At 70.7% G+C, this 110732-nt stretch carries 106 protein-coding genes, 2 tRNA genes, 1 other RNA gene and 1 pseudogene (2 of these 110 running past the window's edge); 74 read left to right on the top strand and 36 right to left on the bottom strand.

The genetic code is table 11. From position 1 onward, the window contains the following. Positions 1-77, bottom strand: partial view of a transcription-repair coupling factor gene (gene mfd, locus JHW38_RS24430; RefSeq protein WP_207523862.1) — the start only. The gene continues 3382 nt to the left of window position 1, outside the view; the window shows 77 of its 3459 coding nt (coding positions 1-77); its start codon is at positions 75-77; the stop codon falls past the left edge of the window. A 326-nt stretch (positions 78-403) separates the two neighbouring features. Here mfd and JHW38_RS24435 point away from each other — a divergent pair, with 326 nt between their 5' ends. The 3 genes from JHW38_RS24435 (at position 404) to JHW38_RS24445 (ending at position 1690) form a co-directional block, all read left to right on the top strand. Beyond that, positions 404-676 carry a hypothetical protein gene (locus JHW38_RS24435; RefSeq protein ID WP_207523863.1) on the top strand — a complete coding sequence of 91 codons (273 nt, stop codon included), beginning with the start codon at positions 404-406 and terminating at the stop codon, positions 674-676. A gap of 420 nt (positions 677-1096) precedes the next feature. Next, complete coding sequence (locus JHW38_RS24440; RefSeq protein ID WP_207523864.1) at positions 1097-1351, top strand: hypothetical protein; 255 nt, start codon at positions 1097-1099, stop codon at positions 1349-1351. 60 nt (positions 1352-1411) lie between these two features. Then, positions 1412-1690, top strand: coding sequence for a hypothetical protein (locus tag JHW38_RS24445; protein ID WP_207523865.1), 279 nt, complete (start codon positions 1412-1414; stop codon positions 1688-1690). A 137-nt stretch (positions 1691-1827) separates the two neighbouring features. Here JHW38_RS24445 and JHW38_RS24450 read toward each other — a convergent pair whose 3' ends face one another. Next, on the bottom strand, positions 1828-2403 hold the full coding sequence (locus tag JHW38_RS24450) for a GNAT family N-acetyltransferase (RefSeq protein WP_207523866.1): 576 nt from the start codon (positions 2401-2403) through the stop codon (positions 1828-1830). Positions 2404-3046: 643 nt separating this feature from the next. Here JHW38_RS24450 and JHW38_RS24455 point away from each other — a divergent pair. Both JHW38_RS24455 and JHW38_RS24460 read left to right on the top strand, forming a co-directional pair. Continuing rightward, the gene (locus JHW38_RS24455; RefSeq protein ID WP_207523867.1) at positions 3047-3961 is read left to right on the top strand and encodes a cation diffusion facilitator family transporter; all 915 of its coding nucleotides are present in this window, start codon (positions 3047-3049) and stop codon (positions 3959-3961) included. Positions 3962-4074: 113 nt separating this feature from the next. Then, on the top strand, positions 4075-5118 hold the full coding sequence (locus JHW38_RS24460) for a YwqG family protein (protein ID WP_207523868.1): 1044 nt from the start codon (positions 4075-4077) through the stop codon (positions 5116-5118). A 342-nt stretch (positions 5119-5460) separates the two neighbouring features. Here the strand turns inward: JHW38_RS24460 and JHW38_RS24465 are convergent, their stop codons facing one another. Both JHW38_RS24465 and JHW38_RS24470 read right to left on the bottom strand, forming a co-directional pair. Beyond that, complete coding sequence (locus tag JHW38_RS24465) at positions 5461-5661, bottom strand: hypothetical protein (RefSeq protein WP_207523869.1); 201 nt, start codon at positions 5659-5661, stop codon at positions 5461-5463. Positions 5662-5856: 195 nt separating this feature from the next. Further along, positions 5857-6717 (bottom strand): 23S rRNA (adenine(2030)-N(6))-methyltransferase RlmJ, encoded by an 861-nt coding sequence (locus JHW38_RS24470; RefSeq protein ID WP_207523870.1) that lies wholly within the window; start codon positions 6715-6717, stop codon positions 5857-5859. Between the two features lie 176 nt (positions 6718-6893). Here JHW38_RS24470 and creB point away from each other — a divergent pair, with 176 nt between their 5' ends. Both creB and creC read left to right on the top strand, forming a co-directional pair. Then, the gene (creB, locus tag JHW38_RS24475; protein WP_207523871.1) at positions 6894-7577 is read left to right on the top strand and encodes a two-component system response regulator CreB; all 684 of its coding nucleotides are present in this window, start codon (positions 6894-6896) and stop codon (positions 7575-7577) included. Positions 7578-7593: 16 nt separating this feature from the next. Next, positions 7594-9036 carry a two-component system sensor histidine kinase CreC gene (creC, locus tag JHW38_RS24480; RefSeq protein ID WP_207523872.1) on the top strand — a complete coding sequence of 481 codons (1443 nt, stop codon included), beginning with the start codon at positions 7594-7596 and terminating at the stop codon, positions 9034-9036. A gap of 48 nt (positions 9037-9084) precedes the next feature. Here the strand turns inward: creC and JHW38_RS24485 are convergent, their stop codons facing one another. Together JHW38_RS24485 and JHW38_RS24490 are read right to left on the bottom strand one after the other, a co-directional pair. Next, entirely contained in the window at positions 9085-11118 is a 2034-nt protein-coding gene (locus JHW38_RS24485) for a DUF4034 domain-containing protein (RefSeq protein ID WP_207523873.1), read from the bottom strand. A 36-nt stretch (positions 11119-11154) separates the two neighbouring features. After that, positions 11155-13056 (bottom strand): DUF1266 domain-containing protein, encoded by a 1902-nt coding sequence (locus tag JHW38_RS24490; RefSeq protein ID WP_207523874.1) that lies wholly within the window; start codon positions 13054-13056, stop codon positions 11155-11157. A 229-nt stretch (positions 13057-13285) separates the two neighbouring features. Here JHW38_RS24490 and creD point away from each other — a divergent pair, with 229 nt between their 5' ends. From creD to JHW38_RS24505, 3 genes are all read left to right on the top strand, one after another. Further along, positions 13286-14716 carry a cell envelope integrity protein CreD gene (gene creD / locus JHW38_RS24495; RefSeq protein ID WP_207523875.1) on the top strand — a complete coding sequence of 477 codons (1431 nt, stop codon included), beginning with the start codon at positions 13286-13288 and terminating at the stop codon, positions 14714-14716. A gap of 114 nt (positions 14717-14830) precedes the next feature. Beyond that, positions 14831-15439: a GNAT family N-acetyltransferase gene (locus tag JHW38_RS24500; RefSeq protein WP_207523876.1), complete on the top strand. Its 609-nt coding sequence runs from the start codon at positions 14831-14833 to the stop codon at positions 15437-15439. Next, entirely contained in the window at positions 15436-16329 is an 894-nt protein-coding gene (locus JHW38_RS24505; RefSeq protein WP_207523877.1) for a carbon-nitrogen hydrolase family protein, read from the top strand. Before JHW38_RS24500 ends, JHW38_RS24505 begins: the two co-directional genes overlap by 4 nt. A gap of 110 nt (positions 16330-16439) precedes the next feature. Here JHW38_RS24505 and JHW38_RS24510 read toward each other — a convergent pair whose 3' ends face one another. Together JHW38_RS24510 and JHW38_RS24515 are read right to left on the bottom strand one after the other, a co-directional pair. After that, entirely contained in the window at positions 16440-16991 is a 552-nt protein-coding gene (locus tag JHW38_RS24510) for a phosphatase PAP2 family protein (protein ID WP_207523878.1), read from the bottom strand. Next, positions 16988-18178 (bottom strand): glycosyltransferase family 4 protein, encoded by a 1191-nt coding sequence (locus tag JHW38_RS24515; RefSeq protein ID WP_207523879.1) that lies wholly within the window; start codon positions 18176-18178, stop codon positions 16988-16990. Before JHW38_RS24515 ends, JHW38_RS24510 begins: the two co-directional genes overlap by 4 nt. Positions 18179-18460: 282 nt before the next feature. On the opposite strand from JHW38_RS24515, the gene JHW38_RS24520 reads away from it, so the two are divergent. From JHW38_RS24520 to JHW38_RS24530, 3 genes are all read left to right on the top strand, one after another. Beyond that, positions 18461-19987 (top strand): glucan biosynthesis protein, encoded by a 1527-nt coding sequence (locus JHW38_RS24520; RefSeq protein WP_207523880.1) that lies wholly within the window; start codon positions 18461-18463, stop codon positions 19985-19987. Continuing rightward, positions 19984-21906 carry a glucans biosynthesis glucosyltransferase MdoH gene (gene mdoH, locus JHW38_RS24525; protein ID WP_207523881.1) on the top strand — a complete coding sequence of 641 codons (1923 nt, stop codon included), beginning with the start codon at positions 19984-19986 and terminating at the stop codon, positions 21904-21906. The genes JHW38_RS24520 and mdoH overlap by 4 nt, the downstream gene beginning before the upstream one ends. 148 nt (positions 21907-22054) lie before the next feature. Next, the gene (locus JHW38_RS24530) at positions 22055-23764 is read left to right on the top strand and encodes an AMP-binding protein (RefSeq protein WP_207523882.1); all 1710 of its coding nucleotides are present in this window, start codon (positions 22055-22057) and stop codon (positions 23762-23764) included. 25 nt (positions 23765-23789) lie between these two features. Here the strand turns inward: JHW38_RS24530 and ppx are convergent, their stop codons facing one another. The 6 genes from ppx to JHW38_RS24560 form a co-directional block, all read right to left on the bottom strand. Further along, on the bottom strand, positions 23790-25319 hold the full coding sequence (gene ppx / locus JHW38_RS24535; RefSeq protein ID WP_207523883.1) for an exopolyphosphatase: 1530 nt from the start codon (positions 25317-25319) through the stop codon (positions 23790-23792). Positions 25320-25334: 15 nt separating this feature from the next. After that, positions 25335-27419 carry a polyphosphate kinase 1 gene (ppk1, locus tag JHW38_RS24540; RefSeq protein ID WP_207523884.1) on the bottom strand — a complete coding sequence of 695 codons (2085 nt, stop codon included), beginning with the start codon at positions 27417-27419 and terminating at the stop codon, positions 25335-25337. A 36-nt stretch (positions 27420-27455) separates the two neighbouring features. After that, positions 27456-28814 carry a phosphate regulon sensor histidine kinase PhoR gene (gene phoR, locus JHW38_RS24545; protein ID WP_207523885.1) on the bottom strand — a complete coding sequence of 453 codons (1359 nt, stop codon included), beginning with the start codon at positions 28812-28814 and terminating at the stop codon, positions 27456-27458. Positions 28815-28823: 9 nt separating this feature from the next. Further along, positions 28824-29531 carry a phosphate regulon transcriptional regulator PhoB gene (gene phoB, locus JHW38_RS24550; protein ID WP_057946945.1) on the bottom strand — a complete coding sequence of 236 codons (708 nt, stop codon included), beginning with the start codon at positions 29529-29531 and terminating at the stop codon, positions 28824-28826. A gap of 535 nt (positions 29532-30066) precedes the next feature. Beyond that, positions 30067-30579, bottom strand: coding sequence for a tetratricopeptide repeat protein (locus JHW38_RS24555; RefSeq protein WP_242691088.1), 513 nt, complete (start codon positions 30577-30579; stop codon positions 30067-30069). A 100-nt stretch (positions 30580-30679) separates the two neighbouring features. Beyond that, positions 30680-32317 (bottom strand): M48 family metalloprotease, encoded by a 1638-nt coding sequence (locus JHW38_RS24560; RefSeq protein ID WP_428995275.1) that lies wholly within the window; start codon positions 32315-32317, stop codon positions 30680-30682. A gap of 328 nt (positions 32318-32645) precedes the next feature. Between JHW38_RS24560 and grxC the strand changes: the two genes are divergently transcribed. The 5 genes from grxC to JHW38_RS24585 all read left to right on the top strand — a co-directional run bounded on the left by grxC (position 32646) and on the right by JHW38_RS24585 (position 36951). Beyond that, entirely contained in the window at positions 32646-32930 is a 285-nt protein-coding gene (gene grxC / locus JHW38_RS24565) for a glutaredoxin 3 (RefSeq protein ID WP_207523886.1), read from the top strand. Beyond that, entirely contained in the window at positions 32927-33328 is a 402-nt protein-coding gene (locus JHW38_RS24570) for a carboxymuconolactone decarboxylase family protein (protein ID WP_074863356.1), read from the top strand. Before grxC ends, JHW38_RS24570 begins: the two co-directional genes overlap by 4 nt. A gap of 344 nt (positions 33329-33672) precedes the next feature. Next, positions 33673-34686, top strand: coding sequence for an isocitrate dehydrogenase (locus JHW38_RS24575; RefSeq protein WP_207523887.1), 1014 nt, complete (start codon positions 33673-33675; stop codon positions 34684-34686). Positions 34687-34912: 226 nt separating this feature from the next. Beyond that, entirely contained in the window at positions 34913-35149 is a 237-nt protein-coding gene (locus JHW38_RS24580; RefSeq protein WP_207523888.1) for a hypothetical protein, read from the top strand. A gap of 452 nt (positions 35150-35601) precedes the next feature. After that, entirely contained in the window at positions 35602-36951 is a 1350-nt protein-coding gene (locus tag JHW38_RS24585; RefSeq protein ID WP_207523889.1) for a Na+/H+ antiporter NhaC family protein, read from the top strand. A gap of 219 nt (positions 36952-37170) precedes the next feature. On the opposite strand, the gene JHW38_RS26125 is transcribed toward JHW38_RS24585, so the two are convergent. Both JHW38_RS26125 and gloB read right to left on the bottom strand, forming a co-directional pair. Then, positions 37171-38745, bottom strand: a complete 1575-nt coding sequence (locus JHW38_RS26125) for a transglycosylase SLT domain-containing protein (protein WP_428995276.1) — start codon at positions 38743-38745, stop codon at positions 37171-37173. Next, positions 38742-39521, bottom strand: coding sequence for a hydroxyacylglutathione hydrolase (gene gloB, locus JHW38_RS24595; RefSeq protein WP_207523890.1), 780 nt, complete (start codon positions 39519-39521; stop codon positions 38742-38744). Before gloB ends, JHW38_RS26125 begins: the two co-directional genes overlap by 4 nt. 190 nt (positions 39522-39711) lie before the next feature. Between gloB and JHW38_RS24600 the strand changes: the two genes are divergently transcribed. The 3 genes from JHW38_RS24600 (at position 39712) to dnaQ (ending at position 41930) form a co-directional block, all read left to right on the top strand. Beyond that, complete coding sequence (locus JHW38_RS24600; RefSeq protein WP_207523891.1) at positions 39712-40461, top strand: methyltransferase domain-containing protein; 750 nt, start codon at positions 39712-39714, stop codon at positions 40459-40461. Positions 40462-40617: 156 nt separating this feature from the next. Further along, a complete protein-coding gene (gene rnhA / locus JHW38_RS24605) occupies positions 40618-41088 on the top strand; it encodes a ribonuclease HI (RefSeq protein WP_207523892.1) in 471 nt (156 codons plus the stop codon). 107 nt (positions 41089-41195) lie between these two features. Next, positions 41196-41930: a DNA polymerase III subunit epsilon gene (gene dnaQ / locus JHW38_RS24610; protein WP_207523893.1), complete on the top strand. Its 735-nt coding sequence runs from the start codon at positions 41196-41198 to the stop codon at positions 41928-41930. 117 nt (positions 41931-42047) lie between these two features. Here dnaQ and JHW38_RS24615 read toward each other — a convergent pair whose 3' ends face one another. After that, a complete protein-coding gene (locus JHW38_RS24615) occupies positions 42048-42752 on the bottom strand; it encodes a PP2C family protein-serine/threonine phosphatase (protein ID WP_207523894.1) in 705 nt (234 codons plus the stop codon). Between the two features lie 363 nt (positions 42753-43115). Further along, positions 43116-43206 (bottom strand) — tRNA-Ser (locus JHW38_RS24620). Positions 43207-43385: 179 nt separating this feature from the next. Here JHW38_RS24620 and JHW38_RS24625 point away from each other — a divergent pair. Next, the gene (locus JHW38_RS24625) at positions 43386-43790 is read left to right on the top strand and encodes a DUF6165 family protein (RefSeq protein ID WP_207523895.1); all 405 of its coding nucleotides are present in this window, start codon (positions 43386-43388) and stop codon (positions 43788-43790) included. A gap of 181 nt (positions 43791-43971) precedes the next feature. Here JHW38_RS24625 and JHW38_RS24630 read toward each other — a convergent pair whose 3' ends face one another. Next, positions 43972-44526, bottom strand: a complete 555-nt coding sequence (locus JHW38_RS24630; RefSeq protein ID WP_207523896.1) for an NADAR family protein — start codon at positions 44524-44526, stop codon at positions 43972-43974. 35 nt (positions 44527-44561) lie between these two features. After that, on the bottom strand, positions 44562-45650 hold the full coding sequence (locus JHW38_RS24635; RefSeq protein WP_207523897.1) for a glycosyltransferase family 9 protein: 1089 nt from the start codon (positions 45648-45650) through the stop codon (positions 44562-44564). A gap of 30 nt (positions 45651-45680) precedes the next feature. Here JHW38_RS24635 and JHW38_RS24640 point away from each other — a divergent pair, with 30 nt between their 5' ends. The 8 genes from JHW38_RS24640 (at position 45681) to JHW38_RS24675 (ending at position 51326) form a co-directional block, all read left to right on the top strand. Then, a complete protein-coding gene (locus JHW38_RS24640) occupies positions 45681-46433 on the top strand; it encodes a 3-deoxy-D-manno-octulosonic acid kinase (RefSeq protein ID WP_207523898.1) in 753 nt (250 codons plus the stop codon). A gap of 51 nt (positions 46434-46484) precedes the next feature. After that, positions 46485-47243: an MBL fold metallo-hydrolase gene (locus tag JHW38_RS24645; RefSeq protein WP_207523899.1), complete on the top strand. Its 759-nt coding sequence runs from the start codon at positions 46485-46487 to the stop codon at positions 47241-47243. After that, positions 47240-48280 (top strand): GTP 3',8-cyclase MoaA, encoded by a 1041-nt coding sequence (gene moaA / locus JHW38_RS24650; RefSeq protein ID WP_207523900.1) that lies wholly within the window; start codon positions 47240-47242, stop codon positions 48278-48280. The genes JHW38_RS24645 and moaA overlap by 4 nt, the downstream gene beginning before the upstream one ends. 15 nt (positions 48281-48295) lie before the next feature. Beyond that, positions 48296-49000: a phytanoyl-CoA dioxygenase family protein gene (locus JHW38_RS24655; protein WP_207523901.1), complete on the top strand. Its 705-nt coding sequence runs from the start codon at positions 48296-48298 to the stop codon at positions 48998-49000. Next, positions 48997-49512 (top strand): cyclic pyranopterin monophosphate synthase MoaC, encoded by a 516-nt coding sequence (moaC, locus tag JHW38_RS24660; RefSeq protein WP_278249802.1) that lies wholly within the window; start codon positions 48997-48999, stop codon positions 49510-49512. Before JHW38_RS24655 ends, moaC begins: the two co-directional genes overlap by 4 nt. Further along, positions 49509-49751 (top strand): MoaD/ThiS family protein, encoded by a 243-nt coding sequence (locus JHW38_RS24665; protein ID WP_207523902.1) that lies wholly within the window; start codon positions 49509-49511, stop codon positions 49749-49751. Before moaC ends, JHW38_RS24665 begins: the two co-directional genes overlap by 4 nt. Positions 49752-49754: 3 nt before the next feature. Then, positions 49755-50204: a molybdenum cofactor biosynthesis protein MoaE gene (locus JHW38_RS24670; RefSeq protein WP_207523903.1), complete on the top strand. Its 450-nt coding sequence runs from the start codon at positions 49755-49757 to the stop codon at positions 50202-50204. A 108-nt stretch (positions 50205-50312) separates the two neighbouring features. After that, a complete protein-coding gene (locus JHW38_RS24675) occupies positions 50313-51326 on the top strand; it encodes a YncE family protein (RefSeq protein WP_207523904.1) in 1014 nt (337 codons plus the stop codon). A 332-nt stretch (positions 51327-51658) separates the two neighbouring features. Here the strand turns inward: JHW38_RS24675 and ffs are convergent. Continuing rightward, positions 51659-51755, bottom strand: an RNA gene (ffs, locus tag JHW38_RS24680) — signal recognition particle sRNA small type. 202 nt (positions 51756-51957) lie between these two features. Between ffs and JHW38_RS24685 the strand changes: the two genes are divergently transcribed. Further along, positions 51958-52692: a metallophosphoesterase family protein gene (locus JHW38_RS24685; protein ID WP_207523905.1), complete on the top strand. Its 735-nt coding sequence runs from the start codon at positions 51958-51960 to the stop codon at positions 52690-52692. A 145-nt stretch (positions 52693-52837) separates the two neighbouring features. Next, positions 52838-54550 carry a GGDEF domain-containing protein gene (locus tag JHW38_RS24690; protein WP_207523906.1) on the top strand — a complete coding sequence of 571 codons (1713 nt, stop codon included), beginning with the start codon at positions 52838-52840 and terminating at the stop codon, positions 54548-54550. A 90-nt stretch (positions 54551-54640) separates the two neighbouring features. On the opposite strand, the gene JHW38_RS24695 is transcribed toward JHW38_RS24690, so the two are convergent. Together JHW38_RS24695 and JHW38_RS24700 are read right to left on the bottom strand one after the other, a co-directional pair. Beyond that, the gene (locus tag JHW38_RS24695; RefSeq protein WP_207523907.1) at positions 54641-55966 is read right to left on the bottom strand and encodes a glycosyl hydrolase family 28-related protein; all 1326 of its coding nucleotides are present in this window, start codon (positions 55964-55966) and stop codon (positions 54641-54643) included. Positions 55967-56428: 462 nt separating this feature from the next. Next, positions 56429-56521: transfer RNA gene (locus JHW38_RS24700), tRNA-Ser, on the bottom strand. A gap of 300 nt (positions 56522-56821) precedes the next feature. Here JHW38_RS24700 and dnaX point away from each other — a divergent pair. The 5 genes and pseudogenes from dnaX to JHW38_RS24725 form a co-directional block, all read left to right on the top strand. Next, positions 56822-58522, top strand: a pseudogene (dnaX, locus tag JHW38_RS24705) (DNA polymerase III subunit gamma/tau); the annotation flags it as partial. A gap of 956 nt (positions 58523-59478) precedes the next feature. Further along, positions 59479-59799 (top strand): YbaB/EbfC family nucleoid-associated protein, encoded by a 321-nt coding sequence (locus JHW38_RS24710; protein WP_207523908.1) that lies wholly within the window; start codon positions 59479-59481, stop codon positions 59797-59799. 11 nt (positions 59800-59810) lie between these two features. Further along, a complete protein-coding gene (locus tag JHW38_RS24715; RefSeq protein WP_207523909.1) occupies positions 59811-60044 on the top strand; it encodes a hypothetical protein in 234 nt (77 codons plus the stop codon). Positions 60045-60075: 31 nt separating this feature from the next. Further along, entirely contained in the window at positions 60076-60669 is a 594-nt protein-coding gene (gene recR / locus JHW38_RS24720) for a recombination mediator RecR (RefSeq protein ID WP_207523910.1), read from the top strand. 140 nt (positions 60670-60809) lie between these two features. Continuing rightward, positions 60810-61163, top strand: coding sequence for a histidine triad nucleotide-binding protein (locus tag JHW38_RS24725; protein WP_207523911.1), 354 nt, complete (start codon positions 60810-60812; stop codon positions 61161-61163). Between the two features lie 119 nt (positions 61164-61282). Here the strand turns inward: JHW38_RS24725 and JHW38_RS24730 are convergent, their stop codons facing one another. From JHW38_RS24730 to JHW38_RS24745, 4 genes are read right to left on the bottom strand one after another with little or no spacing between them, the layout of a single operon-like run. Further along, positions 61283-61768: a Slp family lipoprotein gene (locus tag JHW38_RS24730; RefSeq protein ID WP_207523912.1), complete on the bottom strand. Its 486-nt coding sequence runs from the start codon at positions 61766-61768 to the stop codon at positions 61283-61285. Continuing rightward, positions 61765-63795, bottom strand: coding sequence for a transglutaminase TgpA family protein (locus JHW38_RS24735; RefSeq protein WP_207523913.1), 2031 nt, complete (start codon positions 63793-63795; stop codon positions 61765-61767). Before JHW38_RS24735 ends, JHW38_RS24730 begins: the two co-directional genes overlap by 4 nt. Continuing rightward, complete coding sequence (locus tag JHW38_RS24740) at positions 63788-64744, bottom strand: DUF58 domain-containing protein (protein WP_242691438.1); 957 nt, start codon at positions 64742-64744, stop codon at positions 63788-63790. Before JHW38_RS24740 ends, JHW38_RS24735 begins: the two co-directional genes overlap by 8 nt. 59 nt (positions 64745-64803) lie before the next feature. Next, a complete protein-coding gene (locus tag JHW38_RS24745) occupies positions 64804-65772 on the bottom strand; it encodes an AAA family ATPase (protein WP_207523915.1) in 969 nt (322 codons plus the stop codon). A gap of 314 nt (positions 65773-66086) precedes the next feature. Between JHW38_RS24745 and JHW38_RS24750 the strand changes: the two genes are divergently transcribed. Further along, entirely contained in the window at positions 66087-67931 is a 1845-nt protein-coding gene (locus tag JHW38_RS24750) for a glycosyltransferase family 39 protein (protein ID WP_207523916.1), read from the top strand. Positions 67932-67976: 45 nt separating this feature from the next. On the opposite strand, the gene JHW38_RS24755 is transcribed toward JHW38_RS24750, so the two are convergent. From JHW38_RS24755 to JHW38_RS24765, 3 genes are read right to left on the bottom strand one after another with little or no spacing between them, the layout of a single operon-like run. After that, positions 67977-68552: a Maf family protein gene (locus tag JHW38_RS24755; protein ID WP_207523917.1), complete on the bottom strand. Its 576-nt coding sequence runs from the start codon at positions 68550-68552 to the stop codon at positions 67977-67979. Between the two features lie 21 nt (positions 68553-68573). Further along, positions 68574-68834, bottom strand: coding sequence for a hypothetical protein (locus JHW38_RS24760; protein WP_207523918.1), 261 nt, complete (start codon positions 68832-68834; stop codon positions 68574-68576). A 20-nt stretch (positions 68835-68854) separates the two neighbouring features. Further along, the gene (locus tag JHW38_RS24765) at positions 68855-69193 is read right to left on the bottom strand and encodes a hypothetical protein (RefSeq protein WP_207523919.1); all 339 of its coding nucleotides are present in this window, start codon (positions 69191-69193) and stop codon (positions 68855-68857) included. 159 nt (positions 69194-69352) lie between these two features. On the opposite strand from JHW38_RS24765, the gene JHW38_RS24770 reads away from it, so the two are divergent. From JHW38_RS24770 to JHW38_RS24830, 13 genes are all read left to right on the top strand, one after another. Next, on the top strand, positions 69353-69877 hold the full coding sequence (locus JHW38_RS24770; RefSeq protein ID WP_207523920.1) for a YceD family protein: 525 nt from the start codon (positions 69353-69355) through the stop codon (positions 69875-69877). Positions 69878-70003: 126 nt separating this feature from the next. Then, positions 70004-70198, top strand: a complete 195-nt coding sequence (rpmF, locus tag JHW38_RS24775) for a 50S ribosomal protein L32 (RefSeq protein ID WP_074867689.1) — start codon at positions 70004-70006, stop codon at positions 70196-70198. Between the two features lie 256 nt (positions 70199-70454). Then, positions 70455-71435 (top strand): beta-ketoacyl-ACP synthase III, encoded by a 981-nt coding sequence (locus JHW38_RS24780; protein ID WP_207523921.1) that lies wholly within the window; start codon positions 70455-70457, stop codon positions 71433-71435. A 91-nt stretch (positions 71436-71526) separates the two neighbouring features. Further along, positions 71527-72330 carry a phosphotransferase gene (locus JHW38_RS24785; protein ID WP_207523922.1) on the top strand — a complete coding sequence of 268 codons (804 nt, stop codon included), beginning with the start codon at positions 71527-71529 and terminating at the stop codon, positions 72328-72330. Between the two features lie 351 nt (positions 72331-72681). Then, positions 72682-73623 (top strand): ACP S-malonyltransferase, encoded by a 942-nt coding sequence (gene fabD / locus JHW38_RS24790; RefSeq protein ID WP_207523923.1) that lies wholly within the window; start codon positions 72682-72684, stop codon positions 73621-73623. Between the two features lie 191 nt (positions 73624-73814). Then, positions 73815-74561, top strand: coding sequence for a 3-oxoacyl-ACP reductase FabG (gene fabG / locus JHW38_RS24795; protein ID WP_207523924.1), 747 nt, complete (start codon positions 73815-73817; stop codon positions 74559-74561). A 130-nt stretch (positions 74562-74691) separates the two neighbouring features. Next, positions 74692-74931 (top strand): acyl carrier protein, encoded by a 240-nt coding sequence (gene acpP / locus JHW38_RS24800; protein WP_031373652.1) that lies wholly within the window; start codon positions 74692-74694, stop codon positions 74929-74931. Positions 74932-75154: 223 nt separating this feature from the next. After that, complete coding sequence (gene fabF / locus JHW38_RS24805) at positions 75155-76408, top strand: beta-ketoacyl-ACP synthase II (RefSeq protein ID WP_207523925.1); 1254 nt, start codon at positions 75155-75157, stop codon at positions 76406-76408. A 115-nt stretch (positions 76409-76523) separates the two neighbouring features. Then, positions 76524-77372, top strand: coding sequence for an aminodeoxychorismate lyase (gene pabC / locus JHW38_RS24810; protein ID WP_207523926.1), 849 nt, complete (start codon positions 76524-76526; stop codon positions 77370-77372). A 66-nt stretch (positions 77373-77438) separates the two neighbouring features. Further along, complete coding sequence (gene mltG / locus JHW38_RS24815) at positions 77439-78590, top strand: endolytic transglycosylase MltG (RefSeq protein ID WP_242691091.1); 1152 nt, start codon at positions 77439-77441, stop codon at positions 78588-78590. After that, positions 78587-79237 (top strand): dTMP kinase, encoded by a 651-nt coding sequence (gene tmk, locus JHW38_RS24820; RefSeq protein ID WP_207523927.1) that lies wholly within the window; start codon positions 78587-78589, stop codon positions 79235-79237. The genes mltG and tmk overlap by 4 nt, the downstream gene beginning before the upstream one ends. Continuing rightward, positions 79234-80205: a DNA polymerase III subunit delta' gene (locus JHW38_RS24825; protein ID WP_207523928.1), complete on the top strand. Its 972-nt coding sequence runs from the start codon at positions 79234-79236 to the stop codon at positions 80203-80205. The genes tmk and JHW38_RS24825 overlap by 4 nt, the downstream gene beginning before the upstream one ends. Further along, positions 80202-80561: a PilZ domain-containing protein gene (locus JHW38_RS24830; RefSeq protein WP_074867662.1), complete on the top strand. Its 360-nt coding sequence runs from the start codon at positions 80202-80204 to the stop codon at positions 80559-80561. The genes JHW38_RS24825 and JHW38_RS24830 overlap by 4 nt, the downstream gene beginning before the upstream one ends. 987 nt (positions 80562-81548) lie before the next feature. Here the strand turns inward: JHW38_RS24830 and JHW38_RS24835 are convergent. Next, on the bottom strand, positions 81549-83618 hold the full coding sequence (locus tag JHW38_RS24835) for a 3-hydroxyacyl-CoA dehydrogenase NAD-binding domain-containing protein (RefSeq protein ID WP_207523929.1): 2070 nt from the start codon (positions 83616-83618) through the stop codon (positions 81549-81551). Between the two features lie 267 nt (positions 83619-83885). Between JHW38_RS24835 and rpoE the strand changes: the two genes are divergently transcribed. From rpoE to recO, 9 genes are all read left to right on the top strand, one after another. After that, positions 83886-84506, top strand: a complete 621-nt coding sequence (rpoE, locus tag JHW38_RS24840; protein ID WP_207523930.1) for an RNA polymerase sigma factor RpoE — start codon at positions 83886-83888, stop codon at positions 84504-84506. Next, positions 84506-85483: a sigma-E factor negative regulatory protein gene (locus JHW38_RS24845; protein WP_207523931.1), complete on the top strand. Its 978-nt coding sequence runs from the start codon at positions 84506-84508 to the stop codon at positions 85481-85483. Before rpoE ends, JHW38_RS24845 begins: the two co-directional genes overlap by 1 nt. A 196-nt stretch (positions 85484-85679) precedes the next feature. Then, complete coding sequence (locus tag JHW38_RS24850) at positions 85680-87248, top strand: DegQ family serine endoprotease (protein ID WP_207523932.1); 1569 nt, start codon at positions 85680-85682, stop codon at positions 87246-87248. A 352-nt stretch (positions 87249-87600) separates the two neighbouring features. After that, entirely contained in the window at positions 87601-89394 is a 1794-nt protein-coding gene (gene lepA, locus JHW38_RS24855; RefSeq protein WP_207523933.1) for a translation elongation factor 4, read from the top strand. A gap of 181 nt (positions 89395-89575) precedes the next feature. Then, positions 89576-90361, top strand: coding sequence for a signal peptidase I (gene lepB, locus JHW38_RS24860; protein ID WP_207523934.1), 786 nt, complete (start codon positions 89576-89578; stop codon positions 90359-90361). A 165-nt stretch (positions 90362-90526) separates the two neighbouring features. Continuing rightward, entirely contained in the window at positions 90527-90904 is a 378-nt protein-coding gene (locus JHW38_RS24865) for a DUF4845 domain-containing protein (protein WP_207523935.1), read from the top strand. After that, the gene (rnc, locus tag JHW38_RS24870) at positions 90897-91559 is read left to right on the top strand and encodes a ribonuclease III (RefSeq protein ID WP_207523936.1); all 663 of its coding nucleotides are present in this window, start codon (positions 90897-90899) and stop codon (positions 91557-91559) included. Before JHW38_RS24865 ends, rnc begins: the two co-directional genes overlap by 8 nt. Before the next feature lie 417 nt (positions 91560-91976). Continuing rightward, on the top strand, positions 91977-92870 hold the full coding sequence (era, locus tag JHW38_RS24875; RefSeq protein ID WP_207523937.1) for a GTPase Era: 894 nt from the start codon (positions 91977-91979) through the stop codon (positions 92868-92870). Between the two features lie 167 nt (positions 92871-93037). Next, the gene (gene recO, locus JHW38_RS24880) at positions 93038-93787 is read left to right on the top strand and encodes a DNA repair protein RecO (protein WP_207523938.1); all 750 of its coding nucleotides are present in this window, start codon (positions 93038-93040) and stop codon (positions 93785-93787) included. Positions 93788-93863: 76 nt separating this feature from the next. On the opposite strand, the gene JHW38_RS24885 is transcribed toward recO, so the two are convergent. Beyond that, positions 93864-94589, bottom strand: a complete 726-nt coding sequence (locus JHW38_RS24885) for a hybrid sensor histidine kinase/response regulator (protein ID WP_207523939.1) — start codon at positions 94587-94589, stop codon at positions 93864-93866. A 45-nt stretch (positions 94590-94634) separates the two neighbouring features. On the opposite strand from JHW38_RS24885, the gene JHW38_RS24890 reads away from it, so the two are divergent. The 11 genes from JHW38_RS24890 (at position 94635) to JHW38_RS24940 (ending at position 105597) form a co-directional block, all read left to right on the top strand. Then, positions 94635-96665 (top strand): hypothetical protein, encoded by a 2031-nt coding sequence (locus JHW38_RS24890; protein ID WP_207523940.1) that lies wholly within the window; start codon positions 94635-94637, stop codon positions 96663-96665. A 151-nt stretch (positions 96666-96816) separates the two neighbouring features. Next, positions 96817-97452, top strand: a complete 636-nt coding sequence (locus tag JHW38_RS24895) for a DUF1318 domain-containing protein (protein ID WP_207523941.1) — start codon at positions 96817-96819, stop codon at positions 97450-97452. Positions 97453-97642: 190 nt separating this feature from the next. Beyond that, on the top strand, positions 97643-98992 hold the full coding sequence (rlmD, locus tag JHW38_RS24900) for a 23S rRNA (uracil(1939)-C(5))-methyltransferase RlmD (protein ID WP_207523942.1): 1350 nt from the start codon (positions 97643-97645) through the stop codon (positions 98990-98992). A gap of 112 nt (positions 98993-99104) precedes the next feature. Beyond that, positions 99105-99617, top strand: a complete 513-nt coding sequence (locus JHW38_RS24905; protein ID WP_207523943.1) for a CYTH domain-containing protein — start codon at positions 99105-99107, stop codon at positions 99615-99617. A 127-nt stretch (positions 99618-99744) separates the two neighbouring features. Continuing rightward, a complete protein-coding gene (gene nagZ, locus JHW38_RS24910; protein WP_207523944.1) occupies positions 99745-100740 on the top strand; it encodes a beta-N-acetylhexosaminidase in 996 nt (331 codons plus the stop codon). Further along, positions 100740-101291, top strand: coding sequence for a hypoxanthine-guanine phosphoribosyltransferase (locus tag JHW38_RS24915; protein ID WP_207523945.1), 552 nt, complete (start codon positions 100740-100742; stop codon positions 101289-101291). The genes nagZ and JHW38_RS24915 overlap by 1 nt, the downstream gene beginning before the upstream one ends. Before the next feature lie 80 nt (positions 101292-101371). Beyond that, positions 101372-102130 (top strand): S-methyl-5'-thioinosine phosphorylase, encoded by a 759-nt coding sequence (locus JHW38_RS24920; protein ID WP_207523946.1) that lies wholly within the window; start codon positions 101372-101374, stop codon positions 102128-102130. Positions 102131-102317: 187 nt separating this feature from the next. Then, positions 102318-102524: a cold-shock protein gene (locus tag JHW38_RS24925; RefSeq protein WP_057947005.1), complete on the top strand. Its 207-nt coding sequence runs from the start codon at positions 102318-102320 to the stop codon at positions 102522-102524. 306 nt (positions 102525-102830) lie between these two features. Then, positions 102831-104492, top strand: a complete 1662-nt coding sequence (locus tag JHW38_RS24930; RefSeq protein ID WP_207523947.1) for an acyl-CoA dehydrogenase family protein — start codon at positions 102831-102833, stop codon at positions 104490-104492. Further along, positions 104489-104989, top strand: coding sequence for a L,D-transpeptidase family protein (locus tag JHW38_RS24935; RefSeq protein WP_207523948.1), 501 nt, complete (start codon positions 104489-104491; stop codon positions 104987-104989). Before JHW38_RS24930 ends, JHW38_RS24935 begins: the two co-directional genes overlap by 4 nt. 113 nt (positions 104990-105102) lie before the next feature. Beyond that, a complete protein-coding gene (locus JHW38_RS24940) occupies positions 105103-105597 on the top strand; it encodes a YfbM family protein (protein ID WP_207523949.1) in 495 nt (164 codons plus the stop codon). A 160-nt stretch (positions 105598-105757) separates the two neighbouring features. On the opposite strand, the gene JHW38_RS24945 is transcribed toward JHW38_RS24940, so the two are convergent. Next, positions 105758-105985 carry a hypothetical protein gene (locus tag JHW38_RS24945; RefSeq protein WP_207523950.1) on the bottom strand — a complete coding sequence of 76 codons (228 nt, stop codon included), beginning with the start codon at positions 105983-105985 and terminating at the stop codon, positions 105758-105760. 164 nt (positions 105986-106149) lie between these two features. Between JHW38_RS24945 and JHW38_RS24950 the strand changes: the two genes are divergently transcribed. The 3 genes from JHW38_RS24950 (at position 106150) to JHW38_RS24960 (ending at position 108277) form a co-directional block, all read left to right on the top strand. Beyond that, positions 106150-106332, top strand: a complete 183-nt coding sequence (locus JHW38_RS24950) for a hypothetical protein (RefSeq protein WP_207523951.1) — start codon at positions 106150-106152, stop codon at positions 106330-106332. A 47-nt stretch (positions 106333-106379) separates the two neighbouring features. Continuing rightward, on the top strand, positions 106380-106517 hold the full coding sequence (locus JHW38_RS24955) for a hypothetical protein (protein WP_207523952.1): 138 nt from the start codon (positions 106380-106382) through the stop codon (positions 106515-106517). 566 nt (positions 106518-107083) lie between these two features. Then, positions 107084-108277, top strand: a complete 1194-nt coding sequence (locus JHW38_RS24960; protein ID WP_207523953.1) for a S1 family peptidase — start codon at positions 107084-107086, stop codon at positions 108275-108277. A gap of 104 nt (positions 108278-108381) precedes the next feature. Here the strand turns inward: JHW38_RS24960 and JHW38_RS24965 are convergent, their stop codons facing one another. The 3 genes in view from JHW38_RS24965 to JHW38_RS24975 are tightly spaced (at most 40 nt apart) and all read right to left on the bottom strand, a layout consistent with a single transcriptional unit that may run on beyond the window. Beyond that, the gene (locus JHW38_RS24965) at positions 108382-108942 is read right to left on the bottom strand and encodes a hypothetical protein (protein ID WP_207523954.1); all 561 of its coding nucleotides are present in this window, start codon (positions 108940-108942) and stop codon (positions 108382-108384) included. Continuing rightward, on the bottom strand, positions 108939-109166 hold the full coding sequence (locus JHW38_RS24970; protein WP_207523955.1) for a hypothetical protein: 228 nt from the start codon (positions 109164-109166) through the stop codon (positions 108939-108941). Before JHW38_RS24970 ends, JHW38_RS24965 begins: the two co-directional genes overlap by 4 nt. Before the next feature lie 40 nt (positions 109167-109206). Then, positions 109207-110732 carry the 3' portion of an ABC transporter transmembrane domain-containing protein gene (locus tag JHW38_RS24975; RefSeq protein WP_207523956.1) on the bottom strand. The gene runs 271 nt beyond the window's last position, so only the last 1526 of its 1797 coding nucleotides appear in the window; its start codon lies beyond the right edge, outside the window; its stop codon occupies positions 109207-109209.

Here is a 110732-nt window from a genome sequence, read left to right on the forward strand (position 1 = left end):
CAGGCCAGCGCGGAGGGCGAGGCCGGCGCGCGCCACCAGGCGCGCTGCTGGCCGGGTTTGGGCAGAAGAGCGGACACGTGAGGAAGGCTTCGCTGGGGGCGGCTAGGTTAGCCGCTGGTGGACAGGGCGTCACCCTGGCTGCGCGGCGTGCGGCGCGGCGGCGGGTTGGGCGGAGAGTGTGGTTCAGATGGGGGCGAATGCTGCGAAAACAATCGGTCCGGGGCATCGATGATGCGGCACTGCGTGCCCCGGCGCATAAGGATTAATGTCACCTGTGCGCAATGCGTGCATGAAGGTTGCATATGCGCGAAAAACCCCTGGAAAACAGCTGCGGAAACGGTGTTAGGCTCGCCGCGGCCGCATCGGTTTGCGGCCGTTCTGACTCAAGGTCGAGGAGGGGAGCATGCAGAACCAGAAGCGTTGGCGCGCGCTGCGGCGCGTGGCGGCCGTCGGGCTGATCGCGGCGGGCGGTTTGTTTTCGCTGAGCAGTTTCGCTTTTCCGGAAGGCAACGATTTCCTGTTGATCCGCACCTATTACGCCGAGGGCGATTCCGTCCGGACCGAGAGGGTCGGCGCGTCCTATGGCGGTTACTGCCGCATAGTGGTTCGCCCGAAAGATTGGGGGCGGCAGACCTCGAACTACCTCGATCAACGCATTCCTTGCAACCAACTGTAGGCAGGCGCGTTATCCGATGTTGCGGGCGCCGCCGCCCGCCGCCGGGCAATGCGGCGGCGGGCGGCTCGATTCGAGGCGCGACGCCCTGCGCCGCTGCACATCGGGCAGGGGCGCAGCGTCATCCGGCCCGCCGGCGGCTGCGGCGTGCGCGCTTTGCGTCCGGTGTCGCGGAAGCGCGCGACGCAACGCGCTATACCGGACAGCGCCAGTCCGCATGAAGCCTGGGCACGAGACCGGCGAATGCGGTGTGGGCTGCGGGCGCGTACCGATGCGCGGACGCCCGTCCGAACGCAGTCCGTCTTGGATGGAGGCAGGGGACGCCGAATCAATCACGGCATCGCGGCCGCAGCGGCCGCATCCATCGTTCCCGGCCGCGCGTTCGCGCGGGCCGATGGCGTGCCGACGCTAAGGAGAAGCCCGATGAAGCGCAAGACAGTCAAATGGTCGCTCGCCGCCGCGGTGCTCGCGCTGGCCGGCTCGTTTTCGCTGGGGTTGTCGGCATTGCCGTATCCGCCCGACAACGGCTGGATGATCGTGACCTGGAGCAGCGACGGCGTCGCCCATGGCCAGCGGCATTACGGCAACTGCCCGCCGAACACGCCGTATCCGCTGGACTGGGGTTATACCGGCGGCACGCCGACGATCACCTACATGGACTGCGCCAGCGTCGAGTAAACGCGACGTCGGCAGCATCGACCGCCGCGCACGCGGCGACGATTCGGGAGGAACGATGCGATGAACAGGATCATGCGCGATTCGCGCGTACGCCGCGGCGGGCTGGGATTGGCGCTGGTGGCGCTGGCGGCGTTCGCGCCGCTGGGGCTGGCCGGGCCGGTGGTGCCCAACGGCAAACTGCTGATCACCACCTACTGGTTCGAAGGCGAGGCGGTCGGCGGCGATGTCGACGGGGTCTGTCCCGAAGGCGCGCCGATGCCGTTGCCGTGGGGGCGGCGCACCAGCCAGAAGACGTATTCGTACATGGCTTGCGCGGCGCCGCCGGGCACCGAGCCCTGAGCGAAAGCTTGCAGCGGTTCGCCCCCGTCGCCGAATGCGGCGGCGGGGGCCGCGGCTGGCGCCGGAGGCGCCATGCCGGGATCAGGAGACGGGGGCGCGACACGCCCAATCAGGCGCCTGTGGCGCGACATTCCCAATCAGGCGCCGCTGGCGCCTTCGGCAGCCGTCGGCTTGTTGCGCAGGTCCAGCGACACCCGGATCAGGCCCGGCGAATCCTGGTGGAACTCGCGTTCGAAGCCGAGCGAGTGGGCCAGCGACAGCATCGGCGTGTTGTGTTCGAACACGTCGCCGTACAGCCGGTGCACCTTCTTGCCGCGCGCCCACTTCACCAGCCGGGTCATCAGATAGCGGCCCAAGCCCATGTTGGCGATGTAGCGGCTGACCAGGATCGCGAACTCCGCGTCCTGGGTGCGCTCGTCGATCACGACCCGCGCGACCGCGCCGACCAGGGCCTCGCCCGGCGGCAGCGGCTCGGCTGCGACCAGGGCGAACTCGGTGCGCGGATCGACCCGGGTGAAGCGCTCGGCCATCTCGGGGGTGAGCTCCTTGAGCGCGTAGAGGAAGCGCTGGCGCACCTCGTCGGGCTGGAGCAGGGCGAAGCCGGCGCGCAGAGGATCGGCGTCCTCGGGCCTGACCGGTCGGATCAGGACTTCGCGTCCGTTGGGGAGCCGCTGGCGTTCGTGCCAGGGCGGGAGACGTTCACGCGTGGCCATGAGCGGATAGTGGCACATTGTGACGAATTTGGCCCTTCATCCGATTCTCGGCGGCGGCACCGGCGGCCCGGCGACACTGAACAGCCTGAATACGCTTCCGGCGGGGTGAAGGGTGGGCCCTGCCGGGCTGGTACGGCACTTTCGATGGGTACGGCCGTCGCGGGGGGATGCGGACGAGAGGCATGATGGCCGTGTGAATGCGGCCTGACAATGCCCAGCCGACGGACGCGACGCCAGTGCCGGAGGGGGTGGGCCTGGCACGGGCGGTGTGTGCTGGGCAGGTCGAGGGTTCGCCGGGACAGAGGGAAGACCATACGGCCCGTCGTGCATCTAGCGGACGTCATGCCCGCGAAGACGGGCATCCAGGGCTCCACCCAGGCAGGACACCGAAGTCTCTGGATCCCCGCCTTCGCGGGGATGACGATCTCTAAGAGGCGCCGCGAACTTCAAGAGGCGCCGCGAAACCCACCCGCCGTCATGCCCGCGAATGCGGGCATCCAGGGCTTCATCGCGACGGAATTACCGCGCGCCCCAACATCGACGCATCCCGCGCGAACACCCGCGCCTGCCAAGCGCAAGCCACTCAACCGCCAGCATCGGCAATGCTAGACTCCGGCGCCTCGACCCAAGGAGCAGTTCAGTCATGGCAGGTGGTGGTGATTCGACCCGCGCGATCTTGTTCGCGCTCGGCGCCAATTTCGCGATCGCGGTGGCCAAGGGCGTGGCCGCGTTCTTCACCGGCTCCAGCGCCATGCTGGCCGAGACCGTCCACTCGCTGGCCGACTGCGGCAACCAGGGTCTGCTGATCCTCGGCCTCAAGCAGGCCAAGCGCCCGCCGTCGCCGGACTATCCGCTGGGTTACGGCAAGGCGATCTACTTCTGGTCGTTCCTGGTCGCGGTGATGCTGTTCACCGTCGGCGGCATGTTTTCGCTGTACGAAGGCATCCACAAGCTGCAGCATCCCGAGCCGCTGAAGCAGTGGTGGTGGGCGGCCGGCGTGCTGGTGTTCGGCATCGTCGCCGAAGGCATTTCGATGCGCGCCTGTCTGCAGGAAGTGGCCAAGGCGCGCGGCCAGCGTTCGCTGTGGCAGTGGTTCCGCGAGAGCCGCCAGGCCGAGCTGGTGGTGATCTTCGGCGAAGACCTGGCCGCGCTGCTGGGCCTGGTGCTGGCGCTGATCGCGGTGATGCTGACGGTGGTCACCGGCAACCCGATCTGGGACGCGATCGGTACGGTGTGCATCGGCGCGCTGCTGATCATCGTCGCGGTGTTCGTCGCCATCGAGGTCAAGGCGATGCTGATCGGCCAGAGTGTCGACCCGCTGCGCCAGCAGCAGATCCGCGAATTCCTCGACGCGCGCCCGGAAGTGGCGCGCGTGATCAGCCTGATCACCCTGCAACTGGGCAACGAGGTGATGGTGTCGGTGCAGGCGCAGATGCGCGAGGAGCACAGCGTCGCCGGCCTGACCGAGCAGATCAACGCGGTCGAGCGGGCGATGAAGCAGGCCTTCCCGGAAGTGCGCTGGAGCTTCTTCGAGCCGGACTTCAAGCCGGCGGCGTAAGCCGCGGCGTTGCGCGAAACAGCCCGGCCCCGCGCCGGGCTTTTCGTTTGCGCGCTTTGTTCGCGCGTCGGTCGCGGCGATAATCCGACCGTAACGGACAGGGAAGGGATGCGATGAACACGGGCAAGGCGGTGTTGTTGTCGAGCGCGATCGTGCTGGCCTTGCTCGGCGCGGCCGGCGGCGGGCTGTATTTGCTGGACCGCAAGATGAAACATACCTACTACCGCTTTCAGCTCAATACGCCGGGCGACAAGTCGCGGAACCTGACCGGCGACAAGACCCCGAAGCAGACCCGAGGCGAGCCCGCGGACGCCGAGGGCTGCGGCTTGAAAGACGAGCACGCCCTGGCCAAAGCCGCGCTGGCCCCGGCCGCGCTGGCGCTGGAGCGCAGCCAGCGGCCGTTGCTGCGCATCGCGCTCGCGCCGATGGCGCGCGACGAAACCCGCGCCAGCAAGGTCGGCGGCCGCGCCTACTGGGCGGCCGGGCGCGAGTATCCGCGCGATCCGCAGGGCCGGCCGTTGAGCCTGCTGGCGCAGATCGATCTGGCCGCGGTGCCGAAGATGCCCGGCTATCCCGAGCGCGGCCTGTTGCAGTTCTTCATCAGTGGCGACGACTACTACGGCGCCGCGCTCGACGCCGCCGACCGCGGCGACCGCATGCAGGCGCTGGCGCAGCAAAAGGGTTTCCGCGTGGTGTATTGGGCCGACGCCTCGGCGCCGGACGTCGCGCCGCCCGCGGGCGCGGCGGCCGAGCAGCTGCCGTTCGATCCGGCCAAGCCGCGGCGGATGACGTTCTCCACCGATTACGAGAGCATCGGCATCGCCGATGTCGGCTTGAACGACGCCTTGGGCGGCGATCCGGCCGAGCTGGCGGCGCAGTATCTGCGCGAGCATCCGCAGACCACGGACAGCTACGAGGAACTCACCGACAAGGTGTCCGAGTACCTCGACCGCAGCGGCCACAAGCTCGGCGGCCACCCGCAGTTCACCCAGAGCGACCCGCGCGAGCCCGGCGACCGCCGGGTGCTGCTGTTCCAGCTCGACAGCGACGATCAGATGATGTGGGGCGATTCGGGCATCGCCAATTTCTTCATCGATCCCGACGATCTGGCGCGCGCGGATTTCAGCCGTGTGTCGTATCACTGGGATTGCTACTGACGTCCCGGCGAAATTCGCTGCGGCGAGCGTGCGCCGCCACCGGCGCCAGAACCGCGCGCCCTGCATCGTCCTGTTCGACAGCGACGTGCCCGGCTGTTTCGCGGCGGGCGCGCGCTTGCCGCGCAGGCGTCTGCACGCATCGACGCCGACCCTGCATCGGCCGCGACGGTCGTCGAGACCACGCGGCGCTCCCGCGATTTCTACCCGCGCCACGGCTTCGTCGCCAGCCGCAGGCCGTACTACGGATTCGCGCCGGCCACGGCCTGACCGAGATGCGGCGGCTGTCGCCGCGCGCTGCGGCCGGACAAGCCGGGCCGCGACTGCGCGGCCCGGCCGGGACCGTCAGGGAAGCACGCAGCCGCAGCGGCGATAGCAATTGGCGTAGTTCAACTCGCAGTTCGTGGTGGCCGGGTTGCAGCTGGCGTAGGCGCGCTCGCAACCCAGGCGGCAGGTGTTGTTGCAGGCGGCGACCGCAGTGGCGGTCATGCCGATGCCGAAGGCGAACGCGCAGCAGGCGAGCAGGACGGCTTTCTTCCTAAGCATGGCGAAATCCTTGTCTGGGCCCGTCATTGGGCGCCGTCGGTCTTACGGCATGCGCCGTCGCGGCGGCAAGGCGGCAGCGGCGGAACTGTGATGCCGGCGCGCGCGCGGCGCTGTGCGCGTGCCGGCGGCGCAGCGCCGGCGGCGGTTTTCGTTGCGTTGCAGCGCGCGATTGCGACGGCGCGCCCGTCGGCCCGCTCAGTCGGCCTGCTTCAACCACTGCACCGCGCCGGCCGCATCCGCCGTCTCGCCGAGCGTGCGCGCCAGCGCCGGCAGCACCGCCTGCATCTGCTGGTCGAAATGCCACGGCGCGTTGAGCACCAGCAGGCCGCTGCCGTTCATGCGCAGCGGCGAATCGTCGGCGCGCACCAGCAGTTCGACGGTCAGCGCGGACTTGGCCGGCAAGGTCGCGGCGCGGCGGTAGAACGGTTGCAGCGCGCGCCGGCGCTTGATCGGGTACCACAGCGCGTAAGTGCCCTGCGGCCAGCGCGTGAGCGCGTCGCGCAGCGCGGCCAGGGCGGTGTCGAACTCGGCCAGTTGCGCTTCGAACGGCGGGTCGATCAGGACCAGGCCGCGGTTGTAGCGGGTTTCGCCGATGCGCGGCGGCAGCAGCGCCTTCATCGCCGCGTAGCCGTCGCGCTGGTGCGCGGCGACGCGCTCGTCGCGCGCGAACACGTGCTTGAGCTGGGCCGCTTCTTCCGCTTGCAGCTCGCACGCGGCGATGCGGTCGTCGCTGCGCAGCGCGTGCGCCAGCAGCCACGGCGAGCCCGGATAGGCGGCGCCGCCGTGCTCCTGGCGGCAGGCGCGCACGGCGGCCAGATAGCGTCCGATCAGCGGCTGCTTGGGCGCCTCGGCGATCAGCCGGCCGATGCCGCCCTCGGCTTCGCCGGTGCGCTGGGCCGAATTGCCGTCCAGCGCGTACAGCCCGCGCCCGGCATGGGTGTCCAGGGCGAACAGCGGCGCCGGCTTGGCGGTCAGCGCATCGCACAGGGCGAGCAGGGCGATGTGCTTGAGCACGTCGGCGTGGTTGCCGGCGTGGAAGGCGTGGCGGTAGTTCATTCGGCGGGGATCGGGATTCGGGATTCGGGATTGGTACAAGCGGTCCGGCGGGGACATTATGGGTCAGCCGGCCGGTTCGCGCCGGCGTCCGGCATTCCAGAGTCCCGCACTACCCCATAATGACCGCGAAAGCCGCTTTTGCTGATCCCGAATCCCCAATCCCGAATCCCTGCTCCATGCGCATCCTCCTGGTAGAAGACGAATCCGCCATCGCCGACACCGTGCTCTACGCGTTGCGCGCCGAGGGCTTCCAGGCGGTGCACTGCCTGACCGGCGGCGACGCGCTGCGCGAAGCGGCGCGCGAGCCGTTCGATCTGGCCGTGCTCGACGTGGGCCTGCCCGACATCGGCGGCTTCGCGCTGTGCCGCGAGCTGCGCCGCGAGCGCGATCTGCCGGTGATCTTCCTGACCGCGCAGAACGCCGAGGCCGACCGCATCCTCGGGCTGGAGATCGGCGCCGACGACTACGTCACCAAGCCGTTCTCGCCGCGCGAGCTGGCGACGCGGGTGCGGGTGGTGCTGCGCCGCGTCGGCGGCGTCGGCGCGGCCGGCGCCGCGGCCGCCGAGCCGGAGCGCGGCTTCGTCCACGACAACGAGGGCAAGCGCATCCGCTACCGCGGCCAGGCGCTGGACCTGACCCGCTACGAATACGGCCTGCTGGCCGCGCTGCTGCAACGCCCCGGCGCGGTGCTGTCGCGCGCGCAGCTGATGGACCGGGTCTGGGGCGACGCGCTCGACAGCGGCGACCGCACCGTCGACACCCACATCAAGACCCTGCGCGCCAAGCTGCGCGACGTCGATTCCGACGCCGATCCGATCCGCACCCATCGCGGCCTGGGCTATTCGCTGGACAACGGCTGAGCGAAGGCGCGCGCGCATGAAAATCGGACTGCGGATCTTCCTGGGCTACTTCCTGATCGTGGCGCTGGCCGCGACCCTGCTGGCGCGGGTGTTCGTGGCCGAGGTCAAGCCGGGCGTGCGCCAGGCGATGGAAGACACCCTGGTCGACACCGCCAACGTGCTGGCCGAACTGGCCGCCGACGATTTCCTCGCCGGCCGCATCGATCAGGGCGATTTCGCCAAGCGCGTGCGCGCGCTGGCGGCGCGCGACGTCGGCGCGGCGATCTGGGGCTTCCGCAAGCGCTCGTCGAACTACCGCGTCTACGTCACCGACGCCGCCGGCAAGGTGGTGTTCGACAGTTCCGGGCGCGACGTGGGCAAGGACTATTCGCGCTGGAACGACATCTACCTGACCTTGCGCGGGCGCTACGGCGCGCGCTCCAGCCCCGGCGAGAGCGGCGATCCGGACGACACGGTGATGCACGTGGCCGCGCCGATCCGCGACGACGCCGGCCGGATAGTGGGAGCGCTCAGCGTGGCCAAGCCGAACAGCGCGATCGCGCCGTTCATCGCCCGCAGCCAGCACGTGGTAGTGCGCTGGGGTTTCGTGCTGATGGGTGCGGCCTTGCTGGTCGGGGTCGGCGTGTCGTGGTGGCTGTCGCGCCAGATCGGCCTGCTGCGCCGCTACGCCAACGCGGTCACCGCCGGCGCGCGCGCGACTGCGCCGGACGCGGCCGGCGAGTTCGGCGAACTCGGCCGCGCGCTGGAGACGATGCGCACGCGCCTGGAAGGCAAGCAGTACGTCGAGCAGTACGTGCACACCCTGACCCATGAGATGAAAAGCCCGCTCGCGGCGATCCGCGGCAGCGCCGAGCTGCTGGAATCGCCGCCCGGCGAAGGCGGCATGAGCGGCGCCGACCGCGCCCGCTTCGCCGGCAGCATCCGCCGCCAGGCCGAGCGGCTGGCGCAGATGATCGACAAGCTGCTGGCGCTGGCCGCGGTCGAGCATCGCCAGAGCCTGGACAAGCCCGAGCCGGCGGCGCTGGCGGCGATCGCCCAGGAAGCGGCCGAGCATTGCGCGCAGCGCCTGCGCGACAGCGGCGCCAAGCTGCTGCTCGACCTGGAGCCGAACCTGCCGCCGGTGCAGGGCGACGCGTTCCTGCTGCGTCAGGCGCTGGTCAACCTGATCGACAACGCCGCCGATTTCTCGCCCGACGGCGGCGAGATCCTGCTGCGCCTGCGCCGCGACGGCGACCGCCAGCGCATCGAGATCGGCGACCGCGGCCCCGGCGTGCCCGATTACGCGCTGGGCCGGGTGTTCGAACGCTTCTATTCGCTGCCGCGCCCGGCCGGCGGCAGCCGCAGCAGCGGCCTGGGGCTGTGCTTCGTGGCCGAGGTGGCCGCGCTGCACGGCGGCGAGGCCGCGTTGAGCAATCGCGAAGGCGGCGGCGCGCAGGCGAGTTTGAGCGTGCCGGGCTGAGCATGCCGCGCTGAACGCGCCGCCTGCGAGGGCGGCGCGCTTCGCCGCTTACAGCGCCGCGTCTTCGCCTTCGCCGGGCAGCCCGCGGCGCCGGGCGCGGTTCTGCGCCATCGCGAACTTCATCCGGCTGAAGAACGAATCGCCCTCGACGAAGTCGAGCGCGTTCTGCACGTATTCGCTGTCCGGCTGCAGATGGCGCGCGGCCTCGATCCAGTACACCGCTTCGTCGTACTGGTAGCCCGGCAGCTTCTTGTCGCCGTACCACCACGCCAGCGAGACCATCGAATCCAGGTAGCCGTCGTTGGCGAATTCGAGCACATGCGGCTCGGCGCGCCGGCGCGCCGACAGCGGCGGCCAGTCGAAGCGCAGGATCACGCCGAAGTAATTGCGGACGCGGTCGAGCAACTGCACGTCGAATTCCTGATGATCGCCTTCCAGGACTTGTTCGATCCGGGTCCGCGCGCGTTCGAGATAGTCCAGCGCCTCGCCGGCGATGGCGTCGGCCTGCGCGCCGGACACTTCGCCTTCGCGCACCGGCGCCATCGCCAGCCAGGCGACGTTGAACATCGCCACTTCGTGACGGTTGTCGGCGGCCTGGCGGTAGTACTGCAGCGCGCGTTCGGTGTCGGCGCGTTCGTCGTGGAAGTAGGCGCCGCAGCTGAACTGCGCGGACGCGTCGCCGAGCGCCGCGGCCTTGAGCCACATCGGCAGCAGCGCGTCCGCGCCCAGCGTTTCGCCGAGCGGCGCCAGCGCATTGAACGGCGAGTCGGGCACGATGCTGCGGTCGGCGGTCTTCGCCGCGGCGAGTTCGAACCAGCCGTCGGCGACCTGCGCGTCGCGCTCGATCCCGGCCCAGCCGTTGAGGCTCAACAGGCCGTACAGCGCCGCGCCGTGCGCGCTGACCAAGCGGTTCACCTCGGCGATCTTGCCGAGCCACGGCCCGCGCTCGTCGCTGGCGCACCACGTCGACACCGCGCGCACCAGGGCCCATTGTTCGTAGTGATTGTGCGGGGCGCTGTGGGCGTAATGGGCGCAGGCGGCTTCGATCCGGTCGTTGCGCACTTCCAGGTAAGCCAGATACTTGTGCACGCGGCCGCGCAGGTTCTCCGCCAGCGGCCGCTCCAGCAACTGCTGGCCCAGGCGCAGGTGATGGCGCAGCACGCGCGGGTCTTCGAGCATGTCGCTGTCGTCGACTTCCAGCTCGTCGAACCAGGCGAAGAAGCGCAGCGTGTTGCGTTCGTGTTCGTCGAAACGTTCGCACAGCGGCGAGTCGGCGAAGGCGAGCATTTCCTCCCAGCTGCCGCCCCAGCGCGGCATGCGCAACGACACGTAGGCGGCGGCCGCGTCCAGCGCGTGCGGGTCCAGCGCGAAAGCGACGCGCAGCCAGTATTGCAGCGCCGCGTCGTCCTGGTCGGACTGTTCGCGCCGCCACGCCAGCGGCTCGGCGGTCAGCGGCGGCGGCAGGTGTTGCGGCAGCGCGCGCAGATACTCGGCCAGCTCGGCGGCCGCGCCGGACGGCGCCAGCATCGCTTCGATCTCGGCCGATTCGCCGTGGCCCGGCAGCGCGGTGGGCCGTTCGCCCTTGAGCAGCCAGCGCCGCCACCATTTGGGTTCGCCGAACGCGGCCTCGCTGTAGAGCACGCTGGTGATCGCCGGCCACTCGCCGTGGCCGCCGTCGAGCATGCGGATCACCGCGCACAGCATCGCGTCCTGGGCGGTGCGCGCGCAGGCGCGCATCGCCGGCGTGACCCGGTCGGCGGTGGTGGTGCTGCGGTACTCGCCGAACCACGCGGCCCAGTAGGCGACTTCGAGCATCGCCGGAAAGCGGCTGTCGGGCCGTTGCGCGCGCCATTGCCGCAGTTGCGCGAGCGCGTCGCGGCCGTGCGCGAGGGCGTGGCCGAAGAAATCGCCGTAGACCTCGATGTAGTCCAGCGCGGGCTGCGGTTCGCTCTGCGCATCGCGCACCGCTTGCAGCGCGCGCTCGAGCTCGTCCCAGCGTTGCTGCGGCAGCCACGCGGCGTAGTCGACGCGGCCTTCCGCGGCGATGGCCTCGGCGACGCTGACGGCTTTGAGTGGGGACATGGACGATCCTTGTGCGTGGGGATTGGGGGAAGGGACTTAGACAGCGACGGTCGAACCCGGTGGGTCCGACCCGGTCGCGATCGCCTCGCTCAGGTCGAACCCGGACCAGCTCAGCCGCGTCCACGGGCAATCGTACTGGTCCAGATAATCGGCGATCGCCACTTCGGTGGCGCGGGCGTTGCGCGCCTCGTGGCTGCTCCAGCGCAGCCAGGTGGCATGGCCGCGGCCGGCGGCGGCGCCGAACGCGCGCCAATCGGCGAAGCCGTCCTGCACGCGCTGGGCGTTGAGCAGCAGCAGCGGCCAGCCGCGCGCATCGTCGATCAGGCCCCAGGCCGCGAGCAGGCGCAGCAGGTAGCCCTGGCGCATGGCGTGCCAGGCCAGCAGATCGCGCACGGGATCCGCGCCGGGTGCGGCCGGGTCCGGCGCGGCGGCCGTTTCCAGCAAATTCGGGTGAGAGAAGCAGGGCACGCGGAAGAACTCGGCGCAAAAGTTCCGCACCGCCGCCTCGGCGCCGTCGCGCGCGAAGCCCAGTTCGGATTCGACCTGGGTGCGGATGCGTTGCGGGATTCCCGCCGGCGCGGCCAGCCGGGTGTCGTGGCCGACCAGGCCGATGCGGAACAGCAGCGGATCGGACACCGCCAGCGCCCAGCGCCGGTGCGTCGGCGCCGCCTGCGCCGGCCCGCCCTTGCCGAGCAGCCGCGCCAGCCAACCGCCGCCGCGCGGCGCGTCCGCGGGTGCGAACGAGGCGGCGAGCCATTGCGGGAACACCTGTTTCAGCGCGGTTTCGCACAGCTCGCTCTGCGCCGCGGCGTAGGCCGCCTGCTCGCCGTCGTCGCCGGCCGCCTCGGCGCGCCGCATCGCCAGCGCAGCGGCGACGACGGGCCCGTGCGGTACGGCGACCTGCTCGACGACGGCCGCGCGAGCGCCCAGTCCCAGCCATTGTTCGAGCGGGCCCGGAGCCGGATGGTGGCCGAGCAGATGCGGATAGGCGGCCAGCAGCGCGCGCTGGCGCGCGACGTCGTCGAGTTCGCCGAACGCGACATAGCCGGCTGCGCCGTCGCCGCCGGCGGCGACGAGGCCCAGCAGCAGCAAGTCGCCGCAGCCGCCGTCGTGCGGGCGCAATTGTTCGAGCAGGGCCCGCACGTCGGGCAGGTACTTGGCCGCGGGCACGGTGTTCTGCTTGCCCTTGATCTGCTCCAGGCTCCACTCGCCGAGTTCCAGCGCCAGACTGACGGTGACGTGCGGGCGGTTGTGTTCGTCGCGCAGGCTGAACAAGCGGATCCGGCCCTGTTCGCAATTGCGCGCGTAATGCTCGCCGTAGCCGCCTTCGAGCCGCTCGCGCTGGGCGAACTGGCCCAGGCAGTGCTGCATGTGGAACGACTCGTAGGCCAGTTCCGCGCGCAGGGTATGGCCGCTGGCGCGCAACTCGACGAAGCGGCCGTTCGGCGTCGCCGCGATGTCGGCCAGCGCATGCGGCTGGCTCGGCCACCAGCCGCGCCGGCTGCGCCGCTGCATGCGTTCGTGGTCGCGCCGCCACGCGGCGTCGGCGGCGGCGAAGGCGATGCGGTGGAATTTGCCGGCCAGGCGCGTGTCCAGGCGCGCGGCAAAGAATTCGACCATGCGCAGTTCGTGTTCGCGCAGCAGATGGTGCTCGGGGTCGATGTAGAGCATGTCCGCGTCGCCCTGCGCCAGCTTGCGCAGGAACCATGGCGCCGGCGCCTGCGCGCTCATGCACACGCGCCAGTTGTCCTCGCTGCGCACCGGCAGCACTTGGGCGAAGCGGTTGACGACCCAGCGGAAGAAATGGCTGCGCAGCCAACGCGCGATGTCGGCGTGATCGCGGCGCTGCTGGCTGCGGCGCACGATCGCGGCGCGGATCGCGTCGGCGTTGATGACGTCGCGCGCGGTCGGCGGCGATGAGAGGGCGGGAGAGTCCATTCCTGCGGCGTTTCCGGGGGCGGGGTCCTGACGATGGCGGGGCGGCCGCGCCCAGTATCCTCGCTGCGCGCCCGCAGCCCAAGCGCCCGGCCCGGCGCCGCGGATCGGCCGCGGCGCGCGCTTCACCGACGCTTCACCGTCGCCGCACCGCCTCGCCATCGCGCCTCCGCACAAGCCGCCCAAGCTTGCCGCCAAGGTCGCGGACAACGTCGCGCACAGGGAGAACGACATGCGGGTCTGGTTGAAGATGTTGATGGTGCTGGGGCTGACCCTGGCGATTCTGGTGCCGCTGCTGATGATCGGCGGGGTCATCGACGAGCGTCAGACCTACCGCGCCCAGGCGGTGGCGACGGTCGCGCGCAGCTACGCCGGCGCGCAGGCGTTCTCCGGCCCGGCGCTGATCGTGCCGTACGAGGACACCTGGATCAGCGAAGAAAAGGACGACAAGGGCGTGGTCAAGCGCATCGCCCATCGCGAGCAGGGCCGCTGGACCTACTTCCCGGCCAAGCTCGAAGTCTCCGGCGAGATCGTGCCGCGCGAACGCACGCTCGGCTTGTACAAGGTGCTGGTGTACGAATGGCAGGGCAAGGCCCAGGCCAGCTTCAACGCCAACATCCCGGCCAACCCGGTCGCCGCGCCCGGCACCACGGTCAACGGCATCGCCCGCAGCATCGGCAAGCCGTGGCTGAGCTACGCCTTCGCCGACGTGCGCGGCCTGCGCGATCCCAAGCTGCGTCTGGACGGCGTCGAGGCGGCGATCGAAGACGGCCAGGGCGCGCGCGACGGCGGCGGCATCCACGCCCGTCTGGCCGCGCCGGCGCCGGCGACTCAGCTGAAGGCGCAGACCGAACTGGAGTTCACCCTCGGCGGCACCGAATCGCTGGCGCTGGTGCCGCTGGGCAAGGACAACCGCTTCTCGCTGCGTTCCAAGTGGCCGCACCCGAACTACGGCGGCAGCTTTCCGCCGAGCTCGGACAGCATCGGCGCCGACGGCTTCCGCGCCGACTGGCGGGTGTCGTCGGTCGCCACCAACGCCCAGCGTCAGTACACCGCCGGCGCGGTGCTGCCGTCGGTCGGCCTGACCGAAAGCTATGAGGCCGCCGCGGGGCCGGAAGGCGCGATCGGCAGCGAGATCAACGCGGTCCAGATCACCCTCAAGGACCCGGTCAACGTCTACTCGCAGGCCGAACGCGCGACCAAGTACGGCCTGCTGTTCGTGTTGCTGACCTTCGTCGGCTTCTTCATGTTCGAACTGATCAAGCAACTGCGCATCCACCCGATCCAGTACGGCCTGGTCGGCCTGGCCCTGGCGATCTTCTTCCTGCTGCTGGTGAGCCTGAGCGAGCACATCGACTTCGGCGTGTCGTACCTGATCGCCAGCGTCGCCTGCATCGGTTTGCTGGTGTTCTATCTGAGCGCGGTGTTGCGCAGCCTGGTCCGCGCGCTCGGCTTCGGCGCGATGCTGGTGACGCTGTACGGCGCGCTGTACGGCCTGCTGATCTCCGAGGACAACGCCCTGGTGCTCGGCGCCGGCCTGCTGTTCCTGATCCTGGCCGCGATCATGGTCGTCACCCGCAAGGTCGACTGGTACCAGCTCGGCGCCAGCGCGCCCGGCAAGCGCGCCGAGCCGTCGCCGCCGCCGCTGCCGGACGCGCAGTGACCGCCGCGGGGTTCGCCGGCGGCTGAACCCGAACGGCGGCGGGCCGCGCGCCCGCCGCCGTTTTTTTGCCCGCGCGCCGCCGCGCCGGGCCGCGCTTTTGCCTAAGATGGCCGGATGAAGAAACCGATGCCCACGCTGCGCAGCTACACCGGCGCCGAGATCGCGCCCTACCTGAACGCGATCGCCGCACTGCGCATCGCGGTGTTCCGCGAATGGCCTTACCTGTACGACGGCGACGCCGCCTACGAGGCCAAGTATCTGCAGGTGTACCGCGACTCGTGGCGCGGCGTGGCGGTGCTGGCCTTCGACGGCGAGCGCATCGTCGGCGCCTCCACCGGCCTGCCGCTGATCGACGAGATGCCCGAGATCCGCGCCGCCTTCGACGGCCATCTGGTCCAGCCCGAGCACGTGTTCTATTGCGGCGAGTCGGTGCTGCTGCCCGAGTACCGCGGCCGCGGCGTCGGCCACCGATTCTTCGACCTGCGCGAAGCGCATGCGCGCGCGTTCGGCGAATACCGCTGGACCACGTTCTGCGCGGTCGAACGCGACCCCGGCGATCCGCGCCGGCCGGCGTTCCACCGCGGCAACGAGGGGTTCTGGAAGAAGCGTGGCTACACCCACCGTCCGGAACTGGTGGCGAAGCTGGCCTGGAACGAGGTCGCCCGCGGCGAGCGCGAGCATTCCCTGAGTTTCTGGCTGCGGCCGCTGGAGCGCGCGCGATGAAAGTGGCCGTAGCGAAATACCGCATCGGCGCGCCGCGCGACTTCGCCGAGTTCGCCGACAAGCAGGCGCAGTGGCTCAGCGCCGCGCGCAACGGCGGCGCGCAACTGGCGGTGCTGCCCGAATACCTGTCGCTGGAACTCGGCGCGACCTTCGGCGCGGCGACCCAGGGCGACCTGCACGCCTCGCTGGTGGCGACCCAGCAGTACCACGGCGCGTGGCTGGACCTGTTCGGCCTGCTCGCGCGCGAGCTGCGCCTGCACATCGTCGCCGGCAGTTTTCTCTACGACCCCGGCCACGGCCGCTACCGCAACCGCAGCTACGCGTTCGCGCCCGACGGCGGCCGCGTGTGGCAGGACAAGCTGCAACTGACCGGTTTCGAGAAGCAGGCCGGGGTGATCGAGCCCGGCGACGCGCTGCGCACCTTCGAACTGGCCGGCCAGCGTGCCGGCATCGCGGTCTGCTACGACATCGAGTTCCCGCTGCCGGTGCGCGCGCAATGCGAGGCCGGGGCCAAGCTGCTGATCGCGCCGAGCTGCACCGACACCGACGCCGGCGCGACCCGCGTGCGCGTGGGCTGCCTGGCGCGCGCGCTGGAGAACCGCGCCTTCGTCGCCCAGGCGGTGACCGCGGGCGAAGCGCTGTGGAGCCCGGCGCTGGACACCAACACCGGCGAGGCGGCGGTGTACGCGCCGATGGACCACGGCCTGCCGGCCGACGGCGTGCTTGCGCACACTCGGGGATCGCAGCCGTGGGCGTTCGCCGATCTGGATTTCGCCGCGTTGGAAGCCAGCCGCGAACGCGCGCAGGTGGCCAACGATCGCGATTGGGTCGGGCAGTGCAAGCCGGCGTTGGTGCGGGCGCAGATGGCGCAGTGGGGCGAGCAGAAATAGGCCACGCGGCGAGCGTGAGCGATCACGGTCGCGGCTCGCGCCGCTCCTACAGGTAGCCCATGTAGGAGCGGCGCGAGCCGCGACCGCGACACTTCAACTGCCGCGCAACCTCAACCGAACAACGACACCCCAGGCACCAACCACAGCGAAATCCCCGCCAAGGTCGAGCCGATCACCGTCGCCGCCAGCACATCGCTGGGATAGTGCAACCCCAGCACCACCCGCGACGCCGCCACCGACGCGGTGAACGGCACCAGGATCCAGCCCAGCGCGGGGTAATGCGCCATCGCCACCAGGCTGAAGGCGACCGCGTGCAGGGTATGCCCCGAGGGGAAGCTGAATTCGTCCAGCGGCGCGACCCAGGCATGGATGCGCTGGTCCGACGCGAACGGACGCGGACGCCGGGTCCAGCGCTTGAGCAGCTTGTACAGCGCCAGCGCGATCACGCCGGTGGCGGCCAGATGCGCGGAGGCGCGCAGGCCGTCGTAACCGTCGGCGAGTACCAGCACCGCCATCAGCGCGTACCAGAACACGCCGTCGCCGAGCCGGCTGACCGCGGCGAAGTACGCGCGCGAACCGCTGCGTTCGCCGAGCCGGTTGGCGCGCAGGCACCAACCCGATTCGCCGGCGATCAGACGCTTGCGCAAGGGCAACCGGTTCATACGACCTCCTGCTCGGGTTTGTTGTCGGGACGGGACTCTTGGCTCAGCCGCAGCGGCATGCCGCTGCGGTCGGCCAGGCCGTGCAGCACCGCGTCGAAATCGGCGGCGACCTGCTGCGGGCGCAGGCCGCCGATCGCCTCGCGGCCGGCGCGGGCCATGCGCGCGCGCAGCGCGTCGTCTTCGGCGATGCGCGCGGCCGCGGCGATGAAGCCGGCCTCGTCGCCGCTGGGCAGCGCCGCGCCGTGTTCGCCGTCGCGCAGGTGTTCGTGCGCGGCGCCGTAGTCGAACGCCACCGTCGGCACGCCGCTGGCCATCGCTTCCAGGGTCACGTTGCCGAAGGTTTCGCTGAGGCTGGGGAACAGGAACAGGTCGCCGCTGGCGAAGTGCGCGGCCAAGGTCTCGCCGCGCTTCACGCCGCAGAACACGAAGTCGGGATGGTCGCGCTGCAGTTTCTCGCGCGCCGGGCCGTCGCCGACCCAGACGAAGCGCGCGTCGGGACGGCGCTGTTGCAGCGCGCGGAACGCGCGCACGGCCAGGTCCAGATTCTTCTCCGGCGCGATCCGGCCGACGTAGATCGCGACCAGGGTGCTGTCGTTCGCGCCCCATTCGCCGCGCAGCGCCGGGTCGCGGCGCGAGGGTTCGAACAGCGCGGTGTCGACCGCGCGCGGCAGCCGCACCACGTCGTGGAAACCGCTGGAGCGCAGGAACTGCGCCAGCTCGCGCGTCGGCACCAGGGTCGCGTCGGCGCCGTTGTGGAAGCGGCGCATCCACGCCAGCGCGGTGCCGACCAGGAACGGCGCGCCGTAGTCGCGCATGTATTCGTCGAAGCGGGTGTGGAAGCCGGTCGCGGCCGGAATCGCCAGCGCGCGCGCCGCCTTCAGCGCCGACCAGCCCAGCGGGCCTTCGGTGGCGACGTAGATCGCATCGGGCTTGCGCGCCGACCAAGCCTGGCGCAGCCGCGCGGCGCAGGGCAGGCCGAAGCGCAGGCCGGGGTAGCGCGGCAGCGGCAGGCCGCGCACCAGCAGTTCGTGATCGGCGCCGTCGCCCTGGCCGTCGGCGTCCTGGCGCGGGCGCACCACGCCGACCTCGTGGCCGCGCGCGCGCAGACCCTGCTCCAGACCGTGGACGGTCAGGGCGACGCCGTTGATTTCCGGCGGATAGGTCTCGGTGACGATCGCGTAGCGCATGCCGCGGCTCCCGGTTTGCGCAATCTTGTGCGCGCGCCGTGTCCCTGCGGTTGCCGGCGCATGACGCAGGCATGACCGCAGCCGGTAATCGTTTTCCGGAACCGTTTTCATCCGGCCGCCGTCACGAAACGCCGCGCGTTCGCCGGTTTTGTCGCGATCCGTCAATAGTCTTCGCGCAATACCGCGGCATCGCCGGCGATCGCGCAGCTTCCGCTTCGTTAACAAGCCTGTCCCTACAATCGCCGCGTTCATCTGCTCCACGCCATCCGCCAGGGGGACTGCTTGCATCGACGCGAACTGATCAAGGCCGGACTGGGCCTGCCGCTGGCCGCCTGGGCCGCGACGGGCGCATGGCCGTCCTGGGCGGTCGCGGCCGGGCCGGCGCAGGCCTTCGACGCCGACACCGTGCCGGCGCTTGCGCGCGCGCTGGCGGCGCGTCCTTACCGCGCGCCGGCGAGCGAACTGCCGGCCGGATTGGCCGAGGTCGATTACGACCGCTGGCGCGACATCCGCTTCGATCCGAAGCAGGCGCTGTGGAAGAACGACGGCCTGCCGTTCCAGTTGCAGCTGTTCCACCGCGCGTTCCTGTTCAAGCAGCGGGTCGAACTGAACCTGGTCGACGCCGGCCGCGCCGCGCCGGTGGCTTACCGCAGCGAGTTGTTCGACTTCGGCAAGGCGCCGCGCCCGCCCGCGGACGCCGACCTGGGCTTCGCCGGCTTCCGCGTGCACGCGCCGATCAACCGCAAGGATTACTTCGACGAAGTCTGCGCCTTCCTCGGCGCCAGCTATTTCCGCGCCGTCGCGCGCGACCTGCTGTACGGCCTGTCGGCGCGCGGCCTGGCGCTCAACACCGGCGTCGGCGACCGCGAGGAGTTCCCCGCGTTCGTGTCGTTCTGGATCGAACGGCCGGCGAAGAACGCCAAATCGATCGTCGTGCACGCGCTGCTCGACAGCCCGAGCACCGCCGGCGCGATGCGTTTCGTCGTCACCCCGGGCGTCGACACCACCTTCGACACCACCCTGCGTTTGTACCCGCGGGTGACGCTGGACCGCGCCGGCATCGCGCCGCTGACCAGCATGTACCACTTCGACGACACCGACCGCCGCGGCGTCGACGACTTCCGCCCGGCCGTGCACGACTCCGACGGACTGGCCTTGTTCAACGGCGCCGGCGAACAGATCTGGCGGCCGCTGCACAACCCGGCCAATGTGCAGGAAAGCGCGTTCCAGGACCGTCGCCCACGCGCGTTCGGGCTGATGCAGCGCAAGCGCGCGTTCGCCGACTACGCCGACAGCGAAGCCCATTACGAGCGCCGCCCGAGCCTGTGGGTGGAGCCGACCGGCGACTGGGGCGAGGGCGCGGTGCACCTGATCGAGATCCCGACCGGCGACGAATACCACGACAACATCGTCGCGTTCTGGCGCCCGCGCGCGCCGCTGGCGGCCGGGCGCGAACACCGCTTCGACTACCGCCTGCACTGGTGCGCCAAGCATGCGTGGAAGCCGGAGCTGGCTACTGTCTCGCGCACGCGCATCGGCGCCGGCGCCAACGGCGCGCGCCTGATCGTGCTCGACTTCGACGGCGGCCGCCTGCCCAAACTGCCCGCCGGCGCCCAGGCGCGCGCGGTGGTCTGGGCTTCGGCCGGACAAGTAACCGACGCCACCGCGCACGCCATCGCCGGCACCGGCGGCTGGCGGCTTTCGTTCCAACTCACCCCCGGGGACACGCGCGCGATCGAGCTGCGCGCGGTCATGGAAGACGCTTCCGGTGCCCTTTCCGAAACCTGGCTTTATCGTTGGACTGCATGAACGCAACTGTCGCACCGCCGCAACGTCCCGCCGCCACCGCGCCTTACGAAGCGCTGCCGTCCGAATCGCCGATGGCGATGCCGGTGCAGTCGCTCAAGGCCGGCAGCCTGTCGTCCAACCCGCTGCCGACCGCGCCGCGCGGGATGGCCCTGCGCCGCCTGTACGTGATCGGCGGCGCCGCGCTGCTGACCCTGGTCGCGGCGTACCACATCCTGCGCGTGCTCTACGTCGGCGGGCTCAGCGTGCTCGAAGGCGCGCTGCTGGGGCTGTTCCTGTTCCTGTTCGCCTGGATCGCGCTGGCCTTCACCAGCTCGCTGGCCGGCTTCATCCTGATCCTGTCGCGCCGGCGCTGGCGCATGGGGCTGAAGCAGGGCGGCGAACTGCCGGAACTGGGCCAGCGCACCGCGCTGCTGGCGCCGACCTACAACGAAGATCCCGAGCGGCTGATGGCCGGCTTGCAGGCGATCTACGAATCGGTCGAAGCCACCGGCAAGCTCGACCAGTTCGACTTCTTCATCCTCAGCGACACCACCAAGGAACCGATCCGCCAGGCCGAGATCCGCGCGTTCCAGGCGCTGCGCGAACGCACCGGCGGCCATGCGCGGATCTTCTACCGCCGGCGCAAGAACAACGCCGAGCGCAAGGCCGGCAACATCGCCGAGTGGGTGCGCCGGTTCGGCGGCGCCTATCCGCAGATGCTGATCCTCGACGCCGACAGCCTGATGACCGGCGAGGTCATCGTGAAGCTGTCCGGGGCGATGGAACGGCATCCGGACGTGGCGCTGATCCAGACCCTGCCGATGATCGTCAACGGCCAGACCCTGTTCGCGCGCATGCAGCAGTTCGCCGGCCGCGTGTACGGGCCGGTGATCGCCTACGGCATCGCCTGGTGGCACGGCGCGGAGAGCAACTACTGGGGCCACAACGCGATCATCCGCACCCGCGCGTTCGCCGATCACGCCGGCCTGCCGGAACTGCGCGGACGCAAGCCGTTCGGCGGCACCGTGCTCAGCCACGACTTCGTCGAGGCCGCGCTGATGCGCCGCGGCGGCTGGGCTTTGCACATGATTCCGGGGCTGGTCGGCAGCTACGAGGAAGGCCCGCCGTCGCTGACCGACATGCTGGTGCGCGACCGCCGCTGGTGCCAGGGCAACCTGCAGCACACCGCGGTGCTGCCGGCCAAGGGCCTGCACTGGATCAGCCGCATGCATCTGATGATCGGCATCGGCCATTACTTCACCGCGCCGATGTGGGCGATGCTGATGCTGATCGGCCTGATCATCCCGCTCGACAAGCTCGATTACTTCAGCTGGCAGAGCATCCGCCTGCCGGGCTTCTCGCCGAGCGCTTACTGGCGCGACCAGGATCCCGACCGGGTGCTGTGGGTGTTCATCGCCACGATGGCGGTGCTGCTGGCGCCGAAGTTCATGGCCTATCTGGCGCTGCTGACCGACCGCGAGACCCGGCGCGGCTGCGGCGGCGCGATCCGCGCGTTCTTCAGCATGATCTTCGAAACCCTGCTGGCCGCGCTGATGGCGCCGGTGACCATGTACCTGCAATCGCGCGGCGTCGCCGAAGTGCTGTCGGGCAAGGACTCGGGCTGGGAATCGCAGCGCCGCGACGACGGCAGCCTGCCGCTGTCGGGGCTGATCCGCAGCTACGGCGGGCTGACCCTTTTCGGCGTGCTGATCGGCGGCATGGCCTACGCGATTTCGCCGCCGCTGGCGGCGTGGATGTCGCCGGTGATCCTCGGCCTGATCGTCTCGATCCCGGTGGTGGCCTTCACCTCCGCGCGCGGGCCGGGGCAGTTCCTGCGCAAGATCGGCATCTTCCGCATTCCCGAGGAGATCAGCCCGCCGCCGGTGCTGGTGCGGGCGACGCAGTTGCGCGCGGAGGCGGCGAAGCGGTCTTCGCTTTGATTCGCTGACCTGAATCGCTGATCTAGATCGCTGATCCAAATCGCCGGCCCGGATCGGCGATCCGAATGGCTGATCCGAATCACGGATCGGCCGTGGACGCGAACGCCCACGGCGTTTGCTCGGCGCGGCGAGCGGCTATGCTCGCGGCATGAGCCAGACCCGCAGCGCGCCCGATCCCGCCCTCAGCCATGTCGTCGGCGCGTCCGCGCCGGCGTTGCTCGACGAAACCATCGGCGCGATGCTCGCGCGCATCGCCGCCGCCTGGCCCGAACGCGAAGCGCTGGTGGTGCCGCCGCAGAACGTGCGCTTGAGCTGGCGCGCGTTCGACGCGGCGGTCACGCGCCTGGCCGCCGGCTTGCTCAAGCTCGGCCTCGCCCCCGGCGACCGCATCGGCGTGTGGTCGCTGAACCGCGCCGAATGGGTGCTGCTGCAATTCGCCAGCGCGCGCGCCGGGTTGATCCTGGTCAACATCAATCCGGCCTACCGCACCCACGAGCTGGAGTACGCGCTGAATCTGGTCGGCTGCCGCGCGCTGGCGATCGTGCCGTCGTTCAAGACCTCGAACTACCTGGAGATGCTGCGCGAGCTGGCGCCCGAACTCGGCTGCCATCCGCCCGGCCTGCTGCGCGCGCAACGCTTGCCGGACCTGCGCCACGTGCTGGTCATGGGCGCCGATGCGGCGCCGCCGGGAACGCACGCGTTCGACGCGGTCGCGGCCTGCGACGACCCGGCCGCGCACGCGCTGCTCGACGAGGTCGGCGCGCAGTTGTCGCCGCACGACGCGATCAACATCCAATTCACCTCCGGCACCACCGGCGCGCCGAAGGGCGCGACCCTGACCCACCGCAACATCGTCAACAACGGCTTCTTCGTCGGCGAGGCGATGCGCCTGAGCGAACGCGACCGGCTGTGCATCCCGGTGCCGTTCTACCATTGCTTCGGCATGGTCCTGGGCAATCTGGCCTGCGTCACCCACGGCGCCTGCATGGTGATTCCCGGTGAAGGCTTCGACCCGCTTGCGACCTTGCAGACCGTCGCCGCCGAACGCTGCACCGGCCTGCACGGCGTGCCGACGATGTTCATCGCCGAACTGCAGCATCCGCAGTTCGCCGAGTTCGACCTGTCGAGCCTGCGCACCGGCATCATGGCCGGCGCCAACTGCCCGATCGAAGTGATGAAGCAGGTGGTCGCGCGCATGCACATGGAGCAGGTCACCATCGCCTACGGCATGACCGAGACCAGCCCGGTCAGCTTCCAGACCGTGCCCGAGGACCCGCTGCAACGGCGCGTGGATTCGGTCGGCCGCGTGCACCCGCACGTGGAAGTGCGCATCGTCGACGAGCATGGCGCCACCGTGCCGCGCGGCGAGGTCGGCGAACTGCTGACCCGCGGCTATTCGGTGATGCAAGGCTATTGGGGCGACCCGAAACGCAGCGCCGAAGCGGTCGACGCCGACGGCTGGATGCATACCGGCGACCAGGCCACGATCGACGCCGACGGCTACGGCCGCATCGTCGGGCGCCTCAAGGACATGCTGATCCGTGGCGGCGAGAACGTGTACCCGCGCGAGATCGAGGAATTCCTCTACCTGCATCCGGCGATCGCCGACGTGCAGGTGTTCGGCGTGCCCGACGAGAAGTTCGGCGAGGAGGTCTGCGCCTGGATCCGCCTCGCCGAAGGCGCCGCGCTCGACGCCGACGCGGTGCGCGGGTTCTGCCAGGGGCGCATCGCCCACTACAAGATCCCGCGTTATGTCGAGTTCGTCGGCGAGCTGCCGATGACGATCAGCGGCAAGCCGCAGAAGTATCTGATGCGCGAGAAGATGGTCGAACTACTGGCCGCGCGCGGCGACGGCTGAGCGACGGCGCGGCTTGCGGCGAGCCTCAGCTCGCCAACAGCTTCAACGAAATCCCCAGCCCCGCCATGTCCTGCGGCTCGCCCTCCAGGTCCGCGCGCACCAGCGGCCGCGAGTCGAGCCAGCGCCGCGATACGGTCAAGGTCAGGGTGCCGTTGTCGGCGTGCGCGTCGAGCTGCGGGATCGGGTCGGATTCGTGCGCGCGGTGCAGCAGCACCGCCAGGCGCAGCAGCGCCGAGCTGCGCCGCACCGCGGCCAGCAGGCGGTCGGGCAGGGCGTCGAACGCGCTCTTGGGGATGCTGCGGCGATGCGTGCGCACCAGCGCGGCGAGGAACTGCTGCTGCTGGCGCGAAAAGCCGGAGATGTCCGAGTTCTCGATCACGTACGAGCTGTGCACGTGGTACTGGCTGTGCGCGATCACCAGGCCCAGCTCGTGCAGGCGCGCGGCGCGTTGCAGCATCAGGCGGTCGTCGGCGTCGAGGTTCCAGGCCTTGGCGACCTGGTCGAACAGCCGCAGCAAGGTCGCCTCGACCCGCGCGGACTGCTGTTCGTCGATGCCGTAGCGCTTGACCAGCGAGGCCACCGCGGCGTCGCGCGGGTCGTCGGCGCCGCCGCGGCCGAGCATGTCGTAGAGCACGCCTTCGCGCATCGCCGCCTTGCTGATGGCCATGCGCTGCAGGCCGAGCACGTTGAAGGCGGCTTCCAGGATCAGGATGCCGCCGGCGATCACCGGGCGGCGGTCGGCGGACAGGCCGGGCAGGTCGATCGCGTCGATGCGGTCGGCCTGCAGCAGCTTGTCGCGCAGATGCGGCAGGGCTTCGGCGGTGACCGCGCCCTTGGTCAGCTTCATCGCCGCGCAGATCTCGCCGATGGCCTTGTTGGTGCCCGACGAACCCAGCGCCTCGTGCCAGCCCAGCGCGCGGTAGGTGCCGGCGAACTGCTGGAACTCGGCCGAGACTTCGGTCAGCGCGTCGCGCCACTTCTTCTTCGACAGCTTGCCGTTTTCGAAGAAGCGGCGGGTGCTGGCGATGCAGCCGACCTGCAGGCTTTCGCGCTCGATCGCCTCGAAGCCGGCGCCGACGATGCATTCGGTGGAGCCGCCGCCGATGTCGATGACCAGCCGGCGCTCGCCGGGCTTGGACGGCTGCGCGTGGGCGACGCCGAGGTAGATCAGGCGCGCCTCTTCGCGGCCGGACACCACTTCGATGGCGTGGCCCAGCGCCGATTCGGCCGGCATCAGGAACGCCTGCGGCGCGGCCAGCCGGCGCACGGTGTTGGTGGCGATCGCGCGCACGCGTTGCGGCGGCACGTCGCGGATGCGCTGGCCGAAGCGCGACAGGCATTCCAGCGCGCGCTGGCGCACCTCGGGGGCGAGCCCGCCCTTGCGGTCCAGACCCTCGGCCATGCGCACGGTCTCGCGCAGCCGGTCGACGGTGCGCAACTGCCCGAGCACGTAACGCGCCACCACCATGTGGAAGCTGTTCGAGCCCATGTCGACCGCGGCGAGCAGGTCGCCGTCTTCGAGCGGCAGGCGGCTGGTCGGGAAAAGATTATTCATGCGCGGGATTTTCGGTCATCCGCACAACTTAGCCAACAAGGTCGCCTGCGCCGAGTGCGGCATCGCGCCTTCGGCGGGCGCGATCCGGGCGTAGAGACCGTCGCTTTGCAGCTCCCAGGAATTGAGGTTGTCGGCCAGGTAGTTGGCCAGCGCTTCCTCGTAGACGCGGCTGCGCAGCTCCGAATCCAGAATCGGGAAGCCGGTCTCGACCCGGCGCAGCAGGTTGCGTTCGAGCCAGTCGGCGCTGGAGCAGAACAGGTCCGGCGCGCCGTCGTTGGCGAACCAATAGACGCGGTGGTGTTCGAGGAAGCGGCCGACGATCGAACGCACGCGGATGTTGTCCGACACGCCTTCCACGCCCGGGCGCAGGGTGCAGGCGCCGCGCACGATCAGGTCGATCTGCACGCCGGCCTGCGAGGCTTGATACAGCGCGCGGATCACCTGCGGCTCGTTCAAGGCGTTCATCTTGGCGACGATGCGCGCGGGCTTGCCGGCGCGGGCGTGCTTGGTCTCGCGGTCGATGCGCTTGAGCACGCCGGCATGCAGGGTGAACGGCGATTGCAGCAGGCACTTGAGCTTCAGCGACGGCGCCAGGCCCGAGAGCTGCTGGAAGATCAGGTGCACGTCGTTGCCGATGTCCGGGTCGGCGGTGATCAGGCCGAAGTCGGTGTAGGCGCGCGCGGTGCCGCTGTGGTAGTTGCCGGTGCCCAGGTGGACGTAGCGCTTGAGCTTGCGGCCCTCGCGGCGGACGATCAGCAGCATCTTGGCGTGGGTCTTGTAGCCGACCACGCCGTACACCACCTGCACGCCGGCTTCCTGCAAGCGGTCGGCGAGGCCGAGGTTGGCTTCTTCGTCGAAGCGCGCGCGCAGCTCGACCACCACGGTCACGTCCTTGCCGTTGCGCGCGGCCTGGACCAGTTGTTCGACGATCGGCGAATCCTTGCCGGCGCGGTACAGGGTCTGCTTGATCGCCAGCACGTTCGGGTCTTCGGCGGCCTGGCGGATCAGCTCCAGCACCGGCGCGAACGAATCGAAGGGATGGTGCAGCAGCATGTCGCCGTCGGCGACGGTGTCGAAGATGGTGTCCACGCCCGGCGCGACGCGCTGCTGGTACGGCGGGAACTTCAGCTCCGGGCGCTGGACCAGATCGTAGACCTGGATCACGCGGTTGAGGTTGACCGGGCCGTTGATGCGGTAGACCGCGTTCTCCGGCAGGTCGAAATTCTCCAGCAGGGTGCGCACGATCGGCTTGGGGCACTGCTCGGCGATCTCCAGCCGCACCGCGCGCAGGTAGCCGCGGCCGACCAGTTCGTCGCGCAGGGCCAGGGCGATGTTGTCGACTTCTTCCTCGTCGACCAGCAGCTCGGAGTTGCGGGTCACGCGGAACTGGTACGCGCCCTTGACCTCCATGCCCGGGAACAGCTCGTCGACGAAGGCCGACAGCACCGAGGACAGGAACACGAAGTCGTGCTGGCCGCCGGAGACGTTCTCCGGCATCTGGATGATGCGCGGCAGCGAACGCGGCGCGCGCACGATGGCGAGGTTGCCGGCGCGGCCGAACGCGTCCTTGCCCTTGAGCACGACCACGATGTTGAGCGACTTGTTGAGGATCTTCGGGAACGGGTGCGCCGGATCCAGGCCCAGCGGCGACAGCACCGGCATGATCTCGTCGCGGAAGTACGCGCGCAGCCAGCGGGTCTGGCGCGCGTTCCAGGAGTTGCGGCCGAGCACGCGCACGCCGTTGTCCTGCAGCGCCGGGCGCAGCACGTCGTTCCAGCATTCGTACTGGGCCTGGACCAGCTCGGCGGCGCGGTCGTGGATGCGCGACAGCACCGTCTGCGGCGCCAGCCCGTCCGGGCCCGGGGCCAGGCCGAGGTCCTGGGCGTGGCGCAGGGTGCCGGCGCGGATCTCGAAGAACTCGTCGAGGTTGGTGCAGGAGATGCACAGGTACTTCAAGCGCTCCAGCAGAGGCACCTGCGGGTCCTGGGCCTGGGCCAGGACGCGGAAGTTGAAGTCCAGTTGCGACAGTTCGCGGTTGAAGTACAGCGAGGGGTCGCGCAGCGGGTCGGTTTCGAGCGAGGTTTCGGTCATCGCGTTCATGGCGCTGCGTTGCGTCCTAAATTCGAAGCTGCCCGCTCAGGGCAGCGCGTCGGGAAGGGTATCGTGTTGAGCGTCGCCGTACAGGTCGCGGCGGCGGATGCGCTCGGGGATGAAGTGGCAGGCGAAGGTGCTGCCGCGGCCGACTTCGCTGGCGATTTCCAGGCGCGCCTGATGCAGGTGCAGCACGTGTTTGACGATCGACAGGCCCAGGCCGGTGCCGCCGCTCTCGCGCGAACGGCTGGTCGAGACGCGGTAGAAGCGCTCGGTGATGCGCGGCAGGTGCGCGGCCGGAATGCCGTAGCCGCTGTCGATCACCTCCAGCACCGCGCCGCGGACGATGCCGGCGCTTTCGGGGCGGAAGCGGATGCGAATGGTGCCGCCGGCGGGCGTGTAGCGGATCGCGTTGCCGACCAGGTTCGAGAACGCGCTGTGCAGTTCCTTGTTCGAACCGAACAGGTCGACGCCGGCCAGATCGTCCATCGCGATCTCGTGCCGCCCCTGGCTCAGCGCATTGGCCTCGCGCTTGAGCGTGGCCAGCATCGAGGACATCGACACGTTTTCCTCGGCCGGCAGGCTGTCCTGCGACTCCAGCCGCGACAGCGTCAGCAGGTCTTCGACCAACTGGGTCATGCGCTGCGACTGGCGCTGCATCTCGGCCAGCATCGGCGCCCAGTCCGGGTGTTCCTCCGGGTCGAGCATGTCGAGATAGCCGTGGACCACGGTCAGCGGCGTGCGCAGCTCGTGCGAGACGTTGGCGACGAAGTCGCGGCGCATCTGTTCGAGCTGGAGCATGCGGCTGACGTCGCGCGCGACCAGCAGCCACAGGTTTTCCGAGTACGGGATCAGGCGCAGGCTCAGGGTCACCGCCGGATTCCACGGCGAGGCCGCTTCCAGCGGCTCGGCGTTGCGGCCGGACGCGAGCCAGTGCGAGATCTGCAACGGCTGCAAACGGTCGACCACCGGCCCGCCGATATCGCGCGGATAGCGCAGGCCGAACAGGCCGGTGGCGGCTTCGTTGAACCACTGGATGCGCTGGCTGTTGCGTTCCACCACCACGATCGCGTCGGGCATCGCCGCCGCGGCGGCGCGGTAGGCGCGCAGCATTTCGATCAGGCGGCGTTTGCGCCCGCGCATCTCGGCCTGGCTGCGGTGCAGCAGCCGGTCGAGTTCGTTCCAGATGCCTTCGCCGAGCGGCGGGGTCAGGCGCTGGCGCGCGGTCAGCCGGATCAAGACCCGGCGCAGCCGCCAGTAATGCCAGGCGACCACGCCGATCGCGGCGGCGGTGACGATGGGCCAGGGATAGCCGACCAGGATGCCGAGTACGGCGGCGCCGACCAGGATCAGGGCGAGCTGTCCGAGCGTACGGAACCAGGCGGAGCGTGCGCGCGGTGGCATGCCCTCAGCTTACGCGGCGAGTGAGGCAGAAAAACGATAGCCCGCCCCGCGCACGGTCTGGACCATGCCGTCGAGCCGGTGCGGCTCCAGCGTCTTGCGCAGGCGGCGGATGTGCACGTCGACGGTGCGCTCCTCCACGTACACGCTGCCGCCCCAGACATGGTCGAGCAGTTGGGTGCGCGAATAGACGCGTTCGGGGTGGGTCATGAAGAAATGCAGCAGGCGGTACTCGGTCGGGCCGATCTGGACCGGCTGGTCGCCGCCGTCGACCTGGGCGAACACCCGGTGGGCGGCGCCGTCGATGCGCAGCGGGCCGACGCCGACGCTGCCGTCCTCGTCGTCCTCGCGCGAACGGCGCAGCACGGCGCGGATGCGGGCGAGCAGCTCGCGCGCCGAGAACGGCTTGACGACGTAGTCGTCGACGCCGGCTTCCAGGCCGCCGACGCGGTCGTTCTCCTCGCCGCGCGCGGTCAGCATGATGATCGGAATCTCACGCGTCAGCGATTCCTTGCGCCAGCGCCGGGCCAGCTCCAGGCCGCTGGTGCCCGGGAGCATCCAGTCCAGCAGGATCAGGTCCGGCACGCGGTCGGCGATCGCGGCCTGGGCTTCGCGGGCGTCGCCGGCGTGCACGGGATCGTATTCGCCCTTGCGCAGGGCAAAGGACACCATGTCGCGGATGGCGGGTTCGTCTTCGACTATCAGGATGCGCTTCTGCACACGGTCACCGAGGGGAGGCGGGGAGGGGTTCGTCCCTGAAACCGCGCCAGTACACTACCGTTTTATGACGTACCCATGACACGGGACGGGCGGCATTGTCCCCCAGGCCTTGTCGCCCGTGTGTGCACGGGCGGGCGCGATCGCCCAAGCGGGGCGGGGACTTGCGTCGGCGGGCGGGGATTTCGGCAGCGTTCGGCGCGAGATCGGCGACGTGGCGACTTTGGCGGCCAGGTTACATCGCCGTGGCAGCCACGCGGCGGCGCGGCGACCGTTTCGGGACGCCGGGCGGGCCTGTATTCGGGCTAGGCGCAGCGCTGCGGCCGGACGGTTCGATATCGCGCCGTATGGTCGCGCCGGCCGAGGCCGGGCTGCCTTGGTTCAGACGCAACGAAGGGGCAAACCCACCCGGCGATCCGCGAAATCGGCCGATCCGGTCAAGCCGGCGGAATGCCACGCCCGCGGACAGCGGTCTGCAAGGTGTCGCGGATCGGGTCGCGTGCGCGGAGCGAGAGCGTCCTCAGACACCCTCGGGCGCTCACCACTGCCCCGATGCCGGTGGGCGCAGCCGGGTTTTCAGGAAATCGAAGTACTTGGGCGAATCTTCGGCGAAGATCTCCGCACCGCCGCCCATGTACGCCCGGGCCAGCTCATCCGCGGCCCGGTCCAGATGGCCGAGTTCGAACTGGCACTGGCCAAGCCGCAAGTGCAGGAATGGATTGCCGATCGCCTCGGGGAAATGCATCGCGGTGGTCAGATTGTCGCGCCCGGCCTGGAAGTCGCCGGCGAGGAAGTTGGCGTCGCCGACGGCGGCGAGTATCCAGGTGCCTGCGTCCCAGTCGGTCTTCGGCTCAGGCAACAGGTCGAAGGCCTGCCAATACCGGTCCAGCGCTTCGGCAAAGTGCCCGTCCTTCGCTAGTTCGTCGCCTTGAGCGCACAGTCGCTTGATCTGCGCGTGGATCGCGTCGTCCAGCGCCGGGGCGGCCTGCGCCGGTTCGGCGGCGCGTGCGGCCGGCCTGTCTTGCTTCTTCTTGAACCAGCCGAAGACCATCGTGCGTTCCCTGTGTGTTGCGCCAGTGCATCGCCCCGGCCGCATTTTGGTCCCCATCGCTGCCGTAGCGGCGCCCGTGGCGCCCGCGCCCGGCGCGGCCTTACTGCTTGCGCAAATCCTCGTCCCGCACGCCCTGCCGCTTGAGTTCGAGCACCGTCGGGGTGATCGCGGCGATGCGCGCCTCGATCCGGGCGCGGGCGTAGTAGTCCAGGTCCGGCTGGCGCTTGAGGTTGTTGAGCTGGACCAGGGCCTGCTCGGGCCGGCCGCGCAGGTAGGCGGCTTCGGCGTAGGCCTCGCCGGCGCGGACCTTGTCGCCGGCGATCTCGCAGGCGCGAGCGAAGCTCTGCTGCAGCAGCGGGTCGTCGGAATACGCGCCCAGCAGCGGCCGCAGCACCGCCTGCGCGCGCTGGCCGGCGGCGGCGGTGGCGCGGTCGTTGAGGACCTTGGCGTAGCTCAGCGCGACCGCGCGGTTGTTCGGGCTCTGCCGCAGCAGGCTGTCGAAGCGGGCGTCGGCGGCGGCGTGCTTGCCGGCCTGGGCCTCGGCTTCGCCCATCGCCAGGCTCAGCCACAGCTGGCCGGGATGCTTGCGCAGCAGTTCGGTCAGGGTGTCGCTGGCGGCGGCGGTCTGGTTGCCGCGCAGTTGCGCCAGGGCCAGGCCGTAGCGCTTGGCGTCGGTGTCCAGGCCGAGCTTTTCGTACTCGCGCAGCGCATCGCGCGGCGAATTGGCGCTGAGTACCCGGGTGCGCTCGCGCGCGTACTCGAACACGCCGGTGCCGCCGGCGCTGAGGCCGGCGTCGCTGAGCTTGATTCCGTTCGGCAGCAGCGGATTGTCGGTGCCGGCCGCGTTCGGCGGCAGGGTGAACGGGGTCTTCGGGATGCGCTCGACCAGGGTCGCGTTCGGCGTGGCGGTGATCGCGGTGATGCTGTTCTTGGCCGCGATCTGCTCGGCGCGCTCCTTGGCTTCGCTGATGCGGGTGGTGGTGACCGGGTGGGTCATCAGGTAATCGGGCGTCTCGCCGTACCAGTTGGCCTTGTTGCTGCGGGTCGCCAGCTGCATGCGCTGGAAGAAGCCGGCCATCGCCCCGGTGTCGTAGTTGCTGCGGTACAGGGTCTGGATGCCGATGCGGTCGGCTTCGGATTCGTTCGAGCGGGTGTAGTTGATCTGGCGCTGCTGCATCAGGCCCAGGCCCGAGGTGATCGCGGCCATGGTCGCGTCGTCGCTGGAATTGCCGCCGGCGCTCTGCGCGGCGACGATCGCGCCGAGCATCGCCAGCAGGATCGGCAACTGGTCGCGCTGGGCGCGCTCGACCCCGCGCAGCACGTGCTGCTGGGTGACGTGGGCGATTTCGTGCGAGAGCACCGCCGCGACTTCGTCTTCCTTCTCGGCGGTCAGCACCAGGCCCGAGTTGACCCCGATGTAGCCGCCGAGGGTCGCGAACGCGTTGATCTGGCGCTCGCGCAGCATGAAGAAGGTGAAAGGCTGGCGCGGCTTGTCGCTGTTGGCGGCCAGGCGGGTGCCGAGGGTGTCGAGCCAGCTGTCGATCAGCGGGTCTTCGAGCAGGTAGTCGTAGTGACGCAGCTGCGCCAGCATCATCGAGCCGTATTCGCGCTGCTTGGCCGGGGTCAGCAGTTCCCCGGCCGAGGAGCCGATGTCGGGCAGCTTGCTCTCCTGCGCGCCGGCGCAGACGCTGCCCAGGGCGAGAGTGACGGCGGCGGTGAGCAGGGCGATGCGGCGCAAGCGGGATTCCTCGGTGGCGTCCGCGCGGGCGGATGCGGAAAGACGGGCGGAACAGGATCAACGTTACGGCGGCCGGTACGGGGTCGAGCGTCTCGCCGCAGCGGCCCCGGCAGGATGCCGCCGGGCGGCGACGAGGGCGTGAACCCGCGGTTAATTCCGGCCGCGACCTCGCCCACCGCGTCCGCCCGCGCCACCCTGCCGTGCGCCCGCGACCCGACGCAAGCGTATTGCGCCGCGACGGACTGCGTTCCACCGGCACGCTTTAAACTGCCCCGGCGAGTGTCCATATCCGACACCAGCCCCTTCCCGAAGTTTCCGGAGAACCGTTTTGAGCGACACCGCCTCCACCCCGACGCCGGCGATCGTGATCTATACCACCGCGATCTGCCCGTACTGCGTCGCCGCCAAGAATTTCCTCAAGAGCAAGGGCCAGACCTGGAGCGAGGTGCGCATCGACCTGGATCCGGCCGAGCGCGAGAAGATGGTCGCGCGCACCAAGCGCACCAGCGTGCCGCAGATCTTCGTCGGCGACACCCATGTCGGCGGCTACGACGACATGATGGCGCTGCACCGCGCCGGCGGCCTCGAGCCCCTGCTCGCGGGTGGCGCATGAGCGGCGCCGACGAGCAGGCGCAGAAGGACCGCGTCGCCGAATTCACCGCGTTCCGCAAGCGCATGAACGAACGCATCCTGGCCGAGCCCAACCAGGTCGTGCGGCGTTTCTTCGCCCTCGACACTCAGACCTATCAGGCCGGCGCGCTCGACGTGAAGACCAAGGAGCTGCTGGGCCTGGTCGCGTCCCTGGTGCTGCGCTGCGACGACTGCATCAGCTACCACGTCGCCCAGTGCAAGGAAGCCGGGGTGAACCGCGACGAGATGTTCGAGACCTTCTCGGTCGGCCTGGTGGTCGGCGGCTCGATCGTGATCCCGCATTTGCGCCGCGCGGTCGATTTCCTCGACCAGCTCGAAGCCGGCGAATCGGCGGCGCCCGCCGCCCACGACCACGGCTGAGCCCTTGTAGGAGCGGCGCGAGCCGCGACCGCGCCAGCGCAACTACTACGAAACTCCCGCAGACCGGCGCCACGCCGGTCTCGCGGTTTTGGAAGACCCGGGCGCTTCGGGCTTGCGTCGCAGCCGCAATGGCGCGGTCGCGGCTTGCGCCGCTCCTACAGGGGCGGCGGCCGGGCTTCACTCAATCGGGCGGGTTGGCCCCGTTCACCGCGATCCGGCCCGGCCCAGTACGGCCGCGAATGCAGGCCGGGGCCGCTTCCGGCATAATTGTGCGGTTAACACCGTTCGATTCGTGCGCCGGGCCACAGCGCCGGCGCCCGCCCTACTGCTGGAAGAATTCCCTCATGACGCAAACGATTACGGTCATCCGTGGCGACGGCATCGGCCCGGAGATCATGGACGCCACCCTGCACGTGCTCGACGCGATGAACGTCGGTCTGAGCTACGAGTTCGCCGACGCCGGCCTCGTCGCCCTGGAAAAGCACGGCGAGCTGCTGCCCGCGGCGACCATGGATTCGATCCGCAAGAACCGCATCGCCCTCAAGAGCCCGCTGACCACCCCGGTCGGCGAAGGCTTCAGCTCGATCAACGTCGAACTGCGCAAGCGCTTCGACCTGTACGCCAACGTGCGTCCGGCCAAGTCGTTCCCGAACACCAAGTCGCGCTTCCCCTCGGGCGTGGACCTGATCACGGTGCGCGAGAACACCGAAGGCGCGTACATCGGCGAAGGTCAGACCCTGTCGGAAGACGGCGAGACCGCGATGCTGACCCAGAAGATCACCCGCCGCGGCTCCGAGCGCATCGTCCGCTACGCCTTCGACCTGGCCCGCAAGACCGGCCGCAAGAAGGTCACCGTGGTGCACAAGGCCAACATCCTGAAGTCGACCTCGGGCCTGTTCCTGAAGACCGCGCGCGAAGTGGCGCAGCAGTATCCCGACATCCAGTGCAACGAGATGATCGTGGACAACACCTGCATGCAGCTGGTGATGCGTCCGGAGCAGTTCGACATCATCGTCACCACCAACCTGTTCGGCGACATCATCTCCGACCTGTGCGCCGGCCTCGTCGGCGGCCTCGGCCTCGCGCCGGGCGCCAACATCGGCACCGATGCGGCGATCTTCGAAGCCGTGCACGGCTCGGCGCCGGACATCGCCGGCAAGGGCATCGCCAATCCGTGCGCTTTGCTGCTCGGCGCGGCGCAGATGCTCGACCACCTCGGCCAGCCGGACAAGGCGACCAAGCTGCGCGAGGCGATCATCGCCACGCTCGAAGCCAAGGATTCGCTGACCCCGGACCTCGGCGGCGACGGCAATACGATGTCGTTCGCCAAGGCCATCGCCGGCCGCGCGGCCGCCTGAGCCGACGCGACGCCAGCGATGCACCGCGACGGGGCGCCTCAGGGCGCCCCGTTCGTTTTTGCGGCGCGCCGCACGCCCGTGCGCGGCGCGCGGCGCTAGGCTCCTGCGGCGAGATCGGACAGGTCGCCGTCGACTGTCCGAAGGGGCCGCGCCTGTTCCTGTGCATCGCCGCGCAAGCGGCGGCGACCCCGCATTCCGGCGGTCAGGTTCGCATCGAGGAAGGTCAATGAAGATCAGGAAGATGAAAGGCCGGGTGTTGGCGCTGCTGGCGATCGCGCTGATGGGCGCGGCCGGCACGGTCGCGGCGATTCCGGCGCCGGGCACTTGCACCGCGGCCAATCAGGGCCAGCGCGTGCGCGAGTACAACTCGGACAACAGCTCGCGCATCTACATGTGCGACGACGGGTTTTGGCAGACGTATGCGATCTGCGACAAGTACGGCCGCTGCATCGTGGTGATCTGAAGCCGCGCGGGCCCAAGCGGCCGCGGTGGTTTCGACGGGGCGCCTTCGGGCGCCCTGTTTGTTTTTGGGGATGGGGCGGCCCTCACCCCAACCCCTCTCCCGCAAGCGGGAGAGGGGCTTCAAGCAGGTGCGTCGCTTGCTGTCCCTTCTTCCGCTTGCGGGAGAAGCTGCCCCGAAGGGGCGGATGAGGGCAGCCACCCTGCGCAGCATCTGGCTGGCCCGTTCCCCGGCCCGAACGCACAGCGTTCGGGCGTTCGGTGGCGCGCGAGCCAGTGGCTCGCAAACGCGCCCCTCACCCCGCTAGCGGGAGAAGGTGGCCCGAAGGGCCGGATGAGGGCCTCCGGCGCCCCAGTCAGCATTTATCCCGCCACAGCATTCCACCCCCGGCACTCGACAGAACTGTGTGCTGCACTGCAAAATCGCACGGTTTTCAAATCCATCTGGATGAAGCGATGAATGACTCCCCGCGCCCGGGCGCGCCGATCGCCCCGAGCGCCCTGGCCCTGACCCCGCTGCTGCTGTTCCTGGCGCTGTTCTTCGGCGCCGGGCTGTACTTCACCGCGCACGGCGACGCGATGGGCTTCTACCAGCTGCATGCGCCGGTGGCGATCCTGCCGGCGCTGGCGCTGGCGGCGTTCATCGCCTGGCGGCGCGGGATCAAGCCGCTGCAAACGCTGCTGGACGGCATGGGCGACCACAACGTCGTGCTGATGTGCCTGATCTTCCTGCTCGCCGGCGGCTTCGTCGAAGTGTCCAAGGCGATCGGCGCGGTCGACGCGATCGTCGCGCTCGGCGTCGGCAACGTGCATCCGGCGCTGCTGCTGCCGGCGCTGTTCGTGGTCGCGGGCTTCATCTCGCTGTCGCTGGGCACCTCGATGGGCACCATCGCCGCGGTCGCGCCGATCGCGCTGGGCGTGTCCGACGCGTCGGGCCTGGACCGCGCGCTGGTGCTCGGCGCGGTCATCGGCGGCGCCACCTTCGGCGACAACCTGTCGGTGATCTCCGACACCGCCATCGTCGCCAGCCGCACCCAGGGCTGCACGATGCGCGAGAAGTTCCGCGAGAACCTCAAGCTGGCCCTGCCGGCGGCGTTGGGCACCCTGATCTTGCTCGGGTTCCTCGGCGAAACCGCGCCGGTGCAGACGCCCGACCCGGTGTCGCCGTGGCTGATCCTGCCGTACCTGATCGTGCTCGGCCTGGCCATCGCCGGCGTCGACGTCATCATCGTGCTGAGCCTGGGGCTGGTCATCGCCGGCCTGTTCGGGGTGTTCTTCGCCGAGGATTTCGGCTTCGCCGCCTACACCACCCACATCTGGGACGGCTTCGAGAGCATGGTCGAGATCACCTTGCTGTCGCTGCTGGTCGGCGGCCTCGGCGCGCTGATGAAGGCGGCCGGCGGGCTGGCGTGGCTGGCCCAGGTGATCGGCAAGTTCGCGCGCGGGCACCGCAGCCGCCGCGCCGGCGAGGTCAGCATCGCCGCGCTGTCGGCGACCACCGACGTGTTCACCGCCAACAACACGGTGGCGATCCTGATCAGCGGCGGGCTGGCGCGCGACGTCGCGCAACAGCACGGCGTGCCGCCGGCGCGCGCGGCCAGCGTGCTCGACATCTTCGCCTGCGTGACCCAGGGCGTGCTGCCGTACGGCGCGCAGATCCTGCTGGCGGCGTCGCTGAGCAAGGTGTCGCCGCTGCAACTGGTCGGCAACGTGCATTACAGCTGGCTGCTCGGCGCGGTGACGATCGTGGCGATGCTGTGGCCGTCGCGCAAGGCGAAGGCGACCGAAGCGGCGGCGGTTTCGTAATCCCTGCGACGCCGCGACGATCGCCGCCGCCGGGATCGTTGTGGGCGGTGTTTCGGCCACGGGGCTTTTGCGCCGGCCCGCGACGTCCGAGCGCGAAGCGTCGCGACTGAAGTCGCTCCCACACGCGCGGACGTTGTAGCGCCAGAGGATCGACGCGTTCGCCGCAATAACGAAAAAGCCCGGCGATGCCGGGCTTTTCGTCGCCGGGCTGGACGGCGCTTACTTGCGCTTGCCCGCCGGCGAATCGATCAACAGCGACTGCCCCGGCTTGAGCACCGCATTGGCGGCCAGCCCGTTGCGCTTGAGCAGATCGGCCGCGCGCACGCCGTAGCGCTTGGCGATGGTCCACGCGTTCTCGCCGCGGCCGACGGTGTGCTTGCGCGGCGCGGCGGCGGCCTGCGCGCGCTGCGGTTTGGCCGGGCGCGCCGCGGCTTCGGCCGGGCGGTCGTCGTCGACGGAGCCGAAGGTCGACGCGGCGTTGTCGCGCGACGCCGCCGAGGCGATCGGCTTCGCGTAGTCTTTCGCCGCATCGCCGGGCTTGTTCGCAGCGACGGGCTTGGAATCGTTCCTGGCCGCGTCGCCCGACGGGTTCGCCGCGAGGGATTTGGCATCGATCTTCGCCGCATCGCCCGGCTTGGCACTGGCGAAGGTCTTGGCGTCGCCTTTGCCCGCATCGCCCGGTTTCGCGCTCGCCAAGGATTTCGCCGCGTCGGCGGATCTGGCGTTGGCGGCGGTCTTCGCGTTGGCATCGGCGGGCGGCAAATCGCCGGATGCGGTCGCCAGTTCCGGCGTCGTCGCCGCCGGCGCGCCGACCGCGGTCGCGGCGACCGCCAGCAACGGCGCGCGGCGGCCGCCGGGGCGGCCGATGCGGCCGTCGCCGAACACCGGGTTCAGGCGTTGCAGCCAGGCCGCATCCTGGTCGGTGCGCGCGGCCCATTCGCCGACGCTGTCGACGCCGTCGGGCACGGTCACCGCGGCCAGCCGCGGCACCGGGCGATCGAGCGCGCTCAGCCATTCCTCGCGGTCGTCGGCCTGTTCCATCAGGCACGACAGCGCGTGCAGCTTGCGCACGTAGGCGGTGGTGATGTCGGACAGGCCGGTCAGCTGGTCGTGGCGGGCGTCGGCGATGTTGACGCCGGCGCGCTTGATCGCGTTGAACACGCGGTACTCGCCGGCGTTGTAGGCCATCACCGTCAGCCGCCAGTCGCCGCCGAACATGCCGTGCAAGGTCTTGAGGTAACGCACCGCGGCCTGGGTCGATTCCACCGGCGACAGGCGGCCGTCGTAGCCTTCGCGCATCGGTACGCGGTGGTTGCGCGCGGTCATCGCGATCATCTGCCACAGCCCGGCCGGGCCGGCGGCGCTGCGCGCGCCGGGGCGGTAGCCGCTTTCGACGAACGGGATCAGCGCGTATTCGGTCGGCAGGTGGTTCTCGCGCAGGGCGTCGACGACGTAGCCGAACAGCGGCAGCAGGTCGTCGTCCTTGCTCGCCAGGCGCTTGGGCGCGTTGGCGAAGTGCTGGCGCCAGCGGGCGCTGACGCCGGGTTCGCAGCTCGGGTCGGCGAGGCCGTCGCGGAAGCGTTGGTAGATGTCGCGGCCGTTGCGGGTCGCGGCATCGGCGCCGGCCGGCGCGTCGGCGGCGGACGCGACGCCGGGCGCGGCGGCGAGCCAGCACAGGCCGGCGGCCAGGGCGGCGAACAGCGCCCGGCGCGGCGGCCGTGCAGCCGATGCCGCCGTGCGCCGGGGCGCGGCGGCGTCGCCCGCGCCCGGCGCGCTGTGGCCGGGCCCGCTCACGCGCGGAACCCGTCCTTCCATAGCCGCAATTCGGCGAAGGTCTCGACCTCGTCCGCCGGCGCCCGGCCCAGGCGCGCGGCGACCGCGGCGATCACCGCCGGCTCGCGGCTGCGCAGGAACGGATTGGCCGCGCGCTCGTCGGCGAGGCGGCTGGGCAGGGTCGGTTGTCCGGCGTCGCGCATGGCCTGGGCCTGTTGGTAGCGGCGTTGCAGCGCCGGGTTGTCGGGTTCGACCACGCGCGCGAACGCGGCGTTGGACAGGGTGTATTCGTGGCCGCAGCAGATCCGGGTCGGATCGGGCAGGGCCGCCAGCCGGCTCAGCGAGGCCAGCATTTGGGCGGGCGTACCTTCGAACAGGCGGCCACAGCCCAGGCTGAACAAGGTGTCGCCGGTGAACGCCACCGGGTCGCCGTCGGGGCCGGCGTCGAGCACATAGGCGATGTGGCTGCGGGTGTGGCCGGGCACTTCCATAACCCGCAGGGCGTGCCCGGCGGCGTCGAAGCGGGCGCCTTCGATTAGCCGCTCGGTGGCTTCGGCGATGCGCTCGTCGTGCGGCGAATACACCGGCATCTGCGGCCAACGTTCCAGCAACGCCGCGGTTCCGCCGATATGGTCGGGGTGGTGGTGGGTCAGCAGGATCGCGGCCGGGCGTAGTCCCTCGGCGGCCGCGGCCAGCACCGGCCCGGGCTCGCCCGGGTCGACGATCAGGGCGCCGCCGTCGCCGGACAGGGCCCAGATGTAGTTGTCGCTGAGGGCGGGCAAGGCGAGCAGCCGCATCGAACCGGTTCTCCTGGCAGCGCCGGTTCCGCTGGCGCACGCGCGGCGGGGACGCCGCCGCAGTAGGCTGGGCGGCGCCGGAGGCGATTCGCGCCGGCACCGTGGTGGTCTTACCGTAGTGTTCCCGCTGTATCCATCGCTCGGCTCCGGACCCGCCCTTGCGGTCCCGGCCCCCTACCGAGAGGCGACCATGCCCGCGCTGTCCCACGGACGTCAACCCGACCCCGGTCCGCGACCCGGCGCCGCGACCGGTCCCGGCCAGGCCCTGCGCTGGTTCGGCGAGGTCTCCGGCCACGGCCTGCTGGAGGTCGAATCCGGCGCGATGGCGCGGGTGCTGGCCGCCAGCCCGACCTTGCCGTGGGCCTGGTTCGGGGTCGCCGCGGCCTCGCCGCCGCACGGCCGCGGGGTGGCGCTGCGGCGCAGCGTCGACGGCTTCGACGGCGCCGTGCGCTGCCGCCTGCCGCTGCCGCTGGCCAGCGAGGCGTTCGGCGCGGTGCTGTTGCAGCACGTGTTCGACGACGGCGCCGACCCGCTGCCGCTGCTCGGCGAATGCGCGCGCATCCTCGCCCCGGGCGGGCGGCTGTGGTTGGCCACGCTCAATCCCTGGAGCCCGTACCGGCTGCGCTGGGCGCGCAGCGGCCTGCGCGCGCGCGATGCCGGGCACTGGCAGGCGGCGCTGCGCAGCTCGGGCTTCGCCGCCGACCCGGTCAGCCTGCAATGGCTGGGCCCGCGCTGGCGCGAGGCGCACGGCGAGGTCGGCGTCGGCGCCGCCGACGTGCTGCGCGCCGGGGTCGCGCTGACCCTGACCAAGCGCGTGCACGCGGCGATCCCGCCGCCGCGCCTGCAGCAACTGCGCTGGCAGACCGGGCTGGTGCCGCGCGACGCCGCCGCCCAGCGCGGCACGGCCGCGGCGCGCGAGCGCGAGGACGGCGCGGACTGAGCGTCGGCGGCGCGTGCGGCAGTGCGGCCCGGGGTCGGCAGCGGCCGGGTCGGCGCCGCTCGCGCCGCGAACCGTCGCGCCGCAGTCGCCGCTTCGAACAACAGCCGCCCGAGAAACTGGCGATAATGCGCGGCCGTTCCCCATGAGTAGCGTTGCGTGAGCCAAACCGATTCGGGCGCCGACAAGACCGTGTCCATCCATACCGACGGCGCTTGCCTCGGCAATCCCGGTCCCGGCGGCTGGGCCGCGCTGCTGCGCTACAAGGGCCACGAGCGCGAGCTGTCCGGCGGCGAAGCGGACACCACCAACAACCGCATGGAGCTGATGGGCGCGATCATGGGCCTGGAAGCGCTGACCGAGCCCTGCCAGGTGGTGCTGACCACCGACTCGCAGTACGTGCGCAAGGGCATCACCGAGTGGATCGGCAACTGGGCGCGGCGCGGCTGGAAGACCGCCGGCGGCGACCCGGTCAAGAACCGCGACCTGTGGGAACGCCTGCACTCGGCCAGCCAGCGCCATTCGATCGACTGGAAGTGGGTCAAGGGCCACTCCGGCCAGCCGGAGAACGAGCGCGTCGACACCCTGGCGCGGCTGCAGGCCGAGCGTCTGCGTCCGTACCGCCCCTGAGTTTTCCGCCGCGCCCGGCCTGCGCGTCTCATCGCGCGGCTGTGCGCGACCGGCGCGTTCGCCGCCGCGGCGGCGCCCGCCGCATCGCCTCCGGCTAGAATCGCCCCATGCGTCAGATCATCCTGGATACCGAAACCACCGGCCTGAGCTGGGAGCGCGGCAATCGCGTGGTCGAAATCGGCTGCGTCGAGTTCGTCGAGCGCCGTCCCACCGGCCGCACCTACCACCAGTACATCAAGCCCGATTGCGACTTCGAGGCCGGCGCGCAGGAAGTCACCGGCCTGTCGCTGGAGCGGCTGGCGGGCGAGCCGCGCATGGAGGAAGTGGTCGAGGCGTTCCTGGCCTTCATCGAAGGCGCGGAACTCATCATCCACAACGCGGCCTTCGACGTCGGCTTCCTCAACAACGAGCTGTCGATCTGCGGCGCGCAGTACGGCAAGCTCGGCGATCACGTCACCGGCATCGAAGACTCGCTGCTGATGGCGCGCCAGCGCTTCCCCGGCCAGCGCAATTCGCTGGACGCGCTGTGCAAGCGCCTGGGCGTGGACAACTCGCACCGCCAGCTGCACGGCGCGTTGCTCGACGCCCAGATCCTCGGCGAGGTCTACATCGCGCTGACCTCGGGCCAGGAGGAGATCGGCTTCGCCGATCCGGCCGCGTTGGCGGCGCAGGTCGAGCGGGTCGCGGTGCAGGTCGACCTCAGCGCGCCGCGTCCGCGCGTGGTGGTGCCGGCGCAGGAACTCGCCGCGCATCAGGCGCGGCTGGAGAAGCTGCGCAAGAAGGCCGGCAAGTGCGTGTGGGATCTGGTCGATCCGCCGGTCGCGGTGGCTGCGCAGGTCTGAGCGCGGGCGAGGGCGGTTGCGTCCTCGCCGGCGCCGTCGGCACGCAGCGAGGCTTGCGCCGGCGGTCGCGGTGGCGCGGTCGCGGCTTGCGCCGCTCCTGCAGGGAGCCCTGCGGCTTTAGTGGCTGCGCACCAGGACTACGGTGATGTTGTCCGAGCCGCCGCCGTCGAGCGCCGCGGCGACCAGCGAATCCACGCATTCCTGCGCGCTGCAGTCGTTGTGCGCCAGCACCCGCGCGATCGCGCGGTCGTCGACTTCCTCGGTCAGCCCGTCGCTGCACAGCAGCAGTTGCATGCCCGGGCGCAGTTCGCCGGTCATGGTCTCGACGTTGAGGTTGCGCGGGTCGGTCACGCCGAGCGCCTGGGTCACCACGCTGCGGTGCGGGTGGCTGCGCGCCTGCTCGTGGGTGATCACGCCGTTGGCGATGAGCTCCTGCACGTAGCTGTGGTCCTGCGACAGCTGGGCCAGATGGCCGTCGCGCCACAGGTAGACCCGGCTGTCGCCGACCCAGGCGACCTCGAAGCGGTTGCCGTTGATGCGCGCGGCGACCACGGTGGTGCCCATCGGCAGGGTGTCGTTGCGCCGGCGCGAGGTGCGGATGATCTCCTCGTCGGCGATCCGGATCGCCTGCGCCAGCGCGGCGCCGCCGCGCACTTCGCGCACGATCACCTCGCGCGCCAGCGCGCTGGCGACCTCGCCGTACTCGTGGCCGCCCATGCCGTCGGCGACCAGCCACAAGCCCAGCTCGCTGTCGCCGTAATAGGTGTCTTCGTTGAGTTCGCGGCGCAGGCCGACGTGCGTGAGGTGTCCGAATTCGATCATCTGCCGGTCATGCCATTCGCGTCGTCGGGATCGCCACTGAAGAGGTATACGGAATCATCGCGAGCGAGCGGCCGGGCGGCAAGAAAGCGTGATCCCTGCAGCGTTTCATGCATGAGCGGCGATGAAGGCCGCGTGTGCGTGCGTCGCGCTTCGAGCATGACGCGTCGCCGCCGCGATTGCGAGATTCGCCCGCTGCGGCAAAACGCTCGGTGAAGGCGCGCGGCGAACGCTGTCCGCCTGGGGCTCGCTGCAGCGATGGCGCGGTGCGTGGCGCATGGGCGAAGCCGGTGGCGGGGAAGGGGCGATGCGCGCGCCGAGCCAGAAAACGCAACGGGCCCGCGAGGGGCCCGTTGCGCTTGAATCTGGCGGAGAGGGGGGGATTCGAACCCCCGGTACGCTATAAACGTACGCCTGATTTCGAGTCAGGTACAATCAACCGCTCTGCCACCTCTCCGGGTGCAGTCGAGCCGCGTATGTTACGGGCTGTCGCGCGTCTGGGCAAGCGCCGCGCGCATCGATTTTCGTGCTGGCGCGTTTGCCGTCGGCGCGCCTGCCCCGGCGCCGCGCGCAAAGCCGGCGCGCCCGGCGCGGGGCTACACTAGCGGCCCCCCACGCACTCACACGGTTGCGCCCATGTCCGAAATCCTGGTCCCGGTGTCCTTTGGCGAACTGCTCGACAAGATCGCGATCCTGCAGATCAAGTCCGAGCGTATGAGCGACGAAGCCAAGCTGGCCAACGTGCGCGCCGAACTGACCGCGCTGGAGCGCACCTGGATGGCGCACCCGGCCGCCGGCAACGACATCGTGCGCCTGCGCGCCGAGCTCAAGGCGGTCAACGAGCGCCTGTGGGTCATCGAGGACGACATCCGGATCAAGGAAAAGCGCCAGGAGTTCGACGCCGGGTTCATCGCCCTGGCGCGTTCGGTCTATGTCGAGAACGACGTGCGCGCGCGGGTCAAGAAGGAGATCAACCTGGCCCTGGGTTCGACCTATGTGGAGGAGAAGTCCTACCAGGACTACGGCACCGGTCCGGTCTGAGCGGCCGTTGCCGGCGTTCGGATCGCCGGCGGGCCGGTTCGCCGCCGGTGGCGGTCTCGAATTCAGCCGGTTCGGGCGGGCCCGCTTCGGATAAACCGTTCGGGCCAGTCCGCTCCGGGCGACGGGCTTTGAGTCCGCTGGCGCCGAGCCGACCCGCTACGAGCCGTGCCGCCGCTGGTCCTCAGCCCTGCGCCGCCAACTGCGCGCGCACGTCCATCAGCGCGAAGCCCAGCAGATTGAGCCCGCGCCAGCGCTCCGGCCGGGTCGCGTCGGCATGGTCGGCGGCCAGTCCGATGCCCCAGACCGCGTCGACCGGGCTGGCTTCGACCAGCACCTGCTCGCCGGTGCCGAGCAGGAACGCGCCCAGCGCCGGGTTCTGCGCGAACTTGGCCCGGTTGCCGGCGACCACCAGCGGGTAGCGCCGTTCGGCCCATAGAGTCTCGTCGAAGCCTGCGATCTTGCGGCCCAAGGCCTTGACCTCGGCCGGGTCGTCGCTGGCGAGGATGCGCGCGGCGATCGCCGCGTCGCCGAACAGCCGCGCCTTGCCGGCCATCATCCAGTGCTCGGCGGTCGCGTAGCGCTCGCCGTCGAGTTCGAACCCGGCCGGGTACCACTGGCTGAAGCAGCTCTTGCCGACCTCGCCGGGCTTGACCCGGTGGCCCCAGAAGCACAGGTAATCGAAATGCGCGCCGCCGCGCACGGCGGCGAGCAGCGGGTCCAGCGAAAGCGGGGTCATGCGGGCGGTCCTTGCTTGAACGGTGGGGGACGCGCTCAGCGTCCCGGATGGTCGGCGCGATAGCGCTCGAATGCGGCGACGCCGTCTTCGACGGTAATCAGGTCCATGACCCCGTCGTGCTCGATCTTGGTGCCCCAGGCGATTTGCGCCGCCGATTTGCCCAGGTACTTGCGCGCGGCGTCGTCGTAGCGGTCGGCGCAGTAGCGCAGGTCGCTGTAGGGACCGCTGCGCGCCGGGTTGCTGGCCGCGTGCAGGCCGAGCACCTTGGTGCCCATCGCGTTGGCGATGTGCATCGGGCCGGAATCCGGGGTCATCAGCAACTGGCCGCGTTCGAGCAGGGCCGGCAGTTGCTTGAGGGTGTCCTTGCCGACCAGGTCCAGGGCGGGGTGGGCCATCGCCGCGACGATCGCGTCGGTGGTGTCGCGCTCGAGCTGGCTGCGGCCGCCGCACATCACCACCCGCCAGCCGCGCGCGGCGGCGTGGTCGGCGACCGCGGCGTAGCGCTCGGGGCGCCAGTTGCGCAGGGTGTGGCTGGAGCACGGCGAGATCAGCAGCGTCGGGGTGCCGTCCTCGGGCCACTGCGCACGCGCCCATTCGCGCGCGTCGTCGGGCACCGGCAGGTCCCAGACCACCTCGGTCTGGCGCAGGCCCAGCGGTTCGCAGAAGCTGCCGATGGCGTCGAGCACGTGGATGCCGGGGCGGTCGGGGATGCGTTCGTTGACGAACAGGCCGTGCAGGTCCTTGGAGCGCGAGCGGTCGTAGCCGATCCGCCGCGTCGCCGGCACGAACGCCGACAGCAGGTTGGCGCGCGCGGCGACCTGCATCTGCAGCAGCGCGTCGAACCTGCCGTCGCCGCCGATCAGGCCGCGTTCGCGCAGGCTCCGGCGCAGCGCGCGCATGCCGGCCCAGCCGCTTTTCTTGTCGTATTCGACCAACTCCACGCCGTCCAGGCCTTCGAGCAGGCGGCGCTCGCCCTTGCCGATGATCCAGGCGATGCGCGCCTGCGGCCGGGCCTGGCGCAAAGTGCGCACCAGCGGCACCACGTGGGTGACGTCGCCGAGCGCCGACAGGCGCAGCAGGCAAAGATTCGGGGCGGGCCCCAAAGTCGGTTGGTTCGGGGTCATTGGTTCACGCGACTTGTTAGACTCGGACGGATGACGGGTTATGACGCCGCCGAGGGACTGACGCCGTACCGCGACGAGAGCGGCTACGGAGCGATTCTGTTCGACCGCGCACGGGTGCAGCAAGCCGCGCCGGACTGGTTCGCGCCCGCGCACTGGGGCGAGCGCGCGCGGCCGGTCGACAGCGGCGGCCGCGGCGGGGCCTGGTTCGTCGACGCGCCGTTCGGCCCTGCGGTGCTGCGCCGCTACCTGCGCGGCGGCCTGGTCGCGCGCTTCAACCGCGACCGCTACTGGTGGCGCGGCGGCGACCGCACCCGCAGTTTCGCCGAGTTCCGCCTGACCCGCGAGGCCGCGCGCCGCGGCCTGCCGGTGCCGGCGCCGATCGCCGCGCTGTACCGGCGCGAGGGCGGCCTGCAGTACCGCGCCGCGATCCTGGTCGCGCGGCTCGACGACGTGCGCTCGCTGGCCGACCGCGCCGCGGTCGCCGGCGACGGCGCGCCGTGGGAGGAAACCGGCCGGCTGATCGCCCGCTGCCACCGCGCCGGGCTCGACCACGCCGACCTCAACGCCACCAACCTGCTGTTCGACCCGACCGGCCGCGGCTGGGTGATCGACCTGGACCGCGGCCAGTTCCGCATTCCCGCCACCGGCTGGCGCGAACGCAACCTCGCCCGGCTCAAGCGCTCGCTGCTGAAACTGCGCGGTTCGCGCACGCCCGAGGAGGTCGAACGCGACTTCGCCCGATTGCGCACGGCCTATGACCGCGCCTGGGAACGTGGTTACTAGAAGAAGACAGCGAAGAACGGGTGGCGACGGGATGTTTGCAAGGGGGGCGGAATGACTTGGCGGCTGCGTCTGCACGGTGTCGGCAATGCGTCGGCGGTGGAACTGGGATCGGCGATGGCCACGCTGGAGCGCGACGGCGAGCCCTGGCTCACCGTGGATTGCGGCGGCGAGGGCCTGACCGCGTTCCTCGCCCACTACGGGCGCATGCCCGAGGCGGTGTTCCTGACCCACGCGCACATGGATCACATCGCCGGTTTCGAGCGCTTGTTCGTGGCCCACTATTTCGATGAGGCCCGGCGCGGCAAGCCGCGGCTGTACATCCCGGCGCCGCTGGTGCCGCTGTTGCAGCAGCGCGTGGCCGATTACCCCAACGTGCTGGCCGAGGGCGGGGTGAACTTCTGGGACGCGTTCCAGCTGGTGCCGGTCAGCGGCCACTTCTGGCACCGCGGCCTGCGCATGGAAGTGTTCCCGGTGCGCCACCACTGGCCCGACAGCGCGTTCGGCCTGCGCCTGCGCGGCAGCGCGGTGTGGACCGGCGATACCCGCCCGATCCCGGAAATGCTGGCCAAGTTCGCCGACGAAGGCGAACTGATCGCGCACGACTGCGCCCTGCACGGCAACCCTTCGCACAGCGGCATCGAGGACCTGGAGCGCGAATACTCGCGGGCGTTGCTGCAACGCTGTGTCCTGTATCACTACGCCAGCCGCGAGGAGGGCGACGCGCTGGCCGCGCGGGGGTATCGTGTCGGCAGGCCCGGCGAGGCCATCGACCTGGCCGACCCCACTGCCGCACAGGTGCCGCCTTCGTGAATGCCGCTGCCGACCGCCTCGTCCCGCTCGCCGCCGCCGGTCCGCTCGACCGCCGAGGCCGGCCGCTGCGGGACCTGAGGCTGTCGCTGATCGAGGCCTGCAACTTCCGCTGTCCCTATTGCATGCCGGCCGAGCGCGTGCCGGACGACTACGGCCTGGACGCCGCGTCGCGGCTGAGCTTCGACGAGATCGAGACCCTGGTGCGCGGCTTCGTCCGCGTCGGCGTGCGCAAACTGCGCCTGACCGGCGGCGAGCCCTTGCTGCGCAAGAACCTGCCGGAACTGATCGCGCGGCTGGCGCGGATCGACGGCCTCGACGACTTGGCCCTGACCACCAACGGCGCGCTGCTGGCGCGGCAGGCGCGCGCGCTGCGCGAGGCCGGGCTGCGCCGGCTGACGGTGAGCCTGGACGCGCTCGACCCGGACCTGTTCCGGCGCCTGTCCGGCGGCCGCGGCGACATCGCCCAGGTCTGGGCCGGCATCGAGGCCGCGCGCGCGGCGGGGTTCGGGCCGCTGAAGATCAATACGGTGGTCCAGCGCGGCGTCAACGAAGACCAGGTGCTGGCGCTGGCCGAACGCTTCCGCGGCAGCGGCGACGTGCTGCGCTTCATCGAGTACATGGACGTCGGCAACTGCAACGGCTGGGACGCGCGCGGCGTGGTCGGTTCGCAGGAACTGCGCGACGCGCTGCACGCGCGCTGGCCGCTGCGCGCGCTGGATGCGCAGTACCGCGGCGAAGTCGCCTCGCGCTACGCCTACCGCGACGGCGCCGGCGAAGTCGGCTTCGTGTCCTCGATCAGCGCCCCGTTCTGCGGCGACTGCCACCGCGCCCGGGTGTCCGCCGACGGCCGCCTGTACACCTGCCTGTTCGCCTCCGAAGGCAGCGACCTGCGGCCGGCGCTGGCGCAGGGCGAAGCCGCGCTGGTCGAGCGGGTCAGCGCGATGTGGAGCGGGCGCAACGACCGCTACAGCGAACTGCGCGCGGCCGATGCGCCGCGGCCGAAGCGGCATGTGGAGATGTTCCTGATCGGCGGTTAGGCGGGCAGGGCGGCGATGGACAGACTCGACTCCCTGCAACGCGACGGCTACGCGTACTGGCCGCAGGCGTTCGACGCGCACGACGCGACGGCGCTGGCCGCGTTGCGCCATGCCTGCGAGGGCGCGGCCGCGGATTCGGGGCCGGATCCGGACGCCGGCGATCGCGACCTGTTGCGCGAGCCGTGGTGCGGCGAGCTGGCCGCCCGATTGCGCGAGCGCCTGGCCGGCGCCGGTTTGCTGGCGCAGGACGCGGTCGCGGTGCAGTGCACGCTGTTCCGCAAGAGCGCGAACCGCAACTGGAAGGTGACGCTGCATCAGGACCTGTCGATTCCGGTCGCCGCACGGGTGCAGGATGCGCGCCTCTCGGCCTGGTCGCGCAAGCAAGGCGGACACTTCGTCCAGCCGCCGGCGGAGTTGCTGGAGCGCCTGCTGGCGGTGCGTCTGCACCTGGACCCCTGCGGCCCCGGCGACGGACCGCTGCGGGTGGTGCCGGGCTCGCACCGCCACGGCCGGCTCGATGCCGCCGCGGCGGCGGCCCTGCGCGCGAGCCAAGGCGAGACCGCGTGCACCGCGCAGCGCGGCGATCTGCTTATCATGCGGCCGTTGCTGCTGCACGCCTCGTCCAAGGCCACCCGGCCGCAGGGGCGGCGGCGCGTTCTGCATTTCCTGTACGGCCCGCGCGAACCCGGGTACGCACTGCACTGGAGTGTTTCGATTTGAAATCCAAGCGAGCGAGCCAACCGGCGGCCCTGACCCACCTCGACCGCGACGGTCGGCCGGCGATGGTCGATGTCGGCGCCAAGCCGGCGACCGCGCGCGCGGCGCTGGCGCGCTGCCGGGTGCGCTTTCCCGCCGCGGTGGCCGCGCAACTGCGCGCCGGCGGGATGACCAGCAAGAAGGGCGCGGTGATCGACACCGCGATCGTCGCCGGCACGATGGCGGTCAAGCGCACGTCCGAGCTGATTCCGTTCTGCCATCCGCTGCCGATCGACGGCTGCCGCTTCGCGGTGGCATGGGACGGCGACACGTCCTTGTCGATCGAATGCGAAGTGCGCACCACCCACCGCACCGGGGTGGAGATGGAGGCGCTGACCGGCGCCACCGTCGCCGCGCTGACCGTCTACGACATGTGCAAGGCCTTGTCGCATGCGATCGTGATCGGCCCGGCCAAGCTGGTCGCAAAGCGCGGCGGCAAGCGCGATTTCGGCGCGCTCGCGGGCGCGGACGCATGAGCCGCTTGACCGTGCTGTATTTCGCCAGCCTGCGCGACGCCGCCGGCGCCGCCAGCGAATCGGTCGAGGCCGACGCGCGCGATCTGCGCGCGCTGTACGAGGCCTTGCGCGCGCGCCACGGCTTCGCCTTGCCGGTCGAGCGCCTGCGCGTGGCCGTCGACGGCGCGTTCGCGCGCTGGGACGAGGCGCCGCGCGCGGGCAGCGAAGTGGCGTTCATTCCGCCGGTGTCGGGGGGCTGAGCGATGATCTCGATTCCCGCCGACGCGCGTTTCGCCTTGTCCGATGCGCCGTTCGAGATCGCGCCGCTGCGCGAGCGGCTGCTCAGCGCCCACGCCGGCGCCTACGCCAGTTTCGAAGGCTGGGTGCGCGACCATCACGGCGGCCGCGCAGTGTCGGGCTTGCGTTACGAAAGCTATGCCGAGCTCGCGCTCAGCGAGGGCGCGAAGGTGCTGGCCGAGGCGCGCGAGCGCTTCGCGATCGTGGATGCGTGTTGCGTGCACCGGGTCGGCGACCTCGCCATCGGCGAACTGGCGGTGTGGGTCGGCGTCAGCGCGGCGCATCGCGATGCGGCGTTCGCGGCCTGCCGCTACATCATCGACGAGACCAAGGCGCGGGTGCCGATCTGGAAGCGCGAGCGGTATGCGGACGGCGATGCGGACTGGTTGCATCCGGAGCCGCCGGCGGCGGGTTGAGCCGGGGCGGGGAGGAAAGCGTCGGGACGCACACCGCACTCAGGCACATGCCCCCATCGCCGCGATCGGGTAGCGTCGGACGCCGGACCGGATCGAGGAAACGCCGCCATGCGCCTGCGTTCGCTGTGCTTGCCCTGGTTGTTGTGCGTCGCGCTTCCGGCGGCGGCCGGCGAGCTGTTGGTCGGCAACAAATCCGCCGACACCGTCTGGCGGCTGTCGCTCGAGGACGGACGCAAGCTCGGCGAATTCCCCACGAATCGAGCGCCGCACGAAATCGTGGTCGCGCCCGACGGCCGCACCGCCCTGGTCGCCAACTACGGCGGCAGCGACGCGCCCGGCAACACCCTCAGCGTGCTCGACCTGAGCGGCAAGGCGCCGCCGCGGATCGTCGAACTCGGCCGCCACGGCCGCCCGCACGGCTTGCGCTTCCTGCCCGGCGGACGCGAGGCGCTGGCGACCACCGAGGCCTCGCAGCAGTTGCTGCGGATCGACATCGCCAGCGGCCGGATCGTCGCCGAGATCGCGCTCGGCGAAGGCAAGGGCCATATGGTCGCGGTCGCCGCCGACGGCAAGAGCGCGTACGTGACCAAGGTCGACCGCGGCACGCTCAGCCGCATCGATCTGGGCGCCAACCGCAAGCTCGAGGAAGTCGAGGCCGGCAAGGGCGCCGAGGGCGTCGCGGTGCGGCCCGGCAGCGGCGAGGTGTGGGTGACCAATCGCGAGGCCGGAACGGTGACCGTGCACCAGCCCGAAACGCTGGCGGTATTGCGCACGCTGCCGAGCCCGGGTTTTCCGATCCGGGTCGCATTCACCGCCGACGGCCGCCACGCGTTGGTCAGCAACGCGCGCGCGGCGACCCTGTCGGTGTTCGATGCGCAGCGCAAGCGGCCGCTGGCGACGGTGGCGTTGAGCCGCGACGGCGCGGAGTACCGCGACACGATGCTCGGGCGCGCGGCGCTGCCGATCGGGGTGGTCGCCGACCCGGTGCGGCCGCGGGTGTATGTGGCGATCAGCGGCGGCGACGAGATCGCGGTGATCGACCGCAAGAGCTGGAAGCCGGTGGCGTACTGGAAGACCGGGCGCGAGCCGGATGCGGTGGCGGTGGCGGTGGCGGGGAAGTGAGGCGGGCTTGCGCGTGAGGGGGTAGCTCCGGCCCGAACGCAGGGCGTTCGGGCGTTCGGCGCGGTGCGGGTCGGTGGCTCGCAGGCGATGTGCCTTGTCCCGGCCCGAACGCATGGCGTTCGGGCGTTCGGCGCGGTGCGGGTCGGTGGCTCGCAGGCGTTGCGCCTTGCCCCGGCCCGAACGCATGGCGTTCGGGCGTTCGGCGCGGTGCGAGGCGAGGGTTTGCAGGCGCAGCGCCTTGCCCCGGCCCGAACGCATAGCGTTCGGGCGTTCGGCGCAGCGCGAGCCTTTGGCTCGCAAGCGCTGTGCCTCACCCCGCAAAAAGGCGGCGGCCCCGCAAGCGTGACTCCGGCGCCCGAATCGACCGATACCGTTGCTGCCTTCCGGCCCTGGCGGGATTTTCGATCTATCGTCGCGGAGGCGCCAACGGGGCCACCATAGGTTCTCGCTGACGGCGGCGTCCGATTCGCACGGGGCGGACCGATCGCTGCCGGAGGGGCGGCATTCTGCCTGAAAGCGGGGCCGCGGCGCAAACCGGTCGCGCGGCGGCGCGCGCAGGCGGCCGTGCGCGGGTGCGCGGTCCCGCGTCGCGTCGCGGAACGCCGGCACCTGAACGCTTTATCATCCGCGCATGCGCATCGCAGTCGTATCCGATATCCATGGCAACCTCGCCGCGCTCGAAGCGGTGCTGGCCGACCTGCGCGACCGCGGCGTCGAGCGCGTGCTCGATCTGGGCGACCTGCTGTCCGGCCCGCTGCAGCCGCGCGAGACCTGCGACCGACTGATCGGGCTGGGCTGGCCGACCATCGCCGGCAACCACGAGCGCCAGGTGCTGCACGATCCGCCCGAACGCATGGGCGAATCCGACCGTCACGCCGCCGCGCGCCTGCGCCCCGACCAGCGCGACTGGCTGGGTTCGCTGCCGCCGACCCTGCGCCTGGACGAGGTGCTGATGGTCCACGGCACTCCGGACAGCGATCTGCACACGTTCCTGGAAACCGTCGACGCCGACGGCATCCGCGCCGCCACCGCGGCCGAAGCCGCCGCGCGCGCGGGCGACGCCGACGCGCGGCTGATCGTGTGCGGCCACACCCACACCCCGCGCGTCGTGCGCCTCGCCGACGGGCGCCTGATCGTCAATCCCGGCAGCGTCGGCCTGCAGGCGTATGCGAGCGAGCTGCCGCATCCGCACCGGGTCGAGATCGGCAGCCCGCATGCGCGCTACGCCATCGTCGAGCGCGGCGCCGGCGGCGAATGGAGCGCGCAGCTGCTGCAAGTCGAGTACGACTGGAACGCAGCGGCGGCGCTGGCCGAGCGCAACGGGCGGCCGGACTGGGCCAGGGCGCTGGCGACAGGTCGGATGTGAGCCGCCGTCCGAACGCGGCCGCAGCGCGGACCGCCCGCAGCAACGACGTCGGGCCCACGCCGCGCGCACCGGCGCGGCGCGCGCCGCCGCGTGCGCGGCCTGCGCCGCCGGCGGTATTCTCTGCGGACATGGCTATGGAGAGCCTATGGACCGTCTGATGCGCCGGATGCTGCGGATCGCCGCGCTGCTGCTGGCCTGCGCGCTGGCCGCGGGGCCGGCCGCCGCGGCCGAGCCCGCGGACGTGCTGCAACTGGCCCTGCTGCCCGCGGACGTGCCCGACCAGTCGTACCAGTTCGCGCGCTCGCAGCAGGCGCAGCCGCTGTTCCGCGCGGTGCCGGGCCAGTCGGTCGAGGTGCGCGGGCGCCAGGCGCGCTGGTGGCGCCTGACCGCGACCCGCGACATCGACGCCAAGGACGCGCCGCAGCTGGTCATGTCGCATCCCTTCCTCAAGCGCCTGGAAGCCTGGCGCCCCGGCGACAGCATCGGCGTGCGCCGCGCGCTGTACGGCGAGGACAGCGACCTGAGCCATTCCGCGCTCGCCCATGTGGTGCCGCTGCCGCAAGGCCTGCGCGCCGGCGAATCGGTGTACGTGCGGATCCACTCGCGTTCCAACGTGGTCTCGACGTTCTCGATCGTGCCGCTGGCCGAGGTCTACGCCCGCGACGGCGCCTACAACCGCCTGCGCACCTTTTTCCTGACCGCGCTCGGCGTGGTGGCGCTGCTCTCGATCGGCTTTTCGATCTCGCTGCGCCAGCCCGGCTACGCCTACCTGGCCGCGACCCTGCTGACCCAGGTCGTGACCCTGGCGATTGAAGGCGGCGACTTCCGCGTCGATCCGTGGCTGTCGGCGATCGCCACCGACCGCCGCACCCAGTTCCTGCTGAACACCACCGCGGTGCTGGCGAGCGTGCGCTTTCTGATGTTCTTCCTCGACCTGCCGTCGACCCAGCCGCGCGTCGCGCGCGTGCTCAACGTCTGCAGCGCGGTGCTGGGAACGATCCTGGCGGTCTCGGTATTCCAGATCTGGCCGGCGACGGCGTACTTCGGCAACATCGTGCTGCTGGTGGTCATCGCGGCGATCGTGGTCGCCTGCGTGCGCGCGATCGCCGCGCGCCGGATCGAGGCCTTCATCCTGTTCGCGGCGTGGGCGCCGCTGATGCTGGTGCTGGTGGTGCGGATCGGCGGCCAGGCGAAATGGTGGCCGAACTTCGAATGGCTCGGCGTCGCCTATCCCTGGGTGGTGACCTTCGGCGGGCTGGTGCTGCTGATGGGCTTCACTCACCAGCACGGCACGATCCTGCGCGGCGCGCTGCGCCAGCTCAGCCGCGACCGCGACTCCGCGCACCGGCGCGCGGCCTACGACGGCCTGACCGGCGCGCTGACCCGGCCGGCGTTCGAGGACGCGCTCGCCAGCGCGGTCGCCGGCGCGCACGCCAGCGCCGCGCCGCTGTGCGCGGCGTTCCTCGACGTGGACCGGTTCAAGCTCATCAACGACGTGCACGGCCACGCGGTCGGCGACGAGGTGCTGCGCATCGTCGCCAAGCGCATCGGCAACCGCCTGCGCGGCGACGACCGCCTGTGCCGCTACGGCGGCGACGAAATGGTGCTGCTGCTGCCCAACACCGCGCTGGCCGAAGCGATGCGCATCGCCGAGTACCTGCGCGACGCCGTCGTCGCCAGCCCGTTCGCGATCGACGGCGTCCTGGTCGAGGTCGACGTGAGCCTGGGCGTGGCGCAGTTGCGCGGCGGCGAGCCCGCGGTCGACCTGCTCAAGCGCGCCGACGGCGCCTTGTATGCGAGCAAGCGCGGCGGGCGCGGGCGGGTCACCGGCGAAGACGGCCCGGAGCTCGCCGCCTGACCTGCGCGCGTGTCGGCGGATCTGCAGGTCCGACGCTCCGCGCTGTGCCGCCGCGAAACCGCGGCGCGCGAACGCGCCGCGGGCCTTCGCTCAGCGCTGCACCACGAACTGCTCCATGCTCGCGTTCAAGGTGTTGCATTGCTCGAACACCAGGCGTTCGCGATTGGCCGTCGCATACGACTCGTGATTTCCCATCAACTGGCACGACTGCCATTTCACGAACGGCATGTCGCCGTTGCGCGGCCGGTAGGTCACCGGATAGCAGCCGGCGCTGACCTCGGCGCTGTGCGCCAGCGCCGCGTCGGTGCAGGCGATGAAGCTGAGGTTGGCGTTCCTGGCGTCCCAGCCGCAGTCCATCAGCTTGCTCGCGCGCGAGCGCAGCTCGAAGCGCACGCCGCACACCAGCAGGGTCTTGACCGTGTTGTTGTGCGGGCCCGGCGGCAGGTCGAAGAACACCGAGCGCAGGTTCGGGTCGGTGTTGCACTGGATCCACGAGCCGCCGTAGACGTTGACGTAGCCGCCGCGGGCGAAGCGCAGCAAGGTGCCGCTGCGGTATTCGAACTTGCAGTCGCGGAACCAGAAATTCAGGAACTGGTCCTGCTGGCTGTAGGCCGGCGACATGCCCGAATGCAGGAACGCGTCGCCGAACACCACGTCGTTGGCCAGATGGCAGCGGTTGAACGACCACTCCGAGTTGAGGTTGGACTTGTCGTCGCCGTCCAGGCCGATCACCCGGTTCCACGGGCCGCGCCATTCCACATCGTCGAAAGCGAAGTCCTGGTTGCTCTGGCCGCCGCTGACCGACGACCAGCAGTACATCCAGTTGAGCCCGGCGCGCGCGCTGCGGAAAGTGATTTCGCGCACCCGCAACTGGCGCACCCGGCCGTGCGCGGTCAGCAGGTTGCCGCTGTAGGGATCGCCGCCGCCGGCCGGCGCGTCGAACAGGATCTCCGAGCAGCGCTTGCCCTGGCCTTCGATGGTGTAGCCGTTGATCTTGTCGCCCGGCGAACCCTTGGGCAGCAGCGCGTCGGCGCGGGTGACGCGGTAGATGCCGGCGGGGAAGTACAGGTGATGGGTCAGAAAGCCGTTGCCGTTGCGCGAGGCGAACACGGCGTCGCGGGCTTTTTCGATCGCGGCAGTGTCGTCGGCGCTGCCGTTGCCGACGGCGCCGTAGTCCTTGACGCTGATGCGGCCGGGAGGAACCGGGTCGGCCGCGGCAGCCGACTGCCGGCGCGGCGGCGGCGCGCCGCCGACCGGCGCTTGCGCGGAGGCGGAGGCGCCGATCTGGGCGACGCTGCCCGCGGCCGCTGCGACGCCCGCGCCGGCGACCATGCCGGCCGCGCCGATCAGCTTGCGGCGCGCGCGCGAGGCCGGCGCGGCGTCGCCGGCCGGGCCGTTGGAAGACTGTTTGCTCATGCGGATTCCTTGCGTGGATCACTCGGTAGCGATCGCGTCGCCGCATCGCGCGGCGCGCGCACGTTCCGCGCGGCGTGTCGTGCATTCCCCTGCAGGCCGCGAGGCGCGCGCAATCTAGAAGGCGGTCGTCATGCGCGAATGCGAACAGCGGCGCAATTCGCGGCGGGTGTGACAAATGTCGTCTGTAATCGTTCGTGCGAATGCGCCGGCAGTCGCGCTTGCGCGTCGGCGCTGGTTTCGAAGACTGCGGGCGATGCTTGCGCGTGCCTTTGGCGTTTGTCGCGTTCGGGCTGCGACGCGACGTCGATCGCTCCCTGTAGGAGCGGCGCCGCGAAACCGCACTTGCGTCGTAAGCGCGATGTCGCGGTCGCGGCTCGCGCCGCGCCTACAGGGAACCGCCGCGAAAACATCGTCGCGGCAAAAACAAAAAGCCCCCGATCGCTCGGGGGCTTTTCATGGATCTGGCGGAGAGAGGGGGATTCGAACCCCCGAAGCGCGGTTTAGACGCTTACACACTTTCCAGGCGTGCTCCTTCAACCACTCGGACACCTCTCCGGAACTGTCCGGCCGCCAGCGGCGGGCCGTGCAGGGCCAGGGATTCTAGCCGGCGCGGCGCCGATGGACAAGTTGGGTCGAATGCGACGCGCCCGCGGCCCGCGCGGGGCCGCCGCGCCGCAGCCGCGCGCGCGTCCGGCCGCGGCCTGGGGCGCGGGGGTGGGGCATGGCACAATGCGGGGCCGGTCCGCGCGCGTCGCGCCGCCGGCCGGCGCGCGCCGTCCGCGGCGCCGTCGCCGGCTCCCGCGGCGGCCTCAGGCCGCGCGGGCCGCTCCCCGCCCAACCGTGTCCAAGGATCCGATGTCCTACCTCGTCCTCGCCCGCAAATGGCGCCCCAAGCGTTTCGCCGAACTGGTCGGGCAGGAGCACGTGGTGCGCGCGCTGACCAATGCGCTGAGCACCGGACGCGTGCATCACGCGTTCCTGTTCACCGGCACCCGCGGCGTCGGCAAAACCACGATCGCGCGCATCTTCGCCAAGTCGCTCAACTGCGAGCAGGGCACCTCGGCCGATCCGTGCGGCGAATGCAACGCCTGCCGCGACATCGACGCCGGCCGCTTCATCGACCTGCTGGAAATCGACGCCGCCAGCAACACCGGCGTCGACGACGTGCGCGAGGTGATCGACAACGCCCAGTACATGCCCAGCCGCGGACGGGTCAAGGTCTATTTGATCGACGAAGTCCACATGCTGTCGAAGTCGGCGTTCAACGCGCTGCTGAAGACGCTGGAGGAGCCGCCTGGGCACGTCAAATTCCTGCTCGCGACCACCGACCCGCAGAAGCTGCCGGTGACGGTGCTGTCGCGCTGCCTGCAGTTCAACCTCAAGCGCCTGGACGAGCAGCAGATCGCCGGGCAGATGACCCGGATCCTCGCGGCGGAAGCCATCGCCGCCGAGGATTCGGCGATCCGCCAGCTGGCCAAGGCCGCCGACGGCAGCCTGCGCGACGGCCTGTCGCTGCTCGATCAAGCCATCGCCTACAGCGGCGCCGGCAGCGCCGACGCGGCCGGCGACGGGCAGGCGCTGCAAGGCGCGGCGGTCGCGGCGATGCTCGGCTCGGTCGACCGCACCCGGGTCGGCGCGGTGCTGGCGGCGCTGGCCGACGGCGACGGCCGCCGCCTGCTCGACGAGGTGGCGACGCTGGCCGAGTTCTCGCCCGATTGGGGCAACGTGCTCGAATCGCTCGGCGATGCGCTGCACCGCATCCAGGTGCGGCAGCTGGTGCCCGAGGCGGCGGTGGAGGCCGACGGCGTCGATGTCGACGGCCTGGCCGCGCAGCTGCGGCCGGAACTGGTCCAGCTCTGGTATCAGATGTGCCTCAGCGGCCGCCGCGACCTGCCGCTGGCGCCGAGCCCGCGCGCGGGTTTCGAGATGAGCGCGCTGCGCATGCTCGCGTTCCGCCCCAGCGCGGGCGGCGATGCCGCGCCGCCGTCGGGTTCGGGGTCGGGCGAGCGCGGCGAACCGGCGCGCGGCGCCAACGCCGCCGCGCAAGCGGCCGCGGCGATGCGCGAGATGGGCGCGGCGCCGCGCGCTGCGAACGCCGCCGCGCCGGCGGCAACGACGCCCGCACCGGCGGCAACGCCTGCGGCCGAAGCGCGCGCGCCGCTGTCGGTGCGCGAAGCGCCGGCGGTGTATCCGGTCCAGGCGCCGGCGCAGGACCCCAACGATGCGCCGCCGTGGGCGCCGGACCCGGCCAAGCCGGCCGCGCCGGTGCGCGAAGCCGCGAACGCGGCGCCGAAACCGACGCCTGCGGCGCGCGCCAATCCGTTCGCGGACGACCTGCGCGAAGCGGCGCCGAAGCCGGCGCCCGCAGCCCGCGCCAATCCGTTCGAAGACGACCCGCGCGAAGCGGCGGCGAACGCCGCGCCGCAGCCGGTGCCTGCGGCGCGCGCCAATCCGTTCGCGGACGATCCGCGCGAGGCGGCGCCGAACGCCGCGCCGCAGCCGGCGCCCGCGGCGCGCGCCAACCCGTTCGAAGACGATCCGCGCGAGGCGGCGGCGCACGTTGCGTCCCCGCCCGCGATTGCGGCGCGCAGCAACCCGTTCGAGGACCCGGCGCCGAAACCCGTCGCAGCGGCGCGCGTCGACCCGTTCGCGGACGAACCCCGCGCTGCAGCGTCCGCGCCAGCCCCCGAGCCTGCCGCGCCCGTCCGGCCCGCCGCGCCGGTCCGCGCCAATCCGTTCGAGGACGATCCGCGCGACGCCGACAGCGTCGTCGCCGCCGCGTCCGCGCGCGGCCCGCTGTTCGAGGACGACCCGCGCGATGCGCCGGCGCCCGCACCGCGCACGTCCGCGCCTGCGCCGGTCGCCGTCTCCGCCGCGCGCCCGGCGCCCGCCGCGCGCGAGGACCTGCTCGCCGCGGCCGCGCCGATCACCATGCCGGCGCGCGCCGCCGCACCGGCGGCCGGCGCCGGCATCGCCGACGACGGCGCCTGGCATGCGCTGATCGACAGCAGCGGCCTGCGCGGCCCGGCCCGGATCCTGGCCGAACATGCCGCCTTCATCGGCTACGCCGACGGCGTGCTGACCCTGGCGCTGGGCCCGAACGACGAGCATCTCAAGGCGCCGGCACTGGTCAAGCTGGTCGCCGACGCGCTCAGCGCGCGCCTCGGCGCGGCGCCGCAGATCCGTTTCGAAGCCGCCCCGGCCGGCGCGGCGAACGGCGAATCGGTGCACGAGCGCAACCTGCGCGCGCGCGACGAGCGCCAGGCGCGGGCCGAGGACATGTTCATGAACGATCCCGACGTGCGCCGGCTGATCGAGCAGTACGGCGCCAAGGTCGTGCCCGATTCGATCCGCCCGTTCGACGAACCCTGAGCGGCCAACGAACCCTGAGCCGCCGCGGCCGCCCCCTTGCGTGCGGCCCGCGCCGGCCCAACACCTGAACGACATCGTGGCGTGTTCCACTGGCGCCGCCCGATCCACCGACTCTTTCACGACACAGCAGGACCACCACCATGCGCGGCAACATCGCCCAACTCATGCAACAAGCGCAGAAGATGCAGGAAAACGTGCAGCGCGCGCAGGAAGAACTGGCCAAGATCGAAGCCACCGGCAGCGCCGGCGGCGGCATGGTCAGCGTCACCGTCACCGGCCGCATGGAGTGCCGCAAGGTGCGCATCGACCCGAGCGTGCTGAGCGACCAGGAAATGGTCGAGGACCTGATCGCGGCGGCGTTCAACGACGCGGTCAACAAGATCAACGCCGAGTCGCAGGCGAAGATGTCGGCGGCCACCGCCGGCATGCCGATGCCGCCCGGCATGAAGCTGCCGTTCTGAGCGAGGCGACCATGGGCTTGCATATCGGTATCACCGCCGCCTTGGTCGCGGCCGGCCTGCTCGGCCTGGACCTGTTCGCGACCTGGGCGGTCTGGCGCGAACCCGACCTCACCGGCGCGCAGAAGGGCTTCCAGTCGGCGATGATCTGGCTGCTGCCGCTGCTCGGCGCGATCGTCGTGCTGAACGTGGTGCGCTCGATGAACCGCGAGCCGGCCGCGCGCAGCACCTTCACCACCTCCGAGTGAACGCCGCGGCCGCTGCGGGCGGGGCGCGCGCGTGAGCAGCGCCCTGCTCGAACAACTCATCGACGCGCTGCGGGTGCTGCCCGGCGTGGGCCAGAAATCGGCCCAGCGCATGGCCTATCACCTGCTCGAACGCGAGCGCGCCGGCGGCCAGCGCCTGTCGCAGGCGCTGAGCGAGGCGATCGAGAAGATCGGCCACTGCGCGCGCTGCCGCGACTTCAGCGAAACCGAGGTCTGCCCGACCTGCGCCAGCGCCGCGCGCGACGCGCATCTGCTGTGCGCGGTCGAATCGCCGGCCGACCGGCTGGCGATCGAGCAGGCCACCGGCTACCGCGGCCTGTATTTCGTGCTGCAGGGCCGGCTCAGCCCGCTCGACGGCATCGGCCCGCGCGAACTCGGCCTGGACACGCTGGCCGCGCGCCTGGGCGAGGGCGAGGTGCAGGAACTGATCATCGCCACCAATCCCACCGTCGAAGGCGAGGCCACCGCGCACTACCTGGCGCAGCTGGCGCGTCAGCACGGGGTCAAGCCGAGCCGCCTGGCCCATGGCGTGCCGCTCGGCGGCGAACTGGAATACGTGGACCGCGGCACCTTGTCGCATGCGTTCGGCAGCCGCACCGAGGTGTGACGGTTTTTTGGGATTCGGGATTCGGGATTTGCGATTCGAGGCTGCCGGCGGGCCGCATCGAAACCACCGGATCGCCCGCGCTGCTACGCTTTGGCGAATCCCGAATCCCGAATCCCGAATCCCACCCAAACGAGCCCGCCATGACCGACTCCACCATCTTCGGCAAGATCATCCGCCGCGAACTGCCCGCGGACATCGTGTTCGAGGACGACGACCTGATCGCGTTCCGCGACATCGCGCCGCAGGCGCCGGTGCACGTGCTGTTCGTGCCGAAGACGCCGATCGCCACGCTCAACGATCTGCAGCCCGAGCAGGCCGCGGTGGTCGGCAAGCTGGCCTACGCCGCCGCCCAGTACGCCAAGCGCGAAGGCTTCGCGCAGGACGGCTACCGCGTGGTCATGAACTGCAACGAGCACGGCGGCCAGACCGTGTTCCAGCTGCACCTGCACCTGCTCGCCGGCGATCACCTCGGCCGCTTCGGCACGCCACGCTGAGCGCATCGGCGAACGCATCGGCTGACCCATCGACGACCGGCCGAACCGCAAAAACGACGAAGGCGCCGCAAGGCGCCTTCGTCGTATCCGCCGCGCGCCGGCTCAGCCGCGCGCCGCGCTCACCACCAGCCCCACCACGGCCACGGCGCCGGGCGTTCGATCACGTCGACCTGCTGGCGCACCGGCCACAGGTACACGACCTCGGCGTCGAGCTTGGGAAAGCGGTAGTCGTATTCGCCGATGCGGCGCGACTCGTAGCCGGCGATGCGGCCGGTGAAGGTCACCTCGCGGTTCTTCTCGAACAGCGCCGGGTCGTAGAAGCCGGTGCGGCAGGCGAGGAAGCGGCCGCCGGTGTCGTCGGTGGCCCAGTACGGCCGGCCGGTGTCGCCCAGGCGGGTCGAGATCATTTCGAAACAGGTGCGGTTGGACTGCGGTTCGACGCTGACGATGCGCCCGCCCCAGCGCACCAGCGAGCCGGTGGCATCGCGGGCGGCGGCGTCGGACGGGGTCAGCGCGGTAAAGGTCCCCTGCAGCGGCTGGGGCGCCGTGGCGCAGGCGCTGAGCAGCGCGACGCCGGCGGCTAACAAGGCAAGACGGAGCTTCATCGGGGTTCTCCTGTGCGGCCCGGGCGGTGCGCGCGTAAGGCCCGGACCAGTTCGTTGCGCAGTTCTCGGGCGTCGCGCCGCCCGGCTTGGCTGCCAGCGTACCGCCAATCGCTGAATTTTTGGCTGAGCCGCAGCAGCGCCACGGCCAGATCCGGCCGCGCCTTTCCGACACGTTCAGCCCAGGCCAGCGCCGGCTCGTGCGGCGCGCGCGCCAGGCCCAGGCGGCGGTAGCGCCGGTCGAGCGCGCGCCAGGCGCGCAGGACCGGGTCGCGCTGGCGTTCGCCGCGGCTGCTGAGCCAGACCATCCAGGCGCCGGCGAGGCTGGCGAACAGCACGAACAGCGCGATCAGGCGCGGGCCGTCGAGGCGGTCCACGCCGAGCGGCTGCAACAGCCGCTCCTGGCGGCTGGCGTCGAAGCCGAGCACGAAGTCGTTCCAGCCGCGCCGCGCCCAGTCGCCGAGGTTGAACAAGGGTGTGACCGCGCCGATCCCGCCGAGCAGGCCGCCGGCGCCGGGCGCGCGGTCGGCCAGGGTGTCGTAGATGCGTTCCGGCGCGACCGCCGCGGTCGGGTCGACCCGGGTCCAGCCGCGCCCTTGCAGCCACACCTCGGCCCAGGCGTGGGCGTCGGAGCGGCGCACCAGCCAATAGCCGCCGACCGGGTTGTAGTAACCGCCGGCATAGCCGGTGACGACCCGCGCCGGCACCCCGGCCGCGCGCATCAGCACCACGAACGAGGAGCTGAAGTGTTCGCAGAAGCCGGCCTTCTGCTCGAACAGGAACTCGTCGACCGAGTGCCGGCCGAGCAGCGGCGTGGCCAGGGTGTAGGCGAATTCGCGGTGGAACATCGCCAGCGCGCGCTCGGCGATCGCCGCGTCGTCGCTGCCGGCCTCGCGCCGCCACTGCGCGGCCAGCGCCAGGGTGCGCGGGTTGTAGCCCGACGGCAGCTCCAGCGCGGCCCGGCGCAGCTGCGGATGCAGGTCCATTTCGAACTTGCGCGGCGCCGAGGAGCGCAGGTGCCAGCGGCTCAGCGCGTTGAGCGGGCGCCGCGCGTAGATGCCGTAATCGTGGTTCAGGCGCGAACCGTCCGGCGCGTTCAACGGCAGGTCGAGGGCGACGAACTGGCGGTCGTCGGTCGGCTCGACTTCCAGTTCGTAGTCCCAGACCGTCGCCGAGGGCTGGAACGGCGGCGCCGGCAGCCCGCGGAACCAGCTCGCCTGGGTCCAGGCGCGGCCGTCGAAGTGCCACAGCACCGGCCCGCGCCAGTACATCTGCGAGGTCGGCGGCGCGGCGCCGTTGAAGCGCGCGCGCAGGGTCACCGTCTCGTCGTTCATCAGGTCGACCATCTCGCCCGGCGCCATCCGGTCGGACAGGCCGGGGCGGGCGAGGGCGCGGTCGGGCACGCCCCACAGCGGCGCGGCCAGGCGCGGGAACAGCCAGAACACCGCCAGCGCCAGCGGCAGGCCGATGCCGATCAGCCGCGTCACCGACCACAGCTGCTGCCGCGCCGACGGCGCCGGCCCGCGCGGCTGGCCCGGCGCGGCCAGGGTGTCGATTTCGGCCAGCCGCTGCAGCGCGACCAGGGCGAAGACCGACGCGGCCAGGCCCAGCGCCAGCGACAGCGGCCCCTGGTCGAGCAGGAAGGTCGCGAACGGGCCGAACAGGGCGAAGCCGATCAGGCTGCGCGCGTCGCGCAAGGTGTAGGTCTCCGCCGGCTTGATCGCGAACATCGCCGCCAGCAGCGCGCAGCCCGTGTCGCGCCCGAACGAAAACCGCGCCAGCACCAGCACCGTGCCGACCAGCGCCACCACCAGCACCAGCCGCAGCCAGGCCGGCTGCGCGCGCCGCCACGACAGCGCGCCGACGCCGAGGCCGGTCGCGGCGATGACCGCGGCGATGGTCGGCGGCAACTGCAGCAGCAGCGGCAACAGGCAGCTGGCGCCGGCCAGCAGCGCCCAGCGCCGTACGCCGGATTCCAGCGCGGCGGCCGGCTTGGGCCGCGCGAACGGGGACAGCGCCGACTCAGCCATGCGGCAGCAGCGCCAGCGCGCGCAGGCAGGCGTGACGATGGGCGGCGCCGTTGCCGGGGCCGAGCGCGGGGTGCCCCGGCACGCTGAGGCGATAACGGCAGCCGTCGCGCTCGGCCTCGTCGACCCAGCGCGCCAGCCGCGCTATCCGCGCCTCCTGGCCCAGGCCGTGCAGGCGCTGCCAGTCCAGTTCGACGTCGGCGCCGAGCGGCTGTTCGTACTCGCGCACCAGCAGGGTGTCGCGCCGCGCCGAATGCTTCCACGCGATCGCCCGGCGCGCGTCGCCGGGACGGTAGCTGCGCAGGTGGTGGACGTCGTCGCCGCTGGGGTGCACCCGGGTCACGGTCTGGTCGCCGCCGCCGACCGGCAGCGGCGGGCCGTGCGCTTCCGGCGCGGGATAGACCAGCAGCGGCGTTTGCGGCCACACGTGCGACCACGCCCGCGCCAGCCCCAGCGGGCGGGTCGTCGACACGCGCAGCTTGGGCAGGTCGAGCCAGCCGCGGCGGTGGGTGGCGATGCGCAGTTCGGCTTCGCCGGCGCCTTGCTCCAGGTCCAGCGGCGCCGGTTCGATCTGCGCGGCGATGCCGTCGTCCATGCGCAGGCCGCGGCGCACCCGGTCGGCCGGCGCGCGCACGTGCACGCGCACGCGCATCGCGCTGCCGGCCGGCACCGGCTCGGCGTCGACCGCGACGATGCCCAATCCCGACAACTGCAACTGCGCCGCGATCAGGCTCGCCAATCCGGCGCCGCCGAGCAGCAGCGCCAGCAGGAAGGCCGGATTGTTGTTGTAGTTCAGCGCGCCGAGGATCATCGCCGCCAGCAGCGCCGCATAGAACGCGCCGAAACCGGTCGGCAGCACGTAGATGCGGCGGCGGTCGAAGCGGACCGGCAGGGTTTCCGGCTGGCGCGGCCGGGTCCAGGCCTGCACGCGCAGGCGCCAGCGCCGCCACAGCCGGCCGGCGGCGGCGACGTTCGCGCGATCCTGATCGTCCTGGCCGGCCATCGCCGCGCTCAATCCACCGCCACGGCGTAGAGGATCGACTTGGCCAGATCGGCCGCGGCATCGGCCTCGGCGACCAGGCGATGGGTGGCGACCGCGGCGAACAGCGCCTGCACGTCCTCGGGCACCACGTGCGCGCGGCCGAGCAGCAGCGCGTACGCGCGCGCGGCGCGCAGCAGCGCCAGCCCGGCGCGCGGCGACAGGCCCACGCGCACGCCCGGATGCTTGCGGCTGCGCGCCAGCAGCGCCTGCACGTAAGCGATCAGCGATTCGCCGGCGTACACCGAATCGACCGCGCGGCGGATCGCCAGCACGTCCTCGCTCGACAGCACCGCGCGCGTCTGCGCGATCAGATGGCGGCGGTCGGCGCCGGCGAGCAGGTCGCGTTCTGCGGCTTCGTCCGGGTAGCCCAGGTGCAGGCGCAGCAGGAAACGGTCGAGCTGCGAATCCGGCAGCGGATAGGTGCCCGACAGATCGACCGGGTTCTGGGTGGCGATGACGAAGAACGGATCCGGCAGCGGATGGGTGCGCCCGTCGACGGTGACCTGATGCTCGGCCATCGCTTCCAGCAACGCGCTTTGCGTGCGCGGCGGCGCGCGGTTGATTTCGTCGGCGAGCAGCACCTGGGTGAACACCGGGCCGGGATGGAACTGGAACTGGCGCGAGGTCGGATCGAACACCGACACGCCGACCACATCGGCCGGCAACAGATCCGAGGTGAACTGCACGCGCTGGAACTCCAGCCCCAGCGTCGCGGCCAGCGCGTGGGCGAGGGTGGTCTTGCCCAGGCCGGGCAGATCCTCGATCAGCAGATGGCCGTCGGACAGCAGCGCGACGAACGCCAGCCGCACCGCCTGCGCCTTGCCCAGGACCAACGCGTTGACCTGCGCCTGGGCGTGTTCGAGGGCGCCGCGCAGCGCATCGGTTAGGATGATCACATCGTGGTTGGCGGGGTTTGCGGTGATCTTGCCTGCGCTCATCGGGCCTGCCGTTGTGGAAGCGTGAAGTCGTGGATGTCGAAAGCGTGAAGCGGACTGCGTGGCGCTGAAGACGCGATGCCGAAAACCTGACGCCGAAAACCCGACGCCAAGAATCTCAAGATCGAAAGGCGCGCCGCAGAAGCTGTCGTTTTTGTCAGCTTCGTGATCGCCGCCATCGTCTCGCGCGCTGCGCTTGTGCGATGCGCGTCAATAAAACGTGGTGCGGTCGCGACGCAGTGCGCCGAGACGTTCCCCCAAGTTCCAGAGTGTAGCGAGGTCGGGTGCCGATGCGGGACAGGGATGAAGCCAGCGCGATGCGCAATGTGTTCTGGGCGCTGTGGACGCTGGTGCTGCTGCTCAAGCTCGCGGTCGCCGCCAAGCTGCCGTTGTTCGTCGACGAAGCGTTCTATTGGCAGGAAGGCCGGCATCCGGCCGCGGCCTATTCCGACCTGCCCGGGCTGACCGCGTGGCTGGCGCGGCTGGGCGTGGAGCTCGGCGGCAATTCGACCCTGGCGCTGCGCGCGCCGTTCCTGACGATCGCCGCGCTGGTGCCGTGGCTGCTGGCGCGGGTCGGCGCGCGCGAGTTCGGCGCGCGCAACGGCTGGATCGCCGGCTGCTACGCGCTGCTGCTGCCGCTGGCCGGCAGCCTCGGCCTGCTCGCCTTGCCCGACGCGATGATGGCGCTGGCCACCTTGCTGTGCCTGGACGCGGGCGCGCGCCTGCTGCGCCAGGTCGATGCGCGCAGCGCGGTCGAACTCGCCGCCGGCCTGAGCCTGGGCGCGCTGAGCCATTACCGCTTCATCGCCGTGATCGGCGTCGGCTTCGTCGTGCTGCTGCTGTTGCCCGAAGGCCGCCGCGCGCTGCGCGACGCGCGGGTGCTGACCGCCGCGGCGATCGGCGCTTCGGCGTGGGCGCCGCTGGTGGCGTGGAACCTCGACAACGCCGACGCCGGCCTGCGCTTCCAGTTGGTCGAGCGCCATCCGTGGGCGTTCCACGCCGACGGCCTGTGGTTCGTCGCGATCCAGGCCTTGCTGGTCACCCCGTTGCTGTTCGCGGCCTTGTGCCTGGCCGGCTGGCGCGGCGCGCGCGATCCCTCGCCGGTGACCCGCTATTTCGCCTTGCTCGGTTCGCTGGTGGTGCTGGGTTTCTTCGTTCTGGGGTTCTTCGCCGACACCGAGCGGGTCAGCTTCCATTGGCCGCTGCCGGGCTTCATGGCGCTGCTGCCGTTGTTGCCGATGGTGCTGGCGCGCTGGCCGGAATGGGCGCGCGGGCTGACCGCGGCGCTGGCCGGCGCCGCTTTGCTGGCGACGCTGGGCTATTACGTGGCGGTGTCGCGGCCGGAACTGCGCGCGCGCAGCGCCGGCGAAAAGTGGTACCCGGCCAACTTCGCCGGCTGGGACGAACTGGCGCGCGCGGTGCGCAAGAAACTCGATGCGATGCCGCCGGGCACGCGCCTGATCGCCGACAACTTCAAGGCCGGCGCCGAACTCGGCTTCGCCCTCGACGACCCGCGCATCGCTGTGCTCGATCATCCGATCAACCACAAGCACGGCCGCGCGCCGCAACTGCGGCTGTGGGGCCTGAGCCGCGACGGCCGCGCCGACTGGGGCGCGGGCCCGGCCTTGCTGGTGGTCGGCGCGACCGAGGTCGAATACAAGAATCTGCTGCAGCGCTATCACGACCTGTGCGCGATGGTCGGCCCGCTGCCGCCGCCGCAGATCCTCAACGTCGATCACGGCCGCCAGCGGTTCGCCCTGTTCGCGTTCGACGGCGCGCCGCGCGCGGGCGAGTGCACGACGCCGGCGATGGCCTGGATCGACCAGCCGGCGGCCGGCGCGCGGGTCGGCCCGGGCGCGTTCGCGGTGTCGGGCTGGGCGTTCAAGGACGGCGTCGGCCTGGCCAAGGTCGAGATCATGCTCGACGGGCGGGTGGTGGCGCAGACCCAGTACGGCTTGCCGCGCGACGGCGTGCGCGAATTCTGGCGCTTGCGCGACGGCCGTCATTCGACCGATCCGCAGCACCCGAACGTCGGCTTCAGCGCGACCGTGCTGCTCGACGCCGAAGCGCCCGGCCGCCACTGGCTGGGCCTGCGCCTGCACGGACGCGACGGCAGCGTCGAGGATTGGGCCGAGCAGCCGATCGATCTGCGCCGGCCTTGAGCGCGCCGCGCGCAGGGCGGCGCGGCCAAGGCGCGCTGTCAGGCCTCAGGGCAGCGCGTAGCCCGCGCGCCGCAGCAGCCGCGCCGTAGCGATCAGCGGCAGCCCGATCAGCGCGGTCGGGTCGCGCGATTCGACCGCTTCGAACAAGGCGATGCCGAGGCCTTCGGACTTGAAGCTGCCGGCGCAGTCGTACGGCTGCTCGGCGTCGACGTAGCGTTCGATCTCGGCCGCGCTCAACTCGCGAAAACGCACCGTGGTGACGTCGAGTTCGCTCAACGCGGCGTGTTCGTGGCGCAACACGCACAGGCCGGTGCAGAAGCGCACTTCGCGCCCGGACATCGCGCCGAGCTGGGCGATCGCGCCGTCGCGGCCGCCGGGCTTGCCGATCGGCAGGCCGTCGAATTCGGCGACCTGGTCGGAGCCGATCACCCACGCGTCCGGCCGCTGCGCGGCGACCGCGGCGGCCTTGGCTTCGGCCAGCCGCCAGGCCAGCTTGGACGGCGCCTCGCCGGGCTGCGGGGTCTCGTCGGTGTCGGGGCGGGCGACGTCGAAGGCCAGACCGAGGCGGCCGAGCAGTTCGCGGCGGTAGCGGGAGGTGGAGGCGAGGATCAGTGGGGTCATGGCGGCGGCGAGTGGGGGGCGTCAGGGCCAGATCCGCGCCTGCGGCGGGCAGAAGCCGGTGGCGAGATCGAGCAGTTCGAGCAGGCGGTCCTGCGTCGCTTCGTCCGCGCAGGCGGCGAGCAGATGTTGCAGGTGCTGGGTCATGGCGTCGGCGCCGACGCCGTCGTCGCGGTAACGGCGCAGCCAGTCGCGCAGTTCGTCCAGTCCGGCCGCGGCGGCGAGGCTGCGGGCGAAACCGGCGTCGAGGGCCGGGCGCAGGGGCGGCAGCGGAGAGGCGGGCACGGCGGCGCCCGGATCGCGGCTCAGTTCAGCCGCGCCTGTTCGATCTGCACCAGTTGCTGCTCGATCCGCCCGCGCGCGGCGTCGATCGAGGCGCGGACCTCGCCGAGCTGGCTCAGGCTGGCCTCGCGGCCGTGGTCGCGCAGCCACAGGCGCTGGCGCAGCATCTCGCGCATGGCCTCGCCGACCGGGTCGCGGCCGCCGTCGCCGGCCACCGCCTCGATCTCGGCGCGGGCGATGCGCAGGCGTTCTTCCAGCGCGTCGGCGGCGTCGAGCACCTCGCGCACCGCGCGCTGGCGGCGCAGCGGCCGGTACAGCAGGGCGGCGATCAGGGCAGCGGCAGCCGCCGTGGTCAGAAACATTAACAGGGCGATGGTCACGGCCGGGCCGATGGCGGGGGTCGAGGCCCGGCAGTCTGCACGCGCGGGCCGGCCACGGGCAAATCCCTGGCCGGCCCGGGACTTGCGATCCGCCGGCCGGGTTTGACAGGGCCCCGCGCGGTCTCTACCATTCCGCGGCTTATGTCAGCCGAAGTGCCACCTGGGCGGGTGCCCGAAGTTCTGGATGCCTGGCGCCTGGTGGCGGCACGGCGCGGCGTGGAAGGCCGTCTGCCGCTGTCGGCGCTGGACCGCCTGGCGGGTCTGCTGCACGACACCGACGGCGAAGTCCGGTTCTCGCTGGACTTCGACACCGACGAACTGCAGACGCCCTACGCCGAGCTGAAGATCGACGCCGCACTGCCGCTGCTGTGCCAGCGCACGCTGGAGCGGTTCGTGATGCCGGTGCAGATCGTGCAGCGCCTCGGACTGATCCGCGACGAGGCCGACGAAGCCGCGTTGCCGCCCGGCTACGAGCCGCTGCTGATGCCCGAAGACGGCATGCTGCGGCCCTCGGAGATGGTCGAGGACGAATTGATCCTCGCCGTGCCGGTGGTGCCGATGGCGCCGGGCAACGAGGCGGTCGAAAGCGACTGGCCGGCGCCCGCCGCCGAGCTGGAAGCCGCCAACCCGTTCGCGGCGTTGTCGGCGCTGAAGAAAAACAACTGACCCCAAGCCGCGCGTTTGGGTTCACAATACCCAGTTCCAACTCCGACCTGCAGGCATCGAGCGAGTCCTGCTAATCGGGCTTACGCTATCCACCTCAGGTTTCCACCGCTTTTCCGGAGCAAGACCATGGCCGTTCAGAAGTCCCGCGTCACCCCGTCCCGCCGCGGCCAGCGCCGTTCGCACGATGCGCTGACCAGCAAGCAGCTGGCCACCGATCCGACCACCGGCGAGACCCACATCCGCCACCACGTCACCGCCGACGGCTACTACCGCGGCAAGAAGGTGATCGACACCAAGTCGCGCGTCGCCGACGAGGAGTAATCCTCCCGGCCCGCCGCGGCGCGCGCTGGCAATGGCGCGCGTCGCCGCGATCTGGGCCGGCGGAGGGTGGCGTCCGCCATCGCGCCGGCACCGGTCGGACCGCCCCGGCGGTCCGCGACAACAGACCTGCGGCCCCCGCGGCTTCGTCTTCCGCCAGCTCTGCGCTGGCGGTCCTGTTTCTCGGTGGCCTGCGGGTGCGCGCGCGTACGCGACGCCCGCTCCTGCGCAGGCCGCCCCGGCATTCCGCGGAGCGGTGATGACAGATCGGATTTACGCCCGGATCGCGGGCACCGGCAGCTACCTGCCGGCCCAGGTGGTGACCAACGACGAGCTGGCCAAGCGCGTCGAGACCAGCGACGAATGGATCCGGACCCGTACCGGCATCCGCCAGCGCCATGTCGCCGCCGAAGGCGAAACCACCGTCGACCTGGCCTACCAGGCCTCGTTGCGCGCGCTCGAAGCCGCCGGCGTGCGGCCCGAGGAGATCGATCTGATCGTCCTGGGCACGACCACCCCGGACCTGATCTTCCCGTCCAGCGCCTGCCTGCTGCAGCACCGCCTGGGCGCCAACGGCTGCCCGGCCTTCGACGTCAACGCGGCCTGCTCGGGCTTCGTCTACGCGCTGACCGTGGCCGACAAGTTCATCCGTTCCGGCGCGGCCAAGACCGTGCTCGTGGTCGGCGCGGAAACCCTGACCCGGATGCTCGACTGGACCGACCGCTCGACCTGCGTGTTGTTCGGCGACGGCGCCGGCGCGGTCGTGCTCAAGGCCGACAGCGAGACCGGCATCCTCAGCACCCATCTGCACGCCGACGGCGGCAAGAAGGAACTGCTGTGGAATCCGGTCGGCGTCTCGGCCGGGTTCAAGCCGGACGAGCACAACGCCGGCGTGCGCGTGCTGATGACCGGCAACGAAGTGTTCAAGCACGCGGTCAAGGCGCTGGATTCGGTGGTCGAGGAGACCCTGGAAGCCAACGGCCTGGACCGCCACGAAATCGATTGGCTGATCCCGCATCAGGCCAACCTGCGCATCATCGAAGCCACGGCCAAGCGCCTGGACATGCCGATGGAGCGGGTGATCGTCACCGTCGACAAGCACGGCAACACTTCTTCGGGCTCGGTGCCGCTGGCGCTCGACGAAGCGGTGCGTTCGGGCAAGGTCCAGCGCGGCCAGTTGCTGCTGCTGGAAGCCTTCGGCGGCGGCTTCACCTGGGGTTCGGCGCTGCTGCGCTACTGAACCGGCGACAGGGGCGTCCGCTCCTGCGCGGAGCGGCGTCCCGACACGGGCCGGAAGCCCGTGCGAGGCGCCGCGCACAAGGAACCGCGTCATGGTGACCCGACTGAACCTGCAAGGCCGCACGGCCTGGCTCAAATCCTATGGCGGCGGCAGCCGCCGGCTGCGCCTGCGCGCGCTCGACCTGACCGCGCGCCGGCTCGGCGTGCCGTCGCTGCGGCCGCCGCCGCACCGGGTCGGCGCCGCCGCGCGCCAGACCGAACAGCGCCGCCTGCGCGAACTGGCCGCGGTCGACGTGCGCGTGCCGCGCATCCTCGGCGAAGGCGACACCTATCTGCTGCTCAGCGACATCGGCGAAACCCTGTCGGCGCGCCTGCGCCGTTCCTCGCCGCAGCAGGCGTACCGGCTGGTGACCCAGGCCGCGCACACGCTCGCGCAAGTGCACGCGCGCGGCGGCTACATCGGCCAGCCGCTGGCGCGCAACCTCACCGTCGACGAGCACGGCCGCATCGGCTTCATCGATTTCGAGGAAGACCCGGCCGAAGTCATGAGCGTGCAACAGGCGCAGATCCGCGACTGGCTGATCTTCGCCGCCGGCGCCTCGCGCTATTTCCGCGATCCGGACCAGGAGCTCAGCGCGATCATCGCCGAGTCGCTGCGCGGCGGCGCCGAGGAAGTGCGCCGCGGCGTCGGCGACGCCGCGGACCGGCTCGGGTTCGTGCAATCGTTGAGCCGCTGGCTCGGCCGGCGCGCGCGCGGCCTCGGCGGCGCGGTGCAGGCGCTGCGGCGCGCGGCGTGGCTGTGGATGCTGGCCGCGGTGTTGATCGGCCTCGGCGTGGATTTCGCGCCGGACCGCGACTTCGATTCGCTGCGGCAGATGGCCGAGTTGATCGACTGAGCTTCGCAACGCATGCCGCACGAGACGAACGGCCGCGGGGCGACCCGCGGCCGTTTTCTTATCGTCCGATCGCCGCGACGCACGAAGCCCGACTGTAGGAGCTGCGCGAGCTGCGACCGCGAATCCACAGTGACGACGCAAGCGAGGTTTCGCGGTCGCAGCTCGCCCAGCTCCTACAGTCGGGCCTCACACCGCCGAGGTCGGCCATCGCCGATCGACACGCCGAAACCACCGATCCCGCACAGCCGCTCGCGTCACATTGCGACGCGCTGTGACGCCGTACCGCCGAGTACAGACGATCGCCTGTTTTCGCCCGTATCATGCGCGCTTCGAACCGATACGGCAGTGCGCGTGAGCGACCAGCGACTTTCTTTCCTGTTCCCGGGCCAGGGCTCGCAATCGGTGGGCATGCTGGCCGAGCTGTCGGAACTGCACGCGGGCGTGCGCGAGGCGTTCGCCGAGGCCAGCGACGGCGCCGGCGTGGACCTGTGGGCGCTCAGCCAGGGCGGCCCGGAGGAGATGCTCAACCGCACCGAATACACCCAGCCGGCGCTGCTCGCCGCGGGCGTGGCGGTGTGGCGGCTGTGGCAGGCCCAGGGCGGCGCGCAACCGGCGCTGCTGGCCGGGCACAGCCTCGGCGAATACACCGCGCTGGTCGCCGCCGGCGCGCTGTCGCTGCGCGACGGCGCGCACCTGGTGCGCCTGCGCGGCCAGTTGATGCAGGACGCCGCGCCGAGCGGCGTCGGCGCGATGGCCGCGGTGCTCGGCGCCGAGGACGCGCTGGTCGAAGACATCTGCAAGGCCGTGTCCGGCAGCGAAGTGGTGGTGCCGGCCAATTACAACTCGCCCGGCCAGATCGTCATCGGCGGCCACGCCGCGGCGGTCGACAAGGCGCTGACCCGGCTGGCCGAATCCGGCGTGCGCAAGGCGGTCAAGCTGGCCGTCAGCGTGCCCTCGCACACCCCGCTGATGCGCGAAGCCGCGAACCGTCTGGCCGAGGCGATGGCCGGGCTGGACTGGCGCGCGCCGCAGCTGCCGGTGGTGCAGAACGTCGACGGCCAGGTCCATGCCAGCGTCGAGGCGATCCGCGACGCGCTGGTGCGCCAGCTGTACCTGCCGGTGCAGTGGACCGCCTGCGTGCAGGCGCTGGCCGCGCACGGCGTCCAGCGCGCCGCCGAGTGCGGGCCGGGCAAGGTCCTGACCGGGCTGGTCAAGCGCATCGACAAATCCATCGACGGCCGCGCCATCGGCACCCCGGCGGAGTTCGAGGCCGCCCTGGCCGAGTGGCGCTGAGTCCTCAGCCCGCCATCAGCCGAACACACGTCGCTTAACCGAGCGCTGCGCGCTACTCAATCGTCCCGCTACTCAACCACTCTTTCAGCCTGTAGGCTGGCCGCGCCCGGGCCCCGCGCCCGGCGGGCGGGGTCGCAGGACGCGGCGGTAGGCAGCAGCGGCGCAACCACGAGCATTACGGAGCAAAGCACATGAGCACGACCCCGCTTTCGGGCGAAATCGCGCTGGTCACCGGCGCCAGCCGCGGCATCGGCGCGGCCATCGCCGACGAACTGGCCGCGCTGGGCGCGACCGTGATCGGCACCGCCACCAGCGAATCCGGCGCCGCCGCGATCGGCGCGCGCCTGGCCGCGCACGGCGGCCACGGCCGGGTCCTGAACGTGGCCGATCCGGCCTCGGTCGACTCCCTGCTCGACGCGGTCGCCAAGGAGATCGGCGCGATCTCGATCCTGGTCAACAACGCCGGCATCACCCGCGACAACCTGCTCATGCGGATGAAGGACGAGGACTGGCAGGCCATCCTCGACACCAACCTCAGCAGCGTCTACCGCACCAGCAAGGCGGTGCTGCGCTCGATGATGAAGGCGCGCAAGGGCCGCATCATCAACATCGCCTCGGTGGTCGGCGTGACCGGCAACCCGGGCCAGGCCAACTACGCCGCCGCCAAGGCCGGCGTGATCGCTTTCAGCAAATCGCTGGCGCGCGAGATCGGCAGCCGCGGGGTGACCGTGAACGTCGTCGCGCCCGGCTTCATCGACACCGACATGACCCGCGACCTGCCGGAAGACGCGAAGAAGGCCATGTTCGACCAGATCGCGCTGGGCCGCTTCGGCGACCCGGCCGACATCGCCCGCGCGGTGGCGTTCCTGGCCGGCCCCGGGGCCGGCTACATCACCGGCGAAACGCTGCACGTCAACGGCGGCATGTACATGCCGTAAGGCCTTGACGTAGGCTAGTAAGCGATTGAACCCAAAGGAGTTTCGTCGACGCCGGGGGCCGGTCTCGCGAAACATCCCGATTCCATTAGACTATCCCATCGAAAAACCCCTCACGGGAGGAGCAACATCCATGAGCAGCATCGAAGAACGCGTTAAGAAGATCGTGGTCGAACAGCTGGGCGTCAAGGAAGAAGAAGTCACCAACAACGCTTCGTTCGTCGACGACCTCGGCGCGGATTCGCTCGACACCGTCGAGCTGGTGATGGCGCTTGAGGAAGAGTTCGAGTGCGAGATCCCGGACGAAGAAGCCGAGAAGATCACCTCGGTGCAGCAGGCGATCGATTACGTCAAGGCGCACGTCAAGTCGTAATCCGCCCCGGCGGCGCCGCTCGCAGAGTCTCGCGCGCGGCGGCCCCGCGGTATGGGTTGCGCATGCCTGACATGATCGAACCTGACATGATCGAATGAGCAACCACTCGGGGCCGCATTGCGGCCCCGCGCTTTTGCAGCCGGTGGATACGCCGGCGTAGCGTCGAACGATCGTCTCCGACCCGAGCGATCCTGCGCAGACTGATTCCAAGAGGTAAGGCTGAATGTCCAACCGTTCCTTCAACCGCCGCGTCGTCGTCACCGGTCTCGGCCTGGTCTCTCCGCTCGGCAACGATGTCGCCAGCAGCTGGGACGGCATCGTCGCCGGCCGCTCGGGCATCGGTCCGATCACCCATTTCGATCCCGCCGCGTTCACCACCCGCATCGCCGGCGAAGTGCGCGACTTCGACATCACCCGCTACGGGGTGAGCACGAAGGACGCGAAGAAAATGGACGAATTCATCCATTACGGCGTCGCCGCATCGCTGATGGCGTTGCAGGACGCCGGCATCGTCGTCGACGACTCCAACGCCGAGCGCATCGGCGCGCTGGTCGGCTCCGGCATCGGCGGCCTGCTCGGCATCGAGGAGCAGACCGTCAAGTTCCACGAGGGCGGCCCGCGCAAGATCTCGCCGTTCTACGTGCCCAGCACCATCATCAACATGCTGCCGGGGCAGATCTCGCTGATCACCGGCGCCAAGGGCCCGAACTTCTCCGCGGTCTCGGCCTGCGCCACGTCGAACCATTCGATCGGCATGGCCATGCGCATGATCCAGTACGGCGACGCCGACGTGATGGTCGCCGGCGGCGCCGAGCGCGGCTCCTCGCCGACCTCGGTCGGCGGCTTCTGCTCGATGAAGGCGATGTCGACCCGCAACGACGACCCGGCGCGCGCGTCGCGGCCGTGGGACAAGGACCGCGACGGCTTCGTGCTCGGCGACGGCGCCGGCATCCTGATCCTGGAGGAGTACGAACGGGCCAAGGCGCGCGGCGCGCGCATCTACTGCGAACTGGCCGGCTTCGGCGCCAGCTCCGACGCGTTCCACATGACCGCGCCGAGCGAGAACGGCGAAGGCCCGGCGCGCTGCATGGTCTCCGCGCTCAAGGACGCCGGCATCAACGCCGATCAGGTCGACTACCTCAACGCGCACGGCACCTCGACCCCGCTCGGCGACCTCGCCGAGACCCTGGCGATGAAGCGCGCGTTCGGCGACCACGCCTACAAGATGATGGTCAGCTCGACCAAATCGATGACCGGGCACCTGCTCGGCGCGGCCGGCGGCGCCGAGGCGATCTTCTCGGTGCTGGCGCTGCACCACGGTATCATCCCGCCGACCATCAACCTCGACGAGCCGGGCGAAGGCTGCGATCTGGACTACGTGCCGAACGTGGCGCGCGACAAGCAGGTCGACGTCGCGGTGTCGAACGGGTTCGGCTTCGGCGGGACCAACGGCACGCTGGTGTTCAAGCGGGTCTGATCGGTTTTTAGCGTCGCAACAAACCCGCGGGGCTTCGGCTCCGCGGGTTTTTCGTTTGTATGGCCGAGTGGCGCGGGGCCGCGCGGCGACCTGCGCGCCCGCGTACGATGCCGGCATGGCTCCCGACCCGACCCCCGAAGCGCGCTATTTCCAAGGCGAGCGACGTCTCCCGGCGCTGCCGCCGTTCGACCGCGGCCAGGCCTACGGCGACGCCCTGTTCGAAACCCTGCGCGCGCACCGCGGCGCGCTGCCGTGGTGGGACGCGCACTGGGCGCGGCTCGCGCAAGGCGCGCAGCGGCTCGGGCTGGCGCTGCCGGACCCGCGCCGGGTGCAGGCCGAGGCCGCGGAACTGCTCGACGGCAGCGATGCGGTGCTCAAGCTGATCCTCAGCCGCGGCGCCGGCGGCCGCGGCTATGCGCCGCCGGCGCAGGCCGAGGCGGGGCAGGCCGAGCCGGTATGGACGCTGTCGCGCCACCCGCTGCCGCCGCCGGCGCGCGCCGGCGGGCTGCGCCTGCGCTGGTGCGAGCTGCGCCTGGCCGAGCAGCCGGCGCTGGCCGGGCTCAAGCACTGCAACCGCCTGGAGCAGGTGCTGGCGCGCGCCGAGTGGGACGATCCGGGCATCGACGAGGGCCTGCTGCGCAACGCTTCGGGCGACGTCGTCTGCGCCACCGCCGCCAACGTGTTCGTCCTGCACGCGCAACGATGGACGACGCCGCCTGTGGACCGTTGCGGCGTGGCCGGCATCTGCCGCCAGCGCCTGATCGAACTCGGCGGGGCCACGGTGGCGCCGCTGAGCGTCGACCAACTGCAACGCGCCGATGCGATTTTCCTGTGCAACGCCGTGCGCGGTATCCTGCCGGTGGCGCGGCTCGGCGAGCGGCAATGGGCGCCGCATCCGGCTTTGGCCGAACTGCGGCGCCGGCTCGGCGACGCCCATCCCGCCTTCGTCCCCGGCGACGACTGAGCCGCCGCATCCGCGGCCGCCGGTCCGCGGCGGCGCGGCGGCCCCGGATCGTTCTGTGGAGGTTGCGTGGCGGCAAAGGAAAAGAAGGGCAAGCGCGGCTGCGGTTGCCTGATCGTGATCGTACTGTTGCTGGCGGCGCTGGCCGCGGCCGGCGGCTGGGCGTGGCAGCGTTACCTGAGCTTCGCCGACGCGCCGCTGCAGGGCCTGAGCCCGGACCAGAGCCTGCTGGTCGAGCGCGGCGATTCGCTGCCGACGGTGGTGCGCAAGCTGCGCGCGGCCGGCGTCGAGGTCGGCGAGGAAGTCGAATGGCGCTTGCTGGCCAAGCAGCTCGGCGCGGCCGGGCGCTTGCAGGTCGGCGAGTACGCGCTGGCGCCGGGCACCAGCCCGCGCGCGCTGCTGACCGCGATGCGCGACGGCAAGGTGGTCAGCCACCGTTTCGTGATCGTCGATGGCTGGAACATCCGCGACCTGCGCGCGGCGCTGGCGCGCGCCGACAAGCTCAAGCAGCAGGCCGCCCAGCTCGACGACGCGGCGCTGATGAAAGCGCTCGGCAAGGGCGGGCAACATCCGGAAGGCCGGTTCCTGCCGGAAACCTATTTCTACACCGGCGGCGACAGCGACCTGGACGTGCTCAAGCGCGCGTCCGCGGCGCTGGACAAGGCGCTGGCCGCGTCGTGGACCGGCCGCGACAAGGACAGCGTGCTGAAGACGCCGTACGAGCTGCTGATCATGGCCTCGATCGTCGAGAAGGAAACCGGCGTGCCGGCCGAGCGCGCGCAGATCGCGGGCCTGTTCGAACGCCGGCTCAAGCTCGGCATGCGCCTGGAGACCGACCCGACCGTGATCTACGGCATCGGCTCGGCCTACGACGGCAATATCCGCAAGCGCGACCTGCAGACCGACACGCCGTACAACACCTACACCCGCGCCGGCCTGCCGCCGACGCCGATCGCGATGCCGGGGCTGGCCGCGCTCAAGGCCGCGGCCAATCCGGCGCCCGGCGATGCGCTGTTCTTCGTCGCCGCCGGCGACGGCAGCGGCCGCAGCCTGTTCGCCGCGACCTACGCCCAGCACCAGGCCAACGTGCGCGTGTACCTGCAGCGCTATCGCCAGAACCAGGGCCGCGGGCAACCGGAGGAGGGCAAGGCGGTGCTGGAAGAAGCGGCCGAGGCGCCGTCCGCGTCGGCAGCGCCGGCGTCGCCGGGAGCGACCCGATGAGCCTGCGCACCTGGCCGCGCTTCGTGACCCTGGAAGGCGGCGAAGGCGCCGGCAAGTCGACCGTGCTGGCCGCGCTGCGCGCCGCGTTCGAAGCCGCCGGCATCGACGCGGTGTACACCCGCGAACCCGGCGGCACGCCGCTGGCCGAACAGATCCGCGGGCTGATGCTAGACACCCACCACGAGCCGGCCAGCGACGCGACCGAACTGCTGCTGGCGTTCGCCGCGCGCGCGCAACACGTGCAGGCGACGATCCTGCCGGCGCTGCAACGCGGCGCCTGGGTCGTCAGCGACCGCTTCACCGACGCCAGCTACGCCTACCAGGGCGCCGGCCGCGGCGGCGATGCGGGCTTCATCGCCGAGCTCGAAGCGCGCGTGGTCGGCATCCGCCCGGCGCTGACCCTGCTGCTGGACGTGCCGGTCGAGGTCGGCCTGGCGCGCATGCGCGGGCGCGGCGCCGCCGACCGCATCGAGAGCGAACGCAACGAATTCTTCGAGCGCGTGCGCCAGGGCTACCGCGACCGCGCCGCGGCCGAGCCGCAGCGTTTCGAAGTGATCGACGCGGCCCAACCCGCCGACGCGGTCGCCGCGCAGGCGGTGGCGCGTTTGCGCGCGTTGATCGCGGCGACGCCGGAGCAGACCGCATGAGCGCCGTTTTCGCGCCGTGGCAACAGCGCATCTACGATCAGGCCCAGGCCTCGATCGGCGCCGGCCGGCTCGGCCACGGCCTGCTGTTCTGCGGCCCGGCCGAGCTGGGCAAGCGCGCGGTCGCGCAGCGGCTGGCGCAGGGCCTGCTGTGCCGCGAACGCGGGCCCGACGGCGGCCCGTGCGGACACTGCCGCAGCTGCCTGCTGCTGGCCGCGGGTACGCACCCGGATTACCAGCTCATCAGCTTCGTGCCGAACAAGGAAGGCACCCGGCTGCGCACCGAGATCGTGATCGAACAGATCCGCAACCTGTCCGAGCGGCTGGCGCTGACGCCGCAGTACGGCGGCGCGCAGATCGCGATCATCGATCCGGCCGACGCGATCAACACCGCCGCCTGCAACGCCTTGCTCAAGACTCTGGAAGAACCGGTGCCGGGCCGCTACCTGTGGCTGGTCAGCTCGCATCCGGCGCGCTTGCCGGCGACCATCCGCAGCCGTTGCCAGCGCCTGGAATTCCGCCTGCCGCCGCAGGACGAAGCGCTGGCCTGGCTCAAGGCCCAGGGCCACAGCGACGCCGCCGCGCGCGAAGCCTTCGACGCCGCGCGCGGACATCCCGGATTGGCGCACGACTGGCTGACCGGCGACGGCCTCAAACTGCGCCGCGAAGTCGCCGCCGACCTGACCAAGCTCGGTCGCGGCGAAGCCGCCGCGGCCGAAGTCGCGCAGCGCTGGGTCGGCGACGAACACGCCGCGCTGCGTCTGCGACACGCGTCGGACATCGCGCTCGCCGAAGCCGCGGCCGGCTTGACCGACCCGGCGCGCGCGCGCAGTCTTGCGTCCTGGTTCGACCGGGCCAACCGGACCCGCGAGCTGTTGCGGACCACGGTCCGCGCCGATCTGGCGGTTACCGAATTGTTGATGGCCTGGCGCAGCGACGACGCGCGCCGCGCCGGGGGAGGAAGGGCATGAACGCACCAGCGGGCGCAGCGCGGCAGGGCATCTTGTCGCTGACGATCAAGGACAAGGCGGCGCTGTACAGCGCGTACATGCCGTTCCTGAAGTTCGGCGGGATCTTCGTGGCCACGCCCAAGCGCTATTTCCTCGGCGACGAAGTGTTCCTGCTGCTGACGCTGCCCGAGTCCGGCGAACGCTTGCCGGTGGCCGGCAAGGTCGTGTGGGTGACGCCGACGGGCGCGCAGGGGCACCGCACCGCCGGGATCGGGGTGCAGTTCGCCGAGACGGCCGAGGGCGATGCGGTCAAGGGCAAGATCGAGGCGTTGCTGGCGGGGACGCTGGGTGCGGAGCGGCCGACGCATACGATGTAAGCGCGGCGGGTTGTGCGCCGATAGCGAGCGGGCGAAGTCGCCTGGCGTCGGCGCGATGCATTGAAGCCTGACCCTCGCGCCGGTGTTCCGGCTGCGATTGGAATCCAAGCGACGCAGTTCCGTCGTCGTCTGCCCAAGCAAAACCATTCCCGTCATTCCGGCGAAAGTCGGAATCGATGTCGCTTTGCTGTAGCTGTTGATCTTCGCTCCCCCGCCGCTGCGAACTCGCCACAGGCAAACGCAGACCCGAAGGGCGCGCGCATGGATGCGCGCGTGCGGGACCGGGCCAGGATGGCCCTTGTCCCGCATCCCTGCGCAAGCTCCGAACCATAGTGGCTCTTGATTCGAATGACAGGAAAGGCGCCTTTCTTTGGTTGCTTTCTTTGGCAAGACAAAGAAAGTGACCCGGCCGCTTGCGGACGGAAGCCCTTGATCTTTGCTTGTCTTCACTCGTCGCTGCGAGATCCGAAGAAGGTTCGTACTCGACTGTAGGAGCGACGCGAGTCGCGACCGCGAAACCGCAGCCATTGCGCAGATTTCGTCGTGGTTGTGTTTTCGCGGTCGCGACTCGCGTCGCTCCTACAGGGGGCGGTGTTCCGCGGTGGGTTTCGTCGTTGTCTCGATTGCGAGTGAGGACAAGCAACAATCCAGAGCTTTCGTCCGCAAGCGGCCGAGTTACTTTCTTTGTCTTGCCAAAGAAAGTAACCAAAGAAAGGCGCTTTCCTTGTCTTCGAATCAAGAGCCACTATGGTTCGGAGCTTGCGCAGGGATGCGGGACAAGGGCCATCCTGGCCCGGTCCCGCACGCGCGCATCCATGCGCGCGCCCTTCGGGTCTGCGTTTGCCTGTGGCGAGTTCGAAGCGGCGAGGGGGGGCGAAGATCAACGGCAACGGCAACGGCAACGGCAACGCCGGTCGTTTGCGTCGGTTCCCGCAAAGAAAAAGCCGCGCGGTGCGCGGCTTTTTCTTTGCTCTGACGAAGCGCGGATCAGCTTCGCAGCGCCGGCGAATCCCAACCCGGCCGCGGCGCGAAACGATCGCCGTAGCGCGCCTGCAACTGCTTGAGCCGCGCCAGCACGTTGTCCACGCCGGTTTCGCGCACGTACTGGATCGGGCCGCCGCGGAACGGGGCGAAGCCGGTGCCGAAGATCACGCCGGCGTCGAGCAGGTCGCCGTCGGCGACCACGCCGTCGTGCAGGCAGGCCACCGCTTCGTTGACCATCGGCAGGATCAGGCGGTCTTCCAGGTCGGCCGGCGCCTTGTAGTCCTTCGGCAGTTCGGGCTTCTGCGCGCGGCCGTTCTCCCACTTGTACAGGCCCTGGCCGTCCTTCTTGCCGCGCTTGCCGGGCTCCACGCCGGCCAGCGCCGCGGGCACGGTCAGGCCGAGGAACGGCGCCAGTTCCGCGCCGACGCCGGCGGCCACGTCGAGGCCGACGGTGTCGATCAGTTCGATCGGCCCCATCGGCATGCCGAACTTCACCGCCGCCTTGTCGATCGCCGCGCCCGGAATGCCTTCGGCGAACGCGGTGCCGGCTTCGAGCATGTACGGGAACAGCACGCGGTTGACCAGGAAACCCGGGGTGCCGGCGACCGGCACCGGCAGCTTGTCGAGCGCGCGGCAGAACGCGGCCAGGCGCTGCTCGGTTTCCGGCGCCATGCGGTCGTGGCGGATGATCTCCACCAGCGGCATCAGCGCGACCGGATTGAAGTAGTGCAGGCCGGCGAACTGGGCCGGGCGGCGGATGTGTTCGCGCAGTTCGTCGAGCGGAATCGACGAGGTGTTGGTGGTCAGCAGCGCGTCGGGCTTGAGCTGCGGTTCGACCGCGTCGTACAGCTCGCGCTTGGCCTCGGGCTTTTCGATGATCGCCTCGATCACCAGGTCGGCGTCCTTGACCCCGTCGCCGGCGAGGTCGCCCTTGAGCCGCGCCGCCACCGCCGGACGCTTGGCCTCGTCCTTGACCTTCTTGGCGAACAGCGCCTGCGCGCGCTCCAGCGCGCCGTCGATGAAACGCTGCTCGCGGTCGCTGAGGGTGACTTCGAAGCCCTTGTAGGCCGACCACGCGGCGATGTCGCCGCCCATCACGCCGGCGCCGACCACGTGCACGTTCTTGATCTTGTGATCCTTGCCGCCCTGGCTCTTGAGCCGCTCCTGCAGGAAGAACACCCGGATCAGGTTGCGCGCGGTCGGCGTGCCGGACAGCTTCACCACCGACTTGCGCTCGGCCGCGAGCAGCGCCTGCACGCCGCCGCTGGCGCGTTCCCAGGTCGAGATCAGCGCGTACGGCGCGGGGTAGTGGTCTTTCTTGGCCTTGCGCGCGACCTGCTTGACCAGCATCGGCGCGAGGATCTTGCGCGCGATCCAGGTGTTGCTGGCCCAGGCGGTGAAGCGCTGCTTGAACGGACGCTGGGCGCCGTTCAAGGCCAGCGCCGCGGCGGTGTCGACCAGCACCGCCGGTTCGGCGGTCTTGTCGACCAGGCCGATCGCGCGCGCGGCCGAGGCCGACAAGGTGCGGCCGGTCAGCATCATGTCGAATGCGGCCGGCGCGCCGACCAGGCGCGGCAGGCGCACGCTGCCGCCCCAGCCGGGGTAGATGCCGAGCTTCACTTCCGGCAGGCCGATGCGCGTGGACGGGTCGTTGCTGGCGACGCGGTAGCGGCAGGCCAGCGAGATCTCGGTGCCGCCGCCCATGCAGAAGCCGTGGATCGCCGCGACCGTGGGGCAGGGCAGCTCGGCCAGGCGCTGGAACACCTGCTGGCCGCGGCGGATCGCGTCGCCGACCGTGCCCTTCTCGTCGAAGGTCTGGAATTCCTTGATGTCGGCGCCGGCGATGAAGCCGGTGGCCTTGGCCGAGCGCAGCACCAGCCCCTTGGGCGGGTCCAGCGCCAGCCGTTCGAGCAGGCCGTCGAGTTCGATCAGCACCTCCTGGGCGAAGGTGTTGACCGGCGATCCTTCGCGGTCGAAGGAAAGCACCAGCACTCCGTCCGCGCGCAGTTCGGTATGCCAGTGGCGGGCGCGTAGCCCGTCAAACGCGGGGAGGCCGTCGAGGGCTGCAGTCATGCCGCACCATCCGTTCAGGTATGGAATAGGCCGCTATCATCCCGATCTGGTTCGGCTGCCGTCAAATCGGCGCCGCCGGCGCCCCGGTCCGCGCCCGTCCGGCGGGACTTTCAGCCGCCGTGCGGGCGGCCCGCGGAAGGCTGTGTGACACTTGGCGGTTGCGAGCGGTCGTCGGCGGCCCCATTACTGCGACGATTGAACTTTTGCCCCGACAGGGTTGTCCCATTGCTCGGCCATTCGCCGAGCCGACAGGAGTGCCGGCGCGGTATGGCCGATAACGAGTTGTTGGACCAGGAGCTGGTCAGGCGTGTCCAGCGCGGCGACAGCGCGGCCTTCGATGCCTTGGTGCGCAAGTACCAGCATCGGATCACCGCGCTGATCGGGCGCTACATTCCCGACTGGAGCGAATGCCAGGACGTGGCCCAGGAAACCTTCATCCGCGCCTACCGCGCGATGGCGAATTTCCGCGGCGACGCGCAGTTCTATACGTGGTTGCACCGCATCGCCGTGAATACCGCCAAAAACCATCTCGTCGCGCAGAACCGGCGCCCGCCGACCGACGACATCGACGCCGGCGACGCCGAGCAGTTCGAAACCGGCATCCGCCTGCGCGACACCGACACCCCCGAACACGAACTGCTGCGGCAGGAGATCGAACGCACGGTCATGCGCGTGGTCGAATCCCTGCCGGAGGAGTTGAGGTCTGCGATCACCCTGCGCGAGGTGGAAGGCCTGAGTTACGAAGAGATCGCGCAGAAGATGAATTGCCCGATCGGAACCGTGCGTTCGCGCATCTTCCGCGCACGCGAGGCGATCGATACGGAACTTCGGCCCCTCTTGGACAATCAAGACCAAGGTACCCACCGCACCAGGGAGCGCGCTCACTGATGACCCCCACTCCTCTCCATAGCGACGAACGCGAGAACCTGAGCGCGCTGTTCGACGGCGAGCTCGACGGCGACGCCGCGCGCTTCGCGCTCAAGCGGCTCGGCCACGACGCGCAATGGCGCGAAGCCTGCGGCCGTTGGCAGCTGTGCGGCGACGTGCTGCGCCGGCGCGCCCACGGCGCGGCCGAGCCGGCGCCGGGTTTCGCCGCGGCCGGCTTCGCCGAGCGCGTCGCCGCCGCGATTCAAGCCGACGCCGCATTGCAGGCCAGCCGCGCGGCGGCCGAGCCGGCGCACACCGAATTGAAGCCGCGCAAGGCGGCCGGATCGCGCCGCGGCTGGTTCGGCGGCGCGGCGCTGGCGGCTTCGGTCGCGGTCGCGGCGCTGTTCGTGGCGCGGCCGTTCTCCGACGATTCCGCGGCCGGCGCCGCCGACCCGGCCCAGGTCGCCGCGCAGTCCGCGCCGGCGCAGCCGGCCGCGCCGCAGCCCGTGCCGACGCCGGCTCCGGCGCCGCAGGCGGTCGCCGCCGCGACGGCGGCCGAGACCGGCCTGACCTCGGCCGACGCCTCCGGCCTCGTCGCCGGCGCGGCGGTCGCCGTGGCCGAAATCCCGCGCCGCCTCAACGAGCGCCGTTCGCGCGGCCAGAGCCAGCGCGCCGCGGTCCGCGCCTCGGAGCGGCAGAGCCTGGAGGCGCCGCTGCAGGTCGCCGCGGCCGGTGCCGCGCCGATGGTCGCCGACGCCAGCCGCGGCAACGGCGCGGCCAACGCCAACCCGTTCCGCCCGCAGCCGAACGAAACGCCGGCGAGCCGGCCGTGGCCGCGCGCGGCGTTGCCGAACTACCCCAGCGCCAGCGCCTACACCGCCAGCTACGGCAATTCCAGCCCGGTGTCGCCGTCGTTCTACCCGTTCGAGCCGGCGCATGAAGCGGCCGCCGCGCGAACCCGGCCGCCGGTCCAGGAACCGCAGCCGCAGCAGCCCTAAGCTCGGCGAAGCGGGTCCGACCGCAGCGCCCCCAGCGGGTCCGCGCCGGCGACGACGGCCGGACCCTCCCCGAACTCTCCCCGCCTGCGCGCCGCGTGCGCGCGACGGGATCGCCTTGCCGCGGTTTTGCCGCGGACGCTGTCCATCCCTATCCGTTCCCATCACCGGACCATCAAGACGTATCGAGGCCGCCGCCATGAATCTGCCGATCCAAGCTCCGTCCACGACGCTTTCCCTCCGCCGCCGCCGGCCGCTGCAGTCGCTGGCCCTGGTCGGCGCGATCATCGCGGCGCTGCCGGCGGCCTGCACCGCGCAGGCGCCGACCGCGCCGATCGCGCCGCCGCCGTCGGCCACGCCGTCGGCGCCGATCGTCGCCGGCCTGCCGGACTTCACCCAACTGGTCCAGCGCGTCGGCCCGGCGGTGGTCAACATCAGCGCCGAAGTGACGCCCAAGCGCCAGGCGCGCTCGCGCAATCAACTGCCGGACGACGATCAGGTCCCCGAATTCTTCCGCCGCTTCTTCGGCCCCGATTTCCCCGGCCCGGGCGGCGGCCAGGGCCAGGGCCCGCGCCAGCCGCGCGGCGGCGCGCGCTCGATCGGCAGCGGCTTCCTGATTTCGCAGGACGGCTATGTGCTGACCAACCATCACGTGGTCGACGGCGCCGACACGGTCACGGTCAAGCTGACCGACCGCCGCGAGTTCAAGGCCAAGGTCATCGGCAGCGACGAGCAGTCCGACGTGGCCCTGCTCAAGATCGACGCCAAGGGCCTGCCGTTCCTGCGCAGCGCCAACGCCAGCCTGACCAAGGCCGGGCAGTGGGTGGTGGCGATCGGCTCGCCGTTCGGCCTCGACCACTCGGTCACCGCCGGCATCGTCAGCGCGGTCGGCCGCGCCAATCCCTACGCCGACCAGCGCTACGTGCCCTTCATCCAGACCGACGTGGCGATCAACCAGGGCAACTCCGGCGGCCCGCTGCTGAACACCGCGGGCGAAGTGGTCGGGATCAATTCGCAGATCTTCTCCAACTCCGGCGGCTACATGGGCGTCAGCTTCGCGATTCCGATCGACGTGGCGATGAACTCGGCCGAGCAGTTGCGCGCGAAGGGCAAGGTGAGCCGCGGGCAGTTGGGCGTGGTGGTGCAGCCGCTGACCGCGGAAACCGCCAAGGGCTTCGGCCTGCCCGACAGCAGCGGCGCGCTGATCGCGCAGGTGGTGCCGGGCGGTCCGGCCGAGAAGGCCGGCTTGCAGGCCGGCGACATCATCCGCACCGTCAACGGCGCCGAGGTGCGCGAATCCAGCGACCTGCCGCCGCTGATCGGCAACATGGCGCCTGGCTCCAAGGCCAAACTCGGCGTGTTCCGCGAAGGCAAGACGGTCGAGATCAGCGTCGCGGTCAACGAGCTCGATGCCAATCTGGCCGGCGGCCCCGGCACGGATCCGTCCGACCGCGACGGCTCGCCGGCGGCGCCGAGCGCCAAGGGCAACCCGCTCAACCTCGTCGCCCAGGACGTCGACGCCGCCGCGCGCCAGCGCCTGGGCCTGAAGGCCGGCGAAGGCGTGTTGGTGCGCGACCCGGGCGATGCCGGCGACGCCGGCGTGCGTCCGGGCGATGTGGTGCTGTCGGTCGGCCGCACCCCGGTCGGCAGCGCCGCGGCGCTGAACCGGGCCCTGGCCGGCACCCGTCCGGGCCAGACCGCGATGCTGCTGATCCGGCGCGGCGCGCAGACCCAGTTCATCGCGGTCCAGGCGGCCGAGACCAAGTGAGCCGCGGTCCCGGCGCGCCGTTGCCGCGGCGCCCCGGGGCAGGGCCAGGGTCCGGATCGACGAAGCGCCCGCCGCATCGCGGCGGGCGCGTTCGCATTTCGGCGCAGGAGTCGTTGGCGGCGGCGGGACCGGGCCCCGCGCGGCCGCTCGGGCCGCCCCGGTCGGCCTTGCCGGAGCGGGCGGCTGCCGCGATCCGTGAACGCGGCCGCTCGATCCGCGCCTCGTCCGGGTCCGAAGCCGGCCCGACCCGTCGCCGGGCCGCCAACTCGCCGCGGAGGCTGTGCGATAATGTCCCGTTAATTTTCCCGACCGACCCACTCAACTGGAACCGGCGAGTCTCGCATCGCCCCGCATGCAACTGATCAGAAACTTCTCCATCATCGCCCACGTCGACCACGGCAAGTCGACGCTCGCCGACCGCATCATCCAACTGTGCGGAGGCCTCGAAGCGCGCGAGATGGAAGCGCAGGTGCTCGACTCCAATCCGATCGAGCGCGAGCGCGGCATCACCATCAAGGCGCAGTCCGTCTCCTTGCCGTACAAGGCCAAGGACGGCAACACCTATCAACTCAACTTCATCGACACCCCCGGCCACGTCGACTTCAGCTACGAAGTCAGCCGTTCGCTGGCCGCCTGCGAAGGCGCCTTGCTGGTGGTCGACGCCGCCCAGGGCGTGGAAGCGCAGTCGGTCGCCAACTGCTACACCGCGGTCGAGCAGGGCCTGGAAGTGGTGCCGGTGCTCAACAAGATCGACCTGCCCACCGCCGACATCGAGCGCGCCAAGACCGAGATCGAAGCGGTCATCGGCATCGACGCCGAAGACGCGGTGGCGATCAGCGCCAAGACCGGCCTCAACGTCGAGCTGGTGCTGGAAGCGATCGTGCAGCGCATTCCGCCGCCGCAGCCGCGCGACACCGACAAGCTGCAGGCGCTGATCATCGACTCGTGGTTCGACAACTACCTCGGCGTGGTCTCGCTGGTGCGGGTCATGCAGGGCGAGATCAAGCCGGGCAGCAAGATCCTGGTGATGTCGACCGGCCGCACCCATCAGGTCGACAAGGTCGGCGTGTTCACCCCCAAGCGCAAGGAGCTGACCAAGCTCGGCGCGGGCGAGGTCGGCTGGATCAACGCCTCGATCAAGGACGTGCACGGCGCGCCGGTCGGCGACACCCTGACCCTGGCCGGCGATCCGGCGCCCAAGCCGCTGCCGGGCTTCCAGGAAATGCAGCCGCGCGTGTTCGCCGGCCTGTTCCCGGTCGACGCCGAGGATTACCCGGCGCTGCGCGAGGCCCTGGAAAAGCTGCGCCTCAACGACGCCGCGCTGCGCTTCGAGCCGGAAAGCTCCGAGGCGATGGGCTTCGGCTTCCGCTGCGGCTTCCTCGGCATGCTGCACATGGAGATCGTGCAGGAACGGCTGGAGCGCGAGTACGACCTCAACCTGATCTCGACCGCGCCGACGGTGATCTACGAGGTGCTCAAGACCGACGGCAGCGTGATCCCGATGGACAACCCGGCCAAGCTGCCGCAGTTGAACATGGTCGCGGAAATCCGCGAGCCGGTGATCCGCGCCAACATCCTCACACCGCCGGACTACATCGGCAACGTGATCAAGCTGTGCGAGGAAAAGCGCGGCGTGCAGATCGGCATCACCTATATGGCCAGCCAGGTGCAGATCAGCTACGAGCTGCCGATGGCCGAGGTGGTGCTGGACTTCTTCGACAAGCTCAAGTCGGTCAGCCGCGGCTACGCCTCGCTGGACTACCACTTCCTGCGGTTCCAGGAAGGTCCGTTCGTGCGCGTGGACACGCTGATCAACGGCGACAAGGTCGATGCGCTGTCGATCATCGTCCACCGCAGCCACGCCGACCGGCGCGGCCGCGAGCTGTGCGAAAAGATGAAGGACCTGATCCCGCGGCAGATGTTCGACGTCGCGATCCAGGCCGCGATCGGCTCGCAGATCATCGCCCGCAGCACGGTCAAGGCGATGCGCAAGAACGTTTTGGCCAAGTGCTATGGTGGCGACATCACCCGCAAGAAGAAGCTCCTCGAGAAGCAGAAAGAGGGCAAGAAGCGGATGAAGCAGGTCGGCCGGGTCGAGATTCCGCAGGAAGCGTTCCTGGCGGTGCTTTCGACCGACAGCAAGTAATTCGGACGGGAATAGGGAATGGGGAGTCGGGAATCGTCGCGAGGCTGGGCGGTCCGGGTTTTCTGAGGTTTTCGTCTTCAACCACTAGCGGGAGGCGGTAACGGCGCGAGGTAGGCGGGGCGGCTGCGGCCGATTCCCGATGTCCTCGTCCCGATGTCCGGCTCCCACCAAAGGAACAAGCATGCGTTGGTTCGAAATCGCTCTGGTGTCGTTGACCTTGTTCACCGGCCTGGTGTGGCTGCTCGACAAGGCGGTCCTGGCCAAGCGCCGCGCCGCGCGCGAGGGGTTGCTGGACGACGGCAAGGAGCCGGTGTTGGTCGACTACTCCAAGGCGTTCTTCCCGGTGCTGTTCGTGGTGCTGATCCTGCGCAGCTTCGTCGCCGAGCCGTTCCGGATCCCGTCGAACTCGATGATGCCGACCCTGCTGACCGGCGACTTCATCCTGGTCAACAAGTTCACCTACGGCCTGCGCCTGCCGATCAGCAACCAGAAGGTGCTGGCGATGGGCGAGCCGGCGCGCGGCGACGTGGTGGTGTTCCGTCCGCCGCACCATCCCGAGCAGGACTGGATCAAGCGCATCGTCGGTCTGCCCGGCGACAAGATCAGCTACCGCGACGGCCGCCTGACCGTGAACGGCGCGCCGATCGCCTACACCCCGATCGGTTCCTACCAGGGCCGCGGCAACGGCGCGGAGATGACCGGCGCGCAAGAGCTCAGCGAGCAGATCGGCGAGCACGTGCACCGCATCCTGCTGCGCACCGAGTCGCCGCTGCTGGACCAGGGCGAGGGCGATTGGGTGGTGCCCAAGGGCGAATATTTTGTGATGGGCGACAATCGCGACAACAGCGAGGACAGCCGATACTGGGGCTTCCTGCCGGAGCAGAACCTGCGCGGCCGGGCGTTTCTGATTTGGATGAATTTCGACGAAGGCGTGGATTTTTCCCGAATCGGTAATAGCATTCCCTGAGGTTAGTCGGGCCCGCGCGGGGACGGCGCGGGCCGCCGGGGAACCGGCACAGGAGCGGCGCGCCCGGGACGGCACGGTCGGCAACCAGGATCGACGGACGCGGCCCGCCAGGCGGATCGGTCCGCCGGGATCGGCACCATCTAGAGCAAACGGGGATTCAAGCTCATGAAGCGCAATCAACGCGGCATCACTCTGCTGGGTTTCATCATCACGCTGGCCGTGGTCGGCGTGTTCGCCTACGTCGGCATGAAGCTGGTGCCGATGTACACCGAGTTCTATTCGGTCAAGCGTTCGCTCGCCGATCTGGCCAAGGAGCCGGGCGCGGGCAGCATGGATCCGGCCAAGGCGCGCGACCTGTTCTTCCGCCGCATGGACATGAGCTATGTCGAGAGCGTGAAGCCGGAGAACTTCAAGATCCAGCGCAGCGACCGCGGCATGGAAATCACCGTGACCTACGACGTGCGCCGTCCGTTGATCGCCAACCTGGACGTGATCGGCCATTTCCAGACCAAGCAGGCGATGACCACGAAAGAAGGTGACTGATCCCATCTCCCATCGCTTCGCCACTCCGGCCTTGCTGGAGCAAGCGCTGACCCATCGCAGCGCCGGCGCTCCGCACAACGAGCGCCTGGAGTTCCTCGGCGACGCGTTGGTGAACCTGATCGTGGCCGAAGCGCTGTACCAGCGCTGGCCGCAGGCCGACGAGGGCGCGCTGACCCGCGCCCGGGCCGAACTGGTGCGCGAATCGGCGCTGGCGCCGATCGCGCGCTCGCTCGAGCTGGGCGCGCGCCTGACCCTGGGGCCCGGCGAGATGAAATCCGGCGGCCACCGCCGCGATTCGATCCTGGCCGACGCCCTGGAAGCCGTGGTCGGCGCGATCTATCTCGACGCCGGCTTCGAAACCTGCCGCGCGCAGGTGCTGCCGTGGTTCCTGCCGGCGATGGACGCGCTGCCGCCGGCGCACAAGGTCGGCAAAGACGCCAAGACCCGCCTGCAGGAATGGCTGCAGGGCCGGCAGAAGCCGCTGCCGGTGTATGCGCTGCTGGCAGAAAGCGGCGAGGACCACGCCAAGACCTTCCGGGTCAGCTGCAGCATCGGCCAGCCGGCGCTGAGCGCCGAAGGCGAGGCCGGTTCGCGCCGCGCGGCCGAGCAGTTGGCGGCTGAGGAGTTGCTGCGTTTGCTCAAGGCGGACGATTGAAGGGCGAGGTTGAGGATCGGTAAGCGTATGAGGCCCGCCGGTTGCGGGCCTTTTTGTTTGCGGTGGTCGGGGTTCGGAAAGGGCTTGCAACTTTGGTTTGCAGACGGGATTGAGGGCCTGGAAAGGCTCGGCGGCTTTGCCGCGGGCCGAGCCAAGCCTGGAAGGTTGCGGCACCCTCGTGCCGTCATCCCCGCGAAAGCGGGGACCCAGGGCGTCACCGAGGCATGGCTCTGAAGTCTCTGGATCCCCGCCTTCGCGGGGATGACGGTGGCCGCAGCGCCGCGGCTCGTAGCCTCGACCGCCTCCTGCCTCCTGCCTCCTGCCTCCCGCCTCCCGCCTCCCGCCCCCAATCCCCAATCCCCAATCCCCAATCCCCAACATTTGCCGTCCCCGCCGCCCCAGCGGACAATTCCCCCCATGACCTCCACTCCGCACCGCGCCGGCTACGTCGCCGTCCTCGGCCGACCCAACGTCGGCAAATCCACCCTGACCAACGCCCTCGTCGGCGCCAAGGTCAGCATCGTCTCGCCGCGCCCGCAGACCACGCGCCACCGGCTGCTCGGCATCGCCACCTTTCCCGAAGGCCAGTTGCTGCTGGTCGACACCCCCGGCATCCACCGCGAACAGAAGCGGGCGATGAACCGGATGATGAACCGCGCCGCGCGCGGCTCGCTCGAAGGCGTCGACGCCGCGCTGCTGGTCGTGCGCGCCGGCCAATGGGACGACGAGGACACGCTCGCCTACGACGCCTTGCGCGGCGCCGGCGTGCCGGTGGTGCTGGTGGTCAACCAGGTCGACCGCATCGCCGACAAGACCAAGCTGCTGCCGTATCTGGCCTCGATCACCGAAGGCCGCGAATTCGCCGGCGTGCACCCGATCTCCGCGCTCAAGCGCAGCGGGCTGGAAGCGCTGGTCAAGACCTTGCTGGCGCTGCTGCCCGAGCAGCCCCCGCTGTACGGCGAGGACGAGATCACCGACAAGAGCCAGCGCTTCCTCGCCGGCGAGATGGTGCGCGAACAGCTCATGCGCCAGCTCGGCGAAGAACTGCCGTACGCGACCACGGTCGAGATCGAACGCTTCGAAGTCGACGGCGCGATGCTGCGCATCGGCGCGGTGATCTGGGTCGAGCGCGACGGCCAGAAGGCCATCGTCATCGGCAAGGCCGGCGCGCGCCTGCGCGAAATCGGCTCCAAGTCGCGCGTGCAGATGGAGCGCCTGTTCGGCTCCAAGGTGTTCCTGGAAACCTGGGTGCGGGTGCGCGAAGGCTGGTCCGACGACGAAGCGGCGCTGCGCCAGCTCGGTTACGAATGAGCTCGGGAACAGGGAAATAACGGGAAAGAAGGGCGCGGGGAATGGCGGGTGCCGCGCTGATGAGGCGCGAGCCGATGCCAGGCTCCGTATCCGAAGCATCCTCCCGACCGCCGCGCGCCCACCGTTCCCCAACCCCCTCTTTCCCTTCTTCCCCGCTCCTAAGCGCCATGCGCCTCACCGCGGAACCCGCCTACATCCTGCACGTCCGGCCGTGGCGCGAGACCAGCGTGCTGATCGAAGCGCTGAGCGCCGCGCACGGGCGGATCGGGCTGGTCGCGCGCGGCGTGCAGGGGCCGAAGAAGCAGGTGCTGCGCGCGGCCTTGCAGCCGTTCCAGCACGTGCGCCTGGACGCGTTGCTGCGCGGCGAACTGGCGCGGCTGAACACCGCCGAGGCGATCGACGCGGCGCCGCGCCTGCTCGGCGACGCCGCGCTGGCCGGCTTCTACATCAACGAACTGCTGCTGCGGCTGGTGCCGCGCGGCGATCCGTTCGAGGAACTGTACGAACTCTACGGCCGCACTCGCGCGCGCCTGGACGGGCCGCATCTGGCCTGGACCTTGCGCCGGTTCGAACGCGACTTGCTCGATGCATTGGGCTCGGGCTTCGACTGGAGCGCGGACGCCGACGGCGCGCCGATCGATCCGGCCGCGCGTTACCGGCTCGATCCGGAGCAGGGCGCGCGGCGCCTGCTCAGCGACCGCGGCCACGGCGAACGCAGCGCCGCGGCGACCGGGCGCGCCTTGCTCGCGCTGGCCGAAGACCGGCTGCCCGAATCCAGCGACCTGCCGGGCCTGCGCCATGCCTTGCGCGCGGTGCTGACCCACCATCTCGGGCCGCGCGGTCTGAAATCGTGGGAAATGATGGCGGAGCTGGCGCGGGTGTCGCGGCCGGATCCGGCGCGCGACGACGGCGGCTGATCCGCGGCGCCGATCGCATCGCGCGACGGCGCAGGGCGCAAACGGCGCGGCGTCGCGATCGCGCCGGCGGCAGGACTCAACCGGCCTGTTCGACCGTTTCCTGCGCCGCGCGTTCGAAGCGTTGCAGTTCCTGCGCCGAATCCGGCTGCGTCTGCAAGGCCTGCACCGCCAGCGCCAGCCGCGCGGCGCCGACGAAACCGCAACTGGCGCGCAGCTTGTGCAATTCGCCGCGCACCGCGTCCAGGTTGCCGAGCTGGGCCGCGGCCAGGATCGAGCGCCGCGCGTTCGGCAGTTCCTGCACGAACAGACCGCGCAGGGTCGCGATGTGCGCGCGGTTGCCGTTGAGCGCGCGCGCCGCGGTGTCGTCGTCCCACACCGGCGCGGCCGCTTCGTCGGCGGGCGCGGCGACCGCGGGCAGGTCGTGTTCGGGCAGGCCCAGAAGGCGCCGGATCGCGCAGCGCACCGCGGCGGCCGGCAGCGGCTTGACCAGCACGTCGGAGAAGCCCGAGGCGATCAGGCGCTCGCGCACTTCGCTCTCGCCGGTGGCGGTGTGCGCCAACGCGGGCGTGGCCGGGTGCGAGCGGCGCAGGCGTTCGAGCAGGTCGATGCCGCTGCCGTCGGGCAGGTGCGCATCGAACAGCCACAACTGGTAATCGGTGGAGGCGCTCAGCGCCATCGCCGCGGCCAAGCTGTCGGCGCCGTCGACCTGGGCCGGCACGGCTTCCACCGCCGCGGTCAGAAAAGCGCGGCTGGTCGGATCGTCCTCGACCAACAACACGCGTGGGACCTGGGAATTCTTCATTGCCGGTTCGCTTCCGCCCGCTATCCTGCTTCCATGCTGCGGACCATGTTACGCCTACTGATGGGGTTGTCGCTGCCCATGCTGTGGGTGGTGCCGCTGTGGGCATGGCCGGGGCAGAGTGAGGCGCGCACGCTGAACGCCAGGATCGCCCGGGTCGCCACCGCGGTGGCCAGTCTGGAGCAGGTGCAGGTGCGGCTGGCCTGGCCCGACGGCGCGGCCGAAGGCGAACTGCAGCTGCAGGCCGCGCGGATCGTCGCGCCGGAGTTGGGCTACCGTTTCCAGGACGTGGCCTGGCGCTGCCCGCTGCGCCGCGATGGCCGCGGCGGCTGGCGCTGCGAGGGCGAACTGCGCGGTCAGGGCGGGGCGCCGCTGCGGCTGGCGCTCGAGCTCGGCCCGGCCAGCACCGACGCGCGCCTGAGCCGCGGCGCCAGCGCGATCGCGTTGCAGCGCGCCGCCGCGACCCCCGACCTGACCCGGATCGACCTGACCCGAGTGCCCTTGGCCTGGACCCAGGCCCTGGCCGCGCAGGCCTGGAGCGCCGGCCGGATCAAGTCCGGCACCCTCGACGGCCGCCTCGACATCGCCGCGCCGGCGCACGCGCCGCTGCGCATCGGCGGCGACCTGCGCGTGGCCGGCGCCGGTTTCGACACCCCCGACGGCCTGATCGCCGGCGAGAAACTCGGCGCGGCGCTGCGCGTGGACAGCGAGCTCGGCGCCACGACGCGGGTGCGCCTGGGCGGGCGCCTGCTCGACGGCGAGATGCTGTTCGGCAACGCCTACATCGCCTTGCAGGGCAAGCCGGTGGAACTCGAGGTGCAGGCCGAAAGCGCGTCCGGCCAGGGCTGGCGGCTGCCGCGCATCGTCTGGCGCGACCCCGGCGCGCTGAACGCCAGCGGCAGCGCTAGCGTCGACGCGCTCGACCTGCAACTCGACAGCCCCGACCTGGCGCCGCTGCGCGAGCGCTATCTGAGCGGCTTCCTCGGCCTGGCCGGGTTGGCCAAGCTGGAACTGTCCGGCGGCGTGGACGCGCAGCTGAGCCTGCGCGGCGGCGACCTGTCGCAGGCGCGCGCACAACTGCGCGAGGTGCGCCTGCGCGACGAGCAAGGACGTTTCCGCTTCGACGGCCTCGACGGCAGCCTCGCTTACTCCGACGCCGCGCCGCGCGAGAGCGAACTGAGCTGGCGCAGCGGCGCGCTGTACGGGCTCGAATTCGGCGCCACCCGCCTGCCGTTTTCCAGCGACAACGGCGAGTTCCGCCTGCAGCGCGCGATCTCGTTCCCGATGCTCGGCGGCCGCGTCGGCGCCGACAATCTTCGGCTGCGTCCGCCGGCCGGCGGCAAGGGGCTGGACCTGCGCTTCGGCCTGAATCTCGACAAGCTCGACGTCGCCCAATTGTCCAAGGCGCTGGACTGGCCGGCGTTCACCGGCGAACTCAGCGGCCGCATTCCGCAGGCGCATTACGCCGACGAACGCCTGGAACTCGACGGCGGCCTGGCGATGCAATTGTTCGGCGGCACGGTCGAGGTGTCGTCGCTGGCGATGGAGCGTCCGTTCGGGGTCGCGCCGACGCTGAGCTCGGATCTGGCCTTGCGCGACATCGACCTGGAATCGCTGACCGGCGTGTTCGGTTTCGGCAGCATCACCGGGCGCTTGTACGGCCGCATCGAACAACTGCGTCTGGTCGACTGGCAGCCGACCGCGTTCGACGCCGAACTGCATACCGAAAAAACCCGCGGCGTGCGCCAGCGCATCAGCCAGCGCGCGGTGCAGGACCTGTCGAGCGTCGGCGACAGCTCCTTCGTCGGCAGCCTGCAGGACAAGCTGATCGGTTTCTTCGACGACTTCGGTTACGCGCGCCTGGGCATCTCCTGCAAGCTCGCCGACGAGGTCTGCCTGATGGGCGGGCTCGGCGCGGCCAAGGCCGGCCCCGACGGCCGGCCGGGCTTCACCATCGTCGGCGGCGCCGGCGTGCCGCACCTGGACGTGGTCGGCTACAACCACCGCGTCGATTGGCCGACGCTGCTGGAGCGCATGGAGGCGGTCGGCAAGGGCGACGTCAAGCCGGTGGTGAAATGAGGCCGACCCGGTCATGAAGGCGATGCCGGAATGAAGCCCGTGTAGCCTTGTCGTTCAACGGCGCCGTGGTTCAATGGCGCCCATTCGTTGACTGCCGCGGACGGACCCGCGGCCCGCCGCGCCGGACGCGCACAACCAGAAGGATTCGCACATGCGCCGTTGGATGGGAGTACCGGTCGCCGCCGTGATGTTGACGGCTTGCGTGACCATCAACGTCTACTTCCCGGCCGCCGAGGCCAAGGAAGCCGCCAAGGAATTCGTCGAGAAGGTCATCGGCGACACGCCGGCGGCGCAGCCCAAGGCGCAGCCGTCGGAAGCCGGCAAGCCCGGCGGCAGCGCGTCGGTCGAGCGCCCGTCGCTGCAATGGGGCCAGCTCGCCAGCCGCATCGACTGGTGGTCGGTGGCCGGCATCGGCAGCGCCCGCGCGCAGTCGCCGGACATCTCGATCAAGACCCCGGCGATCCAGGCGATCCAGTCGCGCATGGCCCAGCGCTTCGATTCGCAGCTGCGCGCGCAGTTCGATTCCGGCGCGCTCGGCTTCGCCAGCAACGGCACGGTCAGCGTGCGCGACGCGGCCAAGATCCCGCTGTCCGACCGGGTCGGGGTGAATCAGGCGGTGGCCGACCAGAACCGCGATTCCAACGCGGTCTACAAGGAAATCGCGGTCGCCAACAACCATCCCGAATGGGAAGGCCAGATCCGCCAGGTGTTCTCGCGCCAGTGGATCGAGAGCGCGAAGGGCGGCTGGTGGTACCAGGACGCGGGCGGGGCCTGGAAGCAGAAGTGATGCGGACGCGGTGCCGGGGCCAGCGCCCCGGCACGGGTTCAGGCAAAAGCCCGCCGGATGGCGGGCTTTTGCGTTGCGGGCGCGGGTTTTGCCGCAACCGGCCCCGGTTTTCGCTGCCGCCGATCCGGCCCCCGGGGCCTGCGGCCGCGAATCTGCGACAATAGCCGGCCGTTTCCCCCCGCCAGCCGCTGTGGCCCGCCTCGATCAGACTCCCTTCGAAATCGCCATAACCGATTTCACCCACGACGGCCGCGGCGTCGGCCGCCGCCCCGATCCCAAGACTCCCGACAGCGCCGGCAAGGCCGTGTTCGTCAGCGGCGCGCTGCCCGGCGAACGGGTCATGGCCAAGCAGACCGCGCGCTCGCGCAGTTTCGACGAAGCCATCGCCGTGCAGGTGCTGGACGCTTCGCCGGACCGGGTCGATCCGCGCTGCGCGCACTTCGGCACCTGCGGCGGCTGCGCATTGCAGCATCTGGCCGAAGACAAGCAGATCCTGGCCAAGCAGCGCGTGCTGATGGAGAACTTCGAGCGCATCGGCCACGTCATGCCCGAACGGGTGCTGCCGGCACTCAGCGATTCGGCCTGGGGCTATCGGCGCAAGGGCCGGTTCTCGGTGCGCCGGGTCGAGAAGAAGGACAAGACCCTGGTCGGTTTCCGCGAGAACGATCCGCGCTTCGTCGCCGACATCGCGCGCTGCGAAACCGTGATTCCGGCCATCGGCGACAAGGTCGCCGCGCTGGCCGCGCTGGTCGAGAGCATGGACGGGCGCCGCGAGATTCCGCAGATCGAGTTCATCGGCGGCGACCGCATGAGCGACCACAGCGGCATCGCGCTGACCTTCCGCCATCTGGCGCCGCTGTCCGACGGCGACCGCGGCAAGCTCGCCGCGTTCGGCCGCGAGCACGAGTTCGCGATCTTCCTGCAGCCCGGCGGCGTCGACACCGTGCACCCGCTGTGGCCGGCCGATCCGCAGTTGCAGTTCTCGCTGCCGGACTGGGATTTGCGTTTGAAGTTCCGTCCGCTGGATTTCATCCAGGTCAACGCCTCGCTCAACGGCCGCATGATCCAGCACGCGCTGGACCTGCTCGACCCGCAGCCGCAGGACCGCGTGCTCGACCTGTTCGCCGGTCTGGGCAACTTCACCCTGCCGCTGGCGCGGCGCGTGCGCGAAGTGGTCGGCGTGGAAGGCGAGGCCGGTCTGGTCAAGCGCGCGCGGGAGAACGCCGAGCTCAACGGTCTGGCCAATGCGCAGTTCTATGCCGCCGACCTCGGCAAGGATCTCAGCGGCGAGCGCTGGATGCGCGAAGGCTTCGACCGCCTGCTGCTGGATCCGCCGCGTTCGGGCGCCGATTTCGTGCTGACCCAGCTGCCGCTGAAGCAGTTCAAGCGCATCGTCTACGTGAGCTGCCATCCGGCCTCGCTGGCGCGCGATGCGGGCTATCTGGTGCGCGAGAAGGGCTGGAAGATGCGCGCGGCGGGGGTCATGGACATGTTCCCGCACACCGGGCACGTGGAATCGATCGCGATGTTCGAGCGCTGAAGGCGGCGCGAGGCGGGTCGTTCTCGACCGGGCTGAAGACAGCGCGGGCGATGGTTGCGGCGGCTGCGCGCGGACCTTGGATGCGAGTGGTTTTATTTTTCGAGGAATTCCCGTGGGTATCGAGATCGAACGCAAATTCCTGGTGACCGGCGATGGCTGGCGCGAAGCCGCGCACAAGGTCGTGCCGATGGCGCAGGGCTATCTCAACGATCTGGCGGCGATGGACGCCGGCGCGATGAAGGCCTCGGTGCGCGTGCGCATCGCCGGCGACGAGGCCTTCCTCAACCTCAAGTCGCGCGAGCTCGGCCACACCCGCCAGGAGTTCGATTATCCGATCCCGGTCGACGACGCGCGCGGCCTGCTGGCGCTGTGCGTCGGCGGCTTGGTCGACAAGCGCCGCCATTACGTCGAGCACGCCGGGTTCCTGTGGGAAGTCGACGAATTCCTCGGCGACAACGCCGGGCTGGTGGTGGCCGAGATCGAGCTGCCGAGCGCCGACGCGGCGTTCGACAAGCCCGCCTGGGCCGGGCGCGAGGTGACCGAGTCGGTGCGCTATTACAACCTGGCGCTGTCGACCCGGCCGTTCGCGCAATGGAACCCGGCCGAGCGCGACGGCGAAGCCTGATCCGCGGGCGCGAGGTTCCGGCGGCCCGGTCCCGGCGCCTGAACCGCGCGGATGCCCCGCCGCCGCATCTGCGCGACAATGCCCCCGGCGCCGACCGCGCCGCAATCCTCCTCACAGGAGTTCCCGCATGCTCGTGATCGGCGTCGCCGGTACCGAACTCAACGAACAGGAGCGCGACTGGCTGCAACACGAAGCCTGCGCCGGCGTGATCCTGTTCGCCCGCAACTTCGCCTCGCGCGCCCAGGTCGCCGAGCTCTCGCAGGCGGTCCGCGAGGCCGCGCCGCGCCCGCAGCTGATCTGCGTGGACCAGGAAGGCGGCCGCGTGCAGCGCTTCCGCGAGGGCTACAGCGCGCTGCCGCCGCTGCAACTGCTCGGCAAGCTCTACGCCCAGGACCGCGAGGCCGCGCTGAAGCTGGCCGAGGAACACGCGCAGCTGATGGCCGGCGAAGTGCAGGCCAGCGGCGTCGACCTGAGCTTCGCGCCGGTGGTCGACCTGGGCCGCGGCAACCTCGCCATCGGCAACCGCGCCTTCGACGCCGATCCGCAGGTGGTCGCCGAGTTCACCCGCGCCTACATCCGCGGCATGCACGCGCGCGGCATGGCCGCCACGCTCAAGCATTTCCCCGGCCACGGCTCGGTGCTGGCCGACACCCATTTCGACCAGGCCGCCGATCCGCGCAGCCTCGACGAGCTGCGCCGCACCGACCTGATCCCGTTCGCGGCCGGCATCGACGCCAAGGCCGACGCGGTGATGATGGCGCACGTGTCGTATCCGGCGGTGGCGCCGGAACCGGCCGGCTATTCGCGGCTGTGGATCGAAGACATCCTGCGCAAAGAGATGGGCTTCCGCGGCGTGGTCTTCAGCGACGACATCGGCATGGCCGCGGCGTTCTCGGTCGGCGGCGTGCGCGCGCGCATCGACGCCCACCTCGACGCCGGCTGCGACGTGGTGCTGGTCTGTCATCCGCAGTTGGTAGAAGAGTCGCTGCAAGCGGTCGCCGGCCGGCCGCTCAACACCGCCGCGCTGCTGGGCCTGATCGGCCGCGGCGCGATGGGCTGGGACGGCCTGATCGCCGACGCCCGCTATACCGACTCCCGTACCCGTTTGGAAGGACTGGCTTGATGAGCAACCACGACCTGGCCGCCGCGTTGGAAAACGCCGACCTGATCTTCGACCGCCGCCAGCTCGAGCGCGAGATCGCGCGCATGGCCGTGCGCATCCGCAACGACTACGCCGGCGCGCGTCCGGTCTACCTGACCGTCATGCACGGCGGCCTGCCGTTCGCCGCGCAACTGGCGATGGAGCTCGGCCAGCGCGGCCTGGACCTGGAATTCGACTACCTGCACGCGACCCGCTACCGCGGCGCGACCACCGGCGCCGACCTGGTGTGGAAGCACCGTCCGGCCACGCCGCTGCGCGGGCGCCGGGTGCTGCTGGCCGACGACATCGTCGACGAAGGCCATACCCTGCACGCGATCCGCGAATGGTGTTTCGAGCAGGGCGCCGCGGAAGTGCGCATCGCCGCGCTGGCGGTGAAGGCGCACGACCGCTGCGTCGAAGGCCTGCACGCGGACTACGTCGGCGTCGAAGTGCCCGACCGCTACGTGTTCGGCTACGGCATGGACTTCCACGAGCAGGGCCGCAACCTGCCGGCGATCTACGCGCTGCGCTGAACGCTTCAGCCGCGAAGCGCGACCCAGGTCGCCGCGCGCCCGCAGTTCCCCAACCCCCATTCCCGCTGTCCTTCGCCCCCATGACCCAACCCATCGACCTCGCCGTCATCGGCGGCACCGGCCTCTACCGCATCGCCGAACTGCAGGACGTCGAATCGCACCAGCCGGTCACCCGCTACGGCGCGCCGTCGGGCCCGGTCCGCGTCGGCACGCTCGGCGGCCGCCGCATCGCGTTCCTGGCGCGTCACGGCGAAGGCCATTCGCTGCCGCCGCACCAGATCAACTACCGCGCCAATCTGGCCGCGTTGCAGGCGCTCGGCGCGAGCCGCGTGCTCGCGCTCAATACGGTCGGCGGCATCACCGAACGGTTCGGGCCGCGCGTGCTCGGCTGTCCGGATCAGCTGATCGACTACACCTGGGGCCGCATCTCGACGATCTGCGAAGAGCCGGGCACCGAAGTGCTGCACGTCGATTTCGGCGAGCCCTACACCCGCACGCTGCGCGCGGCGGTGCTGGCCGCGGCGCAGCGCGCCGGCGTGGCGCTGGTCGACGGCGGTTGCTACGGCGCGACCCAAGGCCCGCGGCTGGAAACCCGCGCCGAAATCGCGCGCATGCGCCGCGACGGTTGCGATCTGGTCGGCATGACCGGCATGCCCGAAGCCGGGCTGGCGCGCGAACTGGGCCTGGAGTACGCGTGTCTGGCGATCGTCGCCAACTGGGCGGCCGGCGCCGGTCCCGATCCGGACGAGGTCATCACCTTGCAGGACGTGCTCGACAACGTCGCCGCGGCGTCGTCGGGTCTGCCGGCGTTGCTCGGCGCGTTGCTCGATGCGGGCTGAGTGACCGGGTTCGCATAAATGCGAATCCGTGCGCGGAATGTGGCCGGAAATTTCCTCGAATCACGTGTCCGATGCCGTCACGTCGAACCGTTGTCATCCCTTGGCACAGTTTGCATACTCGGCGGTGCGTCATACGCCACGCGGCGGCGACGCACGTCAACGCATCCAGCATGAGGTCAATAAGGATATGCAGTACGGCACCGTGAAGTGGTTCAACGACGCCAAGGGCTTCGGTTTCATTTCTCCCGAAGATGGCAGCGCGGATGTATTCGTGCATTTCTCCGCGATCAACGCCAAGGGCTTCCGCAGCCTGCAGGAAGGCCAGCGCGTCAGCTACCAGCTGACCCAGGGCCCGAAGGGCGCGCAGGCCTCGGAAGTCACTCCGCAGGCTTGACCGATCGCATTGCCCGCCGCGCGGGCTTCGGCGTATCGCCTTACCGTTCCACATGGACAGGTTCGTTTCGGACAGGTTCGTCGGACAGTTTCCAAGGCCTCGCTTCGGCGGGGCCTTTTCTTTTGCGGCGGAGCCTGCGCCGCCTCGCGCTTTTCCTTGCAGGCCTCCAAGCCCCGGAGCTCTTGTGGGAGGGGCTTCAGGCCCGACGCTTCCCGGCCCGATCGCGCTGTTAAGCCGGTATGGAAGCGCCGCTCTAATCCCTCGGGTCTAGAATCGCGAAGGTTCCCCGCAGGAGCACCGCGCCACATGGACACGCCCGCTACGCTGCCGCCGTTCGCCACCCATACGGTCGACAATCAGCCGTCGCCGTTCGCGCCGCGCGATCTGTGGAGCGACGACGCCGCGCTGCGCGAGGCGGTCGAGCGCGAAGGCGGCGGCGCCTTCGCCGCGCGCCTGCAGCGCTACGGCGCGTTCGCCGGCGACGAACTGCTGGCGCTGAGCGTCGACGCGCACCGCGACAAGCCGCGCCTGCGCAGCCACGACGCGTCCGGCCGGCGCATCGACAAGGTCGAGTTCCATCCGCACTACCACGCGATCATGGGCGCGGCGATCGAGCACGGCGTCGCCGGCCTGTCCTGGCACGAGCCGGTGCCGGGCGCGCACGTGGCGCGCGCGGCGCTGAGCTATCTGCACCATCAATCCGAGCCGGGCAGCAGCTGCCCGCTGACCATGACCCACGCCAGCGTGCCGGTGCTGCGCCACGCGCCGGCGCTGGCCGACTGGATGCGCAAGGCCGCCGCGCCGCATTACGACGGCCGCGACGTCGCTTTCGCCGACAAGGCCGGCCTGACCCTCGGCATGGGCATGACCGAGAAGCAGGGCGGCTCGGACGTGCGCGCCAACCGCACCGTCGCCACCCCGATCGTCGGCCAGAATGCGGGCGGCGACGAGTACGAACTGGTCGGGCACAAGTGGTTCTTCTCCGCGCCGATGTCCGACGGCTTCCTGGTGCTGGCGCAGGCGCCCGGCGGCCTGAGCTGCTTCCTTTTGCCGCGCTGGCATCCGCACGGCGGCAAGAACGCGCTGCGGCTGATGCGGCTCAAGGACAAGCTCGGCGACTGGTCCAACGCCTCGTCGGAAGTCGAATTCCACAACGCCTGGGCGCAGCGGATCGGCGAGGAAGGGCGCGGGGTGGCGACCATCCTCGAGATGGTGATGCTGACCCGGCTCGACTGCATGCTCGGCTCGGCCGCGGAAATGCGCATGGCGCTGAGCCAGGCGCTGCACCACACCCGCCACCGCCGCGCGTTCGGCAAGCCGCTGGCCGAGCAGGCGCTGATGCGCAACGTGCTGGCCGATCTGGCGCTGGAATCGGAAGCCGCCACCGCGCTGGCGCTGCGCGTGGCCGGCGCCATCGACCGCGCGCCGCGCGACCCGCGCGAGGCCGCGTTCGCGCGCGTCGCCACCGCGATCGGCAAGTACTGGATCTGCAAGCGCGCGCCGGCGTTCGTCAACGAGGCGCAGGAATGCCTCGGCGGCGCGGGCTATGTCGAAGAATCGCTGCTGCCGCGGCTGTACCGGCAGGCGCCGCTGAATTCGATCTGGGAAGGCAGCGGCAACATCCAGTGCCTCGACGTGCTGCGCGCGCTGGCGCGCGAGCCCGACGCGGGCCAGGCCTTGCTGGCCGAGCTCGACGCCGCGCGCGGGCGCGACGCCGCGTTCGACGCGACTGTCGAACGCATCGCGCAGGCGCTGGCCACGGCCGCGCCGTTGCCGGAAGCGCAGATGCGCAGCTGGGTCGAACGGCTGGCGCTGGCGCTGCAGGCGGCGCTGCTGCTGCGCGCCGGCAGCCCGGTCGCGGCCGCGTTCTGCCGCAGCCGCCTCGGCGGCGCGCACGGGCTGGGCTTCGGCACCTTGCCGGACGACCTGGACTTCGTCGCCCTCGCCGAGCGCGGAGTGCCGGTTTGAACGCGCGCGTCCGCGCCGTCGCGCTGGCCCTGCTGCTGGCCTGCACCGCGCCGGCGCCGGCGCGCACGCCGCCGGCGATGGCGGCCCAGGCGCAGCAGGCCGATTTCATCCAGGTCGACAAATCCGAGCGGCGCATGCAACTGCTGCGCGGCGGCAAGGTCCTTCGTACTTACAAGATCCTGCTCGGCGACGCGCCCAAGGGCCACAAGCGCCAGCAGGGCGACGAGCGCACGCCGGAAGGCGAATACCGCATCAGCGGGCGCAACCAGAACAGCCGCTTCCACCTGTCGTTGCGCGTGTCGTATCCGAACGCGTACGACCAGAAGCAGGCGCGCGCGCGCGGGGTCGATCCGGGCGGCGACATCATGATCCACGGCGGCACGCCGCCGGGCTATTGGCGCGACTGGACCGACGGGTGCATCGCGTTGACCGACCGCGAGATCGAGGAAGTCTGGAGCCTGGTCCCGACCGGCACGCCGATCCGCATCGATCCTTGACGCGCGCGCAGCCCGGACCGCGCTCCAGGCCGGCGGTCGCATCGATTCGTATCGACGATTGAGATGCGCGCGGTGCACACTCCTGCGACCGTTCGACATCGGAGCCGTTGGGCATGGGCATGACCTGGAGCGCCACCGCTATGGACCCGGCGCGCGCCGCCGCGCTGTTGCAGCGTTCGGAGCGGATCGAAGCCGCCTTGTACGAACGCGAGGACGCGCGCGGCGGCCAGGACGCCTATCTCGACAAGGCCTGGCATGCGATCCATTTCGTGCTGACCGGTTCGGCCTGGGCCGGCGAGGCGCCGTGGGCGTGGGCGGTGTTCGGCGGCACACCGGTCGGCGGCGACGAGGCCGATGCCGACTGGCGCCATCTGCCGGCCGAACAGGTGCGCGAGGTCGCGCAGGCGCTGGCGCAGCTGCCGCCGGCCGCGTTCGCCGCGCGCTACGACGCGCAGGCGCTGGCCGATGCGCAGATCTATCCGGACGTGATCTGGCTGCGCGACGGCGACGAGGCCAAGGACTACGTGCTGGATTACTACGCGCAGTTGAGCGGGTTCTACGCCGCCGCGGCGCAGCGCGGGGACGATGTGTTCGCGACGATCGGTTGAGGCGCGCGGCGACGTTCGGACACTGCTTGCGCGAATGTCGGGGGTGCGTCGGTGCGGCGCGGCCCGCTCGGCGCGTCGATTTTGCCTGCGGGCGCGCTGTCGACCGTTCGGCGCGGCCGTTCGACGCAGCGATCCCGTGCATCGGCACGGCGCCGGTCGCTCAGCGCAGTTGTTCGGCGTAACGATCCTGCACATGCCGGCTGATGTAGGTGCTCAGGCCGCGCCCGGCCTGCGCCAGTTCGAGCATGCGCGCGATCGCCGCGGCGCCGGCGCTGGCCTGGGTATACAGATAGACCGAGCCGTCGACGAACTCGACCGCGATCGCGCCCGGGCCGGGCTGGTAGGCGCGCACGCCGGAACGTCCGCTCAGGTTGCGATAAGGCTGCATGGGTTCGTGAGTTGTCTGAATGCGCGCGACCGCCGTCGTTCGCTCGCAGCGCCGATACCGTCGGCGCGCCGCTGGTCGCGTGCCGCGCGCGCAGGGCCTCAGCTTGCCGCGAATGGGTGTAAGTTCGGGTGAGGCGGCACGCACGCCGCCGCGGGAGGCGCGCCATGCGTGGTTCACGTAAATCCCAGGCCCTGGCCCTGCTGGCCCTGGCGGCGGTGCCGCCGCCGGCGCACGGTTCGGACTTTTCCTTCGCCTTGCTGTGGCTCGGCCGCGGCGCCGGCTGGTTGGCGCTGGCCGCGTTGACGGTGTGGTTGTGGGCGCAGGTCGAGGCGCGGCGCGGCTCGTAGCGTTGCCCAGTCGAAGCGGCGGCCGACGCTGCGATTCGGCGATTGCGATGGCGACCGCACTGGCTGCCGCGACGGCGGCAGCGAAAGCGCTGATGTCGGCGTCGATGCCGCGCTCGCTGGCGCATCTTTCAGCCGTCATTGCCGCGAATGCGGGAATCCGGGGCGTCGCCGCGACACGACTCTGAAGTCTCTGGATTCCCGCGTTCGCGGGAATGACGGCTTGTGGGTTTCGCGGGAATGGCGGCTTATGGGTTTCGGGGTATCTGTCGATTGGCAGGGCAGCGATTCTTTCCGGTCGTCATCCCCGCGAACGCGGGGATCCAGAGACTTCAGCGTCATGCTCCGACGAATCGGCCGCGTAGCGCGCTGAGGAACACTGCATATTCGGCGTGCTCGCGCTTCGCCGCATGGCGCATCCAAATACACGAACAAACACACTTGAACCTGTGCGCTGCAATGCAACAGCGAATGCCCGCCTCTGCGCGCATTCGCGCGAACGCCCGCTCAGCTTGCGCAATGCGCCGCCGAATGCGCGTTCTTGTGACACCGCTCGAACTGCGCGTGTGACCCGCCCACGCGCCAGCGTCTTGCGCGAACGCCGCACATCTTTTTAGCTGACACGGCCCCGCGAAGCCGCGCCAAAGGACAGCGCCGCGCTTCGCCGCACACGGGCCGCCGTTCGCGACGGCGTTCGCGAAGCCGACCGGCTTCATCTTCGATCCCATGAAAGAGTCCCTCAGGAGTTCTTCGCATGTACGTATCGAACTACCGTTCGCGCCGGACCGCGCGCGTTTCCGCTTCCTGCCTCGTCGCCGCGCTGGCGGCGATGTCCTGCGGCGCCGCGCTGGCGGCCGAACAGGTCGATCCGCAGTTGAAGTTCGCGATGCAGCGCGATCTGGGCATCTTCCCGACCCAGCTGCCGCAGTACCTGCACACCGAAAAACTCGCCCGCACCCAGGCCGCGGCGATCGAGCGCGAATTCGGCGCGCAGTTCGCCGGCCAGTGGATCGAGCGCAACGAAGACGGCAGCTTCAAGCTCGTCGCCGCGACTTCGGGCGCGCGCAAGTCGACCACGCTGGGCGGGGTGGAAGTGCGCAACGTGCGCTACAGCCTCAAGCAACTGCAAGGCGCGATGCAGCAGCTCGATGCCCACGCCAACGCGCGGGTCAAGGGCATCGCCAAGCCGCTCGACGGCGTGCAGAGCTGGTACGTGGATCCGCGCAGCAACGCGGTGGTGGTCAAAGTCGACGACGGCGCGACGGAAGCCGGCGTCGACTTCGTCGCCCTCAGCGGCGCCGACAGCGCGCAGGTGCGGATCGAATCCTCGCCGGGCAAGCTGCAGACCACGGCCAACATCGTCGGCGGCATCGAATACTCGATCAACAACGCCTCGCTGTGCTCGGTCGGCTTCTCGGTCACCCGCGGCGCGACCAAGGGCTTCGTCACCGCCGGCCACTGCGGCAACGTCAACGCGACCGCACGCATCGGCGGCGCGGTGGTCGGCACCTTCGCCGGCCGCGTGTTCCCCGGCAACGACCGCGCCTGGGTCAGCCTGACCAGCGCCCAGACCCTGTTGCCGCGCGTCGCCAACGGCAGCAGCTACGTCACCGTGCGCGGCAGCGCCGAAGCCGCGGTCGGCGCGGCGGTGTGCCGTTCCGGCCGCACCACCGGCTACCAGTGCGGCACCATCACCGCCAAGAACGTCACCGCCAACTACGCCGAAGGCGCGGTGCGCGGGCTGACCCAGGGCAACGCCTGCATGGGCCGCGGCGATTCGGGCGGCTCGTGGATCACCAGCGCCGGCCAGGCACAGGGCGTGATGTCCGGCGGCAACGTCCAGTCCAACGGCAACAACTGCGGCATCCCGGCCTCGCAGCGCAGCAGCCTGTTCGAGCGCCTGAGCCCGATCCTGAGCCAGTACGGGCTGAGCCTGGTCACCGGCTGAGTTCGCGGGAATCGGCGGCGCCGCGCCTGCAGCGCCGCGGATGCGAACGCCCCGCCTTGCGCGGGGCGTTCGTTTCTAGCGATGGCGTGCGCTTGCGCGCGCGCTCACCATTGCGGGCCGAACGGCAGTTCTTCGGCTTCCCACGCCGCGCGGCTGGTCGGCGCGCTCTCGCGCAGGTTGCGCGTGGCCCGTGCGTCGAACTTGAGCGTTACCTTCGCGCGTTCGCCGGGCGCGTCGGGCCGGTAGCCGCTGCGGTGCTCCAGATCGCCGCTGAGCGACTTGCCGCTGAGCCGGCCGTCGAAGCGGAACAGGTCGCGGCTGGGCCGGCCGTCGGGGCCGGAGTCGCGGCTGTATTCCTGGCCGATGGTGAGCTTGGCGCGGAACGACAGCGCGCCGCTGGCGGCGTCGTAGCGCAGATCCTGCAGGCGCCCGCGCGGCGTGTCGCCGTCCAGGCCTTGCGCGGAATAGAACAGGCCGAACAGCGCGCCGTTCTGGCGATACAGCTCGACGCTGTAGCCGTAGGCGTGCGGGTCTTCGCTGTGGCCGATGCGGACGTCGCTGTAGTGGCCGACCGCTTCGACTGCGGAAGCGGGCGCGGCGGCCGGGGCCGGCGCCGCTGCGGCGGACCAGGCGAAACAAAGCCAGAGGGCGAGCGTACGGTTCAAGGCGATGGCTCCTGCGCGAATGCGGTGCTGTGGCGGGCGATCGAACCTGCGGCCTCGCGCGCGGACAGGCCGAACGCGCGCGCCAGCGCCGCGTAGAGGTGCGACTGCCCGCGCCGCTGCGCGTGCAGTTCGCCCTTGGCCCGATCCAGGCTCAGGCCCGATTCGATCAGCGCCGACGGGCGCGCGACGCTGTCGTCCATCGGTTCGTTTCTGTCGATGAGCACGTCCGTGGCTCCTTGGAAGCCGATTCGCTCCGGCGCGTCTTCAATCCAGGAACTGCAGCTTGGCCAGCTCCGCATACAACCCGCCCTGCGCCAGCAATTCCTCGTGCGTGCCCTCGGCGACGATGCGGCCGCGGTCCATGACCACGATCCGGTCGGCCTTGAGCACGGTCGCCAGACGATGCGCGATCACCAGGGTGGTGCGGCCGCGCATCAGCGCTTCCAGCGCCTGCTGCACGGCGCGTTCGCTCTGCGCGTCGAGCGCGCTGGTGGCTTCGTCGAGCAGCAGGATCGGCGCGTCCTTGAGCAGGGCGCGGGCGATGACGATGCGCTGTTGCTGGCCGCCGGACAGGCGCGCGCCGCGTTCGCCGAGTTCGGTCGACAGGCCTTGCGGCAAGTCCTGGATGAAATCGCCGGCGTGCGCCGCGCGCACCGCCTGGTCGATGTCGGCGTCGCTGGCCTCGAGCCGGCCGTAGCGGATGTTGTCGCGCGCGGTGGTGGCGAAGATGGTCGGCTGCTGCGGCACCAGCGCGATCGCGCCGCGCAGCTGCGGCAGGTCGGCTTCGCGCACGTCGACGCCGTCGACCCGCACCGCGCCGTGCTGCGGGTCGTGGAAGCGCAGCAGGATCGAGAACACGGTGCTCTTGCCGGCGCCGGACGGGCCGACCAGGGCGACGGTCTCGCCGGGCTTCACTTGCAGGCTGAAGTCCTGCAGCGCCGGCAGGTCGGGGCGCTGCGGGTAGTGGAAACCGACGCGGTCGAACACGATCTCGCCGCGCACCGGCTGCGGCAGCGCGCGCGGCTGCGCCGGCAGCGCGACCGCGCTGCGCTCGGCCAGCAGTTCGCCGATCCGGCCCATGCCGCCGGCGGCGCGCTGCAGATCGTTCCAGACTTCGGCCAGCGCGCCGATCGAACCGCCGCCGATCAGCGCGTACAGCACGAACTGGGCGAGGGTGCCGGCGGTCAGGCGGCCGGCGACGACGTCGTGCGCGCCCGACCACAGCACCAGGGTGATCGCGCCGAACACCAGGGTGATGGCGATCGCGGTGACCCAGGCCTGGGCGCGGATGCGTTTGCGCGCGGTCTTGATCGCGACCTGCAGCGAGGCGCTGAAGCGGCCTTGTTCGTAAGGCTCGCGCGCGTGCGCCTGGACCGTGCGCACCGCGCCGAGGGTTTCGCTGGCCAGGGTGTTGGCGTCGGCGACGCGGTCCTGGCTGGAGCGCGAGATGCGTTGCAGGCGGCGGCCGCCGGCGACGATCGGCAGCACCGCGAGCGGAATGCCGACCAGGGCGTACGCGGCCAGCCGCGGGCTGGTCACGAACAGCATGCCGAGGCTGCCGGCGAAGGTGACGAGACTGCGCAGCGCCACCGACATGCTCGAACCGACCACGCTGCGCAGCAGTTCGGCGTCGGCGGTCAGGCGCGAGACCAGTTCGCCGCTGCGGTTGCGGTCGTGGAAGCCGGCGTCGAGCGCGATCAGGTGGCGGTACAACTGCTCGCGCAGGTCGGCGACGACTTTCTCGCCGAGCACCGCCACGAAGTAGAAGCGCGCCGCGGTCGCCAGGGCCA

The organism is Lysobacter enzymogenes (assembly GCF_017355525.1).
Taxonomy (GTDB): Bacteria; Pseudomonadota; Gammaproteobacteria; order Xanthomonadales; family Xanthomonadaceae; genus Lysobacter; species Lysobacter enzymogenes_C.

Bases quoted from the DNA above. Each gene is read 5' to 3' on its own strand.
- JHW38_RS24435 (WP_207523863.1), top strand. From the start codon at position 404: ATGCAGAACCAGAAGCGTTGGCGCGCGCTGCGGCGCGTGGCGGCCGTC.
- JHW38_RS24440 (WP_207523864.1), top strand. From the start codon at position 1,097: ATGAAGCGCAAGACAGTCAAATGGTCGCTCGCCGCCGCGGTGCTCGCG.
- JHW38_RS24445 (WP_207523865.1), top strand. From the start codon at position 1,412: ATGAACAGGATCATGCGCGATTCGCGCGTACGCCGCGGCGGGCTGGGA.
- JHW38_RS24450 (WP_207523866.1), bottom strand. From the start codon at position 2,403: ATGGCCACGCGTGAACGTCTCCCGCCCTGGCACGAACGCCAGCGGCTC.
- JHW38_RS24455 (WP_207523867.1), top strand. From the start codon at position 3,047: ATGGCAGGTGGTGGTGATTCGACCCGCGCGATCTTGTTCGCGCTCGGC.
- JHW38_RS24460 (WP_207523868.1), top strand. From the start codon at position 4,075: ATGAACACGGGCAAGGCGGTGTTGTTGTCGAGCGCGATCGTGCTGGCC.
- JHW38_RS24465 (WP_207523869.1), bottom strand. From the start codon at position 5,661: ATGCTTAGGAAGAAAGCCGTCCTGCTCGCCTGCTGCGCGTTCGCCTTC.
- JHW38_RS24470 (WP_207523870.1), bottom strand. From the start codon at position 6,717: ATGAACTACCGCCACGCCTTCCACGCCGGCAACCACGCCGACGTGCTC.
- creB (WP_207523871.1), top strand. From the start codon at position 6,894: ATGCGCATCCTCCTGGTAGAAGACGAATCCGCCATCGCCGACACCGTG.
- creC (WP_207523872.1), top strand. From the start codon at position 7,594: ATGAAAATCGGACTGCGGATCTTCCTGGGCTACTTCCTGATCGTGGCG.
- JHW38_RS24485 (WP_207523873.1), bottom strand. From the start codon at position 11,118: ATGTCCCCACTCAAAGCCGTCAGCGTCGCCGAGGCCATCGCCGCGGAA.
- JHW38_RS24490 (WP_207523874.1), bottom strand. From the start codon at position 13,056: ATGGACTCTCCCGCCCTCTCATCGCCGCCGACCGCGCGCGACGTCATC.
- creD (WP_207523875.1), top strand. From the start codon at position 13,286: ATGCGGGTCTGGTTGAAGATGTTGATGGTGCTGGGGCTGACCCTGGCG.
- JHW38_RS24500 (WP_207523876.1), top strand. From the start codon at position 14,831: ATGAAGAAACCGATGCCCACGCTGCGCAGCTACACCGGCGCCGAGATC.
- JHW38_RS24505 (WP_207523877.1), top strand. From the start codon at position 15,436: ATGAAAGTGGCCGTAGCGAAATACCGCATCGGCGCGCCGCGCGACTTC.
- JHW38_RS24510 (WP_207523878.1), bottom strand. From the start codon at position 16,991: ATGAACCGGTTGCCCTTGCGCAAGCGTCTGATCGCCGGCGAATCGGGT.
- JHW38_RS24515 (WP_207523879.1), bottom strand. From the start codon at position 18,178: ATGCGCTACGCGATCGTCACCGAGACCTATCCGCCGGAAATCAACGGC.
- mdoH (WP_207523881.1), top strand. From the start codon at position 19,984: ATGAACGCAACTGTCGCACCGCCGCAACGTCCCGCCGCCACCGCGCCT.
- JHW38_RS24530 (WP_207523882.1), top strand. From the start codon at position 22,055: ATGAGCCAGACCCGCAGCGCGCCCGATCCCGCCCTCAGCCATGTCGTC.
- ppx (WP_207523883.1), bottom strand. From the start codon at position 25,319: ATGAATAATCTTTTCCCGACCAGCCGCCTGCCGCTCGAAGACGGCGAC.
- ppk1 (WP_207523884.1), bottom strand. From the start codon at position 27,419: ATGAACGCGATGACCGAAACCTCGCTCGAAACCGACCCGCTGCGCGAC.
- phoR (WP_207523885.1), bottom strand. From the start codon at position 28,814: ATGCCACCGCGCGCACGCTCCGCCTGGTTCCGTACGCTCGGACAGCTC.
- JHW38_RS24555 (WP_242691088.1), bottom strand. From the start codon at position 30,579: ATGGTCTTCGGCTGGTTCAAGAAGAAGCAAGACAGGCCGGCCGCACGC.
- JHW38_RS24570 (WP_074863356.1), top strand. From the start codon at position 32,927: ATGAGCGGCGCCGACGAGCAGGCGCAGAAGGACCGCGTCGCCGAATTC.
- JHW38_RS24575 (WP_207523887.1), top strand. From the start codon at position 33,673: ATGACGCAAACGATTACGGTCATCCGTGGCGACGGCATCGGCCCGGAG.
- JHW38_RS24580 (WP_207523888.1), top strand. From the start codon at position 34,913: ATGAAGATCAGGAAGATGAAAGGCCGGGTGTTGGCGCTGCTGGCGATC.
- JHW38_RS24585 (WP_207523889.1), top strand. From the start codon at position 35,602: ATGAATGACTCCCCGCGCCCGGGCGCGCCGATCGCCCCGAGCGCCCTG.
- gloB (WP_207523890.1), bottom strand. From the start codon at position 39,521: ATGCGGCTGCTCGCCTTGCCCGCCCTCAGCGACAACTACATCTGGGCC.
- JHW38_RS24600 (WP_207523891.1), top strand. From the start codon at position 39,712: ATGCCCGCGCTGTCCCACGGACGTCAACCCGACCCCGGTCCGCGACCC.
- dnaQ (WP_207523893.1), top strand. From the start codon at position 41,196: ATGCGTCAGATCATCCTGGATACCGAAACCACCGGCCTGAGCTGGGAG.
- JHW38_RS24615 (WP_207523894.1), bottom strand. From the start codon at position 42,752: ATGATCGAATTCGGACACCTCACGCACGTCGGCCTGCGCCGCGAACTC.
- JHW38_RS24625 (WP_207523895.1), top strand. From the start codon at position 43,386: ATGTCCGAAATCCTGGTCCCGGTGTCCTTTGGCGAACTGCTCGACAAG.
- JHW38_RS24630 (WP_207523896.1), bottom strand. From the start codon at position 44,526: ATGACCCCGCTTTCGCTGGACCCGCTGCTCGCCGCCGTGCGCGGCGGC.
- JHW38_RS24635 (WP_207523897.1), bottom strand. From the start codon at position 45,650: ATGACCCCGAACCAACCGACTTTGGGGCCCGCCCCGAATCTTTGCCTG.
- JHW38_RS24640 (WP_207523898.1), top strand. From the start codon at position 45,681: ATGACGGGTTATGACGCCGCCGAGGGACTGACGCCGTACCGCGACGAG.
- JHW38_RS24645 (WP_207523899.1), top strand. From the start codon at position 46,485: ATGACTTGGCGGCTGCGTCTGCACGGTGTCGGCAATGCGTCGGCGGTG.
- JHW38_RS24655 (WP_207523901.1), top strand. From the start codon at position 48,296: ATGGACAGACTCGACTCCCTGCAACGCGACGGCTACGCGTACTGGCCG.
- JHW38_RS24665 (WP_207523902.1), top strand. From the start codon at position 49,509: ATGAGCCGCTTGACCGTGCTGTATTTCGCCAGCCTGCGCGACGCCGCC.
- JHW38_RS24670 (WP_207523903.1), top strand. From the start codon at position 49,755: ATGATCTCGATTCCCGCCGACGCGCGTTTCGCCTTGTCCGATGCGCCG.
- JHW38_RS24675 (WP_207523904.1), top strand. From the start codon at position 50,313: ATGCGCCTGCGTTCGCTGTGCTTGCCCTGGTTGTTGTGCGTCGCGCTT.
- JHW38_RS24685 (WP_207523905.1), top strand. From the start codon at position 51,958: ATGCGCATCGCAGTCGTATCCGATATCCATGGCAACCTCGCCGCGCTC.
- JHW38_RS24690 (WP_207523906.1), top strand. From the start codon at position 52,838: ATGGACCGTCTGATGCGCCGGATGCTGCGGATCGCCGCGCTGCTGCTG.
- JHW38_RS24695 (WP_207523907.1), bottom strand. From the start codon at position 55,966: ATGAGCAAACAGTCTTCCAACGGCCCGGCCGGCGACGCCGCGCCGGCC.
- JHW38_RS24710 (WP_207523908.1), top strand. From the start codon at position 59,479: ATGCGCGGCAACATCGCCCAACTCATGCAACAAGCGCAGAAGATGCAG.
- JHW38_RS24715 (WP_207523909.1), top strand. From the start codon at position 59,811: ATGGGCTTGCATATCGGTATCACCGCCGCCTTGGTCGCGGCCGGCCTG.
- JHW38_RS24725 (WP_207523911.1), top strand. From the start codon at position 60,810: ATGACCGACTCCACCATCTTCGGCAAGATCATCCGCCGCGAACTGCCC.
- JHW38_RS24730 (WP_207523912.1), bottom strand. From the start codon at position 61,768: ATGAAGCTCCGTCTTGCCTTGTTAGCCGCCGGCGTCGCGCTGCTCAGC.
- JHW38_RS24735 (WP_207523913.1), bottom strand. From the start codon at position 63,795: ATGGCTGAGTCGGCGCTGTCCCCGTTCGCGCGGCCCAAGCCGGCCGCC.
- JHW38_RS24745 (WP_207523915.1), bottom strand. From the start codon at position 65,772: ATGAGCGCAGGCAAGATCACCGCAAACCCCGCCAACCACGATGTGATC.
- JHW38_RS24750 (WP_207523916.1), top strand. From the start codon at position 66,087: ATGCGCAATGTGTTCTGGGCGCTGTGGACGCTGGTGCTGCTGCTCAAG.
- JHW38_RS24755 (WP_207523917.1), bottom strand. From the start codon at position 68,552: ATGACCCCACTGATCCTCGCCTCCACCTCCCGCTACCGCCGCGAACTG.
- JHW38_RS24765 (WP_207523919.1), bottom strand. From the start codon at position 69,193: ATGTTTCTGACCACGGCGGCTGCCGCTGCCCTGATCGCCGCCCTGCTG.
- JHW38_RS24770 (WP_207523920.1), top strand. From the start codon at position 69,353: ATGTCAGCCGAAGTGCCACCTGGGCGGGTGCCCGAAGTTCTGGATGCC.
- rpmF (WP_074867689.1), top strand. From the start codon at position 70,004: ATGGCCGTTCAGAAGTCCCGCGTCACCCCGTCCCGCCGCGGCCAGCGC.
- JHW38_RS24780 (WP_207523921.1), top strand. From the start codon at position 70,455: ATGACAGATCGGATTTACGCCCGGATCGCGGGCACCGGCAGCTACCTG.
- JHW38_RS24785 (WP_207523922.1), top strand. From the start codon at position 71,527: ATGGTGACCCGACTGAACCTGCAAGGCCGCACGGCCTGGCTCAAATCC.
- fabG (WP_207523924.1), top strand. From the start codon at position 73,815: ATGAGCACGACCCCGCTTTCGGGCGAAATCGCGCTGGTCACCGGCGCC.
- acpP (WP_031373652.1), top strand. From the start codon at position 74,692: ATGAGCAGCATCGAAGAACGCGTTAAGAAGATCGTGGTCGAACAGCTG.
- fabF (WP_207523925.1), top strand. From the start codon at position 75,155: ATGTCCAACCGTTCCTTCAACCGCCGCGTCGTCGTCACCGGTCTCGGC.
- pabC (WP_207523926.1), top strand. From the start codon at position 76,524: ATGGCTCCCGACCCGACCCCCGAAGCGCGCTATTTCCAAGGCGAGCGA.
- tmk (WP_207523927.1), top strand. From the start codon at position 78,587: ATGAGCCTGCGCACCTGGCCGCGCTTCGTGACCCTGGAAGGCGGCGAA.
- JHW38_RS24825 (WP_207523928.1), top strand. From the start codon at position 79,234: ATGAGCGCCGTTTTCGCGCCGTGGCAACAGCGCATCTACGATCAGGCC.
- JHW38_RS24830 (WP_074867662.1), top strand. From the start codon at position 80,202: ATGAACGCACCAGCGGGCGCAGCGCGGCAGGGCATCTTGTCGCTGACG.
- JHW38_RS24835 (WP_207523929.1), bottom strand. From the start codon at position 83,618: ATGACTGCAGCCCTCGACGGCCTCCCCGCGTTTGACGGGCTACGCGCC.
- rpoE (WP_207523930.1), top strand. From the start codon at position 83,886: ATGGCCGATAACGAGTTGTTGGACCAGGAGCTGGTCAGGCGTGTCCAG.
- JHW38_RS24845 (WP_207523931.1), top strand. From the start codon at position 84,506: ATGACCCCCACTCCTCTCCATAGCGACGAACGCGAGAACCTGAGCGCG.
- JHW38_RS24850 (WP_207523932.1), top strand. From the start codon at position 85,680: ATGAATCTGCCGATCCAAGCTCCGTCCACGACGCTTTCCCTCCGCCGC.
- lepA (WP_207523933.1), top strand. From the start codon at position 87,601: ATGCAACTGATCAGAAACTTCTCCATCATCGCCCACGTCGACCACGGC.
- lepB (WP_207523934.1), top strand. From the start codon at position 89,576: ATGCGTTGGTTCGAAATCGCTCTGGTGTCGTTGACCTTGTTCACCGGC.
- JHW38_RS24865 (WP_207523935.1), top strand. From the start codon at position 90,527: ATGAAGCGCAATCAACGCGGCATCACTCTGCTGGGTTTCATCATCACG.
- era (WP_207523937.1), top strand. From the start codon at position 91,977: ATGACCTCCACTCCGCACCGCGCCGGCTACGTCGCCGTCCTCGGCCGA.
- recO (WP_207523938.1), top strand. From the start codon at position 93,038: ATGCGCCTCACCGCGGAACCCGCCTACATCCTGCACGTCCGGCCGTGG.
- JHW38_RS24885 (WP_207523939.1), bottom strand. From the start codon at position 94,589: ATGAAGAATTCCCAGGTCCCACGCGTGTTGTTGGTCGAGGACGATCCG.
- JHW38_RS24890 (WP_207523940.1), top strand. From the start codon at position 94,635: ATGTTACGCCTACTGATGGGGTTGTCGCTGCCCATGCTGTGGGTGGTG.
- JHW38_RS24895 (WP_207523941.1), top strand. From the start codon at position 96,817: ATGCGCCGTTGGATGGGAGTACCGGTCGCCGCCGTGATGTTGACGGCT.
- nagZ (WP_207523944.1), top strand. From the start codon at position 99,745: ATGCTCGTGATCGGCGTCGCCGGTACCGAACTCAACGAACAGGAGCGC.
- JHW38_RS24915 (WP_207523945.1), top strand. From the start codon at position 100,740: ATGAGCAACCACGACCTGGCCGCCGCGTTGGAAAACGCCGACCTGATC.
- JHW38_RS24920 (WP_207523946.1), top strand. From the start codon at position 101,372: ATGACCCAACCCATCGACCTCGCCGTCATCGGCGGCACCGGCCTCTAC.
- JHW38_RS24925 (WP_057947005.1), top strand. From the start codon at position 102,318: ATGCAGTACGGCACCGTGAAGTGGTTCAACGACGCCAAGGGCTTCGGT.
- JHW38_RS24930 (WP_207523947.1), top strand. From the start codon at position 102,831: ATGGACACGCCCGCTACGCTGCCGCCGTTCGCCACCCATACGGTCGAC.
- JHW38_RS24940 (WP_207523949.1), top strand. From the start codon at position 105,103: ATGGGCATGACCTGGAGCGCCACCGCTATGGACCCGGCGCGCGCCGCC.
- JHW38_RS24945 (WP_207523950.1), bottom strand. From the start codon at position 105,985: ATGCAGCCTTATCGCAACCTGAGCGGACGTTCCGGCGTGCGCGCCTAC.
- JHW38_RS24950 (WP_207523951.1), top strand. From the start codon at position 106,150: ATGCGTGGTTCACGTAAATCCCAGGCCCTGGCCCTGCTGGCCCTGGCG.
- JHW38_RS24955 (WP_207523952.1), top strand. From the start codon at position 106,380: ATGGCGACCGCACTGGCTGCCGCGACGGCGGCAGCGAAAGCGCTGATG.
- JHW38_RS24960 (WP_207523953.1), top strand. From the start codon at position 107,084: ATGTACGTATCGAACTACCGTTCGCGCCGGACCGCGCGCGTTTCCGCT.